125 protein-coding genes, 2 tRNA genes, 2 pseudogenes and 1 riboswitch (2 of these 130 running past the window's edge) are annotated in these 107588 nt (G+C 68.0%); of the genes and pseudogenes, 50 read left to right on the top strand and 79 right to left on the bottom strand.

Annotated elements, in window-relative coordinates; translation table 11 throughout:
• Nucleotides 1-614: pseudogene (locus tag AC1ECW_RS06195) on the top strand (LysR family transcriptional regulator); its annotated part reaches 214 nt to the left of the window's first position; the annotation flags it as partial.
• A gap of 56 nt (nt 615-670) precedes the next feature.
• Here the strand turns inward: AC1ECW_RS06195 and AC1ECW_RS06190 are convergent.
• From AC1ECW_RS06190 to uvrC, 4 genes are read right to left on the bottom strand one after another with little or no spacing between them, the layout of a single operon-like run.
• A complete protein-coding gene (locus AC1ECW_RS06190) occupies nt 671-1582 on the bottom strand; it encodes a DMT family transporter (RefSeq protein WP_481201449.1) in 912 nt (303 codons plus the stop codon).
• Entirely contained in the window at nt 1579-2148 is a 570-nt protein-coding gene (gene pgsA / locus AC1ECW_RS06185) for a CDP-diacylglycerol--glycerol-3-phosphate 3-phosphatidyltransferase (RefSeq protein WP_481201448.1), read from the bottom strand. Before pgsA ends, AC1ECW_RS06190 begins: the two co-directional genes overlap by 4 nt.
• 15 nt (nt 2149-2163) lie before the next feature.
• On the bottom strand, nt 2164-2658 hold the full coding sequence (locus AC1ECW_RS06180; RefSeq protein ID WP_481201447.1) for a hypothetical protein: 495 nt from the start codon (nt 2656-2658) through the stop codon (nt 2164-2166).
• Nucleotides 2659-2692: 34 nt separating this feature from the next.
• The gene (gene uvrC, locus AC1ECW_RS06175) at nt 2693-4636 is read right to left on the bottom strand and encodes an excinuclease ABC subunit UvrC (RefSeq protein WP_409705653.1); all 1944 of its coding nucleotides are present in this window, start codon (nt 4634-4636) and stop codon (nt 2693-2695) included.
• 34 nt (nt 4637-4670) lie between these two features.
• On the opposite strand from uvrC, the gene earP reads away from it, so the two are divergent.
• From earP to mnmC, 3 genes are all read left to right on the top strand, one after another.
• Nucleotides 4671-5774 (top strand): elongation factor P maturation arginine rhamnosyltransferase EarP, encoded by a 1104-nt coding sequence (gene earP / locus AC1ECW_RS06170; RefSeq protein ID WP_481201446.1) that lies wholly within the window; start codon nt 4671-4673, stop codon nt 5772-5774.
• Nucleotides 5775-5928: 154 nt separating this feature from the next.
• Nucleotides 5929-6483, top strand: a complete 555-nt coding sequence (gene efp, locus AC1ECW_RS06165; protein ID WP_409658912.1) for an elongation factor P — start codon at nt 5929-5931, stop codon at nt 6481-6483.
• Nucleotides 6484-6549: 66 nt separating this feature from the next.
• Nucleotides 6550-8484 carry a bifunctional tRNA (5-methylaminomethyl-2-thiouridine)(34)-methyltransferase MnmC2/FAD-dependent 5-carboxymethylaminomethyl-2-thiouridine(34) oxidoreductase MnmC1 gene (gene mnmC / locus AC1ECW_RS06160; protein ID WP_481201445.1) on the top strand — a complete coding sequence of 645 codons (1935 nt, stop codon included), beginning with the start codon at nt 6550-6552 and terminating at the stop codon, nt 8482-8484.
• Here mnmC and AC1ECW_RS06155 read toward each other — a convergent pair whose 3' ends face one another.
• The 6 genes from AC1ECW_RS06155 to AC1ECW_RS06130 are packed head-to-tail and all read right to left on the bottom strand — an operon-like array spanning nt 8485 to nt 13552.
• On the bottom strand, nt 8485-8859 hold the full coding sequence (locus AC1ECW_RS06155) for a hypothetical protein (protein WP_481201444.1): 375 nt from the start codon (nt 8857-8859) through the stop codon (nt 8485-8487).
• Between the two features lie 56 nt (nt 8860-8915).
• Complete coding sequence (locus AC1ECW_RS06150; protein ID WP_481201443.1) at nt 8916-10370, bottom strand: DNA recombination protein RmuC; 1455 nt, start codon at nt 10368-10370, stop codon at nt 8916-8918.
• 12 nt (nt 10371-10382) lie between these two features.
• Nucleotides 10383-11417 carry a 2-hydroxyacid dehydrogenase gene (locus AC1ECW_RS06145; RefSeq protein ID WP_409702627.1) on the bottom strand — a complete coding sequence of 345 codons (1035 nt, stop codon included), beginning with the start codon at nt 11415-11417 and terminating at the stop codon, nt 10383-10385.
• A 47-nt stretch (nt 11418-11464) separates the two neighbouring features.
• On the bottom strand, nt 11465-12166 hold the full coding sequence (locus AC1ECW_RS06140) for a nitroreductase (RefSeq protein WP_409702625.1): 702 nt from the start codon (nt 12164-12166) through the stop codon (nt 11465-11467).
• On the bottom strand, nt 12163-12594 hold the full coding sequence (locus AC1ECW_RS06135) for an acyl-CoA thioesterase (RefSeq protein ID WP_409702623.1): 432 nt from the start codon (nt 12592-12594) through the stop codon (nt 12163-12165). Before AC1ECW_RS06135 ends, AC1ECW_RS06140 begins: the two co-directional genes overlap by 4 nt.
• A complete protein-coding gene (locus AC1ECW_RS06130) occupies nt 12575-13552 on the bottom strand; it encodes a histone deacetylase family protein (RefSeq protein WP_481201442.1) in 978 nt (325 codons plus the stop codon). Before AC1ECW_RS06130 ends, AC1ECW_RS06135 begins: the two co-directional genes overlap by 20 nt.
• Nucleotides 13553-13789: 237 nt before the next feature.
• On the opposite strand from AC1ECW_RS06130, the gene phaP reads away from it, so the two are divergent.
• Nucleotides 13790-14341: a TIGR01841 family phasin gene (phaP, locus tag AC1ECW_RS06125; protein WP_409702631.1), complete on the top strand. Its 552-nt coding sequence runs from the start codon at nt 13790-13792 to the stop codon at nt 14339-14341.
• A gap of 161 nt (nt 14342-14502) precedes the next feature.
• Here the strand turns inward: phaP and AC1ECW_RS06120 are convergent, their stop codons facing one another.
• Complete coding sequence (locus AC1ECW_RS06120) at nt 14503-15450, bottom strand: patatin-like phospholipase family protein (RefSeq protein ID WP_481201441.1); 948 nt, start codon at nt 15448-15450, stop codon at nt 14503-14505.
• Between the two features lie 185 nt (nt 15451-15635).
• On the opposite strand from AC1ECW_RS06120, the gene AC1ECW_RS06115 reads away from it, so the two are divergent.
• The 11 genes from AC1ECW_RS06115 to AC1ECW_RS06065 all read left to right on the top strand — a co-directional run bounded on the left by AC1ECW_RS06115 (nt 15636) and on the right by AC1ECW_RS06065 (nt 26445).
• On the top strand, nt 15636-16403 hold the full coding sequence (locus AC1ECW_RS06115) for a sulfite exporter TauE/SafE family protein (RefSeq protein WP_481201440.1): 768 nt from the start codon (nt 15636-15638) through the stop codon (nt 16401-16403).
• Between the two features lie 20 nt (nt 16404-16423).
• On the top strand, nt 16424-18139 hold the full coding sequence (locus AC1ECW_RS06110; RefSeq protein ID WP_481201439.1) for a nitrite/sulfite reductase: 1716 nt from the start codon (nt 16424-16426) through the stop codon (nt 18137-18139).
• Nucleotides 18140-18153: 14 nt separating this feature from the next.
• Nucleotides 18154-18651, top strand: a complete 498-nt coding sequence (locus tag AC1ECW_RS06105; RefSeq protein WP_481201438.1) for a DUF934 domain-containing protein — start codon at nt 18154-18156, stop codon at nt 18649-18651.
• Nucleotides 18648-19400 carry a phosphoadenylyl-sulfate reductase gene (locus tag AC1ECW_RS06100; RefSeq protein ID WP_409702611.1) on the top strand — a complete coding sequence of 251 codons (753 nt, stop codon included), beginning with the start codon at nt 18648-18650 and terminating at the stop codon, nt 19398-19400. The genes AC1ECW_RS06105 and AC1ECW_RS06100 overlap by 4 nt, the downstream gene beginning before the upstream one ends.
• On the top strand, nt 19397-20356 hold the full coding sequence (cysD, locus tag AC1ECW_RS06095; protein ID WP_409702609.1) for a sulfate adenylyltransferase subunit CysD: 960 nt from the start codon (nt 19397-19399) through the stop codon (nt 20354-20356). The genes AC1ECW_RS06100 and cysD overlap by 4 nt, the downstream gene beginning before the upstream one ends.
• Nucleotides 20356-21648 carry a sulfate adenylyltransferase subunit 1 gene (locus AC1ECW_RS06090; RefSeq protein ID WP_409702607.1) on the top strand — a complete coding sequence of 431 codons (1293 nt, stop codon included), beginning with the start codon at nt 20356-20358 and terminating at the stop codon, nt 21646-21648. The genes cysD and AC1ECW_RS06090 overlap by 1 nt, the downstream gene beginning before the upstream one ends.
• Nucleotides 21649-21662: 14 nt before the next feature.
• Nucleotides 21663-22451, top strand: a complete 789-nt coding sequence (cobA, locus tag AC1ECW_RS06085) for a uroporphyrinogen-III C-methyltransferase (RefSeq protein WP_481201437.1) — start codon at nt 21663-21665, stop codon at nt 22449-22451.
• A gap of 87 nt (nt 22452-22538) precedes the next feature.
• Nucleotides 22539-22862 (top strand): ferredoxin FdxA, encoded by a 324-nt coding sequence (fdxA, locus tag AC1ECW_RS06080; protein WP_409702604.1) that lies wholly within the window; start codon nt 22539-22541, stop codon nt 22860-22862.
• Nucleotides 22863-22871: 9 nt separating this feature from the next.
• On the top strand, nt 22872-23945 hold the full coding sequence (locus AC1ECW_RS06075; protein ID WP_409702602.1) for an NAD(P)/FAD-dependent oxidoreductase: 1074 nt from the start codon (nt 22872-22874) through the stop codon (nt 23943-23945).
• Between the two features lie 53 nt (nt 23946-23998).
• Nucleotides 23999-24099: riboswitch (TPP riboswitch) on the top strand.
• 65 nt (nt 24100-24164) lie between these two features.
• A complete protein-coding gene (locus AC1ECW_RS06070; protein ID WP_481201436.1) occupies nt 24165-26333 on the top strand; it encodes a TonB-dependent siderophore receptor in 2169 nt (722 codons plus the stop codon).
• A gap of 36 nt (nt 26334-26369) precedes the next feature.
• A tRNA-Asn gene (locus AC1ECW_RS06065) sits at nt 26370-26445 on the top strand.
• Nucleotides 26446-26506: 61 nt separating this feature from the next.
• On the opposite strand, the gene AC1ECW_RS06060 is transcribed toward AC1ECW_RS06065, so the two are convergent.
• From AC1ECW_RS06060 to ppa, 4 genes are all read right to left on the bottom strand, one after another.
• Complete coding sequence (locus AC1ECW_RS06060) at nt 26507-26902, bottom strand: hypothetical protein (RefSeq protein ID WP_409702598.1); 396 nt, start codon at nt 26900-26902, stop codon at nt 26507-26509.
• A gap of 159 nt (nt 26903-27061) precedes the next feature.
• Nucleotides 27062-27970 carry a diguanylate cyclase gene (locus tag AC1ECW_RS06055; RefSeq protein WP_409702596.1) on the bottom strand — a complete coding sequence of 303 codons (909 nt, stop codon included), beginning with the start codon at nt 27968-27970 and terminating at the stop codon, nt 27062-27064.
• An 82-nt stretch (nt 27971-28052) separates the two neighbouring features.
• On the bottom strand, nt 28053-28844 hold the full coding sequence (locus AC1ECW_RS06050) for an alpha/beta fold hydrolase (RefSeq protein ID WP_409702594.1): 792 nt from the start codon (nt 28842-28844) through the stop codon (nt 28053-28055).
• A 199-nt stretch (nt 28845-29043) separates the two neighbouring features.
• Nucleotides 29044-29583 carry an inorganic diphosphatase gene (gene ppa, locus AC1ECW_RS06045; protein ID WP_409702593.1) on the bottom strand — a complete coding sequence of 180 codons (540 nt, stop codon included), beginning with the start codon at nt 29581-29583 and terminating at the stop codon, nt 29044-29046.
• Nucleotides 29584-29807: 224 nt separating this feature from the next.
• Here ppa and AC1ECW_RS06040 point away from each other — a divergent pair, with 224 nt between their 5' ends.
• On the top strand, nt 29808-31967 hold the full coding sequence (locus AC1ECW_RS06040) for a sodium-translocating pyrophosphatase (RefSeq protein WP_409702591.1): 2160 nt from the start codon (nt 29808-29810) through the stop codon (nt 31965-31967).
• Between the two features lie 402 nt (nt 31968-32369).
• Nucleotides 32370-32600: a hypothetical protein gene (locus tag AC1ECW_RS06035; RefSeq protein ID WP_409702589.1), complete on the top strand. Its 231-nt coding sequence runs from the start codon at nt 32370-32372 to the stop codon at nt 32598-32600.
• 13 nt (nt 32601-32613) lie between these two features.
• Here the strand turns inward: AC1ECW_RS06035 and lpdA are convergent, their stop codons facing one another.
• The 3 genes from lpdA to aceE are packed head-to-tail and all read right to left on the bottom strand — an operon-like array spanning nt 32614 to nt 38802.
• Nucleotides 32614-34398: a dihydrolipoyl dehydrogenase gene (gene lpdA / locus AC1ECW_RS06030; RefSeq protein ID WP_409702587.1), complete on the bottom strand. Its 1785-nt coding sequence runs from the start codon at nt 34396-34398 to the stop codon at nt 32614-32616.
• Between the two features lie 10 nt (nt 34399-34408).
• Nucleotides 34409-36061 carry a dihydrolipoyllysine-residue acetyltransferase gene (aceF, locus tag AC1ECW_RS06025; protein WP_409702585.1) on the bottom strand — a complete coding sequence of 551 codons (1653 nt, stop codon included), beginning with the start codon at nt 36059-36061 and terminating at the stop codon, nt 34409-34411.
• 23 nt (nt 36062-36084) lie between these two features.
• Nucleotides 36085-38802 carry a pyruvate dehydrogenase (acetyl-transferring), homodimeric type gene (gene aceE / locus AC1ECW_RS06020; RefSeq protein ID WP_409702583.1) on the bottom strand — a complete coding sequence of 906 codons (2718 nt, stop codon included), beginning with the start codon at nt 38800-38802 and terminating at the stop codon, nt 36085-36087.
• Nucleotides 38803-39209: 407 nt separating this feature from the next.
• Between aceE and AC1ECW_RS06015 the strand changes: the two genes are divergently transcribed.
• From AC1ECW_RS06015 to AC1ECW_RS05995, 5 genes are all read left to right on the top strand, one after another.
• Nucleotides 39210-41753, top strand: coding sequence for a PAS domain S-box protein (locus AC1ECW_RS06015; protein ID WP_409702581.1), 2544 nt, complete (start codon nt 39210-39212; stop codon nt 41751-41753).
• Between the two features lie 8 nt (nt 41754-41761).
• Nucleotides 41762-42385: a response regulator transcription factor gene (locus AC1ECW_RS06010; RefSeq protein WP_409702579.1), complete on the top strand. Its 624-nt coding sequence runs from the start codon at nt 41762-41764 to the stop codon at nt 42383-42385.
• 72 nt (nt 42386-42457) lie between these two features.
• Nucleotides 42458-43315, top strand: coding sequence for a bifunctional methylenetetrahydrofolate dehydrogenase/methenyltetrahydrofolate cyclohydrolase FolD (gene folD / locus AC1ECW_RS06005; RefSeq protein ID WP_481201435.1), 858 nt, complete (start codon nt 42458-42460; stop codon nt 43313-43315).
• Nucleotides 43312-45333, top strand: a complete 2022-nt coding sequence (locus tag AC1ECW_RS06000) for a M3 family metallopeptidase (protein ID WP_409702575.1) — start codon at nt 43312-43314, stop codon at nt 45331-45333. Before folD ends, AC1ECW_RS06000 begins: the two co-directional genes overlap by 4 nt.
• A 34-nt stretch (nt 45334-45367) precedes the next feature.
• Nucleotides 45368-46000, top strand: coding sequence for a glutaredoxin domain-containing protein (locus AC1ECW_RS05995; protein WP_481201434.1), 633 nt, complete (start codon nt 45368-45370; stop codon nt 45998-46000).
• 51 nt (nt 46001-46051) lie between these two features.
• Here the strand turns inward: AC1ECW_RS05995 and rpiA are convergent, their stop codons facing one another.
• Nucleotides 46052-46711 (bottom strand): ribose-5-phosphate isomerase RpiA, encoded by a 660-nt coding sequence (gene rpiA, locus AC1ECW_RS05990; RefSeq protein WP_409702571.1) that lies wholly within the window; start codon nt 46709-46711, stop codon nt 46052-46054.
• A 66-nt stretch (nt 46712-46777) separates the two neighbouring features.
• Here rpiA and AC1ECW_RS05985 point away from each other — a divergent pair, with 66 nt between their 5' ends.
• Complete coding sequence (locus AC1ECW_RS05985; protein WP_481201433.1) at nt 46778-47815, top strand: quinone-dependent dihydroorotate dehydrogenase; 1038 nt, start codon at nt 46778-46780, stop codon at nt 47813-47815.
• Here AC1ECW_RS05985 and AC1ECW_RS05980 read toward each other — a convergent pair.
• The 17 genes from AC1ECW_RS05980 to AC1ECW_RS05900 all read right to left on the bottom strand — a co-directional run bounded on the left by AC1ECW_RS05980 (nt 47802) and on the right by AC1ECW_RS05900 (nt 62692).
• Nucleotides 47802-48956, bottom strand: coding sequence for an NAD(P)/FAD-dependent oxidoreductase (locus AC1ECW_RS05980; protein ID WP_481201432.1), 1155 nt, complete (start codon nt 48954-48956; stop codon nt 47802-47804). The two genes, AC1ECW_RS05985 and AC1ECW_RS05980, sit on opposite strands and share 14 nt — an antisense overlap.
• Nucleotides 48953-49786 carry an N-formylglutamate amidohydrolase gene (locus AC1ECW_RS05975; protein ID WP_409705867.1) on the bottom strand — a complete coding sequence of 278 codons (834 nt, stop codon included), beginning with the start codon at nt 49784-49786 and terminating at the stop codon, nt 48953-48955. The genes AC1ECW_RS05980 and AC1ECW_RS05975 overlap by 4 nt, the downstream gene beginning before the upstream one ends.
• Nucleotides 49787-50057: 271 nt before the next feature.
• Nucleotides 50058-50573, bottom strand: a complete 516-nt coding sequence (locus AC1ECW_RS05970) for a hypothetical protein (RefSeq protein WP_481201431.1) — start codon at nt 50571-50573, stop codon at nt 50058-50060.
• Between the two features lies 1 nt (nt 50574).
• On the bottom strand, nt 50575-51114 hold the full coding sequence (locus tag AC1ECW_RS05965) for a glycoside hydrolase family 108 protein (protein WP_481201430.1): 540 nt from the start codon (nt 51112-51114) through the stop codon (nt 50575-50577).
• On the bottom strand, nt 51111-51320 hold the full coding sequence (locus AC1ECW_RS05960; protein WP_481201429.1) for a hypothetical protein: 210 nt from the start codon (nt 51318-51320) through the stop codon (nt 51111-51113). The genes AC1ECW_RS05965 and AC1ECW_RS05960 overlap by 4 nt, the downstream gene beginning before the upstream one ends.
• Entirely contained in the window at nt 51320-51877 is a 558-nt protein-coding gene (locus AC1ECW_RS05955) for a hypothetical protein (RefSeq protein ID WP_481201428.1), read from the bottom strand. Before AC1ECW_RS05955 ends, AC1ECW_RS05960 begins: the two co-directional genes overlap by 1 nt.
• A 5-nt stretch (nt 51878-51882) precedes the next feature.
• Nucleotides 51883-52209 (bottom strand): hypothetical protein, encoded by a 327-nt coding sequence (locus AC1ECW_RS05950; protein WP_481201427.1) that lies wholly within the window; start codon nt 52207-52209, stop codon nt 51883-51885.
• Nucleotides 52193-52612 carry a hypothetical protein gene (locus AC1ECW_RS05945; RefSeq protein ID WP_481201426.1) on the bottom strand — a complete coding sequence of 140 codons (420 nt, stop codon included), beginning with the start codon at nt 52610-52612 and terminating at the stop codon, nt 52193-52195. The genes AC1ECW_RS05950 and AC1ECW_RS05945 overlap by 17 nt, the downstream gene beginning before the upstream one ends.
• Before the next feature lie 8 nt (nt 52613-52620).
• Nucleotides 52621-52971 carry a DUF2793 domain-containing protein gene (locus AC1ECW_RS05940; RefSeq protein WP_481201425.1) on the bottom strand — a complete coding sequence of 117 codons (351 nt, stop codon included), beginning with the start codon at nt 52969-52971 and terminating at the stop codon, nt 52621-52623.
• Nucleotides 52958-53560 carry a hypothetical protein gene (locus tag AC1ECW_RS05935; protein WP_481201424.1) on the bottom strand — a complete coding sequence of 201 codons (603 nt, stop codon included), beginning with the start codon at nt 53558-53560 and terminating at the stop codon, nt 52958-52960. Before AC1ECW_RS05935 ends, AC1ECW_RS05940 begins: the two co-directional genes overlap by 14 nt.
• Complete coding sequence (locus AC1ECW_RS05930; RefSeq protein WP_481201423.1) at nt 53560-55836, bottom strand: phage tail protein; 2277 nt, start codon at nt 55834-55836, stop codon at nt 53560-53562. Before AC1ECW_RS05930 ends, AC1ECW_RS05935 begins: the two co-directional genes overlap by 1 nt.
• Nucleotides 55836-56045 (bottom strand): hypothetical protein, encoded by a 210-nt coding sequence (locus tag AC1ECW_RS05925; protein WP_481201422.1) that lies wholly within the window; start codon nt 56043-56045, stop codon nt 55836-55838. Before AC1ECW_RS05925 ends, AC1ECW_RS05930 begins: the two co-directional genes overlap by 1 nt.
• The gene (locus tag AC1ECW_RS05920) at nt 56042-56269 is read right to left on the bottom strand and encodes a hypothetical protein (protein ID WP_062196822.1); all 228 of its coding nucleotides are present in this window, start codon (nt 56267-56269) and stop codon (nt 56042-56044) included. The genes AC1ECW_RS05925 and AC1ECW_RS05920 overlap by 4 nt, the downstream gene beginning before the upstream one ends.
• Nucleotides 56270-56286: 17 nt before the next feature.
• On the bottom strand, nt 56287-57060 hold the full coding sequence (locus AC1ECW_RS05915) for a phage BR0599 family protein (RefSeq protein WP_481201421.1): 774 nt from the start codon (nt 57058-57060) through the stop codon (nt 56287-56289).
• Between the two features lie 13 nt (nt 57061-57073).
• Nucleotides 57074-58549: a hypothetical protein gene (locus AC1ECW_RS05910; RefSeq protein WP_481201420.1), complete on the bottom strand. Its 1476-nt coding sequence runs from the start codon at nt 58547-58549 to the stop codon at nt 57074-57076.
• Nucleotides 58550-58671: 122 nt separating this feature from the next.
• Entirely contained in the window at nt 58672-59733 is a 1062-nt protein-coding gene (locus AC1ECW_RS05905; protein WP_481201419.1) for a hypothetical protein, read from the bottom strand.
• A gap of 7 nt (nt 59734-59740) precedes the next feature.
• A complete protein-coding gene (locus tag AC1ECW_RS05900; RefSeq protein ID WP_481201418.1) occupies nt 59741-62692 on the bottom strand; it encodes a tape measure protein in 2952 nt (983 codons plus the stop codon).
• Here AC1ECW_RS05900 and AC1ECW_RS05895 point away from each other — a divergent pair.
• Nucleotides 62691-63011, top strand: a complete 321-nt coding sequence (locus tag AC1ECW_RS05895; RefSeq protein WP_481201417.1) for a hypothetical protein — start codon at nt 62691-62693, stop codon at nt 63009-63011. The two genes, AC1ECW_RS05900 and AC1ECW_RS05895, sit on opposite strands and share 2 nt — an antisense overlap.
• Here the strand turns inward: AC1ECW_RS05895 and AC1ECW_RS05890 are convergent.
• The 28 genes from AC1ECW_RS05890 to AC1ECW_RS05755 all read right to left on the bottom strand — a co-directional run bounded on the left by AC1ECW_RS05890 (nt 63001) and on the right by AC1ECW_RS05755 (nt 81394).
• A complete protein-coding gene (locus AC1ECW_RS05890) occupies nt 63001-63144 on the bottom strand; it encodes a hypothetical protein (RefSeq protein ID WP_481201416.1) in 144 nt (47 codons plus the stop codon). The two genes, AC1ECW_RS05895 and AC1ECW_RS05890, sit on opposite strands and share 11 nt — an antisense overlap.
• A 5-nt stretch (nt 63145-63149) precedes the next feature.
• Nucleotides 63150-63527 carry a hypothetical protein gene (locus AC1ECW_RS05885; protein ID WP_481201415.1) on the bottom strand — a complete coding sequence of 126 codons (378 nt, stop codon included), beginning with the start codon at nt 63525-63527 and terminating at the stop codon, nt 63150-63152.
• Between the two features lie 8 nt (nt 63528-63535).
• On the bottom strand, nt 63536-64288 hold the full coding sequence (locus AC1ECW_RS05880; RefSeq protein WP_481201414.1) for a phage tail tube protein: 753 nt from the start codon (nt 64286-64288) through the stop codon (nt 63536-63538).
• 3 nt (nt 64289-64291) lie between these two features.
• The gene (locus AC1ECW_RS05875) at nt 64292-64489 is read right to left on the bottom strand and encodes a DUF7210 family protein (protein WP_062196538.1); all 198 of its coding nucleotides are present in this window, start codon (nt 64487-64489) and stop codon (nt 64292-64294) included.
• Entirely contained in the window at nt 64486-64920 is a 435-nt protein-coding gene (locus AC1ECW_RS05870; protein WP_157451381.1) for a phage tail terminator protein, read from the bottom strand. The genes AC1ECW_RS05875 and AC1ECW_RS05870 overlap by 4 nt, the downstream gene beginning before the upstream one ends.
• Complete coding sequence (locus AC1ECW_RS05865) at nt 64920-65423, bottom strand: phage virion morphogenesis protein (RefSeq protein ID WP_062196532.1); 504 nt, start codon at nt 65421-65423, stop codon at nt 64920-64922. The genes AC1ECW_RS05870 and AC1ECW_RS05865 overlap by 1 nt, the downstream gene beginning before the upstream one ends.
• Nucleotides 65420-65854 (bottom strand): DUF1320 domain-containing protein, encoded by a 435-nt coding sequence (locus AC1ECW_RS05860; protein WP_062196530.1) that lies wholly within the window; start codon nt 65852-65854, stop codon nt 65420-65422. The genes AC1ECW_RS05865 and AC1ECW_RS05860 overlap by 4 nt, the downstream gene beginning before the upstream one ends.
• A gap of 6 nt (nt 65855-65860) precedes the next feature.
• Nucleotides 65861-66073: a hypothetical protein gene (locus AC1ECW_RS05855; protein WP_481201413.1), complete on the bottom strand. Its 213-nt coding sequence runs from the start codon at nt 66071-66073 to the stop codon at nt 65861-65863.
• On the bottom strand, nt 66073-67050 hold the full coding sequence (locus tag AC1ECW_RS05850; RefSeq protein ID WP_481201412.1) for a major capsid protein: 978 nt from the start codon (nt 67048-67050) through the stop codon (nt 66073-66075). Before AC1ECW_RS05850 ends, AC1ECW_RS05855 begins: the two co-directional genes overlap by 1 nt.
• A 12-nt stretch (nt 67051-67062) precedes the next feature.
• Nucleotides 67063-67434 carry a head decoration protein gene (locus AC1ECW_RS05845; RefSeq protein ID WP_481201411.1) on the bottom strand — a complete coding sequence of 124 codons (372 nt, stop codon included), beginning with the start codon at nt 67432-67434 and terminating at the stop codon, nt 67063-67065.
• A 12-nt stretch (nt 67435-67446) separates the two neighbouring features.
• The gene (locus AC1ECW_RS05840) at nt 67447-68331 is read right to left on the bottom strand and encodes a hypothetical protein (protein ID WP_481201410.1); all 885 of its coding nucleotides are present in this window, start codon (nt 68329-68331) and stop codon (nt 67447-67449) included.
• Nucleotides 68332-68521: 190 nt separating this feature from the next.
• Nucleotides 68522-69748 (bottom strand): phage minor head protein, encoded by a 1227-nt coding sequence (locus AC1ECW_RS05835; RefSeq protein WP_481201409.1) that lies wholly within the window; start codon nt 69746-69748, stop codon nt 68522-68524.
• Nucleotides 69739-69996, bottom strand: coding sequence for a hypothetical protein (locus tag AC1ECW_RS05830; RefSeq protein ID WP_481201408.1), 258 nt, complete (start codon nt 69994-69996; stop codon nt 69739-69741). Before AC1ECW_RS05830 ends, AC1ECW_RS05835 begins: the two co-directional genes overlap by 10 nt.
• Nucleotides 69993-71798 (bottom strand): hypothetical protein, encoded by a 1806-nt coding sequence (locus tag AC1ECW_RS05825; protein ID WP_481201407.1) that lies wholly within the window; start codon nt 71796-71798, stop codon nt 69993-69995. The genes AC1ECW_RS05830 and AC1ECW_RS05825 overlap by 4 nt, the downstream gene beginning before the upstream one ends.
• Before the next feature lie 3 nt (nt 71799-71801).
• Complete coding sequence (locus AC1ECW_RS05820) at nt 71802-72371, bottom strand: hypothetical protein (protein WP_481201406.1); 570 nt, start codon at nt 72369-72371, stop codon at nt 71802-71804.
• 243 nt (nt 72372-72614) lie between these two features.
• Nucleotides 72615-73022 carry a hypothetical protein gene (locus tag AC1ECW_RS05815; protein ID WP_481201405.1) on the bottom strand — a complete coding sequence of 136 codons (408 nt, stop codon included), beginning with the start codon at nt 73020-73022 and terminating at the stop codon, nt 72615-72617.
• 3 nt (nt 73023-73025) lie between these two features.
• Complete coding sequence (locus tag AC1ECW_RS05810; protein ID WP_481201404.1) at nt 73026-74804, bottom strand: phage portal protein family protein; 1779 nt, start codon at nt 74802-74804, stop codon at nt 73026-73028.
• 28 nt (nt 74805-74832) lie between these two features.
• Entirely contained in the window at nt 74833-75243 is a 411-nt protein-coding gene (locus tag AC1ECW_RS05805) for a hypothetical protein (protein ID WP_481201403.1), read from the bottom strand.
• 3 nt (nt 75244-75246) lie between these two features.
• Complete coding sequence (terL, locus tag AC1ECW_RS05800) at nt 75247-76461, bottom strand: phage terminase large subunit (protein ID WP_481201402.1); 1215 nt, start codon at nt 76459-76461, stop codon at nt 75247-75249.
• Nucleotides 76462-76468: 7 nt separating this feature from the next.
• Nucleotides 76469-77683, bottom strand: coding sequence for a site-specific DNA-methyltransferase (locus AC1ECW_RS05795; protein ID WP_481201401.1), 1215 nt, complete (start codon nt 77681-77683; stop codon nt 76469-76471).
• Nucleotides 77680-78228 (bottom strand): hypothetical protein, encoded by a 549-nt coding sequence (locus AC1ECW_RS05790; RefSeq protein ID WP_481201400.1) that lies wholly within the window; start codon nt 78226-78228, stop codon nt 77680-77682. The genes AC1ECW_RS05795 and AC1ECW_RS05790 overlap by 4 nt, the downstream gene beginning before the upstream one ends.
• The gene (locus tag AC1ECW_RS05785) at nt 78171-78356 is read right to left on the bottom strand and encodes a hypothetical protein (RefSeq protein ID WP_481201399.1); all 186 of its coding nucleotides are present in this window, start codon (nt 78354-78356) and stop codon (nt 78171-78173) included. Before AC1ECW_RS05785 ends, AC1ECW_RS05790 begins: the two co-directional genes overlap by 58 nt.
• Entirely contained in the window at nt 78353-78607 is a 255-nt protein-coding gene (locus AC1ECW_RS05780) for a DUF7696 family protein (RefSeq protein WP_481201398.1), read from the bottom strand. The genes AC1ECW_RS05785 and AC1ECW_RS05780 overlap by 4 nt, the downstream gene beginning before the upstream one ends.
• Nucleotides 78607-79116 carry a hypothetical protein gene (locus tag AC1ECW_RS05775; protein WP_481201397.1) on the bottom strand — a complete coding sequence of 170 codons (510 nt, stop codon included), beginning with the start codon at nt 79114-79116 and terminating at the stop codon, nt 78607-78609. Before AC1ECW_RS05775 ends, AC1ECW_RS05780 begins: the two co-directional genes overlap by 1 nt.
• A gap of 199 nt (nt 79117-79315) precedes the next feature.
• Nucleotides 79316-79822, bottom strand: coding sequence for a hypothetical protein (locus AC1ECW_RS05770; protein ID WP_481201396.1), 507 nt, complete (start codon nt 79820-79822; stop codon nt 79316-79318).
• Entirely contained in the window at nt 79794-80768 is a 975-nt protein-coding gene (locus AC1ECW_RS05765) for a YdaU family protein (RefSeq protein ID WP_481201395.1), read from the bottom strand. The genes AC1ECW_RS05770 and AC1ECW_RS05765 overlap by 29 nt, the downstream gene beginning before the upstream one ends.
• A 183-nt stretch (nt 80769-80951) precedes the next feature.
• Nucleotides 80952-81083 (bottom strand): hypothetical protein, encoded by a 132-nt coding sequence (locus AC1ECW_RS05760; RefSeq protein ID WP_481201394.1) that lies wholly within the window; start codon nt 81081-81083, stop codon nt 80952-80954.
• On the bottom strand, nt 81080-81394 hold the full coding sequence (locus AC1ECW_RS05755; RefSeq protein ID WP_481201393.1) for a hypothetical protein: 315 nt from the start codon (nt 81392-81394) through the stop codon (nt 81080-81082). Before AC1ECW_RS05755 ends, AC1ECW_RS05760 begins: the two co-directional genes overlap by 4 nt.
• 26 nt (nt 81395-81420) lie before the next feature.
• On the opposite strand from AC1ECW_RS05755, the gene AC1ECW_RS05750 reads away from it, so the two are divergent.
• Together AC1ECW_RS05750 and AC1ECW_RS05745 are read left to right on the top strand one after the other, a co-directional pair.
• Nucleotides 81421-81564: a hypothetical protein gene (locus tag AC1ECW_RS05750; protein WP_481201392.1), complete on the top strand. Its 144-nt coding sequence runs from the start codon at nt 81421-81423 to the stop codon at nt 81562-81564.
• A 51-nt stretch (nt 81565-81615) separates the two neighbouring features.
• Nucleotides 81616-81864: a hypothetical protein gene (locus tag AC1ECW_RS05745; protein WP_062196471.1), complete on the top strand. Its 249-nt coding sequence runs from the start codon at nt 81616-81618 to the stop codon at nt 81862-81864.
• A 173-nt stretch (nt 81865-82037) separates the two neighbouring features.
• On the opposite strand, the gene AC1ECW_RS05740 is transcribed toward AC1ECW_RS05745, so the two are convergent.
• On the bottom strand, nt 82038-82349 hold the full coding sequence (locus tag AC1ECW_RS05740; RefSeq protein WP_481201391.1) for a helix-turn-helix domain-containing protein: 312 nt from the start codon (nt 82347-82349) through the stop codon (nt 82038-82040).
• A gap of 269 nt (nt 82350-82618) precedes the next feature.
• On the opposite strand from AC1ECW_RS05740, the gene AC1ECW_RS05735 reads away from it, so the two are divergent.
• Nucleotides 82619-83158, top strand: coding sequence for a S24 family peptidase (locus AC1ECW_RS05735; protein ID WP_481201390.1), 540 nt, complete (start codon nt 82619-82621; stop codon nt 83156-83158).
• Between the two features lie 140 nt (nt 83159-83298).
• Here the strand turns inward: AC1ECW_RS05735 and AC1ECW_RS05730 are convergent, their stop codons facing one another.
• Nucleotides 83299-83583 (bottom strand): YdaS family helix-turn-helix protein, encoded by a 285-nt coding sequence (locus tag AC1ECW_RS05730; RefSeq protein ID WP_481201389.1) that lies wholly within the window; start codon nt 83581-83583, stop codon nt 83299-83301.
• Between the two features lie 15 nt (nt 83584-83598).
• Between AC1ECW_RS05730 and AC1ECW_RS05725 the strand changes: the two are divergent.
• The 6 genes and pseudogenes from AC1ECW_RS05725 to AC1ECW_RS05700 all read left to right on the top strand — a co-directional run.
• A pseudogene (locus AC1ECW_RS05725) lies at nt 83599-83820 on the top strand (helix-turn-helix domain-containing protein); the annotation flags it as partial.
• 144 nt (nt 83821-83964) lie between these two features.
• A complete protein-coding gene (locus tag AC1ECW_RS05720; RefSeq protein ID WP_481201491.1) occupies nt 83965-84201 on the top strand; it encodes a hypothetical protein in 237 nt (78 codons plus the stop codon).
• Nucleotides 84202-84339: 138 nt separating this feature from the next.
• A complete protein-coding gene (locus tag AC1ECW_RS05715; protein WP_481201388.1) occupies nt 84340-84546 on the top strand; it encodes a hypothetical protein in 207 nt (68 codons plus the stop codon).
• Nucleotides 84543-84953 (top strand): hypothetical protein, encoded by a 411-nt coding sequence (locus AC1ECW_RS05710; protein WP_481201387.1) that lies wholly within the window; start codon nt 84543-84545, stop codon nt 84951-84953. The genes AC1ECW_RS05715 and AC1ECW_RS05710 overlap by 4 nt, the downstream gene beginning before the upstream one ends.
• Nucleotides 84954-85155: 202 nt before the next feature.
• The gene (locus AC1ECW_RS05705) at nt 85156-85455 is read left to right on the top strand and encodes a BrnT family toxin (protein ID WP_481201386.1); all 300 of its coding nucleotides are present in this window, start codon (nt 85156-85158) and stop codon (nt 85453-85455) included.
• A complete protein-coding gene (locus tag AC1ECW_RS05700; protein WP_481201385.1) occupies nt 85452-85787 on the top strand; it encodes a CopG family antitoxin in 336 nt (111 codons plus the stop codon). Before AC1ECW_RS05705 ends, AC1ECW_RS05700 begins: the two co-directional genes overlap by 4 nt.
• A gap of 95 nt (nt 85788-85882) precedes the next feature.
• Here AC1ECW_RS05700 and AC1ECW_RS05695 read toward each other — a convergent pair whose 3' ends face one another.
• Nucleotides 85883-86767 (bottom strand): LAPAL motif-containing putative phage structural protein, encoded by an 885-nt coding sequence (locus AC1ECW_RS05695; protein WP_481201384.1) that lies wholly within the window; start codon nt 86765-86767, stop codon nt 85883-85885.
• Nucleotides 86768-86915: 148 nt separating this feature from the next.
• Between AC1ECW_RS05695 and AC1ECW_RS05690 the strand changes: the two genes are divergently transcribed.
• From AC1ECW_RS05690 to AC1ECW_RS05635, 12 genes are all read left to right on the top strand, one after another.
• The gene (locus AC1ECW_RS05690; RefSeq protein ID WP_481201383.1) at nt 86916-87284 is read left to right on the top strand and encodes a hypothetical protein; all 369 of its coding nucleotides are present in this window, start codon (nt 86916-86918) and stop codon (nt 87282-87284) included.
• A gap of 3 nt (nt 87285-87287) precedes the next feature.
• Nucleotides 87288-87563 (top strand): hypothetical protein, encoded by a 276-nt coding sequence (locus tag AC1ECW_RS05685; RefSeq protein ID WP_062196455.1) that lies wholly within the window; start codon nt 87288-87290, stop codon nt 87561-87563.
• The gene (locus AC1ECW_RS05680; protein WP_481201382.1) at nt 87547-88536 is read left to right on the top strand and encodes a YqaJ viral recombinase family nuclease; all 990 of its coding nucleotides are present in this window, start codon (nt 87547-87549) and stop codon (nt 88534-88536) included. The genes AC1ECW_RS05685 and AC1ECW_RS05680 overlap by 17 nt, the downstream gene beginning before the upstream one ends.
• A gap of 2 nt (nt 88537-88538) precedes the next feature.
• Nucleotides 88539-88889, top strand: coding sequence for a hypothetical protein (locus AC1ECW_RS05675; RefSeq protein WP_062196449.1), 351 nt, complete (start codon nt 88539-88541; stop codon nt 88887-88889).
• A 2-nt stretch (nt 88890-88891) separates the two neighbouring features.
• The gene (recT, locus tag AC1ECW_RS05670; protein WP_481201381.1) at nt 88892-89788 is read left to right on the top strand and encodes a recombination protein RecT; all 897 of its coding nucleotides are present in this window, start codon (nt 88892-88894) and stop codon (nt 89786-89788) included.
• A gap of 67 nt (nt 89789-89855) precedes the next feature.
• Complete coding sequence (locus AC1ECW_RS05665; RefSeq protein ID WP_481201380.1) at nt 89856-90425, top strand: hypothetical protein; 570 nt, start codon at nt 89856-89858, stop codon at nt 90423-90425.
• On the top strand, nt 90425-91006 hold the full coding sequence (locus tag AC1ECW_RS05660) for a hypothetical protein (RefSeq protein ID WP_481201379.1): 582 nt from the start codon (nt 90425-90427) through the stop codon (nt 91004-91006). Before AC1ECW_RS05665 ends, AC1ECW_RS05660 begins: the two co-directional genes overlap by 1 nt.
• A gap of 5 nt (nt 91007-91011) precedes the next feature.
• Nucleotides 91012-91536: a hypothetical protein gene (locus AC1ECW_RS05655; protein WP_481201378.1), complete on the top strand. Its 525-nt coding sequence runs from the start codon at nt 91012-91014 to the stop codon at nt 91534-91536.
• 132 nt (nt 91537-91668) lie between these two features.
• Nucleotides 91669-92301: a hypothetical protein gene (locus AC1ECW_RS05650; RefSeq protein ID WP_481201377.1), complete on the top strand. Its 633-nt coding sequence runs from the start codon at nt 91669-91671 to the stop codon at nt 92299-92301.
• Nucleotides 92298-92582, top strand: a complete 285-nt coding sequence (locus AC1ECW_RS05645; RefSeq protein ID WP_481201376.1) for a hypothetical protein — start codon at nt 92298-92300, stop codon at nt 92580-92582. The genes AC1ECW_RS05650 and AC1ECW_RS05645 overlap by 4 nt, the downstream gene beginning before the upstream one ends.
• 106 nt (nt 92583-92688) lie before the next feature.
• Nucleotides 92689-92865: a hypothetical protein gene (locus tag AC1ECW_RS05640; RefSeq protein WP_481201375.1), complete on the top strand. Its 177-nt coding sequence runs from the start codon at nt 92689-92691 to the stop codon at nt 92863-92865.
• Between the two features lie 352 nt (nt 92866-93217).
• Nucleotides 93218-94030, top strand: a complete 813-nt coding sequence (locus AC1ECW_RS05635) for a tyrosine-type recombinase/integrase (RefSeq protein ID WP_481201374.1) — start codon at nt 93218-93220, stop codon at nt 94028-94030.
• A gap of 6 nt (nt 94031-94036) precedes the next feature.
• On the opposite strand, the gene AC1ECW_RS05630 is transcribed toward AC1ECW_RS05635, so the two are convergent.
• The 11 genes from AC1ECW_RS05630 to uvrB form a co-directional block, all read right to left on the bottom strand.
• Nucleotides 94037-94111: transfer RNA gene (locus AC1ECW_RS05630), tRNA-Val, on the bottom strand.
• Between the two features lie 49 nt (nt 94112-94160).
• Nucleotides 94161-94868 carry a DNA polymerase III subunit epsilon gene (dnaQ, locus tag AC1ECW_RS05625; RefSeq protein ID WP_409705870.1) on the bottom strand — a complete coding sequence of 236 codons (708 nt, stop codon included), beginning with the start codon at nt 94866-94868 and terminating at the stop codon, nt 94161-94163.
• Nucleotides 94869-94899: 31 nt separating this feature from the next.
• The gene (gene fdx / locus AC1ECW_RS05620) at nt 94900-95238 is read right to left on the bottom strand and encodes an ISC system 2Fe-2S type ferredoxin (protein WP_409705873.1); all 339 of its coding nucleotides are present in this window, start codon (nt 95236-95238) and stop codon (nt 94900-94902) included.
• An 18-nt stretch (nt 95239-95256) separates the two neighbouring features.
• Complete coding sequence (hscA, locus tag AC1ECW_RS05615) at nt 95257-97113, bottom strand: Fe-S protein assembly chaperone HscA (protein WP_409705876.1); 1857 nt, start codon at nt 97111-97113, stop codon at nt 95257-95259.
• A 60-nt stretch (nt 97114-97173) separates the two neighbouring features.
• Nucleotides 97174-97692 (bottom strand): Fe-S protein assembly co-chaperone HscB, encoded by a 519-nt coding sequence (hscB, locus tag AC1ECW_RS05610; RefSeq protein WP_481201373.1) that lies wholly within the window; start codon nt 97690-97692, stop codon nt 97174-97176.
• Nucleotides 97693-97770: 78 nt separating this feature from the next.
• Nucleotides 97771-98094, bottom strand: coding sequence for an iron-sulfur cluster assembly protein IscA (gene iscA, locus AC1ECW_RS05605; protein ID WP_409658839.1), 324 nt, complete (start codon nt 98092-98094; stop codon nt 97771-97773).
• 4 nt (nt 98095-98098) lie between these two features.
• Complete coding sequence (gene iscU, locus AC1ECW_RS05600; RefSeq protein WP_481201372.1) at nt 98099-98503, bottom strand: Fe-S cluster assembly scaffold IscU; 405 nt, start codon at nt 98501-98503, stop codon at nt 98099-98101.
• Nucleotides 98504-98533: 30 nt separating this feature from the next.
• A complete protein-coding gene (locus tag AC1ECW_RS05595) occupies nt 98534-99754 on the bottom strand; it encodes an IscS subfamily cysteine desulfurase (protein ID WP_409705886.1) in 1221 nt (406 codons plus the stop codon).
• Between the two features lie 51 nt (nt 99755-99805).
• A complete protein-coding gene (gene iscR / locus AC1ECW_RS05590) occupies nt 99806-100339 on the bottom strand; it encodes a Fe-S cluster assembly transcriptional regulator IscR (RefSeq protein ID WP_019559624.1) in 534 nt (177 codons plus the stop codon).
• Between the two features lie 126 nt (nt 100340-100465).
• On the bottom strand, nt 100466-100975 hold the full coding sequence (locus AC1ECW_RS05585) for a low molecular weight protein-tyrosine-phosphatase (RefSeq protein WP_481201371.1): 510 nt from the start codon (nt 100973-100975) through the stop codon (nt 100466-100468).
• A gap of 13 nt (nt 100976-100988) precedes the next feature.
• Nucleotides 100989-103103: an excinuclease ABC subunit UvrB gene (uvrB, locus tag AC1ECW_RS05580; protein ID WP_481201370.1), complete on the bottom strand. Its 2115-nt coding sequence runs from the start codon at nt 103101-103103 to the stop codon at nt 100989-100991.
• 108 nt (nt 103104-103211) lie between these two features.
• Here uvrB and AC1ECW_RS05575 point away from each other — a divergent pair, with 108 nt between their 5' ends.
• The 4 genes from AC1ECW_RS05575 (at nt 103212) to nth (ending at nt 107271) form a co-directional block, all read left to right on the top strand.
• Nucleotides 103212-104411, top strand: coding sequence for an amino acid aminotransferase (locus tag AC1ECW_RS05575; protein WP_481201369.1), 1200 nt, complete (start codon nt 103212-103214; stop codon nt 104409-104411).
• Between the two features lie 227 nt (nt 104412-104638).
• Nucleotides 104639-105946, top strand: coding sequence for a polyhydroxyalkanoate depolymerase (locus AC1ECW_RS05570; protein ID WP_481201368.1), 1308 nt, complete (start codon nt 104639-104641; stop codon nt 105944-105946).
• Nucleotides 105943-106596, top strand: coding sequence for an electron transport complex subunit RsxB (gene rsxB, locus AC1ECW_RS05565; protein WP_481201367.1), 654 nt, complete (start codon nt 105943-105945; stop codon nt 106594-106596). The genes AC1ECW_RS05570 and rsxB overlap by 4 nt, the downstream gene beginning before the upstream one ends.
• Before the next feature lie 27 nt (nt 106597-106623).
• The gene (nth, locus tag AC1ECW_RS05560) at nt 106624-107271 is read left to right on the top strand and encodes an endonuclease III (protein WP_409705904.1); all 648 of its coding nucleotides are present in this window, start codon (nt 106624-106626) and stop codon (nt 107269-107271) included.
• Here the strand turns inward: nth and AC1ECW_RS05555 are convergent.
• On the bottom strand, nt 107226-107588 hold the 3' portion of the coding sequence (locus AC1ECW_RS05555) for a histidine phosphatase family protein (RefSeq protein ID WP_481201366.1). The gene runs 222 nt beyond the window's last position; the window shows 363 of its 585 coding nt (coding positions 223-585); the start codon falls outside the window, past its right edge — the gene reads right to left on this strand; its stop codon occupies nt 107226-107228. The two genes, nth and AC1ECW_RS05555, sit on opposite strands and share 46 nt — an antisense overlap.

Raw genomic sequence — 107588 nt, 5'->3', positions numbered from 1 at the left:
TGCAGGCCGGTCTGGCCGAGCTGGAATCGGAGCTGCAAGAGCGTGTGGGCGAACCGCGCGGACTCATCCGCCTGGTCAGCACCCTGGGCTTCGGACGGCGCTGGGTGGCCCCTGCGCTGGCCGATTTCCAGGCGCAGTATCCCGCGGTGGATGTCCAGCTTCATCTGATGGAGCAATGGCCGGACCTGGCCACCGGCAGCTTCGATGCGGCCGTGTGGCTGTGGCGTCCGCCCGAGGCCGGCGTGGTGCTGCGCCGGCTGGCCGGCAACCGGCGCATCGTCGTGGGCTCACCCGACTACCTGCGCCGGCACGGCACACCGCGGCAGCCGGCCGATCTGGCCCAGCACCATTGTCTCGTGGTGCGTGAGCACGACAGCCGCTATGCCACCTGGCGCCTGACGGCGCTGGACCGGCGCCGGCGCCCCATCGAGGTGGCCGTTCGCGTGAGCGGGCCGCTGTCGAGCAATTCAGGCGAGGTGGTGCGCGACTGGGCGCTGGCCGGCCGCGGCCTGATGCTGCGCTCGCTGTGGGACGTGCACGAGGCCCTGGCCGACGGCCGGCTCGTGCAGGTGCTGCCTGACTACGCCATGCTCGACGCCGACGTGCACTGGGTGGCCCGGCCGCGCTCGCCCGGCGCCCCGCTGCCCTGGCGGCTGCGCCTGCTGCAGGATCACCTGGCCCGCTGGCTCGCCGATCCGCCGTGGCTGCGCACGACCAGCCACACCCCCCAGGCCACGACGGCCATGCCGGCCAGCGCCAGCACGGTGAGCGTCTCGCCGAAGAGCCACCAGGCCATCAAGGCGGTGCACGGCGGCACGAGGTAGAGCAGGCTCGTGAAGGACGTGGCCGCACCGCGCTGGATCAGCAGGTACATCAGCGAGTTGCCGCCCAGGGTGAGCACCAGCACCGACCAGGCCATCGCGCCAATGAAGTGCGGATGCAGCACGATCGGCTCAGCTTCCAGCCAGGCCAAGGGCGCCGACACGGCCAGCGCAGCCATCAGTTGCACGGCATTGCCGGTGCGCGGGTCGCCGCCCAGCACGTGGCGCTTCTGGTAGAGCGTGCCCGCGGTGATGGCCAGCAGCGCCCCCAAGGCCAGCGCCAGGCTCACCGGGCCGACCTCGCCCTGGCCGAGCTTGTCCCACACTACCATCACGAGCCCCACAAACCCGAGGACCAGGCCGGCCCACTGACGCGGGCTCACACGGCCTTCGCCGAGCCGGTCGACCGCGCTCACCCACACGGCGGTGAGCACGGGCTGCAATCCCACGATCAGCGCCACCAGGCCCGCCCCCATGCCGGCCTTGACGGCCGCCCACACGCCACCAAGATAGCCGGCGTGCAGCAGCACGCCCACCACGGCCAGGTGGCCCCATTGCGCACGGGTGGAGGGCCAACGCGCGCCCGCCCAGCGGGCCCAGATCACCAGACCCAGCACCGAGAAGGCAAATCGCCAAGCCAGGAAACTCATCGGCGGCGCATGCGGCATACCAAAGCGCGCCACCACGAAGCCCGTGCTCCAGATGAGCACGAACATCCAGGGCATGGCCCGCAGCCACGCGCCCTCGCCGGGGCGGGTCATCGGGACTTCGCGCGGATTTCGGGCAGCGCCTTCTGCAGGTAGTAGACCATGGACCAGATGGTCAGGATCGCGGCCACGTAGATCAGGCCCGTGCCCCACAGCCGGGTGTCGATCACGCGCAGGATCACACCGTCATAGAGCAGGAAGGGGATGGCCACCATCTGGGTGCCTGTCTTGAGCTTGCCCAGCATGTGCACGGCCACGCTGCGCGAGGCCCCGATGCTGGCCATCCACTCGCGCAGCGCCGAGATGGCGATCTCGCGGCCAACGATGACCAGCGCGATCAGCGCCCCCACCCGGTCCAGTTCGACCAGCACCAGCAAGGAAGCGCACACCAGGAACTTGTCGGCCACCGGGTCGAGGAAGGCCCCGAAGGCCGAGGTCTGGTTGAGTCGGCGCGCCAGCCAGCCGTCGGCCCAGTCGGTGAACGCAAAGATGATGAACAGCACCGCGGCGGCCAGGTTGCGCGTGGCCACGTCCAGCGAGGGCAGGTAGAACACCCCCACGATGAGCGGAATGGCCACGATGCGGGCCCAGGTCAACAGGGTGGGGAGATTGAAGAACATGGGTGCGATTGTGGCTCAGTCCAGCGTGCGGGGTTTGAAGCGCCGATCGTCGCGGAACAGAAAGGTCTCGGTCAGCCGCCAGGGGCGTGGCAGATGCGCCACGCTGCCGAACGGCGCCGCACGGCGCACGGCATCGATGGCCATCTGGGTGGTGTCGCGCGCCTGCCCGGGATAGCGCAGCACCTCGATGCGTCGCACACTGCCGTCGGCGTGCAGGTCGATGGCCAGCACAGGGATGGCCAATAGCACATCGGGTGGCCGGTCGAGGTAGACGCCTTGTGCATTGGCCGACACGATGCGCCGCGCGGCACGCAGCCGGTATTCGTCCCAGTTGCGCGCGCGGGTCTCCACCGGCACCGGTGCGGCCGGGTCCACCGGACGAGCCTCGGGCACCGCCGGCGCCGCAGGGGGCGCCGGCACCCTCGGCGACGGGGAGCACCCCAGCAGCGCGGCACAGGCGGCCAGCGCTGCGGTCCACGGGTGCGGTCGGCGGTGTGGGCTAGGCCTCATGCAGTTTCTCCTGGCGACGGGTGTCACGGCGGCTTCAATGCAGCGCCTTGTAGATCTCTTCGGCCAGTTCGCGCGAGATGCCGTCCACCGTGGCCAGATCGTCCACACTGGCCTGGGCCACGCCGCGCAGGCCGCCGAAGCGTTGCAGCAGTCTAGCCCGCTTCTTGGGCCCCACGCCGGGGATGTCCTCGAGCTTGGATCCGCCCGTGCGCACCGAGGCACGCCGTGCGCGCATGCCGGTGATGGCGAAGCGGTGGGCCTCGTCCCGAATCTGAGCCACCAGCATCAGCGCCGCCGAATCCCGTCCCAGAGCGATCTTCTCGCGCCCATCGGCAAAGACGAGTTCCTCCAGGCCCACCTTGCGGCCCTCCCCTTTCTCGACCCCCACGATCAGCCCGAGGTCCAGGCCCAGTTCCTCGAAGACCTCGCGCGCCATCGCCACCTGGCCCCGCCCGCCGTCGACCAGCACGAGGTCGGGCAGCCGCGCCTCGCCCTTGCCCGCCGCTTCGGCCAGCTTGGCATAGCGGCGCGTGAGCACCTGGCGCATCGCGGCATAGTCGTCGCCGGGGGTGATGCCCTCGATGTTGTAGCGCCGGTACTGGGCGTTCTGCATCTTGTGGTTCTCGAACACCACGCAGGCCGCCTGGGTGGCCTCGCCGGCGGTGTGACTGATGTCGAAACATTCGATGCGGAAGCGGTCCAGATCCTCGGGGCTGAGGTCCAGTGCCTCCACCAGCGCCCGGGTGCGCGCCTGCTGCGAACCCTCCTCGGCCAGCAGCCGCGCCAGCGCCAGCTCGGCGCCCTTGACGGCCATCTCCAGCCACGCGCGGCGCTGCTCGCGCGGCTGGTGCACGGCGTTGATCCTCATGCCGGCCTGCACCGACAGCGCCTCCAGCAGCGCCTTGTCCACCGGGTGGCTTACCACGAGAAGGGGCGGTACGCCTCCGTCCAGGTAGTGCTGGGCGATGAAGGCCTCCAGCACCTGGGCCTCCACCGACGGGCGTTCGCCAACCTCCTGCACCTCGTCCTCGTCCACCGCCACGCCCGTCGCCTCGTCGACGTGGGTGGGGAAATAGGCCCGGTCGCCCAGATGGCGGCCGCCGCGCACCATCGCCAGGTTCACGCAGGCGCGCCCGCCCTGCACCTTCACGGCCAGGATGTCGGCATCGCGGTCGCTGCCGGTGTCCACGGCCTGCTGATGCAGCACGCGCGACAAGGCCCCGAGCTGGTTGCGGATCTCGGCCGCCTGCTCGAACTCCAGCTTCTGCGCATGCGCCATCATCTGGGCCTGCAAGGTGTCCATCACCTCCTGCTGCTCGCCCAGCAGGAAGCGCTCGGCATGGGCCACGTCGCGGGCGTAGTCCTGCGGGCTGATCAGGCCGACGCAGGGGCCCGAGCAGCGCTTGATCTGATAGAGCAGGCAGGGCCGGGTGCGGTGGTTGAATACCGTGTCCTCGCAGGTGCGCAGGCGGAAGACCTTCTGCAGCCACTGGATCGACTCCTTCACCGCCCAGGCGCTCGGATAGGGCCCGAAATAGCGGTGCTTCTTGTCCACCGCCCCGCGGTAGTACGCCAGGCGCGGAAAAGCGTGTGAGGCGATCTTCAGGTAGGGGTAGCTCTTGTCGTCGCGGAACAGGATGTTGAACCGCGGGTGCAGCGTCTTGATGAGGTTGTTCTCGAGCAGCAGGGCCTCGGCCTCGCTGCGCACCACGGTCGTCTCCAGGCGCGCGATGCGCGAGACCATGTGGCCGATGCGCGTGCCGCCATGGTTCTTCTGGAAGTAGCTGGACACCCGCTTCTTCAAGTTGCGCGCCTTGCCCACGTAGAGCACGGTGCCCTGGGCGTCGAAATAGCGGTAGACCCCGGGCAGCCCCGGCAGGGCGGCCACTTCAGCCAGCAGGCGCTGGCGCTGCGCATCCGACGGTTCGGGAGCAGGTGGCGTCTTCGGGCTCTGATCGGCGCTCACATCGGAACTCATGGCCGCGATTGTGCCGCCGGCCACAATGCGGGGTATGCGCTGGGATCTTTTTTGCCGGGTCATCGACAACTATGGCGACATCGGAGTGTGCTGGCGGCTGGCAGCCGACTTGGCCGGCCGCGGGCAGGTCGTGCGGTTGTGGGTCGACGACCCCACCGCCCTGGGCTGGATGGCCCCGCAGGGCTGTCAGGGCGTCGAGGTGCGCCCGTGGCGCGAGCACTGGGACCCGGTGGAGCCCGCCGAGGTGGTGGTCGAGGCCTTCGGATGCGATCCGCCCGACCCGTACATCGAGTGCATGGCCAAGCGCAGCCCCCCGCCGGTGTGGATCAACCTCGAGTACCTCAGCGCCGAGGACTATGTCGAGCGTTGTCATGGCCTGCCTTCGCCGCGCTGGCACTCGCCCGGCGTGGGGCTGGTCAAGCGGTTCTTCTACCCGGGATTCACCCCCCGCACCGGCGGCTTGCTGCGCGAGCCGGGATTGCTGGCGCGCCGGGCGGCCTTCGACGGCCTGGCCTGGCTGGCCCGGCAGGGGCTGACCCCGCGTGCGCACGAACGGGTGGTCTCGCTGTTCTGTTACGACAACCCTCGCCTGAGCGTCTGGCTCGAAGGCCTGGCCGAGCACCCGACGCTGCTGCTGGTCACGCCTGGACAGGCCGCCCGTCAAGTCGCCGCCCTGCTGGGACGCCGCCCGCGCGAGGGCGACACCGAGGGGGTGGGAGCGCTGCGTCTGCACTGGCTGCCCCCCTTGACCCAGACAGAGTTCGACCACCTGCTGTGGGCCTGCGACCTGAACGTCGTGCGCGGCGAGGATTCCTTCGTGCGGGCCCAGTGGGCGGCCAGGCCCTTCCTCTGGCACATCTACCCTCAGGGCGACGGGGCGCATGCCACCAAGCTAGAGGCCTTCCTCGACCGCTACCTGGAAGGTGTGGCGCCCGACACCGCCCAAGCCCTGAGGGCGTTGTGGCGAGCCTGGAATGGGCTGTCGGGCGACCTGCGCTCGCTGCGTCCGTCGGCCTGGCCCGAGCCAACCGCCTGGCGCGCCCATGCCGGGCGCTGGTGTGAGGCCCTGGCCGGGCAGGTGGACTTGTGCACCCAGTTGCTGGATCTGGCACAAACTCTGAGGGCGCGCTCAGGGTAGAATGGGGGGCTTTGCGGTATCCGGGTGCCACGCCTTGCGCGTGATCGATCGGCCAAGAACGAGGCAAGAGGCGCCAGCCCCTTCGAACCCGGCCGTGTTGGCACCCCGAAGATTCCCACCCGAGACCAGGACCGACCCCCAAGAGGGATTCACCATGAAGATTGCACAGGAAATCCGCGCCGGCAACGTGATCATGCAGGGCAAGGACCCGATGGTCGTGCTCAAGACCGAATACAGCCGCGGTGGCCGCAACGCCGCCACCGTGCGCATGAAGCTCAAGAACCTGCTGAACAACTCCGGCACCGAAGTCGTCTTCAAGGCCGACGACAAGATGGACCAGATCATCCTCGACAAGAAGGAGTGCACCTACTCCTACTTCGCGGACCCGATGTATGTGTTCATGGACACCGAGTACAACCAGTACGAGGTGGAGGCCGAGAACATGGGCGATGCCATCCATTACCTGGAAGACGGCATGGAGGTCGAGGTGGTGTTCTACGAAGGCAAGGCCATTTCGGTGGAACTGCCCACCACCGTGGTGCGCGAAGTCACCTGGACCGAGCCGGCCGTCAAGGGCGACACCTCCGGCAAGGTGCTCAAGCCGGCCAAGATCGCCACGGGTTTCGAGATCCAGGTGCCCATCTTCGTGAACCAGGGCGACAAGATCGAAATCGACACCCGCACGCACGAATACCGCAAGCGGGTCTGAGCATCGCGTGACCGCATGAAGAGCCGGCCCGGGGCCGGCTTTTTTCTTGATACACACTGCGTGCGCATGAACACCCAACCCATCCGGCCCGCCGTCGTCGAGCTCCGTGATGGGGTGCCGTTTGCGCCGGCGTTTGGCGACGTCTATCACGCACGCGCCGGCGCGCTGGCGCAGGCCGCCCACGTGTTCCTGAACGGCAACGGCCTGCCGCGGCGCTGGGCCGGGCGCACCGATTTCACCATCGTGGAGACGGGTTTCGGGCTGGGCAACAACTTCCTTGCCACCTGGGCGGCCTGGCGTGCCGACGCCCAGCGCTGCGAACGCCTGCACTTCATCTCGATCGAGAAACATCCCCTCACCCGCGACGACCTGGCGCGCGTGCTCGCCGGCCATCCGCTGGGCGACCTGGCAGCGCGACTGCTGGCGCAATGGCCGCCGCTCACACCGAACCTGCACCGTCTGGACTTCGAAGACGCTCGGGTGCGGCTCACGCTGGCCTTCGGGGAAGCGGCGGCTCTGCTGCCCGAATTGCGGCTGCGCGCCGATGCCTTCTATCTCGACGGCTTCGCTCCCGATCGCAACCCCGAGATGTGGAGCGAGCGGCTGATGGCCGGACTGGGACGCCTGGCCGCCAGTGGGGCCACCGCAGCCACCTGGAGCGCTGCGCGCGCCGTGCGCGATGGCCTGTCGCTGGCGGGCTTCGAGGTGGAACGTGTGCCAGGCTTCGGCGGCAAACGCGAGATGACGGTGGCGCGATTTGCCCCCCGGCACTCGGCGCCGCCGCCTGCGGCCGACATGCCGACTCCGGTTCGTGACCGTCATGCGGTGGTGCTGGGGGCGGGGCTGGCCGGCGCCAGCGTGGCCCACGCGCTGGCCACCCTGGGCTGGAGTTGCGAACTCATCGACCGCCACCCCCGACCGGCCGAGGGCGCCTCCGGCAATCCCGCAGGGCTCTTCCACGGCATCGTTCTGCCCGATGACGGAGCTCACGCGCGGCTGCACCGTGCCGCCGCGTTGTGCCTGCAGCAGGGGCTGCTGCGGCTGCGCGAGCGCCACCCCTTGGTCGGCGGCTTCGAGGGCCTGCTGCGCGCCGACGACGCACCGGCGGCCTCGATGCAGGCCCTGCTGGCCCGCCAGGGCCTGCCGCCCGACTATGTGCAGGTCCTGGACGCGGCCCAGGCCGAGGCCCGGAGCGGCCTGCCGCTGGGTCGGCCGGCCTGGTTCTTCCCGGGCGGAGGGTGGCTGCGGCCGGCCGACCTGGTGCAGGCCCTGTTGGCCGAGGCGGGTGAGGCCGTGCGCTGGCGCGGCATGCTGGAGATCCGCGCGCTGGAGCATCGGGCCGACGGCTGGACGCTGATCGATGCGGCCGGCCGCGTGGCGGCCCGCGCCGAGGTCGTCGTGCTGGCCAATGCCTTCGAGGCCGCCTCGCTGGTCCCCGGCTTTGCCTGGCCCCTGCAGCGGGTGCGCGGCCAGGTCACCCGACTGCCGGCCACCCTGCCCGGCCTGGTGCTGCCGCGTGTGCCCGTGGCCGCCGGCGGCTATCTGCTGCCCGCGCATGAGGGACTGTCGCTGTGCGGCGCCACCAGTCAGCCCGGCGACGACGACCCCACGGTGCGCGCCAGCGACCACCAGCACAACCTGGCCCGGCTGGCGCGGCTGGGCGTGGCGCCGCCGGCGGCCGATCCGGCCATGCTGGAAGGCCGGGTCGGCTGGCGCGCCGTGACACCCGACCGCCTGCCGCTGATCGGCCCCTTGCCGGACCTGGCCGCGCTGCCCGCCCTTGGCCACCGCGCCGGCCAGCCCCGCCACCTGCCGCGCCTGCCCGGGCTGTACGCCTGCACCGGGCTGGGGTCGCGGGGGATCACCTGGTCGCTGCTGGCCGGAGAAATCACGGCGGCCTGGATCACGGGTCAACCGTGCCCGGTCGAGGGCGGCCTGCGCGATGCGGTGGATGTGGGGCGCTTCCTCAGTCGCGCCGCGAGGCAGCGACGCCGCCCCTGATCACGCGCGGGAGGACGTGGCCGCATCCGGGTCCTGGCGCACGCCACGGGCGACCCAGGCACTGACGAAGCCGCCCACGGCCCAGGCCGTGCCACCGCTGGCCGTACCGCGGCCTTCGGCCGGCGGCACCCTGCGCGCCCACCACAGCGTGGCCAGCCGCAACACGGTCAGAAAGGCAAAGGCCGCGCGGAAGCCGGCCAGATCGATCAGCGCGCCCGACACGAACGGGCCGATGAAGTTGGACACCGCCGGCCCGATGGCCAACCAACTGAACACGCGCCGCAGCGCATCGCTGCCCTGCACCGAGCGGCCCGCCGTGCGCTGGATGGCCACCAGCGCAAAGCAGGTGCCCCCGCCGGTGAGCCAGGCCGCCACGCACAGCGAGAATCAGGGGCACCAGGAGATGGCGCGCAGGGCCCGGGCCCATGGAGCTATGCGCGATCCTCCGGGCTGTCATCGGGCAGCAGGCCGGCAACCTGGGCCTCGGGCAGCGCCTCCACGGTCTTGAGCGCCCGGCTCATCTGCCGCGTGCGGGTCTCGGCCTTGTCCAGGGTGTTGAGCACCGTCTGGGTCTGGTCCTTCACCCGGGCCAACACCTCCCCGAACTTGCCGAACTCGGTCTTGACGGCCCCCAGCACCTTCCAGACCTCGGACGAGCGCTTCTCCAGCGCCAGGGTGCGAAAGCCCATCTGCAGGCTGTTGAGCATGGCCAGCAGGGTGGTGGGCCCGGCCAGGATGACGCGGTGATCCCGCTGCAGCGCCTCGGTGAGGCCCGGGCGGCGCAGCAACTCGGCGTACAAGCCCTCGGTGGGCACGAACAGCACGCCGAAGTCGGTGGTGTGGGGGGGCGCCAGGTACTTGGCCGCGATGCTGCGCGCCTCGTCGCGGATGCGCTGCTCCAGGGCCTTGGCCGCGGCCTCGGCGGCCTCACGGTCGGCATCGTCCTGCGCGGCCAGCAATCGCTCGTAATCCTCCCGCGGGAACTTGGCATCCAGCGGCAGCCACACCGGCGCGCCGTCGTCGCCCTTGCCCGGCAGTCGGATCGCGAACTCCACCCGCTCGCGGCTGCCCGGCACCGTGGCCACGTTGGTCTCGTACTGCTCGGGGGTGAACACCTGCTCCAGCAAGGCGGCGAGCTGGGTCTCGCCGAACACGCCGCGAGTCTTCACATTGGTCAGCACCCGTTTGAGGTCACCCACCCCCTGGGCCAAAGACTGCATCTCGCCCAAGCCGCGGTGCACCTGCTCCAGGCGTTCGGCCACCTGCCTGAAGCTCTCGCCCAGACGCTGCTCCAGCGTGGCATGCAGCTTCTCGTCCACCGTCTGGCGCATCTGCTCGAGCTTTTTCTCGTTGTCGGCCGCCAGCGCCGCCAGACGGGTCTCCACCGTTTGGCGCACCTCGGCCAGGCGGCGCTCATTGGACTCGGACAGGGCGCGCAACTGCTCGTTCAAGCCCTCGGCAAAGCGCCGCAGGGCCAGGTCCTGCGCCTCGCGGGCCGACTGGGCCTGGGCCGTGAGTGCCGCCCCCGTCGAGCGCAGACTGTCGGCGACGAGCTGCTGCAACGTCGCCAGTTGCGTGCGGAAGCTGTCGATCTGCTCGTTCTGGGTGCGCGCCACGTCGCCCTGCTGGGTCAGCAAGGTCTGCTGGAACAGTGCCAGCGTGCCGCCGAGTTCCTGGCGTGTGCCCTGGGCGCTGCGGCTCAGTTCGTCACGCAGCTCCCGCTCCAGGCGCGACAGCGCCTCAGCCTGCAGCCGCGTGTGCGCCAGCAGGTCCTCCCGACTGGCTGCCGGCTCGCGCCCGCCACCGAACATCCGCCAGGCCAGAACGATCAGCACCACGAGATTGACCACGCCCAACGCGGCCAGCCACCACAGGTTCGATTCCATGCGCCGATTGTGTCAGTCCCGCATCACTCCGCGCTCGAGCACTTCCGGGTTCACCGGCGTGGGCGGGCGGCCCGCATCCGGCCCGCAGCCCAGCGCGGCGATCAGGTTGTCCACCGCCAGGCTCGCCATGGCCCGGCGCGTGGCCACCGAGGCGCTGGCGATGTGGGGCGTCAACACGACATTGGGCACCTGCAGCAGGTGCGGATGCACATGGGGCTCGCCCTCGAACACGTCCAGACCGGCCGCCGCGATCCGTCCGTCGCGCAGCGCCTGGGCGAGGGCCGCATCGTCCACCACACCGCCCCGGGCGATGTTGGTCAGCGTGGCCGTGCGCTTCATCTGCGCCAGCTCGGCCGCCCCGATCGCATGGTGGGAACTGGGGGAATACGGCACGACGATCACGAGATGGTCCGCCTCGCGCAGCAGCGTGGCCTTGTCGACATAGCGTGCACCGCATTGCGCCTCGGTCGCTTCGGGCAGGCGGGAGCGGTTGTGGTAAATCACCTTCATGCCGAAGCCGTGCGCGCCGCGCCGCGCGATGGCCTGGCCGATGCGCCCCATCCCCAGGATGCCCAGCGTGGCACCGTGCACATCGGGCCCGACGAACATGTCGTAGCGCCATTTCGTCCATCGGCCGGCGCGAAGGTAATGCTCCGACTCGGCGATGCGACGCGCGGCAGCCATCATCAGCGCAAAACCGAAGTCGGCCGTGGTCTCGGTCAGCACGTCCGGCGTGTTGGTGACGACGATGCCGCGCGCCGTGCAGGCCGCCACATCGATGTTGTTGTAGCCCACGGCCATGTTGCACACCGCCTTGAGCTGCGGGTGGGCCGCCAGCAAGGCTTCATCGATGCGCTCGCTGCCGGTGGCGATCAGTCCGGCCTTGCCTTGCAGGGCCCGGCTCAGGGACTCGGGGCTCCACAGCTCGTCTTCGGGATTGTCCTGGACCTCGAAGTACACCCTCAGGCGGTCGATGATGTCGGGAAAGGTGGCGCGCGCCACGAGCACCTTGTGCACGGCGGTCTCCTGGGTGATGGGAGCGGCCATTGTAGAAAGGCCCCCAACGACACCCGCTGAGCAGAAGCTGAATGCCGTCAACCGTGAAAGCGGGTGAATTCGTGCACCGGCGCGCGCTCGGTGACCAGCCGGTTCTCGACCGCCTGCGGATCGGCATACCCCAGCGACATGCCGCACACCAGCATCTCCTGCGGCGACGCGCCGAGATGATCCATCACGATGCGATGGAACGGGGTGAAGGCGGCCTGCGGACACGTGTCCAGCCCGCGGGCGCGCGCTGCGATCATCAGGTTCTGCAGGAACATGCCGTAGTCCAGCCAGCTGCCCTGCTGCATCACCCGGTCGATGGTGAACATCAGGCCCACCGGTGCGCCGAAGAACTCGTAGTTGCGCCCGTGCTGTTCGTGCATGCGCTGCTTGTCGCTCTTGGCGATGCCCAGCAGACCGTAGAGATCCCAGCCCACCTTGCGGCGCCGCTCGATGTAGGGCGACACCCACTGGCTCGGATAGTAGGCGTACTCCGGCTGATGCAGCTCGGCCTGCGCCGGGTCGTCGTGGGCCGCGCGCAGGCGCTCGACGAGTCGGCGCAACGATGCCCCGGTGAGCACATGCACCTTCCAAGGCTGGGTATTGGTGCCCGAGGGTGCACGCGCGGCCACGCGCAGGAGATCCTCGATCGTCTCCCGCGGCACCGGTGTGGGCAGGAAGGCCCGGATCGAGCGGCGCGAAGTGATGGCCTCGTCCACACAGGCCATGGCTTGTGGAGTGCCCAGGTTCATCGCAAGCCCTCCAGCGCGGCCCTCAGGCGTGCCGGCAGCGGTACGGACTTGCGCGTGGTGCGGTCCACGTAGACATGCACGAAATGCCCACGCGCCGCCGTGAGCGGCTCGCCCTGCGCAAACAGCCCTACCTCGTAGCGAACACTCGACGACCCCACATGCGCCACGCGCAACCCGGCGTCCACCCTCTGCGGAAACGCCAAAGGGGCAAAGTAGTTGCACTGGGTCTCGACCACCAGGCCGATCACCTCGCCCGCATGGATGTCCAGCGCCCCATTGGCGATGAGATATTCGTTGACCACCGTGTCGAAGTAGCTGTAGTAGACGACGTTGTTGACATGGCCATAGACATCGTTGTCCATCCAGCGCGTGGTGATGGTCAGAAAATGACGATAAGCCTCGCGGGGTTCAGCCTGGGGTCGGCTCATGTCGGGGGTCCTCCTCGGATGGGGCCTGGGCACGCGGCCAACGCCGCCAGTACTCGCAAGCCAATTGCAGGGTGCGCCATTGGATCGCCACGGTCTGCGCGATGTCGTGTCCGTAGCCGCCAGCCATGGTGACAACCACCGGGATGCCCCGCTCGGCGGCGGCCCCCAGCACCCGGGCATCGCGCTCGGCCAACGCCGGCGCCGACACCTTCAGCCGGCCCAGGCGGTCGCCTTCGTGCGGATCAGCACCGGCCAGATAAAAGATCAGGCCCGGGGGGGCGCCCTCATGGGCGGCCCACAAGGCCGCCAGGGCCTGGTCCAGCGCCTCCAGGTAGGGCCCGTCGGTGCAGCCGTCGGGCAGCTCCACGTCGAGGTCGCCGACCTCCTTGCGGAAGGGGAAGTTGCGCGCCCCGTGCAGCGACAAGGTGAAGACGGTCGGGTCGTCGCGGAAGATCGCTGCCGTGCCATTGCCCTGGTGCACGTCCAGGTCGATCACGGCCACGCGCAGCAGGCGTCGGGACTGGCGATGCCATTGCGCCTGCATCAGCCGGGCGGCCACCGCCACATCGTTGAAGACGCAGTAGCCGCTGCCCTTGTCGGCGTAGGCGTGGTGGGTGCCGCCGGCGAGGTTGGCCGCCACCCCCTCCCCCAGCGCCGCACGGGCCGCCGCCACCGTGGCGCCGACCGAGCGGCGGGCACGCTCGGCCATGGCCGGCGACCAGGGAAAGCCAATCTCGCGCTGCGCAGCCGCACTGAGTGTGCCCTGCAGCACGGCCTCGATGTAGGCCGGCGTATGGGCCAGGGCCAGCTCCCCTTCGCTGGCCGCAGGGGCCTCCACCAGCCGCACGGCCGGCAGTTCGGCGGCCACGCGGTCGCGCAGCATCCGGTACTTCGCCATCGGGAAGCGGTGCCCGGGCGGCAGCGGCAGCACATAGCGGTCGGAGTAATAGGCCAGCATGGCAGCGGTGAGTGCGATCGGCGCATTGTGGGACGCCCAGGCCCCGTGGGCTCGTCACGGCGGCGACATATCCCTGCCGGACACTCGGAGTCGCAAGCGGAGCGGGTTTTTCTAGAGCCACCCCCCTAATGTTTGCTGCACCGCAACAAAACTGCTTGTAATGCTCAACGGCTCCCCTATACTTCCGCTCATGTTGCACTGCAACATTCCTGTATCCACCCACCCGAGGAGCCCTCGATCATGATGACCGCCGAGCAACTGGTTGCCGCCCACAAAGCCAACGTCGAGACCCTTTTCGGGCTCACACAGAAAGCCTTCGAAGGCGTCGAAAAGCTCGTCGAGCTGAACCTGCAGGTCGCCAAGGCCTCGCTGGCCGAAGCCGCTGAGCACGCCCAGGCCACCCTGTCCGTCAAGGACGCCCAGGAACTTCTGGCCCTGCAGGCCTCGCTGCTGCAGCCCAGCGCCGAGAAGGCCGCCGCGTACAGCCGCCATGTCTATGACATCGCCTCGAGCACCAATGCCGAAGTGAGCAAGATCGCCGAAGCGCAGATCGCCGATGTCCAGAAGAAGTTCATGGCCGTGGTCGACAACGCTGTCAAGAACGCTCCGGCCGGCACCGAGAATGCCGTGGCCCTGGTAAAGTCGGCCGTGGCGGCCGCCAACAATGCCTTCGAGAGCGTTCACAAGGCCGCCAAGCAGGCGGCGGAAGTGGCCGAAGCCAACATCCAGGCCGTGACCAGCTCAGCCGTCAAGGCGGCCCAGGCCCCCCGCGCCAAGCGCAGCGCCTGACACCATCATTTGCAATCGGGGCTTGAACTTTTCCGGCTCGCCCCGATTCTTAAGAAGGCCGTGCAGCGTGGCTTCACGGTCTCCCTGAAAGGTTGTCTCCTCGGTACCTCCCAAGGTACCTTCAGCCCGGTGGTCCCCCACCGGGCTTTTTTTCTGCGTCCTCAGCCCGGGCGGGTCTTGGCGGCGATGCGCTCGCGGATCTGGGGCAGGGCCGCCAGGGCCGCGTCGCGTCCGGCATCCATCGCCAGCCGGCGGGAGCGGAAATCGGTGCCCGCCAGGCCGTTGAGCGCCGGACGGATCACGACATCGGCCTCGCGCAGCTCGAAGTGATTGATGCTGCGCCCCATGATGGCAAAGGTCTGCAGCAGCATGCGCATGGCATCGCCCACCGCGCCCCCCTGAGGCGGGGAGGAGATGTCCACGGCGATGACGAGGTCGGCCCCCATCTGCCGCGCAAAGCGCACCGGCACCGGCGAGACCAGCCCGCCGTCCACATACTCGCGCTCGCCGATGCGCACCGGCTGAAACACCGCCGGCACGGCACTCGAGGCCCGCACCGCCATGCCGGTATCTCCGCGCCGGAACAACACCGGCTCGCCGGTGGCCAGGTCGGTGGCCACGATGCCCAGCGGCAGTTTCATGCGCTCGATGGTCAGCCCCCCGGTCTGCTGGTTCACGTAGCGCGCCAGGGCCTCGCCCCGGATCACCCCGCGCAGCGGGAAGGACCAATCGGTGATGGCCGTCTCATCCATCGTCTCGGCCAGGGCGCGCAGCTCTGAACGCGATTTGCCCGACGCGTACAGCGCGGCCACCAGGCTGCCGGCCGACGTGCCCACGACCAGGTCGGGCTGAATGCCCTGCTCCTCCAGCACCTGGATCACCCCGATGTGGGCGAACCCCCGGGCCGCCCCACCGCCCAGCGCCAGGCCGATGCGGGGGGGTCGCAGCGGCGGTGGGGGGGCCGGAGCCGGCGCCGGCGGGGGCGCCACCGTCACGGGCGGGGTCGTCTGGCAGGCCGCAAGCGCCAGGGTGGACAGCAACAGGCTGCGCCGGCGCCAACGGTGCAGGCCCAGCCCGGCGGTGGTCAGGAGCGGATCGGTCGCAGACATGGGGCGTGATCTTAGCGGGCCAGCGCCAGACCCTCGCCCCGAAGCAGCCCCACAAATAACAACCGAATATAACTATCAAATGAATTTGTAGTTCTCATTTATATAAGACCTCCCTACAGTTCCTTCATCTGTGCGCGATGCGCGCGCTGCGCTGGCATTGCCACGCGGGTTCCACAGGGAGCGACATGGACTGGATTGCGGTGGTCAGTGGTTTCGGGGTCGGCGTCATCGTCGGCCTGACCGGCGTGGGCGGAGGCTCGCTCATGACCCCGCTGCTGCTGTCAGTTTTCAAGCTCAATCCGGCCGTGGCCATCGGCACCGACCTGTGGTTCGCCGGCCTCACCAAGGTGTCGGGTTCGGTGGCCCACCACCGCCAGGGCAACGTCGACTACCGCATCACCGGCCTGCTGCTGGCCGGCAGCGTGCCCGCCTCGGTCGTGATGATCGGACTGATGCATTACACCGGCGTCACCAAGGGCTGGGCCAGCGCCCTCACCTTCTCGCTGGGCATCGCCTTGCTGCTCACCGCCATCACGGTGGCCTATCGCCAGGCCTGGCACCGCGTGGCCCTGAAGCTGCAGCGCTGGCTGCCCGAGCGCCGCAAGCCGGCGCTCACAGTGGCCGCCGGAGCCGCCTTGGGCGTGCTGGTCTCGCTCAGTTCCATCGGGGCCGGAGCCATCGGCGCCACGCTCATTCTTTTCCTGTATCCGCATATCGAGGCGCGCCGCCTGGTGGGCACCGACATCGCCCATGCCGTGCCGCTCACGCTGGTGGCCGGCATCGGCCATGCCAGTCTGGGCCACGTTGACTGGGCGTTGCTGGGGGCGCTGCTGGTGGGCTCCATCCCAGGCATCTGGATCGGCGCGCGCCTGACCCGCAACCTGCCCGACCGCCTCGTGCGCGGCCTGCTGTGCGCCGCCCTGGTCACCGCCGGCCTCAAGGTCATCCACTGAGTCTTCCCACGAGCCCCGAGATGTATCAATACACCGAGTTCGACCGCCACTTCGTCCGCCAGCGTGCAGCCCAGTTCCGCGACCAGTTGCAGCGGCACCTGGCCGGCCAGCTCGGCGACGAGGAGTTCAAGGCCCTGCGCCTGCAAAACGGCTGGTATCTCCAGCGCCATGCGCCCATGCTGCGCATCGCCATTCCCTACGGCGAAGTCAGCAGCACCCAGTTGCGCACCCTGGCGCGCATCGCACGTGAGTACGACCGCGGCTACGGTCACTTCACCACGCGCCAGAACATCCAGTTCAACTGGATTCCGCTGGCGCGGGCCGCCGACGTGATGGACGAGCTGGCCGCCGTGGACATGCACGGCATCCAGACCTCGGGCAACTGCATCCGCAACATCACGAGCGACGCCTTCGCGGGCATCGCCCCGGACGAGATCGTGGATCCGCGCCCTTACTGCGAAGTGATGCGCCAGTGGTCGACCCTGCACCCTGAGTTCGCCTTCCTGCCGCGCAAGTTCAAGATCGCGGTGAGCGGCGCTGCCGAGGACCGCGCCGCCATCGGCTGGCACGACATCGGGCTGCAACTGTTGCGCGACGCAAACGGCGACGTGGGTTTCAAGGTGCTGGTGGGCGGCGGCATGGGCCGCACCCCCCTCATCGCCACGGTGGTGCGCGAGTTCCTGCCCTGGCAGCAGATCCTCGTCTACCTCGAGGCCATCGTGCGCGTCTACAACCGCTACGGCCGGCGCGACAACCTGTACAAGGCGCGCATCAAGATCCTCGTGAAGGCCGAAGGCCAGAAGTTCATCGATGCGGTCGAGCACGAGTTCCGCCAGATCCTCGAGCGCGACGTCGATGGCGCAGCCCACATCATCCCCCAGGAGGAGCTCGACCGCGTGGCCCAGCACTTCGATGCGCCCCCCGGCGTGCGCTACGACCCCCAGGCCGCCAACGATGCGCTGGCCGCAGCCCCCGCCGACGCCCCGCTGGCCTACCGCCGCTGGCTGGAGCGCAATGTGCATGCCCACCGCTTCCCCGGCTACCGTGCCGTCACGCTCTCGCTCAAGCGTGCCGGCCAGGCGCCTGGCGACGTGACGGACGAGCAGCTCGAACGCGCCGCGGACCTGGCCGAGCGCTACAGCGCCGGCGAGGCCCGCGTCACGCATGACCAGAACCTGGTGCTGCCCTGGGTGCACGAGTCCGAGCTCTATGCCCTGTGGCAGGAGGCCAAGGCCGCCAGCTTTGCCACGCCCAACATCGGCCTGCTCACCGACATGATCGCCTGCCCCGGCGGTGACTTCTGCAGCCTGGCCAACGCGCGCTCGATCCCGATCGCCGAGCAGGTGGCCCAGCGCTACCAGGACCTCGACGAGCTGTATGACATCGGCGACATCGACGTGCACATGAGCGGCTGCATGAACTCCTGCGGCCACCATCACACCGGCCACATCGGCATCCTCGGCGTCGACAAAGACGGCGCCGAGTGGTACCAGATCACCCTGGGGGGCTCGGACGGCTCCACGCACAGCGGACCGGCCATGCCCGGCAAGGTGATCGGCCCCTCGTTCGCCGCCGACGAGGTGGTGGATGTGATCGAGGCCGTGGTCGAGACCTATCGCGAGCAACGCGCGGCCAATGAGCGCTTCATCGACACCGTCAAGCGCGTGGGCCTGGAGCCCTTCAAGAACGCCGCCAATGCAGTGCGCCGCACCACCGGCAAGGCCCTGGCCGCCTGAGGAAGGACACAAAGATGAAGTTCATCCACCCCCACGATGATGCCTGGCAGCGCGCCCCCGAGGACGAGGCCGCGCCCCAGCCTGCCGCGCACCGCCTGCTGAGCTGGGCCCAATGGCAGGCCGTGCGCGCCACCTGGCCGGCCCACCTGCCTGCGGGCGTGCAGATCTCCAACGACACCGATGTCGAGGTGCTCGAAGCCGACCTGCCCCGCCTGGGGCTGGTGGTGCTGCATTTCCCGAAGTGGACTGACGGCCGTGCGTACAGCCAGGCCCGCCTGCTGCGCAGCCGCTATCGCTTTGCCGGCGAAGTGCGAGCCGTCGGCGAGGTGCTCGTCGACATGCTGCCGCTGCTCGACCGCAGCGGTGTCGATGCCGTGCAGTTGCGCGCCGACCAGGACGAGGCCGCCGCTCGCCGGGCGCTCGACTTCTTCAGCGGCTACTACCAGGGCGACGTGCACGACAACCGTCCCTTGTTTGCGCGCCGGGATGTTCGCAAGGAGACCGTGTCATGACGGCCATCGAACTCTACGCCCGCCCCTCGCCGGACTACGCGGCACGCCATGCGCATGCGCTGGCCGTGCTGCAGTCGGCCGCCGCCGAGTTCCGCGGCCGTATCGTGCAGGCCACGAGCCTGGGTGCCGAGGACATGGTGCTCACCGACATGATCGCGCGCCACACCTTCGGTATTGCGATCGGCACGCTGCAGACTGGCGCACTGCACGCCGAGACGCTGGCGCTCATCCCGCGCATCGAGGAGCGCTACGGAGTGCGCGTCGAGATCTATGAGCCCCACCACGACGCTGTGGTGCACTTTGTGCGCAACCATGGCGAGAAGGCCATGTATGAAAGCATCGAGTTGCGCAAGCGCTGCTGCGCCATCCGCAAGCTCGAGCCGCTGTCACGCATGTTGCGCGGCCGGCAGGCCTGGATCACCGGGCTGCGCCGCGAGCAATCGAGCCACCGCGCCGAGGTGCCTTTCCGCGACTTCGACGACCAGCGCCGCGTCAAGCTCAACCCGCTGGCCGACTGGACCTGGAACGACATTTGGCACTACATCGCGACAAACGACGTGCCCTACAACCCGCTGCATGACCGGTTCTACCCCAGCATCGGTTGCGCACCCTGCACACGCGCCATCGCGGTGGGCGAGGACTTCCGCGCCGGCCGCTGGTGGTGGGAGGACGAGAAGGCCAAGGAATGCGGCCTGCACGTCCCCCAGGACACCCCCCCTGCCGTTTCCCTGATCGGAGCCCGCCCGTGAACGCGCCCGCAAGCATCGACCAACTTCTGCCGGAACTCGACCACCGGCACCTCGATTGGCTCGAAGAAGAAGCCATTTTCATCCTGCGTGAGGCCGTGGCCGCCTTCGAACGGCCGGCCCTGCTGTTCTCGGGCGGCAAGGACTCCTGCGTGGTGCTGCGCCTGGCCGAGAAGGCCTTCAAGAACCACCTGGGCAACGGCGTCTTCAAGGGCCGCCTGCCCTTCCCTCTGGTGCATGTGGACACCGGCCACAACTTCCCCGAGGTGATCGAGTTCCGCGACCGCCGCGTGGCGGAAATGGGCGAGCGCCTCGTGGTGGGCCACCTGGAGGATTCGATCCGGCGCGGCACCGTGCGCCTGGCCCATCCGCTGGAGTCGCGCAACGGCCACCAGACCGTGACCCTGCTCGAGACCATCGAGGAGCACCGCTTCGACCTGATGATCGGTGGCGCCCGTCGCGACGAGGAGAAGGCCCGCGCCAAGGAACGCATCTTCAGTCACCGCGACAGCTTCGGCCAGTGGCAACCCAAGGAGCAGCGCCCCGAACTTTGGACGCTGTTCAACACGCGCATCCGTCCGGGCGAGCACATGCGTGCCTTCCCGATCAGCAACTGGACCGAACTCGACGTGTGGCTCTACATCGCCCGCGAGAACATTCCACTGCCCAGCCTGTACTACGCCCACGAGCGCCAGATCGTCCGTCGCAAAGGCCTGCTGGTGCCGGTGACCGAGGTCACCCCGCCCCAGCCCGGCGAGACGGTCGAGACCGTGCAGGTGCGCTTCCGCACCGTGGGGGACATGACCTGCACCTGCCCAGTCGAAAGTCCGGCGGCCAACGCCGTCGAGATCGTCGCCGAAACGCTGAAGGTCACCGTGAGTGAACGCGGCGCCACCCGCATGGACGATCGCACCTCCGAGGCCTCGATGGAACGTCGGAAAAAAGAGGGGTACTTCTGATGACCGCTGCCGTTCACTCTCCACAGATCACGGACCATCGCGCCTTGCGCTTTCTCACCGCCGGCAGCGTCGATGACGGCAAGAGCACGCTGATCGGCCGGCTACTTTACGACAGCCGCGCCATCCTGGCCGACCAGCTCGACACGCTGGAGAAGAAGGCCGCCGGCCAGCCGATCGACCTGTCGTTGCTCACCGACGGCCTGGAGGCCGAGCGCGAGCAGGGCATCACGATCGACGTGGCCTACCGCTACTTCGCCACCAAGCAGCGCAAGTTCATCATCGCCGATGCGCCCGGCCACGAGCAGTACACCCGCAACATGGTGACGGCCGCCGCCGGCAGCGATGCCGCCGTGGTGCTGGTGGACATCACCAAGCTCGACGTGACGGCCCAGCCGGTGGCCTTGCTGCCGCAGACGCGCCGCCACGCCCTGCTGGCCCACCTGCTGCGCGTGCCCAGCATCGTGTTCGCCGTGAACAAGCTCGACGCGGTGAGCGACCCGGCCCAGGCCTACACCGCCGTGCGCAACGCCCTGCTCGACTTCGCCGAGCAAGCCGGCATCCAGGTCGCCGGCATCGTGCCCGTCTCGGCCCTGCGCGGCGACAACGTCACCCAGCCGCTGGATGCCCCCTGGTACGACGGCCCCTCGCTGCTGCAACTGCTCGAAACCCTGCCCACGGTGCAAGAGCGCATCAGCGGCCATCTGCTCGTTCCCGTGCAGTACGTGGCTCGCGAAGGTGAAGGCACCGGCAACCAGCCGCGCACGCTGTGGGGCCGCATCGCCCACGGCCAGGTGAAGGCAGGCGACGCCGTGCAGATCCTTCCCAGCGGCGAGACCGCCGTGGTGGCGCAGGTGCGCCGTGCCGGCAGCGTGGTTGCCTCCTGCGTGGCCGGTGAATCGGCCGGCATCGTGCTCGACCGCCAGCTCGACGTCTCGCGCGGGGACTGGATCGCCACACCCGGCACAGCCCGCACCGCCCAGCGCTTTGCGGCCACGCTGGCCTGGCTCGACACCGAGCCGGCCGTCGTGGGACGCAAGTACTGGGTGCGCCACGGCAACCGCTGGGTACAGGCCCGCATCACGGCCATCGACAGCCGCCTGGACATCCACAGCCTGCAGCCCACCGAGGCGCACGAGCTGGCCGTCAACGAGATCGGCCACGTCACCGTCGAAACGCAGCAGCCCCTGCCGGTCGAACCCTATGCGGACAACCGTGTCGGCGGTGCGCTCATCGTCGTCGATCCGAGCAGCCACCGCACCAGCGGGGCCCTGCTCGTGAAGTCGGTCGGCTGAGGCGCTCACGGACCATGGGCAGGATCGCCTTCATCGGAGCCGGCCCCGGGGCGGCCGACCTGATCACTGTGCGCGGCGCCCGGCTGCTGGCTCAGGCCGACGTCGTGCTGCACGACGCCTTGACCGACCCCGCCCTGCGCGAGCTCGCCCCCCGGGCGCGCTGGATCCATGTGGGCAAGCGCGGCTTTTGCGATTCGACGGGCCAGGCTGCGATCAATGCGTTGCTGGTGCGTCATGCGCGCGAAGTGGATCTGGTGGTCCGGCTCAAGGGCGGCGATCCCAGCGTCTTCGGACGGCTGGAAGAGGAACTCGAAGCCGCCGCGGCCGCAGGCCTGGCCACCGAGGTGGTGCCCGGCGTCACGGCCGCGCTGGCCGCTGCCGCGGCCAGCCAGCGCCCGCTGACGCGCCGCGGCACCGGTCGCAGCGTGAGCCTGACCACGGCCATGACGCGCGCCGGCGATCTGCATGCCAGCCGCAGCGCCGACACCGAGGTCTTCTATATGGCCGGCCGCCAGCTCGGCGCCTTGTCCCGCCGCCTGCGGGAGGCCGGCTGGCCGGACGACACCCCGGCCAGCGTGGTCTCACGCGCCGGCTGGCCCGATGAACTGCACAGCGACCATACCGTGGCCAGCCTGGCCCAGGCCAGCGTACTGCACGCAGGACGCCCGGCCGTGGTCATCGTCGGCTGCGGCGCTCGGCCCGTGTCCGCCGTCCCACGCCGGTTTCACCGTGCTCACGGGGCCGACCCGGCTGACAAGGTGGTTGCCCCCGGTCAAGACATGGGCCCCGGCCCCCGGCCTTAGAATCCCTGCCAATGCCTCCGAGCGGTCGGCTCGCTGCGGTGCTCCGGCCCGGCTCCTGTTTCTTCTCCATTCCTCGAGACTCCCCCTATGACCCACGTCGTGACCGAAGCCTGCATCCGCTGCAAGTACACCGACTGCGTGGACGTGTGCCCGGTGGATTGCTTCCGCGAAGGCCCCAATTTCCTGGCCATCGACCCCGACGAGTGCATCGACTGCGCGGTGTGCATCCCCGAGTGCCCAGTCAATGCCATCTTGCCGGAGGAGGACGTGCCCGGCGACCAGCAGCATTTCATCGCGCTCAACGCCGAGCTGTCCAAGATCTGGCCGAGCATCACCAAGCGCAAGGCGCCCCTGCCCGATGCGGACGAGTGGAAAGACCGCACCGGCAAGCTGTCCGAGCTCAAGCGCTGAGGCCTTGCCATGGACACGCCTGAGAGCACGCCGCCCATCGAGACCGATGCCGTCATCGTCGGCGCCGGCCCGGTGGGCTTGTTCCAGGTGTTCGAACTGGGCCTGCTCGAGGTCAAGGCGCACATCATCGACTCGCTGCCCTATCCCGGCGGCCAGTGCATCGAGCTCTACCCCGACAAGCCCATCTACGACATCCCGGCCGTGCCGGTGTGCACCGGCAAGGAGCTCACCGACAACCTGCTCAAGCAGATCGAGCCCTTCGGTGCCACCTTCCACCTGGGGCAGGAGGTCACCGAGGTCCGGCGCCGCGAGGACGGCCGCTTCGACTTGGCCACCGCCAGGGGCACGCGCTTCATCACCCGGACCGTCTTCATTGCCGGTGGCGTCGGCGCCTTCCAGCCCCGGCTGCTGAAGGTCGACGGCATCGAGAAGCACCACGACCGCCAGGTCTTCTACCGCGTGAAGAACCCGGCCCAGTTCGCCGGCAAGAACCTCGTCATCGTGGGCGGGGGCGACTCCGCCTTGGACTGGACGCTCAACTTCGCCCAGGACGGCCCGAACCGGGCCGAAAGCGTCATCCTCATCCACCGCCGCGACGGCTTCCGCGCAGCGCCCGCGTCGGTCGCGCGCATGAAAGAGCTGTGCGATGCGATGGAAATGCAGTTCGTGATCGGCCAGATCACCGGCATCGAGGAGCAAGGCGAACGGCTCACCGGCGTGAAGGTCACCGGCAGTGACGGTGTGACGCGCGTCGTGCCGCTGGACATGCTGCTCGTCTTCTTCGGCCTGAGCCCCAAACTCGGCCCGATCGCCGAATGGGGCCTGGCGCTGGAGCGCAAGCAGGTCGTGGTCGACACCGAGAAGTTCGAAACCAGCATTCCCGGCATCTTTGCCGTGGGCGATATCAACACCTACCCGGGCAAAAAGAAGCTCATCCTCTCGGGCTTTCACGAGGCTGCACTGGCTGCCTTCGGCGCCGCGCCCTACATCTTCCCGGACAAGCGCATCCACCTGCAGTACACCACCACCAGCCCCAAGTTGCACAAGGTGCTGGGCGTCGAGACCCCGAACTTCGACGACTGACGCGGCCCGCGCGGCTGCGCGATAATCCGCATGGCTGCGCAGCCTGCTGCACAGCCTTCCGCTAGGGGTGTTGGGCCTGCCAGGGCCCGGCTGAGACAGTCCCTTTGAACCTGATTGAGGTAATCCTCGCGCAGGGAAGCGTCCGAATGGCTGGCCCGCCCGCTCCCACGGGCCCCCTCCTTCCGCCGCCGCCCTGCGTCTTGCCAGAAGAGTTCGCAGATGGCCGCCGCAGTACGTCGTTTCTCGCCCTTCATTGCCCCCGCCCTTCGCCCGGTGGCGCTGGCCTGCCTCGCGCTGATGGCGTGTGGAGCCCGGGCGCAGGCCGCCTCCGACGCCTTGCCCGCCATCACCGTCACCGGCCAGGCCCCCACCGCCCGCGCCGAGGTGGGCGGCTTCGGCGCGGTACCGCTGGCGCGCACCCCCCTGTCGGCCACGGTGATTCCCGAAGGCGAGCTTAAAGACCGCGGCGCCACCCGCATGGCCGACGCCGTGAGCCTGGATGCCGCCGTGAGCGACAGCTACAACTCCCAGGGCTACTGGGACTTCCTCTCGGTGCGCGGCTTCGTGCTCGACAACCGCTTCAACTACCGCCGCGATGGCCTGCCCATCAACGCCGAGACCTCCATCCCGTTGGACAACAAGGCCGCGCTCGAAGTGCTCAAGGGCACCAGCGGCATCCAGGCCGGCACCAGCGCACCGGGGGGTTTGGTCAACCTCGTCGTCAAACGCCCCGAAGGCCGCGTGCGCAGCGTGGAACTGGGCTGGCGCAGCCGCCACACCGTGGGCACGGCGGCCGACATCGGCGAGCGCTTCGGCATGGATGAGCGCTTCGGCCTGCGCGTGAATGCCGCCTACGAACACCTCGATTCGCCTCTGCGCAGCGACACCGGCCAGCGGCGCCTGCTGGCCGTGGCCGGCGACTGGCGCCTCACCCCGGCCACCACCATGGAAGCCGAAGTCGAGACCAGCCGCCGCAGCCAGCCCAGCCAGCCCGCCTTCAGCCTGTTGGGCGACACCCTGCCCGCGCCGACCGACCCACGCATCAACCTCAACAACCAGAGCTGGTCGCAACCTGTCGTGATGGACGCCCTCACCGCCTCGCTGCGCGTGCGCCACCGGCTCGATGCCGACTGGCGCCTCACCGCCCACCTGGGCACACAGCGGCTCGAGACGGACGACCGCCTGGCTTTCCCCTACGGTTGCGATGCGCAAGGCCGCTACGACCGCTACTGCAGCGACGGCAGCTTCGATCTCTACGAGTATGTCAGCGACAACGAGCGGCGCCGCACGCACGCGCTCAACCTGTCTGCCGATGGCCGCTTCAAGCTGGGCGGGATGCAACAGACCCTCACGGCTGGCGTGCTGTTCAGCCGCTACAAGGCACGCCTGGAAGATCAGATCTACCGCTGGGCCGGCACCGGCACGATCGACGGGCAGACCCAGGTGCCGCCGTCCGACCGACAGCCCGACCCCAACACGAACCGCACCGAGCGCTCCACCGAGTTCTATGTGCGCGACACGATCGAACTGGCCCCGCGCTGGACGGCCTGGGCAGGCCTTCGCCACACGCGATTGCACCGCAGCACTGAACGCACCAGCGGCGATCCGCAGGCCACCGACTACCGCCAATCCATCACCACGCCCTGGCTGGCTCTGAGCCATGAGTTCAGGCCGCGTCACATGGTCTACGCCAGTTGGGGCCGCGGGGCCGAATCCGAAGTGGTGCCCAACCGGGCCCGCTACACCAACGCCGGGCAGGCCTTGCCCAGTCTGAGGAGCCGGCAGGTGGAACTGGGCTTCAAAGGCCGGTCGGAGGGTCTGCAGTGGGGTGTGGCCTATTTCGACATCAAGCGTCCAGTGGCCTCCGACCTCGGGACCGACTGCTTCGACGACACGGTCGGGGACACCTGCACACGCCGGTTCGACGGCGATGCCCATCACCGTGGCTTGGAAGCCGCCGCTGCCTGGGACTTCGGCCCCTGGCGCCTGAGCGGCAGCGCGATGGGGCTGCACGCCCGCCGCACGGGGGCGGCCGACGCGAGCCTCAACGGCAAACGCCCTGTCAACGTGCCGGCCCACACCGTGAAAGCCGGCGTCGAATACCGCGTCACCGCCCTGCCCGGCCTGCGCCTGGCCGCTGCCATGGTGCACGAGGGCGACCGCATGGTGCTGGCCGACAACAGCGTGCACATCCCGTCCTGGACCCGCTTCGACATCGGCCTGGTGCACCAGCACCGCGTGGCCGGCACGGCCCTCACCTGGCGCGCCGGCATCGACAACCTCACCGACAAGCGCGCGTGGCGCGAATCGCCGCTCCAATACGGCCACGCCTTCCTCTACCCCCTGGCACCGCGCAGCTTCCGGCTGTCTTTGCAGGCGGACTTGTGAGCCCCGAAATTTTCTGGCTATAATTCAAGGCTCTGTTCCCCGATAGCTCAGTCGGTAGAGCGACGGACTGTTAATCCGCAGGTCCCTGGTTCGAGCCCAGGTCGGGGAGCCAAAAAACAGAAAAGCCCTGCACGTGCGTGCAGGGCTTTTGCTTTTGGCTTTGTTTTAGCGCCTCAGGTCGCGGTGCCGGAGGGGCTGCTGCGGCCCAGACGCCTCACCAGCCAGTGGGCTCCCACCGCGAGCGCCAGCAGCGTCAGCATGCCCAGCCCCCATCCGATCCACACGAGCGGGGCGAGCCAGCCGGCCACGGCCCCCACCGCCGGCATGATGGCCTGCCCCGCCTCGATCAGCCACTGGAGCTGTGAACGCAGGAGTTCCAGCCAGGCCGGATCGATCCAGACGCCCAGCCAGGGCGGCAGGGGAGCCTGCAAGACGGCCTGGGCCGCACGGCCGGCCTCGGCCGCGTTGATCGCTTGGACGGACCACTGGACAAGTTCCGCCAACACCCATGCTCCCAAGGTCCACAGTGCGGCAAGCACGGTCCAAGCCGCCCAGATCACGACACGCATCACACCCTCCGTCTCAACAGTCCCCCCTGCCGAAAGGGGACCGGGGACGGTGAGATCTGCTCGTACGCCCGAGGTTCCTGGACTGTTGCGCACCGACAAGCGCATGACGGCATCCGCGGCTCGTGGCCGTCCGCGCCCCTTCACTGGCCAGAGGAGGTTTCAGGCGCAGGCGACGGCATTGCGTCCAGCGGCCTTCGCGCGATAGAGCGCATCGTCTGCGCGCTTGAGGACCTCATACAAATCGTCATTGGGCCCCAGGGCAGCCGCCACGCCGACACTGACCGTCACCGGCAGTTGGCCGGGCTGCGTCCGAAAGACGTCTTCACGCAATCGTTCGGCCACGGCCTTCGCCTGGGCGAGGTCGGCATCGAGCAAAACCATCACGAACTCCTCCCCGCCGTAGCGGATGGCCGCATCGCTTTGGCGGGCATTGCGTTGGAGACAACGTGCGACATCCACCAACACCGCATCGCCTCGATCATGGCCGTGCCTGTCATTGACCGCCTTGAAGTGGTCGATGTCCAACATCAACACGGCAAACGGCCGGCGCGGCAGCGGGCGTGCCGCCACCGTGCGTGCCACACTTTGCAAGCTGCGCCGGTTGCCCAACCCGGTCAGTTCGTCATGGACAGCCAACACAGACAGCGCTTGGTTATCCGCCTGTGTCAAGTGGATTTGCTGTTGCAGCTGCTCATTGAGCAAGCGCAATCGCTCATGGGCATCTCGCAGTTGCTCGGCTTGTTCTTGCGCCCTGCGGCGAGCATCGATGAGGGCTTGCTCGAAATCTTGGCGCTCTTGGGCGCCGAACAGCAGCCAGACGTAATGACCCCACGGCGGCGAACCCAAAGCCTGAGCGCCGACGTAAGCCCCCAGCCGCCGCCCCTGGGGTTGCCAATGCGCGAACACCTCGGTCACGCCCCCGTCGCGCCGCAACGTCGGCCACACATGGGTTTCAAAGAATATCCGGCCGGCCGCCGTGAGCCACTGACTGAATTGAAGCTCTCCTGCGCCTTCGTCGCCTGGGGCCGCCAGCCCGGCCCATTCGGCCAAGCGCTGGTTGTAGCTCAACACCCGACCTTGGCCATCACTCACCCAGCAGGGAGCTGGAATTTCGTCCAGGCCCATCCCTGCTGGTGACGACAGGTTCGATTCAGGTCGACAACACGTCACGCATCGCCTCGATGACCAGATGAGGATGGCTCATGTGGGCGCAATGCCCGGCCACATCGAGCACCTGCAAGCGGCTTTGCGGCAGATGGGCATGCAGGTACTCCCCCACCGACACTGGAGCCAAGGCATCGCGGGCATGCTGCAAAATCAAGCAGGGCGTGGGCACCTTCGGCACATCAGCCCGGTTGTCGGAAAAGAACGTCGCTTCCGCAAAGGTCTTGGCCATCACCGGATCGGTCGAGCAAAAACTCTCGCGCAAGGTGCGGCGCACGGGCTCATGCCCTGCGGCCACCGCCGGCGCCAGCACATCGGCCCAGCCCATGTAGTTGTGCTCCATCAGTTCGAGCAGCTCGACCAAGTCCGACCGCTCGAACCCCCCACTGTAAGGCGGGTCGTTGACGAAACAAGGATTGGGCCCCACCAAGATCAAATGCCGGAACCACTGCGGCCGTTCGATGGCTGCCAGCATGGCGATCGAACAGCTCACCGAGTGGGCCACCACGACCACATCGCGGGTCAATCCGGTGGCTTCGCACACCTCCAGCAGGTCTTGTGCGTAGCCTTGGAGGTGGCGATATCGGTGCGCCGAGAACGCTGCCGGGTCTGAGCGCCCCGAACCGACGTAATCGAACAGCACCTGCCGGTGCTGCCCGCGCCAAGCGGGTGTGATGTCCGCCCACATGTCTTGATGGCAACCAAAACCGTGGGCGTATAGCAGGGCCGGGCCCGGGCCGGGCAGATCGGTGATGTGATTGCGTCGCCAAACATCCATGGTGCCGGCTCCTTCTTCTTGACTGCCGTGGCGATCGCGTCCACCGCCTGGGCTCGCCGTCGCTGCACAGAGCCAGGAACAGCCCGCCAATCTCCGGGATGCTCCTCGGTTATCGGCGGCAGCCGAGGACACTTTAGCGCCGCTTTGCCGTCACTGGAACGGCTGGGGCTGGACGGCCCAAGCCGCCGGCCCAGCGGGGTCACTGGTGTTGCGACTTGGCGTAGTTGGCGATGCCGCTGGCCACCTCGGCCTTGGCCGCCTCGGGCCCGTCCCAGCCCTGCACCTTGACCCACTTGCCCGCTTCGAGATCCTTGTAGTGCTCGAAGAAGTGCTGAATGGCCTTCAGGCGCATCGGGTTGATGTCCTCGGGCTTTTTCCAGTGGTCGTAAATGGGCAGGATCTTGGTGGTGGGCACGGCCAGCAGCTTGGCGTCGCCACCGGCTTCGTCTTCCATCTTCAGCACACCGATGGGGCGGCAGGTCACCACCACGCCGGGCGTGAGCGGAAAGGGCGTGATCACCAGCACGTCCACGGGGTCGCCGTCGTCCGACAGGGTCTGGGGCACGTAGCCGTAGTTGCACGGGTAGTGCATGGCCGTGGTCATGAACCGGTCGACAAAGATGGCGCCGGTTTCCTTGTCGACCTCGTACTTGATCGGGTCGGCGTTCATCGGGATCTCGATGATCACGTTGAACTCTTCAGGCGCCTTGGCGCCGGGGGTCACGTTGTGAAGGCTCATGGCGGGTCGGATGAATCGCGAGGGAAAACCCGGATTCTACCGAGGGCCCTTGCAGCGCCCTGACACCCGGCCACGGTGCGATTGGCGTGGTGTCCGCTGGTAAACACGGGGCGAGCCGTCATTGCGGCACCGCAGGGCTTTGCGTAGCATGGGCCGGCCAACGTGGCAAGCCAAGACCACGGGCCTTCGATCACCATCGGATCACCAGAGGAAGGAGCCCTTTCATGTCCACCGATTTGGCGCTGTATTTTGCGCTCGTGTGTGGCGTGGCCGCCGTCGTCTACGGTTTCGTGTCACGCACCTGGATCCTGAAGCAGGAAGCGGGCAACACCCGTATGCAGGAGATCGCCGCGGCGATCCAGACCGGCGCTGCGGCCTATCTGGCGCGGCAGTACAAGACGATCGCCATCGTCGGCGTCGTGCTGGCGGTGCTGATCGGCATCTTCATCGATGGCGCCACCGCCGTGGCCTTCGTCATCGGGGCCGTGCTCTCGGGCGCCTGCGGGTTCATTGGCATGAATGTGTCGGTGCGTGCCAATGTGCGCACCGCGCAGGCGGCCACCCGGGGCATCGACGCCGCCCTGGCGGTGGCCTTCCGCGGCGGTGCGATCACCGGATTGCTGGTGGTGGGCCTGGGCCTGCTGGGTGTGGGGGTGCTGTTCTGGTTCCTGATCATGAACGGACAGGTCACCCCGGTCACGCCACTGTCCACCGTGCTCAAGCCGCTGATCGGTCTGGCCTTCGGCTCTTCGCTCATTTCGATCTTCGCTCGCCTGGGCGGGGGCATCTTCACCAAGGGCGCCGACGTGGGGGCCGACCTGGTGGGCAAGGTGGAAGCCGGCATCCCCGAGGACGACCCTCGCAACCCGGCGGTGATCGCCGACAACGTGGGCGACAACGTGGGCGACTGCGCCGGCATGGCCGCCGACCTCTTCGAAACCTACGCCGTGACGCTGATCGCGACCATGGTGCTGGGCGCCCTGATGATCACGGCCTTCCCGATGCAGGCGGCCGTGCTGCCGCTGGCACTCGGCGGCTTTTCGATCGTCGCTTCCATCATCGGCTGTGGCGCGGTCAAGGCCTCGCCGGGCATGAAAAACGTGATGCCGGCCCTCTACAAGGGCCTGATCGTCTCGGGGGTGATCGCACTCGTCGGCTTTTTCTTCATCGTGAAGTGGGTGATGCCCGACGACGCGCTGTACGCCAGCGGCACCCAGCTTCGCCTGTTCGGCGCCGCCGCGGTGGGCCTGGTGCTCACGGCGCTGATGGTGTGGATTACCGAGTACTACACCGGCACCGACTACTCGCCCGTCAAGCATGTGGCCAAGGCCTCCACCACCGGGCACGGCACCAACATCATCGCCGGCCTGGGCGTGAGCATGAAGTCCACCGCCTGGCCGGTGATCTTCGTGTGCGCGGCGATCATCGTGAGCTACCTGCTCGCCGGCCTGTACGGCATCGCGATTGCCGCCACCTCCATGCTCAGCCTGGCCGGCATCATCGTGGCCCTCGATGCCTACGGCCCCATCACCGACAACGCCGGCGGCATCGCCGAGATGTCCGAGTTGCCCCAGTCGGTGCGTGACGTCACCGACCCGCTGGACGCCGTGGGCAACACCACCAAGGCCGTCACCAAAGGCTATGCCATCGGCTCGGCCGGCCTGGCCGCGCTGGTGCTGTTCGCCGACTACACCCATGGCCTGGAAGCCGCCGGCCACCATGTGAGCTTCGACCTGTCGAACCACATGGTGATCGTGGGCCTGTTCATCGGCGGCCTCATCCCCTATCTCTTCGGCGCGATGGCGATGGAAGCGGTGGGCCGGGCGGCGGGCAGCGTGGTCGAGGAAGTGCGCCGGCAGTTCAAGACCATCCCCGGCATCATGGAGGGCACGGGCCAGCCCGAGTACGGCACCGCCGTGGACATGCTCACCAGTGCGGCCATCAAGGAGATGATCCTCCCCTCGCTGCTGCCCGTGGTCGTGCCGATCCTGGTGGGCCTGCTGCTCGGCCCCGAGGCGCTGGGCGGCCTGCTGATGGGCACCATCGTGACCGGCCTGTTCGTGGCGATCTCGATGTGCACCGGCGGCGGCGCCTGGGACAACGCCAAGAAGTACATCGAGGAAGGCCATTACGGCGGCAAGGGCAGCGAAGCCCACAAGGCGGCCGTCACCGGCGACACCGTCGGCGACCCCTACAAGGACACCGCCGGCCCGGCCGTGAACCCCTTGATCAAGATCATCAATATCGTCGCGCTGCTGATCGTGCCGCTGCTGCCGGTGAGCACGGCCACGAAAGCCGAATCGGCGCCTGCGGCGCCGGCCGTCCAGGCCCAGGTCGCGGCCTCCATGGTCACGCCGGCTGCGACCCTGACCGCCGCCCGCTGAGCCGGCCCCCTCCTTTTGCAACGCCCGCCTCGCGCGGGCGTTGTGTCGTGGAAAGCCCCCCTCAAGTCGCCCCGGGTTTTCGGCATTGCTTCACGCCCATGACGGGGTTCGATCTGCCAAGGTTGGGCCCGCCATGCTTCAATGCCCGCCATGGGACATGCCGTGCGAACTCGAGGCTTGAGCGGACCTGCGATCCGGCCAGCGCTGGCATTGGCCTGTGCTTGTACGTCTGCATGGGCCCAGGCGCGCGACTCGACCATCGCGCTGGCCGCCCCGGCGTCCCCACAGACCGCGCTCATCACCACGGCAGCGGCAACGGGTCCGGCAATACCGCAGCCGGCCCGGAAGAAGGTGTCGACGACCAAGACGCCCCAGCAGCAACGTCTTGCCCGGCCAGCTCCCGTGAGCCCGCCGGCGCTCAATCTTCAGCTCGCCGATGCAGCGTCCACGCCCAAGCCGATGGGGGCGTCCCGCGCCGCGCCGCTGGCCTGGGCCAGTCCCGAGCGCCCAGCCAGCGGCCTGGATCTGCGGCCCCCGGTGTCGGACCGCTGGTGGATGAACGCCCGCCTGGTGGACAACGGCGACCGCCACCCCGAGCCGGGGCTGACGGTCGGCGTCAAGTTCAAGTTCTGACCGGCGCCCCGGGTCAGCGTCGCGCCGGCGGCACGTCGGTGCAGGTGCCGTGCGCCACCTCGGCGGCCATGCCAATGCTCTCGCCCAGCGTGGGGTGGGGGTGGATCGTCTTGCCGATGTCCACCTCGTCGGCGCCCATCTCGATGGCCAGCGCGATCTCGCCGATCATGTCGCCGGCGTGGGTGCCCACGATGCCGCCCCCCACGATGCGATGGGTCTCGGCGTCGAAGAGCAGCTTGGTGAAGCCCTCGTCACGGCCGTTGGCGATGGCCCGGCCCGAGGCCGTCCAAGGGAACAGACCCTTCTTCACCTGGCGGCCCTCGGCCTTGGCCAGGTCTTCGGTCAGGCCCACCCAGGCCACCTCGGGGTCGGTGTAGGCCACGCTGGGGATCACCCGGGCATCGAAGGCCGCTTTCTGGCCCGCGGCCACCTCGGCTGCCACATGGGCCTCATGCACCGCCTTGTGCGCGAGCATGGGCTGGCCGACGATGTCGCCAATCGCGAAGATGTGCGGCACGTTGGTGCGCATCTGGAGGTCCACCGGGATGAAGCCGCGGTCGCTCACCGCCACGCCGGCCTTCTCGGCGCCGATCTTCTTGCCGTTGGGGCTGCGGCCCACGGCCTGCAGCACCAAGTCATAAAGCTGCGGCTCCTTCGGCGCAGCCTCACCCTCGAAGCTCACGAGGATGCCGTCGGCCGTCGCCTGGGCGCCCACGGTCTTCGTCTTGAGCAGAATGTGGTCGAAGCGCGGGGCATTCATCTTCTGCCACACGCGCACCAGGTCGCGGTCGGCGCCTTGCATCAGGCCGTCGAGCATCTCCACCACGTCCAGGCGGGCGCCCAAGGTGGAGTACACCGTACCCATCTCCAGGCCGATGATGCCGCCGCCGATGATGAGCATGCGCTTCGGGGCATGCTGCAACTGCAGCGCGCCGGTCGAATCGACGATGCGGGGGTCGTCGGGCAGGAAGGGCAGGCGCACCGCCTGCGAACCGGCCGCGATGATGGCCTGCTTGAAGCGGATGGTCTGCGTCTTGCCGGTCTTGTCCTGGCCCTCGCCGGTGGTTTCCTCGACCTGCACGTGATGCGGGTCGACGAAGGTGCCGTAGCCACGCACGATGGTGACCTTGCGCATCTTGGCCATGGCGGCCAGGCCCCCGGTGAGCTTGCCCACCACCTTGTTCTTGTGGGCCAGCAGCTTGCTGCGGTCCACCGCAGGCTCGCCGAAGCTCACCCCCAGGTCGGCGAAGTGCTTCACCTCGTCCATCACCGCCGCCACATGCAGCAGCGCCTTGGACGGGATGCAGCCCACGTTCAGGCACACCCCCCCCAGCGTGGCATAGCGCTCCACCAGCACCACCTTCATGCCGAGGTCGGCTGCACGGAAGGCTGCCGAGTAGCCGCCGGGGCCCGCGCCCAGCACGAGCATGTCGCACTCGAGGTCGGCGCCGCCGGCATAGGTGGAGGCCACAGGGGCCACAGGGGCCACTGTGGCAACGGGCGCTGGCGCAGCAGCGGGAGCGGGTGCAGAAACAGGCGTCGGTGCCGCCGCACCGGCTTCCTGTGCTTCCAACAGCAGGATGACCGAGCCCTCGTTGACGGTGTCACCCACCTTCACCCGCAGCTCCTTCACCACGCCGGCCAGGGGAGAAGGGATCTCCATCGACGCCTTGTCCGACTCCACGGTGATGAGGCTCTGCTCGGCCTTCACCGTATCGCCGGGCTTCACCAGCACCTCGATGACGCCCACGTCCTTGAAGTCGCCGATGTCGGGAACTTTGATCTCGATGATGGACATGCCGCGCTCCTTACAGCATCACCCGGCGGAAGTCCGCCAGCACCGAAGCCAGATAGGCGTTGAAGCGGGCGGCAGCCGCGCCATCGATGACGCGGTGGTCCCAGCTCAACGACAGCGGCAGGATCAAGCGAGGCTGGAAGGCCTTGCCATCCCAGCGGGGCTCCATGGTCGAGCGGCATACACCCAGGATGGCCACCTCGGGCGCGTTGATGATGGGGGTGAAGTAACGCCCCCCGATGCCGCCCAGCGACGAGATCGAGAAGCAGCCACCACTCATCTCGGCCGGGCTGAGCTTGCCTTCGCGGGCCTTGGCGGCCAGCTCGCTCATTTCCTGGCTGATCTGCAGGATGCCCTTCTTGTCGGCATCCTTGATCACCGGCACCACCAGGCCGTTGGGCGTGTCGGCCGCAAAGCCGATGTGGTAGTACTGCTTGAGTACGAGCTGCTCGCCATCCAGGCTGGCGTTGAACTCGGGGAACTTCTTCAGGGCCGCGACCGAGGCCTTGATTAGGAAGGCCAGCATCGTCACCTTGATGCCGCTCTTCTCGTTTTCCTTGTTGAGCTGCACGCGGAAGGCTTCGAGCTCGGTGATGTCGGCATCGTCGTGGTTGGTGACGTGCGGGATCATCACCCAGTTGCGGTGCAGGTTGGCGCCGCTGATCTTCTTGATGCGCGAAAGGTCCTTGCGCTGCACCGGGCCGAACTTGCTGAAATCGACCTGCGGCCAGGGCAACAGGCCGGGGAAGCTCCCCGCTCCTGCCGCCGCGGCCGGCGCCTTGGCCTTCTGGGCCTGGGTGTGGACCTCGCCGGCCATGACCTGCTTGACGAAGCGGTGGACGTCGTCCTGGGTGATGCGTCCCTTCGGGCCGGTGCCGGGCACCTCGGCCAGCGGCACGCCCAGCTCCCGCGCCAGCCGGCGGATGCTGGGGGAGGCATGGGGCAGTGACCCGGGCGATGCGGGCGAAACGATGGCTGGCGTGGGCGTGGGTGCAGGCACGACGGATGCAGGCCCAGCGGCCGGGGCCGGTGCCGCAACCGGCGTGGCGGGCGCCGCAACGGGAACAGATGGCGCCGCAGCAGCCGTGCCGCCCGCCGTCTCGATCAGGGCGATCGGTGTGCCCTTGGACACCTTGTCACCCACCGCCACCTTCAGCGCCTTGAGCACACCGCCATGCGACGACGGGATCTCCATCGAGGCCTTGTCGGACTCCACCGTGATCAGGCTCTGCTCGGGCACGATGGTGTCGCCGGGCTGGACCAGCAGCTCGATCACCGCCACATCGCTGAAGTCCCCGATGTCGGGCACGACCACCTCGACCACACCGCCCGACGCGGCCGGCGACGGTGCCGGAGTCGGCGGGGGCGCGGCGGCTGCCACCGGCGCAGGCGCAGCCACCGGCTCAGGTGCAGGCGCGGCTGCAGCCCCCTCAGCGTCCACCACCAGCAACACGCTGCCTTCGCTGACCTTGTCGCCCAGCTTCACCTTGAGCTCGCGCACGACGCCGGCATGCGTGGAGGGGATCTCCATCGACGCCTTGTCGCTCTCCACTGTCACCAGACTCTGCTCCACCGAGATGGTGTCGCCGGGTTTGACCAGCAGCTCGATGATCTCGACGTCCTTGAAGTCCCCGATGTCGGGCACCTTCACTTCGATCAATGCCATGTTCTTGTCCCCGTTCTTGTTGTTCAGGCGTACAGCGGGTTGATCTTCTCGGTGTTGATGCCGTACTTGCGGATCGCCTCGGACACGCGCGACAGCGGCACGGTGCCCTCTTCGGCCAGCGCCTTGAGCGCGGCCACGACGATGTAGTGGCGGTTGACCTCGAAGTGCTCGCGCAGCTTGCTGCGGAAGTCGCTGCGGCCAAAGCCGTCGGTGCCCAGCACCTTGTAGATGCGTCCCTTGGGCAAGAAGGCACGGATCTGGTCGGCGTAGTTCTTCATGTAATCAGTGGAGGCGACCACCGGGCCGGCATAGGGTTCGAGCTGCTGGGCCACGAAAGGCACACGCGGGGTCTGCTCGGGGTGCAGCAGGTTCCAGCGCTCGCAATCTTGGCCCTCGCGCGCCAGTTCGTTGAAGCTCGGGCAGCTCCACACATTGGCCGACACGCCCCAGTCGCGTTCGAGCAGTTCTTTGGCGAAGATCGATTCGCGCAGGATGGAGCCGCTGCCCAGCAGGTTGACCTGCGGCGGCATCTTCGCCCCTTCTTGCAGCAGGTACATGCCCTTGATGATCTGTTCCTCGGTGCCGGGCTTGAGGCCGGGGTGGGCGTAGTTCTCGTTGAGCAGGGTGATGTAGTAGAAGACGTTCTCCTGCTTCTCGACCATGCGCTTGAGACCGTGCTGCATGATCACGGCCACTTCGTGGGCAAAGGTGGGGTCGTAGCTCACGCAGTTCGGGATCGTGCTGGCCAGGATGTGGCTGTGGCCGTCCTCGTGCTGCAGGCCCTCGCCATTGAGCGTGGTGCGCCCCGAGGTGCCGCCCAGCAGGAAGCCGCGCGCCTGCATGTCGCCGGCGGCCCAAGCCAGATCCCCGATGCGCTGGAAGCCGAACATCGAGTAATAGATGTAGAAGGGGATCATGATGCGGTTGTTCGTCGAATACGACGTGGCTGCAGCGATCCAGCTCGCCATACCGCCCGCCTCGTTGATGCCTTCCTGCAGGATCTGGCCGGCCTTGTCCTCCTTGTAGTACATGACCTGGTCCTTGTCGACCGGGGTGTATTTCTGGCCTTCGGGGTTGTAGATGCCGATCTGGCGGAACAGACCTTCCATGCCGAAGGTGCGCGCCTCGTCCACCAGGATGGGCACCACGCGCGGACCCAGGGCCTGGTCGCGCAGCAGTTGCGTGAGGAAGCGCACGTAAGCCTGGGTGGTGCTGATCTCGCGCCCCTCGGCCGTGGGCTCGAGGACAGCCTTGAAGGTCTCCAGCGAGGGCACGGTGAAGCTCTCGGTGCTGCGCGGCCGGCGCTTGGGCAGGTAGCCACCCAGGGCCTTGCGGCGCGCGTGCAGATACTTCATCTCCGGCGTGTCGTCGGCCGGCTTGTAGAAAGGAATCTTGGGCAGCTCGCTGTCAGGAATCGGGATGTTGAAGCGATCGCGGAAGTAACGGATGTCCTCGTCCGAGAGCTTCTTGGTCTGGTGGGCCGTGTTCTTGCCCTCTCCGGCCTTGCCCATGCCGTAGCCCTTGACCGTCTTGACCAGGATGACGGTGGGTTGGCCCTCGTGGTGATAGGCACGGTGGAAGGCGGCATAGACCTTCTGCGCGTCGTGCCCCCCGCGGCGCAGCGCCCAGATGTCCTCGTCGCTCATCTTGGCCACCAGCTCCAGCGTGCGCGGGTCACGGCCGAAGAAATGCTTGCGCACATAGGCCCCGTCGTTGGCCTTGAAGGCCTGGTAGTCGCCGTCGAGCGTGTCCATCATGATCTTGCGCAGGGCGCCATCCTTGTCGCGCGCCAGCAGGGCGTCCCATTCGCGCCCCCACAGCAGCTTGATCACGTTCCAGCCCGAGCCGCGGAACTCGCCTTCGAGCTCCTGGATGATCTTGCCATTGCCCCGCACCGGACCATCCAGGCGCTGCAGGTTGCAGTTGACGACGAAGATGAGGTTGTCGAGCTTTTCGCGCGCGGCCAGGCCGATGGCCCCCAGGCTCTCGGGCTCGTCCATCTCACCGTCGCCGCAGAACACCCACACCTTGCGCTTGGAGGTATCGGCAATGCCGCGCGCGTGCAAGTACTTCAGGAAGCGAGCCTGGTAGATGGCCATCAGCGGGCCCAGCCCCATCGACACCGTGGGGAACTGCCAGAACTCGGGCATCAGCTTGGGGTGCGGGTAGCTGGAGATGCCCTTGCCGTCGACCTCCTGGCGGAAGTGGAGCAGTTGCTCCTCGCTCAGGCGCCCTTCCATGAAGGCCCGCGCGTAGATGCCCGGCGCGCTGTGGCCCTGGATGTAGAGCAGATCCCCGCCATGGGTGCCTCCCTCATCGGTGTCGTCGGCGTGCCAGAAATGGTTGAAGCCCACGGCGAACATGTGGGCCAGCGATTGAAAGGAGCTGATGTGCCCCCCCAGATCCCCCCCGTCGGGCGGATTGAGCCGGTTGGCCTTGACCACCATGGCCATCGCGTTCCAGCGCATGTAGGCGCGCAGTCGGCCTTCCAGCTCCAGGTTGCCCGGGTTGTGCGCCTCTTCCGAGGGCTCGATGGTGTTCACATAGCCCGTCGTGGCCGAGAACGGCATGTCCACGCTGTGCTGGCGGGCCTCCTCGAGCAATTGCTCGAGCAGGTAGTGCGCGCGCTCGGGGCCTTCGCGCTCGATGACGGCCGTCAGCGCATCGAGCCATTCGCGGGTTTCCTGGGCGTCGGCATCGTTGGCCGCCGGGGCGGCGGGGGGTTGGGGCATCGCGGACATGCTTGTCTCCAGCTCATGGGTTGACTGCCTCCCGGTCGGCCGTGCGCATCACGCGGTGCGGGACGCGGTCACGCGCATGCGCGGCCGCGCCCACCGCCGGGTTCCAACGCGAGTGTGGCACAGATCGCTGTTTTTTCAAATAGTGCGAGCAGTTTTCACATAATAAAATCATGTCGAACGCCCGTTCTTTTCCCCTCTGATCCGGCGCCCGCGCCACGGTGACGGCCCACTGTGGCGCAGCCGCGCAGGCTCCACAAGGGGCCTGTCCCGCACCTGGGATCGGAGCAGCCCCGCAGCGGCTGCCTGCGGCGGTCGAGGCAACGCCGGGCCGCTCCCCGGTTTGCTTGCCCCCCACGGGGGGCGGGCCGGGTTCGGCCCGGCGCTGGGAGCACTCGATAATTCCGGATATGTCCGTGCCCCATTCCGAGTTCCGTTTGAGCACCCACGAGACGGGGTCACCCCCGTCCAAGCGGCGCCTGCTGCGCGCCTGGTGGCGCCGCCAATCGCCCGCCCGCCAGGACCGGTTCGCCACGCTTGGCCCGCTGGTGTCCGTGCTGCTGTTCCTGGCGGCCATCATCACGGCGTTCTGGTATTTGCGCATCGAGGAGATCGAACGCGAGCAGGAGTCGGTCAAACGCGACACCGAGGTGGCCCAGCACCAGATCCGCCTGCGCCTGATCGAGAACCAGGAGCAGCTCGTGCGGCTCGCACGCGAGGTCACCACCGGCGCGATCGATGCCGACGAGTTCATCGGCCAGGCGACGACCCTGGCGCGCGAGCGCCCCGAACTGGTCAGCCTGAGCTGGCTGCAGGCCGACCGCACCCGGCATGCCAGCCATGTCTCGCCCAGCCACAGCTTCATGGGCAGCCGCTATGCCGAAACGCCGGCCCCGGCCTCGTCTGCGGCCTCGGCCGACGGCCTGGTGCGTAACGAGCCCGAATGGGCCTTCGAAACCGCCCGCGAACTGCGGCTGCCCGTGTACTCCCGACCCTACGCCACCGAGGCCGGCTTGCACGTCGTGCAGGTCCAGGTACCGCTGGTGGACCGCGCCACCTTTGCCGGCACCGTGGTGGCCGAGTATTCGGTCGAGGCCCTGTTGCGCTACTTCGTGCCCACCGAGGTAGCCAACCGTCACGGCATGATGCTGCTCGACGCCAACGGCCGCGTGCTGGCCAGCACCGTCTCGCGCGACCCAGGGCGGGAAGCCCGCCGCGACGCCCTGCATCACGACATCCCGGTCGCGCCGGTGGGCAACGGGCTGATCCTGCGGGGCGTGGGCTACCGCACCTCGGTGGGACTGATCAGCAACACGCTGTTCTGGATGGTGACCGCGCTGAGCGTGCTCACCGTGTGGATGCTGTTGGGCACTTGGCGGCACATGCGCCGGCGCCTGCAGGTGCAGCAGGCGCTGGTGGCCGAGACCAACTTCCGCCGTGCGATGGAGAATTCCATGCTCACCGGCATGCGTGCCATGGACATGGAAGGCCGCATCACCTACGTGAACGCCGCGTACTGCTCGATGACGGGGTTCTCCGAGGCCGAGCTGGTGGGGCGCACGCCCCCCTTCCCTCACTGGCCGCCCGACCGCATGGAGGAAAGCCGCCGGTTGTTCGAGCAGGAGCTGCAAGGGCGCAGCCCGCCCGGAGGCATCGAAGTGCGCGTGATGCGCAAGGACGGCACCCAGTTCGATGCACGCATGTACGTCTCGCCGCTGATCGACGCCAAAGGCAACCAGACGGGCTGGATGACCTCGATGACCAACATCACCGAGGCCAAACGCATCCGCGACCAACTCTCCGCCTCGCACGAACGCTTCACCACGGTGCTGGAGGGGCTGGATGCCGCCGTCTCGGTGGTGTCGGTGCAGCAAGGCGAGCTGCTGTTCGCCAACCGCTCCTACCGCCTGTGGTTCGGCACCGACGGCAAGGGACATGCCCTGCTGGCTGGCGCCCGGGAGTCCGAGTCCGTGCCGGTGCTGCCCGACACCGATGACGAGTCCGTGGACCATTTCGGCGGCCTGCCCACGCAGGAGCTGACCGAAACCGGCTCGGACCCACGCGAGGTGTACGTCGAGTCGCTCGGACGCTGGTTCGACGTGCGATCGCGCTACCTGCAGTGGACCGACGGCCGGCTCGCCCAGATGCTGATCGCCACCGACGTGACGGCCCGGGTGCGCGCCGAGGAGCAGGCCGCCCGCCAGGCCGACCAGGCCCAGATCACCAGCCGCCTGGTCACGATGGGCGAGATGGCCTCGTCGGTCGCCCATGAGCTCAACCAGCCGCTAACAGCCATCTCGAACTACTGCAACGGGATCATCTCCCGGGTCAAGGCCGGCGGGATGAAGGACGCCGACCTGCTCGCCGCACTGGAGAAGACCGCCAGGCAGGCCCAACGCGCCGGGCAGATCATCCACCGCATCCGCGCCTTCGTGAAGAAGAGCGAGCCCCAGCGCCAGCCCTCGCAAGCCCGCGAGATCGTGGACGACGCCGTCGAACTGGCGATGATCGAGCTGCGGCGGCGCAACGTGAGCATCCACACCTATGTCGCCCAGCGCCTGCCGCCCTTGATGGTCGACCCCATCCTGATCGAGCAGGTGCTGCTCAACCTGCTGAAGAACGCGGCCGAGGCTATCGACAGCGCCAAGCTGCCGCCGTCGCGTCGCAACATCGAACTGCGGGTGGTGCCGCGCCATACCTCCGACGAGGGCGGCGTGATCGAGTTCAGCGTCACCGACTCAGGCCCCGGCCTGAAGGAGGAGGTGCTCGGCCGGATGTACGAGGCCTTCTTCTCGACCAAGTCCGACGGCCTGGGCATCGGCCTGTCGCTGTGCCGCTCGATCATCGAGTCGCACCATGGCCGGATACGGGCCGAGAACTTATACAATGGTCCGAGCGTCGTCGGCTGCCGGTTCAGCTTCACCTTGCCGGTAGAGATCTCCAACCCTAGCTGAATGCACCCATGAGCCTGATCCCCAAGAAAGGCACCGTCTATGTCGTCGATGACGACGAAGCCGTGCGCGACTCGCTGCAATGGTTGCTCGAGGGCAAGGACTACCGTGTCAAGTGCTTTGACTCCGCCGAATCCTTCCTCTCGCGCTTCGACCCGCGCGAGGTGGCCTGCCTGATCGCCGACATCCGCATGGACGGTATGAGCGGCCTGGAACTGCAAGACCGCCTGATCGAGCGACGCTCCCCCCTGCCCATCGTCTTCATCACCGGCCACGGCGACGTGCCCATGGCCGTGAACACGATGAAGAAGGGGGCGATGGACTTCATCGAGAAGCCCTTCAAGGAAGAGGAACTCGTCTCCCTGGTCGAGCGCATGCTCGAGCAGGCTCGTACGCTGTTCGCCCAGCAGCAGGAAGCCGCCAGCCGCGACGCCCTGCTCTCGCGCCTGACCACCCGCGAAGCCCAGGTGCTCGATCGCATCGTCGCTGGCCGGCTCAACAAGCAAATCGCCGACGACCTGGGCATCAGCATCAAGACGGTGGAGGCGCACCGCGCCAACATCATGGAAAAACTCAACGCCAACACCGTGGCCGACCTGCTCAAGATCGCCCTGGGCGCGCAGGCCAAGGTCTGACGCCTGCCCCCATCCCGAGGCCGCTGTGACAGCGGCCTTTTTCGTTTCCGGCATCGCACTCAAGGACTCCCCATGACCGCAAGACTCATCGACGGCAACGCCCTGTCCCGGCAGATCCGCGCCGACGTGGCCCGCCGGGCCGCCGCCCTGTCCGCCCAGGGCCATACCCCCGGGCTCGCGGTCATCCTGGTGGGCGACAACCCGGCCTCCCAGGTGTATGTGCGCAACAAGGTCAAAGCCTGCCAGGACAACGGCCTGCACTCGGTGCTCGAGCAGTACCCGGCCACGCTGTCCGAGGCCGACCTGCTGGCGCGTGTGGAGGCGCTCAACCAGGACCCCGCGATTCACGGCATCCTGGTGCAGCTCCCCCTGCCGGCCCACATCGACGCCCACAAGGTCATCGAGACCATCTCGCCGCTCAAGGACGTCGACGGCTTTCATATCGCCAGCGCCGGGGCGCTGATGGTCGGCCAAAGCGGCTTCAAGCCCTGCACACCCTACGGCTGCATGAAGATGCTCGAATCCATCGGCTGCGACCCTAAGGGCAAGCATGCGGTCGTGATCGGCCGCTCCAACATCGTCGGCAAACCCATGGCCCTGATGCTGCTGCAGGCCCATGCCACCGTCACCATCTGCCACAGTGCCACGCCGGACCTGGCGCACCACACCCGGCAGGCCGACATCGTCGTCGCGGCCGTGGGCCGACGCAACGTGCTCACCGCCGACATGGTCAAGCCCGGCGCGGTGGTCATCGACGTGGGCATGAACCGCAACGACGATGGCAAGCTCTGCGGTGACGTGGACTTCGACGGGGTGTCGAAGGTGGCCTCGGCCATCACCCCCGTGCCCGGTGGGGTTGGACCGATGACCATCACAATGTTGCTGGTCAACACCCTGGAGGCTGCGGAACGCGCGGCCCGGATGCGATGAATCCGAACCCTCTGCTCGACTTCACCGACCTGCCCCGTTTCGATGCGATCCGGCCCGAGCATGTCACGCCGGCCGTGAGCGAACTGCTCGCCGCCGCCAACGAGGCCCTGGAGCGTGCCGTCAGCGAAGCCGTGCCGGCCGACTATGAGGCCCTGTCGGCCGTGCTCGACGTGGCCACCGAACGCCTCGGGCGCGCCTGGGCAGCCGTGAGCCACCTCAACTCGGTCGCCGACAGCCCGGCGCTGCGTGCGGCCTACAACGAGAACCTGCCGCGCATCACCGAGTTCCACACCCGGCTGGGCGCCGATGAACGCCTGTACGCCAAGTACAAGGCCGTGGCCGCCAGCCCGGCTGCGCGTGAGCTGCGGCCGGCACGACGGCGTGCATTGTCCAACGCGATACGCGACTTCGTGCTCTCAGGTGCCGAGCTGCGCGGGCCGGCCAAGGTCCGCTTCGCGCAGATCCAGGAACGCCAGGCCGAGCTGTCGCAGAAGTTCTCCGAGCATGTGCTCGACGCCACCGACGCCTATGCCTATTACGCCGGCGAGGCCGAGATGGCCGGCGTGCCCGACGATGCGAGGGAGGCTGCGCGACAGGCGGCCCAAGCGGACGGGCGCGACGGCTACAAGCTCACGCTGCAGTTCCCGAGCTATTTCCCGGTGATGCAGTACGGGCAGGACCGCTCGCTGCGCGAGCGGCTCTACACCGCCTATGTCACCCGCGCCTCCGAGTTGGGTGAGCCCGAGCACGACAATTCCGCGCTGATGCGCGAACTGCTGGCCCTGCGCCAGGAGGAAGCCGAGCTGCTGGGCTATCGCAACTTCGCCGAAGTGTCCCTGGTGCCCAAGATGGCCGAGTCGCCGCAGCAGGTGCTCGACTTCCTGCGCGATCTCGCGCGCCGGGCACGGCCCCATGCCGAGCGCGATCTGGCCGAACTGCGCGAGTTCGCCCGCGCCGAGCTGGGCCTGCCCGAACTGGCCGCCTGGGACCTGGCCTATGCGTCCGAGAAGCTCAAGGAGAAGCGCTACGCCTTCAGCGACCAGGAGGTGAAACAGTACTTCACCGAGCCCAAGGTGCTCGAGGGCCTGTTCAAGATCGTCGAGACCTTGTTCGAGGTGGCCATCCGCCCCGATACCGCCCCGGTGTGGCACCCCAGCGTGCGCTTCTTCCGCATCGAGCGCGGCGGGCAGCTCGTGGGCCAGTTCTACCTCGACCCCTACGCCCGCCAGGGCAAGCGTTCGGGCGCCTGGATGGACGACGTGCGCGGCCGCTGGGCCCGACCCGATGGCCGCCTGCAGACCCCGGTGGCCCACCTGGTGTGCAACTTCGCCGAAGGTGTGGGCGGCAAGCCGGCCCTGCTCACGCACGACAGCGTGCTCACGCTCTTCCATGAGTTCGGCCACGGGCTGCACCACCTGCTCACCCAGGTCGACGACATCGGCGTGGCCGGCATCTCGGGCGTGGAATGGGACGCGGTGGAACTGCCCAGCCAGTTCATGGAGAACTTCTGCTGGGAATGGGAGGTGCTCAGACACATGACCGCCCATGTGGACACCGGCGAGCCGCTGCCGCGGGCCCTTTACGACAAGATGGTGGCCGCCAAAAACTTCCAGAGCGGCCTGCAGACGCTGCGCCAGATCGAGTTCGCGCTGTTCGACATGCGCCTGCATGCCGAGCCTGGCAGCCAGGAACGCATCCAGCAGGTGATCGACGAGGTGCGCGCCGAGGTGGCCGTCTTCCCGCCACCACCGTTCAACCGCATGCAGCACAGCTTCTCGCACATCTTCGCAGGCGGCTATGCGGCCGGCTACTACAGCTACAAGTGGGCCGAGGTGCTCAGCGCCGATGCCTACGGAGCCTTCGAGGAGGCCGGTGTGCTCGACGTGACCACCGGGCGGCGCTATCGCGAGCAGATCCTCGAGGTGGGCGGCAGCCGCCCGGCCGAGGAAAGCTTTCGCGCTTTTCGCGGCCGGGAGCCCCGCATCGACGCCTTGTTACGCCACCAGGGCATGGCCTGAGCTAGCATCCGCCTTGATTCGACGAGGAGGGCGCATGAAGCGAACGGTTCGACGCGAGGCCTTCGGCCTGCTGTTCGGCCTGCTGGCCAGCACGGCTGCACACGCCACGTACAAGGTCGTGGGCCCGGACGGCAAGATCACCTACACCGACCGGCCGCCTGCGCAGGCGGGCCAGGTGCGTGCCGTCGGCACGCCGGGCAGCGGCGGTGCGTCCGGCCCCGACGCGGCCCTGCCCTTCGAGCTGCGCCAAGTCGTGGCGCGTTACCCCGTCGTGCTCTACACCTCGGGGGATTGCCAACCCTGCGATGCCGGACGCAACCTGCTGCGCCAGCGCGGCATCCCGCACACCGAGTACAGCGTCACCACCGCCGCCGATGCCGAGGCCCTGAAGAAACTGGCCGGCAGCAACGAGGTGCCCCTGCTCACCATCGGCGCCCAGCGGATCAAGGGCTACTCGAGCAGCGACTGGAACGGCTACCTCGATGCGGCGGGCTATCCCAAGCAGTCGCGGCTGCCTTCCGGTTATCGTTTTGCCGAGGCCCTGCCCCTGGCGCCCCCGGCACCTGCCCCGGCCGCTCTCCCCGAGGCGCGCCCCGCCGATGGTCAGATCAGCCCGGCCGCACCGTTGCCGCCAGCTGGCAACGCGCCCCCCGGCTTCCGCTTCTGATTACCCTCCCGCAGCGCAGCCGGCGGGTGCGCCCGCCGGCGCCACGGCTTTTCAGAAGCTGAGCGCACGCACGCCTTCGGGCGTGCCCAGCAGACACAGATGGGCCCGGTGGCGGGCGAAGATTCCCACGGTGACCACCCCGGGCCACTGATTGATCTCGGTTTCCATCGCCAACGGATCGTCGATGCGCAGGCCGGCCACGTCGACGATCAGGTTGCCATTGTCGGTCACCACCCCCTCGCGCAGCTTCGGTTGCCCCCCCAGGGCGGCCAGGCGGCGCATCACCTGGGCCCGCGCCATCGGAATCACCTCCACCGGCAGTGGAAAGCGTCCCAGGGTGGGCACCAGCTTGGAGGCATCGGCAATGCAGACGAAACGCTGCGCCAGATCGGCCACGATCTTCTCGCGCGTGAGCGCGGCCCCACCGCCCTTGATCATGTGGCCTCGGTGGTCGATCTCGTCCGCCCCGTCGATGTAGACCGGCAGCGACGTGACCTCGTTGGCGTCGAAGACCGGGATGCCGTGTGCCACCAAGCGTTCAGTGCTGCGCACCGAGCTGGACACCGCTCCCTGGATGCGGTCCTTGATGCGGGCCAGCTCGTCGATAAAGCAGTTCACCGTCGAACCGGTACCCACGCCCACGATGCTGCCGGGCACCACATGCTCGATGGCCGCTCGCCCCACCAGGGCCTTGAGTTCGTCTTGCGTCATGGGATCGAAGGGCCGCAGTGCCCGCGCGTTTGAGACAATCCCGCGATTATCCCGGACCGACCGCCCATGTCCCTCTTGCCCTACGCCCTCGCCCGCCCTTTCCTCTTCGGCCTGGATCCCGAACACGCCCATGAGCTGACCCTGGCCGCGCTGGCACGCACGCAGCGCACACCGCTGGCCTGCGTCTATGGGCAATCGCGCGTGGACGATCCGGTCACCGTGGCGGGCCTGCGCTTTCCCAACCGGGTGGGGCTGGCGGCCGGACTGGACAAAAACGGCCGCTGCATCGACGGCCTGGCCGCCCTCGGCTTCGGCTTCATCGAGGTGGGCACCGTCACACCGCTGCCGCAGCCGGGCAACCCGAAGCCGCGCATGTTCCGCCTGCCGCAAGCCGATGCGCTGATCAACCGGCTGGGATTCAACAACGACGGGCTCGAGGCCTTCTTGGACAACGTGCGCCGCTCGCGCTTTCGCGACAGCGGCGGCATCCTGGGTCTGAACATCGGCAAGAACGCCAGCACGCCGATCGAGCGCGCCGTGGACGACTACCTCATCGGGCTCGAAGGCGTCTTCCCGCACGCTGACTATGTCACGGTGAACATCTCCTCGCCCAACACCCAGAACCTGCGTTCGCTGCAGTCGGACCAGGCCCTGGACGAGCTGCTGGGCGCGCTGCAGGCGCGCCGCCAGGCGCTGGTGCAGGCCCAGGGCCGCTCGGTGCCGATGTTCGTGAAGATCGCCCCCGATCTGGACGAGGCCCAGATCGGCGTGATCGCCGCCTCCTTGCGGCGCCATGGCATCGACGGCGTGATCGCCACCAACACCACCATCGAGCGCAAGGCGGTCGCCCATCTGCCCCACGGGCAGGAAGCCGGGGGGCTGAGCGGCCGCCCGGTGTTCGATGCCAGCAACCGCGTGATCGCCGCCCTGCGGGCCGCCTTGGGCCCGGACTATCCCATCATCGGCGTGGGCGGCGTGATGAGCGGGGAGGACGCCCGCGCGAAGATCGCTGCCGGGGCCGACCTGGTGCAGGTCTACACCGGACTGATCTACCGCGGCCCGGGCCTGGTGCGCGAGGCGGCGCTGGCGCTCAAAAGCCGCTGAGCCGCTGCGGCATCGGCTCGCCCAGCGCCAAGGCCGCGGCGGCCTCACCGAGCGCCAGCGAGGCCGTCAGCCCAGGCGACTCGATGCCGAAGAGATTGACCAGCCCCGGCAGGCCGTGCTCGCTGGGCCCGTGCAGACAGAAATCGCGGGCCGGCCCGCCCGGCGCCTGGATCTTCGGCCGGATGCCGCTGTAGGCCGGCTGCAGGCTGCCTGCGGGCAGGTCCGGCCAGTAGCGGCGGATCTCGGCCTCGAAGGCACCGGCACGGGCCGGATCGACGCGGTAGTCGAGACGGCCCTCGGGGTCGGGCTGCACCCATTCCACGTCCGGGCCGAAACGCGCCTGGCCGCCCAGATCCAGGGTCAAGTGCACGCCCAGGCCGGCCGCCTCGGGCACGGGGTAAATCAACCGCGAAAACGGGCAGCGTCCAGACAGCGCGTAGTAGCTGCCCTTCGCAAAATAGGCCTGGGGCACCTGGGCCGCCGGCAGGCCCTCAATGTCCACCGCCAGGGCCGGGGCCCACAGTCCGGCCGCATTGATCAGCACGCGGGTGCCCAGCCGACTCACCTCCTGAGCACCGGCGTCCAGTTCGAAGCCGTCGCCGACGCGGCGCACCCGCCGCACCGGGGACGCCAGTGCCACCAGCCCTCCCGCCGCCTCGAGATCCCCCTGCAGGGCCAGCATCAGGCCGTGGCTGTCGATGATGCCGGTCGAAGGTGAGAGCACCGCCGCAGTGCAGGCCAGCGCCGGCTCGAGGGCCCGGGCTTCGTCGGCGGTCAGCCAGCGCAGATCGTGCACGCCGTTGGCCGCCGCCTGGGCCATCAGCGCCCGCAGGGTCTCGTGTTGCTCGGCCGAGGTGGCCACCACCAGCTTGCCACAGCGCCGATGGATCACGCCCCGGCGGGTGCAGTAGTCGTACAGCCAGGCCTTGCCCGTCACGCACAGCCGCGCCTTCCACGAGCCTGCGGGGTAATAGAGCCCGGCATGGATGACCTCGCTGTTGCGCGAACTCGTGCCGGTGCCGATGGCCGTCTCGGCCTCCAGCACCAGGGTCTCCAGTCCGCGCAGGGCCAAAGCCCGGGCCGCGGCCAGACCAACCACGCCTGCGCCCACCACCACCGCATCGACACGATCCACGCTCATAGCCGCCTTGGGTCCAGCGCCAGCAGTTCGCGCACCAGGTCCAGCAGCAGGAGCTTGAGCGCTCCGAACCCTTCGTGCGGCTCGAGCGTGAGCTCGTCCATGTAGAGCTGGCGGTTCACCTCGAGCTGGAGGGAGTGGCGGTGCTGCGACGGCAGACCATGGCGACGCACGATCTCCACGCCCTTGTAGGGATGGTTGATGTTGACGCTGTGTCCCTGTGCCCGGAGATAGTCGGCCATCCAGCGCGTCAGCGCAGGGCTGGCCGTGGTGCCATCGCGGTCACCGATCACGAAGTCCGGGTGCTCCATCCCGGGGAAGTCGGTGGCGTGGGACGAGGCCACGGCTGGCATGGAGTGACAGTTGAGGTGGATGCAGTAGCCGTGGCGCAGCACTGCCGCCTGGACCTGCTGGGCCAGGGCCTCGTGATACGGATGCCAGCAGCGATCGATGCGACGGCGCACCTCCTCGACGCTGAGCTTGCGGTCGTACAGCGGCACGCCATCATCGGTGAGCCGCCACACCAGGCCCTTGCCCAGACGCACCTTCGGGCCGGCCTCCACCGGGCCGGGCCACGGGCCGTCCAGGAGGGTGTCATCCAGCTCGGTCAGGTTGCGGTTGACATCGAGGTAGCTGCGCGGGAAATGGGCCTCCACCCAGCCCACCCCCAGGCCGGGGGCGAAGTCATAGAGCTTGTCGACATGGGTGTCCTCGGCACGGCGCAGGACGGCCAGGTCGCAGGCATGGCCGAAGTCGTCCGGGTACCAGGTGCCGCTGTGCGGAGAATCGAGCACCACCGGGGTGGTGCCGGGTCGGCTGGTGACGTAACGCATGTCCCGATTGTGGCCCGGCCGCACCGCCGATGGGGCTGTGGCAACTACGCGGTCGCTCCGATCGAGGCCCCAAAAAGACCCAGGGCCCGGCACGTGGCCAGGCCCTGGAAGGTTTGGTGGGTGGTGCAGGGTTCGAACCTGCGACCCCTGCCGTGTGAAGGCAAGTCATGGCCGTTCAGCAAGCCGTTTTCCCTCTGTAAATCAACGGGTTGGCGGCCTGCGGCGGGCCGTTTCAGCCCAACTTTTTCACCATATTTACACCAGCGGCGGGTTACGGCCCGCACGTCAGGGCTTGGCGCTCGGCCCACAGCGCTCGGGCTTCGGCAGCGTGACGCTCAGCCGCTTCTGCGAGCGCTCCAGCCAGTCGCACACCATCGCCCAGTACGTCCCCGAGGGCACGGGCTCGATCCTCACCGCTGGGGGCGGCAGCTTCGGGGGTTCCACCACCACCGGCGGCGTAGGACTGGAGGGCGTCGCGCACGCCGTCAAGATCGCGGCGCAGGCGCTCAGCAGTGCGGCGCAGGGCCGCTTTCTCGTCTTCGTGGGCATGGCGTAGCTCCTGGGCTTTCTCGGCCTGGGACTGCTCCAGGCGGCGGTAGGCTTGGCTGGCGTCCAGCGCGGCGCGGGTGGCCGCAGCGTTGATGCGGTCGCGCTCGGCGCGGGTCTCGGCGTGCGCTCGGGCTTCGGAGGAAAGCCTCAGCGTTTGGATGCCCAGCAGCACCGCCAGCGCGGCGATGATGAAGGGGGCGGCCTTGGCCAGCATGTTCCAGGCAGGCTGTGGCACCATCTCAGGCCACCCGGTGCAGGAACCAGCCGTGCACGAAGGCCTCCTGGTTCGGCCTGCCTTCGGCGATTTCGATGTAGCGCGCGCCCTGCTGCGCGTTGAGCGCGCGCAGCAGCACCACGTGGCCGTCCTTGCCACGGTGCGCCAGGTACGCCTGAAGGGCCGCCAGCGTCATGCGCCCGATCGCGCCGTCCACCGCGATATCCGGGTAGATACGGCCCTCAAGGTTGAGCACGTTGAGCGCGCGCTGCAAGAAGCGCACGGCCACGCCGGTGCCCATGTTGACGCCGGTATCCAGCAGTTCCTCAGCAATCACGGCGCTGTGGTCGTTGACCAGATCGAAACGCGGCTGCGTCCAGTATCGTTCCAGGTAAATCTGCCGCGCCACGCTCTGCGGCATGTCCTGCATCCGGCCGCCGTAGCCGTAGGCCCGGGCGACCTGCTCGGTGATGCCCCAGTTCGTCGGGCCGCCACGGTCGGCCGGGTGATTGACGTAGCCGCCCTCGCGGCGGATCAGCTCATCGATGTACTGCTCGACTTTCATGGTCTCGCCGCCTTGTATGGTCTGAGCCGGAAAACCTCGTCGTGCAGGCGCACGGCCTCGTCGATCTCTACCCGGATGCGCCGGCGCATGGCCTCGACGATGTGGCGCGGCAGTCCCCGCTCGGGCTCGTCCTCGAGCATGCGCGAGCACACCGCGATGCGCAGGGCCACCGCGCGCGCCATGTCGATGTCAGGGTGGTACTTCATCATGGCTGGCGCGCGCAGACCGCTACCCGAGGCGTGGCGTCGAATGCGCAGTAAACCGAACGCCCCTCAACGAACGCCAGCCGGCGGCACGTGCAAGGCGCACCCACCGACGCCGTGCCATCCTGGCGAGTGGTGCGAGCACCGTCCGCCACGGCATAGGCCGGCCGGGTCATGCGGCCGGCATTGGCAGCCACCACGAAGCCCGGATCGGTCGGCTTGTGATGGGCATGGTCCCAGTAGGCCTCGACGCGGAATGCCGCCAAGGCGTCGCTCAGAGGGGCTGAGTGGGCCGCCAACATCTCACGGGCGAGCCCCAGCGGGTCCTGAGCGGCCGACAGCGAGGTCGCGGCCTGCGCCATCTGCGCCACCCCCATCGTGCCCACCACAGTCTGCGGCACCCAGTGAGTGACCTTGTCGCACCACCACACCAGCGCCGTCATGCCGTCGCGCTGCGAGACGTGCAGCGCCGTGCCACTTCCCACCGGGCGGGGCAGGCAGTCGATAGCCTGAGCCGACGCAGCAACCCAGGCGAACAGCACAGCGGGAATCATGCGCATGGCGATCACCTCTGTTGCGGGTGGGCTGGATGAGGCCTGGCCGTCAGGTCGGTGCTGCGGCGCCGCGGTGTCTTCGGTGATCGGGCCTGGCGCACAGCCGCGCTCACGATCCACACCGCCACGCCCGTCATGCTGGCCAGCAAGGCGGCCGAAGCGTCATCCGCTCCACTCCACACCAGGGAGATGGCGCGCGCTGCGGCAAACCCAAGCAGTGCGGCGACGACCGTGCGCACCGACACCTCGCCACGGGCTGCGCGCCCCAAGGTCCACAGCGATGCCAGCAGCACGATGGCGCCGCTGGCCAGCAGAATCACATCAAGCAGGACGGCCATCATCGCTTGCTCCTTTCGTGGCGGCGATGCGTCGCACGACGCCCCAGGCCAACGGGCCGGCCTTGTGGATGAGCGCGGCAATCGCAAAGGCCAGCACCCAGCGCTCGATGAGCGCCAGCGGGGCCGTCCATGCCCAGGCGGGGGCGAGCTGTAGCACCAGGGCGCTGCCCACGATGCCGCTGAGCACGCTCACCAGCACCAGCCCGGCCGTCGAGGCGGCCCATCGCATGGACAGGGTGTTGTCCCGGCTGCGGTCGAGGTAGACGGCCACCAGGCTGCCCAAGAAGGCCCACAGGATCACCTCCTCCGGGGGGCGGCCCGCAGCGGCTGCCACCGTGGGCACCGCGGCGGCGGTGCCGGTGGCCAAGGTGGACACCGCCGTCGTCGTAATGTCTGCGGCCATGGGCGACCTCACACCGTCACACCGGTGCTCCAGCCGGTGGGCTTGTACACGACGAGCCGGTCCTCGGCGGCGATGAAGCAGACCCAGCCGACCCTCGGGGCGTGGAACTCCCAGACGCCGTTGATGCGCACGGCAATCTGGCCGGTGCGGCCAGCCCAGTCGCCGGTGGCACCGCTGGGCACGATGTAGCGATCGCCCTCGGCAGGGCTGGCCGGTGGCGTGGTCAGGGTGCGGCTCGCGACCGACAGGCCCACGACGGCGCCCAAACGCTTGAGGTTGACGTCCATCTCGGTGTGCCAGCCGGATTCGCCCAGCGTCCAGCCGTAGGCCAGGCCCAGGTTCGGATCAAACTGCGGCATGGGGGATCTCCGATCTTTGGGGGGTATTTCTGACCCTGCGAAGGATCAGGTGGTGTTGGTCGGGATGCTGGCGCCAGTGGCGGCCGACGATGGGCAGATGCAGCACGCCGCCGGTGGCGGCCAGGGCCCGGGTGAGAGGCCACTCCGGGACGTCGTGGATGCGCTCGATCCGGCTCAGCAGCGGCTCGACGGCGCTTCGACGCATCACGATCAGGCCGTGGACGTGGCTGGCCGAGTGGGCGTGCTGCCAGCGGCTATAGGCCAGTCGCCGCACGCCGATGGGGCGGCCTTGCGCGTCCATCAGCGCCTCGTCGGTGTAGGCCAGCACCGCCGACGGACAGTCATCGAGCGCATCGGCCAGGCGTGCAAAGGCACCGGCCTCGTAGCGATCGTCCGGGTCGACGAAGGACACCAGCGGCAGGCTGCCGCGCGCGAAGCCCGCCGCGCGCGCCTGGCCCAGGCGACCCCGCAGGCCCGGCAGCACATGCAGGCGGATCGGCGCACCGGTGAGGCTCGCCAAGCATTCCTCGCGCCAGGACTCGGGCTCGTCGAGCGTGAGCAGGTGCACGTCGATGCGAGGCGCTGCCATCACACCTCTCCCCAGTGTTGCCCCCAGCGCAGGCCGTAGCCGGCACGGTCGACGCTGCGCGCCTGTGCCTGCCAGCTCTCCAGTCCATCGCGCACGGCGGTGATTTCGAGGGTCACGCGATCGCCCGCGGCACCGGCGTCCGCGGCGGCATCGGCCACCGTCCAGGTCCAGGTGTTGCTGGTGAGGCTGTTGGCCGTGCGCACCAGGGCGCCGTGGCGGTCGCGCACGCGCACGGTGTAGCTCGTGCCCGGCTCGGGGCCGATGTCGCCCTCGTCCTGGTGCACGAGGTAGGCGGTCTGTTGGGTGCGGTCGCGGTGGGCCCACGTGACGGTGAGGTCACCGGCCACCACGGCGGGCTCGGTCCGGCCATTGAGGCGGATGCGGCCCGGGGGATAGGGCCGCGCCTGGCGGCCGGCCAGCACCAGCGGCTGCCCGTTGGCGGCCAAGACGGCGGCGCCTTCGCCGCTGGCCGTGCGCGGAACGGCGGCCACATAGACCGATTCGCCCGGCGCGCGGTCGGTCTCCTCGGCCGCCAGCCACTCGCCCACGCCCACCAGCCGCGTGCCGGCCGCGTGCGCCTGCGGCGTGGTATCCAGCACCCCGCGCGCAAGATCGACCGTGCCCGCGCCGGCATCGAAGGCGAGGATGGCCACCGCTTCGCGGATCTGGCCGGCGGCATCGACCAGGTAGGCGTAGTCGCCCACCGCGAGGCGTTGCGCTTGGCTGCTCGACGAAAACGCCACGGCCAGCGCATCGGCCTCGCTGGCCGGCAACGGCGCGGACAGCGTGAGCAGCGGCGCGTAGTCCTCCTCGGCGGCATCGGCCAGCGCAGCGGCCGAGGCGCCGGTTTGCATCTGCCAGTTGAGCTGCCCCAGCCCGCCGGCCACGGCCAAGGCCCCGACGTAGGTGTCCGTGTCGGTGAGGTAGTCCAGATCGGCCCGGCCCAGGCGCCGCGCGAGTTCCCAGTACGGCACCTCGACGGCCAGCACCAGGGCCGGGGGCTGCGGCGTCACTGTCACGGGCGGCGGGGGCGGCGGCGCGGGCGTCAGCACCGTGTTGCCCATGGCGAACACGTCTTCCACCGCCTCGATGCGCCACTGGCCCGCGCCCAGCGCGCCGGTGTCGATGCCGGTGACGCGCACCACCATCCGCTCGATGCCCAGACGTGGCCAGTGCAGCAAGAACACGTCGCCCGGCAGGGGCGGCCGCTCGAAGGCGGCAGGGGCGACGGTCAGGCTCATGCGCGCCAGCGGCGAGCCCAGCGCCCGCAGGTCGCGCAAGGCCAAGCGCGCGGCCAGCGGCCCCCAGTTGACGCCGGGGTAGTCGCGCCGCTGGTTGATGACGCCACCTTGCAACTGGATCGCGGCGAGGTTTTGCACCGACACCGTGGCTTCCTTGCCCGTGGCCCAGTCGGTGTAGACCACGGTGATCTCGTTGGGGAGTTCCCCCCACTGCGCGCGCTCGAAGCGCTCGATGCGCACGATCTCGTCGGGGCCGATGCGCGGCAGACTGCCGGACGTGTAGTCGTCGCGCAGCAGCTTGAGTTCGAAGAGCCCCGTATAGGGATCGAGGTAGAGGATGCCACCGATGTGGTCGAGCACCTGGGCGATGAAGGATTCGATGGGCTGCTGGCGCGTCCAGACGAGGTTCAGGCCAAATTCTTCGCCATGGAGGACATAGGCCGCGTTGCCGAAGCTGCCGCCCAGGGTCGAGAGGGGATAGCCCATGCCCCAGTGCGGGTCGGTGAGGCACTGCACCAGGATGTGCGCCGGGTTCATTCCGACCAGGACCTCTACTGCGGCCTCATCATCCCAACCGCGTACCTGGGCGAGAGATGCCATCCACGGCGCATTGCCATGCCAGCCTTCCGTGAAGCGCCGCACCCGCACCGCCCAGGGCTTGAGGTAGGGATTGTTGGCGGCGAACAGGATCTTGCGCGCCACGATCGACAACACCCCGCGAAAGGCCGGGATGTTGGCCCCGAGCTGCCCCATCAGGTAGTCGTTGCGGGCCTGCGTGGCCGCGCCGGAAAGCACGTCGAGGTCGCCCACCACGCCGCCTTCGCGTTTGTCGCCGCCGAACAGCGTGGGCGCATCGAGGCGTACTCGCCCCAGGCCACCCACCGTGAGCACTGGCGCGCGGCTCGCATCGCCCCAGGCGGTGCGGTCACCGATCTGAATCTCCTGCACAGCATCGACCGGCCCCTGGCACAGCACCAGGTGCATCCCGGCGCGGTAGCGGTAGCCGACGGTCTGCTTCTTGCGGCGCCCGCCCATCAGCGCTGCTCCTCATGGCCTTGCCGGGCGACCTCGACCACGCGCCGAGCCATCGCATCCCCGGTGGCCAACAGGACGGACGCGGGCAGTCCCTGGGTGAGGAAGGCGCGGAAGTTCAGGCCTTGGCGCGCGAACCAGGTGCGCGTGCCGGGCACGCACAGACCCGCGGCGCGCACGTGGTCGATGGTGACGGTCACGTCCTCGTTCACTTCTTGCCGCCCTTCTTCTTGATCGGCTCGGCCTCCAGGTCGCCGTACCACACGACATTGGCCCCGCGCAGCAGCACCGCGCCGAAGACGACCGGGATCGGTCGGCCCTCCTCGGCCGTGGGTGCGTCGAGGTCGGAGAGTTCGGCGGGTTTGGGCGCGGGCGGTTTGGGCGCGAGCGCCGCCGACACCAGCGCCGCCACGACGATGACGACCAGGTACCACATGGGATGCTGCGCTCCTGTCAGAAGACACCCGTCGAGAACGGGTTCTTGATGGGGATGAAGGGGAAGCCGCCGTAGTTGTCGAGGTTGTTGAAGCGCGACTGGCAGGTTTGCATGCTATGGTCGCACCCGGCCACCAGAAGCACCGGATCGCCCGGCTGCAAGTCGGCGGGATAGAGCAGCTCGACTTGCGGCGCTGACACGCGCACGATCATGTGGCGTGCGCCGGAGGCGGTTTCAAGCCAGCCGCCGGCAAGCGCCCCGTCCACGGCTGGCGGCATGGTGTCCAGGTAGACAAGGCGGCCGCTGACGTCCTCCACGATGGCCGATGCCGACACCGGCGAGGCGCCGCAGGCCTGGGAGTACAGCACGTGCGAGCACGAGCGGCTGTACAGGCGCCGCAGGCCGATGCGCTTCAGGCTCACCTGGGCGGGCTCGCAGCGGATGCGAGCTGCGTCATCGGCCACCTCCACCCCGAGCACGCGGCCCATCCAGCGCACGCCGGTCAGCATCCAGCTTGTACTCGACGGCGACGATCGGCTCGCCGTGCGCAACACGACGCTGGTGATCTCCCCGCGCGTAGCCGCTTGCAGCAGATGGCGCACGAGCGCGTGATCGGGCGGCAGCTTCAGATCGAGCGCTGCCTTGGCGGCCTCCGCGCCCAGGGCCAGCGCGTTGCGCTCGATCTGGCAGGGCTCAAAGGTGCTTCCGCCCATCTCCACGGTGACTTCATGAGGCGTCAGGTGGAACGGCCCTGCGCCGCCGGAAAACTCGTACAGCTCGACTTCTTGCATCCGTGCATCCCCGTCAGTACTCGACGGGCGGGTCGCCCCCGCCGCCGCCGCCGTAATCGTCCTCATAGGTCATGCCGCGCTGCGGCGGCAAGACGCGCAGCGTCAAGGTGAGCTCGACGAGCGCCGGGGTGTGCCAGTTGAAGTCCACCGCGTCGTGGTCGAGCCGGCAGCGCACGAGCCGCACGATGCGGCTGCCTGCGGGCACCGGCTGGGCCAGCCCGCTGCGCAGCACGAGGACGCCGCCTTGGTCGTGGTGGTACGCCCCGCTCAGCACATGCTGACGGCTGCCGTCCGGGTGCAGGATCACGGCCCCGGCGGGCCGGTGCCAGTACGCTTGAGCACCGGTGCCGCTGACACGCAAAAAGCCATCGTCCACCCCGGCGGCCGAGGTGACGCGCAGCACCGGCGCCAGGCCATCGGGCGACCAGCACTCACCCACGCGGCCTTGCATCCGGTACAACCGGGCGCGCCAGTGCGTGATCTGCTCGCGGCCGCAGGCCAGGTAGCGGCGCTGCAATGTCGTCGTCGGCCATGGGTCGTCACGGCGGACCCAGGGATCGGCGGGCGTCTTGTCGATGAGCGTGAGCTCGCCACTGCCTGTGGCGCCAGGGTCGTCGCGCCAGTTCGCATCCGGCCACACAGGCAGCGCCTCCAGGATCGGATCGGCCGGCATGTCCTCCGGAAGCGGGGGCGCATCGAAGGCCACCCGGGCGGTCACCGTCCCGCCGGCCACCCCCGGCCGCCACAGCGCCATCTCGCCGCCCACGTCGGCCACTCCTTGCACCAGGGGCATGACGAGAGATCCGGGACGAAGCATCCGCGCCAGCGGCTCGGCCAGCCAAAACCGGCTGTCCTCCACATCGGCCAGTGCCAGCGCCTGCCAGTGCTCTCCATCGACGGCCAGGGCCCGGCGCTGTCCGTCCCCAGCGTCCCAGAACTGTCCGGAGCCATCGAGCCAGGGGTGGAACTGGGCCGGCACGAAACCGGCGTCTGCAATGCCGGCCGCGTCGATCGCCACAGCGCCGGCGGGCGCTGCAGCGTCGAGCGCGACGGCATACTGCGGCAGTGGCCACCACGTCACCGCGCCGAGATGATCGGCGATCCAGTCGGCCACCAGCGCATCATGGGCGCTGCCGTGCCCGACGTTGTAGCGCATGACGCGGCGCGGCGCGAACCGCCGCGCGCTGCGCAGCTCGCCGCCGCTGGCGGTGCGCACGACCGAGGAGCTCCACTCCAGCCGCTCCACCAGCGGGGAGGCCCAGTCGTGCCGGAAGGCGAAGACTGCGCGCTGCGCCTGCGGCCACGGCGCTTGCCCCAGCGCCTCGATGGCCGAGGTTCTGACGTCGGCGGCCGCCGTCTCGCGGCGCAGCACTTCCACCAGGAACGCGACCGCGCTGCGCACGGGCTGCGGCAGCGATGCGGCCTCGGCGTGCACAGCCACGGCATGGACCGGCGGCTGTCCCGGCGATGCGGCTGTCTCGGCGGTCACACCTGCGGCCTCAAGGCCGGCGGACGACGGCCGCGCCAGCGTCTCGGCGCCAACTTGGGCCGCGGCACGGCCTGGAGAGGGCCTGGAGGCGGCCTCCGTCAGCTCGTGCGAGACCTGCCGCGTCACGCCGCCTCCACGCCGAACTCGGCCGCGTTGAGCGTGCCCTCAGTCCACTGCACGTTGCCGTTCGGGTTGAGCTCGAACATGGCGGTGTGCCAGGCGAGTTGCTCTTCCAACACGATGTCGGCGCTGACGGCCGACTGCGCGCCGCTGATGACCAGACCGCGAGCGCGGCCGTTACCCGCATCCGTCTTGCGAGCAAGCATCGTCACCTGCGCCCCATGCACCGCTGGCGAAGCCATAACCGGCAACGCGGCCATATCAAAGCTGTGCCGCATGCCCACGGTGGCCGCCGTGATGGCGGTGGCGTCATCACCATCGCTGACGGCCTGCCACGCTGGTAGACCTGAGGGCGAGACCGACCACTGCGCCTGCGTGCCCTGGGCCTGGGCTTGCAACACGTCCACCCGCACGTCGCCCAGGAATGTGTTGTTGATCGTCCCAGTGGTGTCGGCGATGTAGAGATCGTCCACGTCGATTGTCACGGCGGTCTCTTGGCCGGGAGGAGGCCCAAGAAACACGGTGATCAGACCGTTGGCACCATTCAGGGTATCGAGCGCGTTTTGGGTGATGACGCTCACACCATTGAGGCGAACTTCAAACACGCCGGAGGAGTCGCTTTGCACCAGTCGCATCTCGATGTAGTGCCACCCACGCGCGGCAGCCGTGGCCACCGAGCGCGCCAGCGTCCAGAACCCATATCCACTGCTGGACTGCAAGGCCCTGAGCCGCCCGTCCGCATCGATGCCCACGGCATGGGTCATGTTCGCTGCGGTGTCGCGCACGCCCATCAGAACGGGTAGCTCGCCCGTGTTGCTGAACGGCGCTACGCGCACGGCCGCGCCGACGATCAACGCCGAGCGGACGGACGGCAGGTTCTTGACGTAGCCGCCACCGGGCCCTGCCGGCAGTCGCAAGGCGTAGGACGAGGGCCGCCGGCCGGGGATGCGCGTGGCCTGCGGCGAGAGATACGCCGCCTTGCCGCGGGCAAGCCACGGCTCGCCGAAGGAATCCAGCGCCTGCGGGTCGTAGTGGTCGAAGCCGTCGATGAAGAGCAAGGCCATAGTGTGGTCATCCTTGAAGCGCTGAGCGCACCGCGCGCGCATTGCGCCCGATGATGTTGAGGATCACCCGCTCGCCGGCGGGGGTTTGCAGGTGGTCGTGCGTGACGCCCGGGTCGATGGCGTTGACGATGCGCACGGCGTTGTTCACCTGCGGCGCGGCCGGTGCCACCTGCACGGCAGGCACCAGGCCGCCGGCGGCGAAGGCCAGGCGCTGCCCGTCCCAGGCCGGCGGCGTGCGCAGGCCATTGATCGCATCGAGGAAGGCCACGCCCACGCGCTGCACGGCCGCAGCCCGCACCACGTACTCGCCGGCGGACAGCCGCGCCGGGATGGAGTCGCTGGTCGAGGTCCCCGGCCCACTGACCAGGCCGCCTGCGGCAAACTTCTTGACCTTGCCCAGCAGCGCCATCACCGCGGCCACCATTGCGGCCATGGCCGCAATGGCCAGCCCCGGTCCCACGACCGGAATCGACGCCTGCGAGGCCGCCGCGCCCGATCCAGCCTGGGCCGCGTCCATCGACACCTTGGCGGTGGTCTCGGCCGACTTCATCGCCACCGACTGCGCCGTCGCGGCCTTCTCGACGACCTGTTCCTGCTGGATGAAGCCCAGCTTCACCGCGAACATCTTCGCCTGCATCGCCACCCACTGCTGGAAGGGCTGGATGACGATTTGCTGCAAGAAGGCATTGGCCACCTGCCTGAACAGCCCGGCCATTGCGGCGCGCCAGCTCTGCGCGCCGGTGACCATGGCCTGCAAGGCCGTGCCGAAGCTCTCGCCGATGCCGTTCCACAAGGGAGCCATCTGATCGGTGACCAGACGCGTGCGCTCCAGCTCGTTGTTGAAGGCTTGCACGCGCAGCACCGCCTCGGGCCCGATCGCCTGCGCGGCCTGCTGCATCGCGGGCAGCAGCCGCTGCAGCTCGGCCGCCGATTGCTGTTGCAAGACCACGATCCGCTGCCGAGCCTGGGCCTCGGTGAGCAGCCCCGCCTGCTGCTGGATGCCGATGGCCTCCTGCGCGTTGCGCAGCCGCTCGGTGACGAGCCGCCACTCCTGTTCCAGCCGGGCGAGGTTGGCCTGGGCGGCCTTCACGTCGATGAGCCGGTCGATCAGCGCCACGCCCGCGGCGTCGTTCTCGGCCGCCAGGCGTGCGCGAAGATCCCGGTAGCTGCGCTCGATCGCGGCGCGCCGGTCTTCCGCCGTGTCGGTGCCGGTGAGCTGGGCGAGTTCCTCGCGCGCCTGGGCCAAGGCCTCGGCCAGTTCCCGCTCGGCCCGGGCGGCGGCGCGGGCGTTGGCGACCTCGATGTCGGCGCGGCGGTCGTTGAGGACGATGAGGTCGGCCTCGAGCTTGGCCACCTCAGCCTTGGCGCGCAGCCGATCGGACTCGGTGGCGCGCGGATTGGCGACGAGGGCGCGTTGGGCGGCAATCTCCTGCTGGCGGCGGGCGATCTCCGCATCGATCTCCTGCTGCTCAATGGCGGTCTTGCGCGCGTAGTAATCGCGGATCGATACCAGGCGGTCCTCGAGCGCCGCGTCAAGCTGGCGCTTTTGCCGCTCAAGGCTGTCCTTGAGCAGCGCAAACTCGGCCTCGGCGTCGGATTTGAGTTGCGCCAGCATGGCCGTTGCGCCAGCCTTGCCCTTGCTCGACTTGTCGAGCTGCTCCTTGTACCAGCGCTCCAGTTTTGCGCGCGCCTTGTTGTACTCCTCGATGCTGAGTGCGCCGCTGGTCAGCGCCGCGTACAGGTTGGCCGCGTGCGTCTTGTATTCGGCAGCGAGCTTTTCTTCTTGCGACTTGATCGCATCGAGCGTCTTGCGCTGCTCGGCAGTAAGCGACGCTTCCAGATACTGCATCGTCTTTGATGCGGCCTGCGCTTGACCCTGGCGCAGCTTGTCGAAAAACTCGTCCACCCGCTCTGTGAGCAGCTTCGGGAACCAGCGCTGCGCCATGTCCTCGTTGTACGCCTGCACGAACGCATTGCGCTCGTCCAGCGCGCGCTTCATGGCCGCCAGGCCAGCGTCTCCAATCCCTTTCGTCACGACGGCCGCGGCAATGTCGAAGACGAACTTGATGTCGCGCGCCACGGCCGCAATGGCGCCGCCGATGGTGCGCAAGACGTTCGGCACGAACAGCACGAACTCGCGCACCACATCAACGAGCGCGGCAATGGCCTTGGCCGATTTGCGCGCAAACTCCACGATGCCGTCGCTTTGCGCCAACGCCTTGCTGGCGTCTTTCAGCCCCATCGCATTGTCAATGGCGTCTGCAAGCGCGCCGCCGATCAACTGCATGGCCTGCGTTGCCGCGTTTGTGACGCGATTGACGGCAGCGCCCATCGTGTCTGCGCTGGCGGGGATTTCCTTCGCAAGCCGCTCGGCAAACTTCGGCAGAAAGTCCTCGGCCAGCACTTGGCCGCGATCAAGCATCTCAGATAGCTCGGACGTGGTCACGCCCATCGCGCGCGCGGCAATCTGGAATGCGCCTGGGATACGCTCGCCAAGTTGTCCGCGCAGTTCTTCGGCCTGCACCGTGCCCTTGCTCATCATCTGCGAGATGGCAAGCAGCGCGCCGGAGGTTTCAGCGGACGACAGCCCGAGCGTGGAGGCGGCCCCGGCGACTGCCGAGAACACCTTGCGCGCCGCCTCCCCCTCGAGCGCCGTGCCGCGCGCGGCGGCGGCCAGCTTGAGGTAGGCTTCCTGTGCATCCGACAGCGAAATGCCGAGCCGCTGCGCCTCGTCGCGCACAAACTTCTGCTCCGCCGCCGCAGCAGACGCGGAGCCCGCGAGCACCTTGAATGCGTTGCCGAGTCTCTCCGCTTCCAGCGCGGCCTTGGGAAGCGAGACGAAGGCGGCTGTTACCGCAGCGCTGAGGGCTTGGAATGCCGCCTGACCAAGCGCGAACGCCTTGGCCATGTCGCCAATCTTGACCTTCGCCACTTCGACCTTCTGCGCGACCACCCCCATGGCGCGCGCCGACTCGCCCAAGGCGGCCACGGCCTGGCGGTTGTCGGCGACGATTTTGATCTCGATTTTGTTGTCGGCCATACTGGGTTACATGCAAGCGCTCGTTTCGATCATTGCCGTTTACGCACTGGTATGCGCGATCCTGCCCGCTCTTGTCGCCCTGCGCCGCAATCTGGGATGGCGCACTGCCGCGCTGGTGTGCGCGTTCGGCCTGCTCACCGGTTGGACGGGGTATGGCGCCTTTGTTGCATGGGGATATGCCATCTTGGAGACGCCGGACGACGGCGCGTCCGTGAACATCGAAATCCTTATTCGCTGACCTCCTTCACCCACCGCTCCCAGTCCTTTTTCTCGGCCTGCGCCGCGCGCGCGGCCACCGCCATGTCCAGCAGGCGCTGACGACGCATCGTCTGCGCCGCCTGCAAGAAGTCCCGCGCGTCGCTCCAGGCCATGTCCATTACGTCGCCGAATCCGAACCCGGCATCAACGAGGCTGGCGACCCACTCGTGCCACCAGAGGCGATGCGGCTGAGCCGCTCGGCGGCGGCCGTCACCTGCGGCAGCACGCGGCGGACGAAAAAATCGCCGTTGACCTCCAGCACGCGGGCGGCGAGATCGGCCAGCACGTCGGGCGTCTGCTCCTCCAACCAAGCGCGCTCCACGCTCGCGCCGATGGCCGTGGCCTCGATCAGCGCCTCGGCGTGGCGGATCAACGCGCCGGCGATGTCCCCGGCCGCCAGGTCCGCGGCAATGGGCTCCACCGCACGTAAAAAGCGCGGCAGGTCGCGCACCTTGATCGGCTCGACGCAGATGCCGCGTGGATCGAAGTCACTCATGCCCCACCTCAGACCGTGGCTTGGATCACCCGGCCGAACAAACCGAGCGGCCCCGTGTCGCTTTTGGTCACGTCGGCCAGCACACGGCCCGAGAGTTCGAACTTCTGCAGCTCGTCGCCGATGAGCGAGAAGTCCTTGCTCGGGTTGAGCGCCACGCGATACAGGTCCACGATCACGCGGCGGTTGCTGTCGGCGGTGTTCAGCCCGTCAAAGCGCAGCCACACCTCGGGCTGGCCCGACTTGAACATCGACAGACTGCGGGCCGCGCCGTGGGAATAGTCCACCCGGAAGGGCTGGGTGAACCCCGTCACGTTCAACAGCTCGATCGCGCCTTGCTCGGCGTGCACCCGGTAGTGGGTGCCCTCGGTGAGCGTGGCCGGCGTAGTGGCCGAATCGCGCACCGTCACCGAGGACACGAACTGGTGGGCCAGCAGGTAGATGCCGCCAGCCACCGCGCCGGAGGGCAGCGCCTCGCTGGTGGCGGTGCCGGAGCTCACCGCGCTGGTCTGCCCGTACAGCGTGAGCTCCAGGTTCTCGATGCTGAAGTCCTCCACCGCGCAGGAAAACTCCCCGTCCTTGCCCTTGATGAGTTGCAAGTCGGTCAGACGCTGGCCGGAGTAGCTCTCCTTGTGCTCGATCGTCTCGACGTTGAGCGAGACCTTGAGCTCGGGCACATTGCCCAGCCAGCGCATGGCCTGCGGGTTGCCATTGGCGTCACGCGCGCCCACATAGACGCGGCCTTGTCCAGAAAAGTACGGCATCGTTCACTCTCCTTTGCGGGTGGTGTTCTTGGGTTTGGCAGGCCGCTGTGGTGCATCGGCCCGGCCGTCTTGGGTTTGAAGCGCCTTGGCCGCGCCCAGGCCGATCAGCCACCGCGCCTGCTCATCCGGCAGATCGAGCACCTGGCCGCTCGGGTAGCGCCGCCCGGCGTGGGTGTGGTCGGCCAGCAGCTCGACTTTCATGCGTCGCCCCTTCGTTGCACGGCCATGGCCGCCTCGAAGGCCAGCGGGTACAGCAAGATGCCGTCTTGGTACACCGGCGCCGGCGGCGTCACCGGCTGCAAGGCTTGCACGCCCACCCGCGGCTGCCAGCCCATGAGCGCGCGCAGGCACTCCATCACCAAGGGCCCGGCGTCTGCACGGGAGCGCTCGCCGCTGGCGGCCTGCGCGAAGGCGCGCACGACCACGATGACCAGCCAGCGCGCGGCGATGCGGGCGGCCGCCCCGTGGGAGGTGACCTCCAGCACGCGGTAGCCGTCGTTGACCACGAAAGCCGCCGGCAGCTTCTTGCCGCCCACATCGTCGATGCCCAGCGCCGCCGCGCTGTGCACGCCCACCAGGTCGGGCACCGTGGCCACAAGCCGTTGCCGGATGAGCGCTTCGACCTCGAGCATCACAGCGCCTCCTGCAGGTGGCGCTGAGCGATGTCCATGATCGCCTGCGCCCATGAAGCGGGCAGGTCGGCGCGTCCATCGCGCACTGGGAAGAATGCGCGGGCGGGCACCCGTGAGCGGCCGCCGCCGAACTGATGGACGGCCGCATAGGCCATGCGCGAACCCACGGTCACCTGGTCGGGGCTCACGCTTTGCACCTCGATGCTCGAGCGCAGCGCACCGGTGTCTTGCAGCAAGCGCATCGCGCCGAACAGCGCACGCTGATAGCGCTTGGTGCCGGTTTTGCCCCCTGCCGCGCGGCGCGCGCGCGCTCGCCGGGTGGATTGCGCATGCGGCTGCCAGGGCTTGCCCCAGGGGTCGGCCTCGCGCTCGAAGGTGCCGACGATGCGCGTGACCAGCTCCTGCCCGATGTCGGACAAGACGGGCCGCAGATCGTCCACGCGCTCGCTCAGGCGCGACAGCGCTGCGCGGACCTGCTGGTCATCGATGGTCACATCGATCATGGCAGCATCCTTGCCAGCGCCGCATCGGTGAGCAGCCGCGGCGGCGCCCAGGCCGCGGCACCGCCAGGGACAGCAGCATCCACCGCGTCTTGGAACAAGGCGATGCGTCCTGCGGCGATGTCGCGCAGCTGCACCAGCGCATCCTTGTAGGCCACATAGACCATGCTGCTCTCGGTCACGCCGGGGCCGCGCCGCCACAAGTTGTAGTGCGCGACGATCGCCACCAGCCGCTTGAGCGTCTCGGGGGCGGGGTCGGGCAGCGGCGCGGTGGTGGCCGCGCGCACATAGCCCATCACTTCGGCCTCAGCGTCGGCCAGCGCGGCCTGCACCCGAGCGGCGTTGACTTCCCCGAGGTTTTCGAGGTCGGTGAGCTGCTCCACCGCCTCGGCGCCCAGGCGCGTCTCCAGCTCGGCGCGCGTGAGGATGGGCATGACGCATCACCCCTTCTTGCGGCTGGGCTTGGCCGGCGCGGCTTCGGGCTGGGCCTGGGCTTCATCGGCCGGCGCGGCTTCGGGCTGGGCCTGGGCGATGCCGTCGGCCACCCAGTCCTCGGCCAGCGCCTGCGGGAGCTCGCACTCGACCCCCGCATTGAGCGTCTGACTGCCCAGCTGCACGGTCTGGATGATGCGCACGCGCATGGCCGCCACCATCAGGTGTTGGTCAGACGCACCAGCACCGCGGGCTGGTGGCACAGCGGCAGGCTGTTGCACTGCGTGTGCAGCACGATGCCGCGCCCGCCTTCGCGCTCCCACTGCTTCACGTAGAAGGGCAGGCCCACGGTGTTGACCGTCTCGTTGAAGTCCGCCGGCGCGAAGTAGGTGCCGAAGGTGTCCATCGTGCCCACTGGGAAAGCATGCCCCTGATTGGCTGCGATCAGCCGGTTGCCCGAGACGCTGGCGCGGTACTCGACGAAGGTGATGCCGCCGAAGGGGAATCCGGCGCGCATGTCCTGGCCGAGCCGTGCGGCAGCCTCGCTGTGGAACTTGTAGGCGTCCTGCACCTTCGGATGCTCCACCAAGGCGCTGTAGAACTCGGGTGAGACCAGCGCGGTCACGCCCGTCATCGTGTCGCCCTTGAGGTTGTCCTCGATCTGGTTGATGACCTGCGCGCACTTGCTCAGCACGCTGGTGGACGCATTGCCCAGCTCGAAGTTCACCGAGACCTGGGTCACGCCGAATGCCTGGAACAGGTCGGCGATCACTGAGCCGTCACCGTTGGTCACCTGCCCCTTGAGCGCGCCCATGCGCTTCCACTCCAGCGTGATGTCGTGCTTGGCGCGCATGCGTTGCAGGCGGCGGGCCACTTCGGAAGCCACGGTATTCAGACCCTCGATGCCGAAGCCGCGCACGTCCTGAATGTCGCCCGGCAGGATCGTGTCCTCGTGCACCGTCTGCTTGATCGCAAAGGCCACCGTGCGGCGGTTGATCTTGCTGGCCGTGGTGCCCTCGCCGCCCCACTCGTGCGAGGGCAGCACCGCGAGCGTGCCGGAAGCCTCTTCGATGATCACCGAGCGCGAAGGCACGCCGCGCGTGGGAAAGAGGTTCATCTGGCCGATGCGCCCCCACTGCACGGGGAACGCATTGATGGCCGCCGTCAGCTCGGCATTGGTGAAGTCGTTGATCAGCATGGCGATGGCTCCTTACACCGTCTTGCGCGCCAGGATGCCCAGCGCCTTCAGTTGCGCGATGGCGGCGTCTTTCTGCGCGTTGGTGGGGCTGCCGCCCCACACGAGGTTGTCGCGCTCCACCACGATCGCGTGGCGGGCGACGATCACGCCCGGGCGCGCGGCAGCGGTCGCATCCACAGCGGCCAGCAGCACGCCCACGGCGTTTTGCGTGCCGTCAGAGGCCCCGGGCGTGAACGCGGCAATGTGGCCGCTGGCGATGATGCGCCCCACCACCTGACCGGCGGCGAGGTTCTGGCCGCTGGCCACGGTCACGTCCTCGCGGCTATAGCCCTGCGGCGCTTCGTACTTGAGGAACTGGCCCTCGGTGGCTTGCATGGTTGGCATGACGGCCTCTCCTTACGCGGTGATCTGCTTGACGGCGCTCATGAGCGCATCCAGCCGCGCGCGCGCGGCATCCTGCGGCGCCCCGCCCTGGCCGGCCTTGCTCAGGCTGTGCGCCGAGAACAGCGCCGCATCCCGCGCGGGCTTGGCCACCGCCTTGAGGTCGGCCGCGAAGGCGGCGAAGGCCGCATCGCTCATGTCCAGATAGGGCTGCACGTCCTGCGGCAGGTCACGGCCCACAGCCTCGAACACGGCGGCCAGGTCGGCGCGGCGCCGCTCGATGCGCGCGGCTTCGATCTGCGCTTCCAGCTCCGCAATGCGGGCCTGGAGCGCCTCCACGGTCGGCTTGTCATCACTCATGGGTGCGTTCTCCTTGCGGGTGGTGGGGACGGCGGCAGCGAAGGCGTGCGCCTCGGTGTTGGGGTCAGCGCCCACCGCCACGAAAGAAACCTCACGCACGACGGCGTTTTCGAAGAGGGCGGCCACCTTGAGCGAGCGGCCGTTGACGGTGACCGGCTCGGTCAGCTCGCGCACATTGGCGTGCATGCCCACCGACAGTTGCACCGGATGGCCTTCGGCGAACAGGGCCGCGACCTTGCGGCCTGCCTCGGTGGCCTGGGAAATCTCGCCCTCGACGGCCAGGAAGGGCAGCCCATCGGCATCGGTGGCCTTGAAGATGCGCCCGCGGCCTGCGATGGCGTCGATGCGCTGGTCGTGGTCGACCAGGATGGGCAGCGCCTCGCCTTGAGCGTTCTGCAGGCTGGCCAGATCGATGGCCACATCCCCCATCCAGCCATAGTGCGGGATCACCCCGCCGGAGTACGCCACGCCGGAGAACCGGCGCGGCGCATCGGGCTGGGCCCGGGCGGCAAAGGTGATCGAGAGGGCCTGAGGCTGCATGCGCGCATGGTGGCGATGCGCTCAGGCTGAGGCGGCGGGAACGGGTTCACGCCGGGCGATGGAGCGGCATGCGCAGCCAGTTGCGGCCAGTTGGCGACGTCGCCATAATGGGCGTGTAACTGCCGTGCTTTAAGTGGTCGATACACATTCGAGTGCGCGGCAGGGGCCGGGGGAACGACTCACAACCCGGTCACTCCAAATAAACCACGCCGGCTCGCTTGCCCATGAGCAGCCGGCGTTTTTCATTGATGTAGTCGGAAGCATTGGCGACGAACGCAGTTTTGGCTTCTGTCCAGTCGCCATTGCTTGCGCCTCGCTTGAATACCGCAATCGCCTCCAGCACTCTGCTTCCTCGAAGAAACCGCCCGAGCAAGTACAGCTCCTGACTGCCGCCGAGTTCCAGCCGCCAGACCTCCTGCGGTGCTTGGATGAGCGCGGCGATGTACCCCAGCCAACGGTCGCGCTCGCGCTTGCCGATCTTCCAGCGGCCATCGAGCGTGCGGAACAGCTCGTCGGAGACGACCACCACGTCCCCGCTGGGCAGCGTCACGCGCGCCGTGTCGCCGCCGCCGAAGGCCTGCATGAAGTCGTCGAAGGCCGCCGGCTCGCGGCCCGGCTGCACCACGGTCTCGGGCAGGTTCAGCGGCCGCGGCGCGGGCATCTGGCCCTCGCGGGCGATCCACGCCTGCTGCATCAAGGCGAAGTTGCGCACCGGGCCGTCCTGGCACCACAGCGGTGCCGTGATGCGGCCACGGGCGGCCATCGAGGCGTCGGCCACCTCGCACAGCGCCAGCTTTGACTTCAGGGCGCGCGCGTAGCCGCTCCACGGGTTCGTCGGCTTCGCCCCCCATCCCGCATCGGCGGCTCCTTCAGTTGGCGGATGTTGGGTGACACCCCCGCGCGCGCGGGCCTGCTCGGCGCTCAGGCTCACCAGCCGGCACCGGCAGCGATGCCCCAGGGGTGGCGAATGCGTGGCCCAGAACGCATCGTCCACCGGACGGATCACGCCATCGAGCGCCAGATGCGAGGGCCGCACGCGGCTGTCGTTGATGGCATCGAACATCAGGAACGGACGCGTGGCCTTCGTCTGCTCGATGTGCCGCCAGTGCCCGGCGTTGTAGGCCGTCTGCACGGCGTTGCGGTAGATCGTCTCCAGCCGGTGCCGGGGCAGGCCCCAGTCCTGCGTCTTGGCCCACTGCTGGAAGCTGGCCAGCGTGCCGCCCTCGGCGATGTGGCGCGCCAGCGCGTCGGCCGCGGCCTGTACCTGGTCAAGACGCGCCAGGCCGGAGACGGTGAAAGCCTGGGCGCGCTTTTCGGCGCTCAGGCGGTAGAACCCCTCGGGCAGCAGCACGCGCTGGCGTCTGGCCTCGGCGATCTGTACGGACGCCGGGGTGTCGAATGGGATGGTCACAGCCATAGCAGTTCCTCGTCGCGCTTGCGGCGCGTGCGGCGGCGGCGCGCGGTGTCGTAGCCAAAGCCGAAGGTGCCGCCTGGCCACGGGGCGGCGCGCTCGGCCAGCAGATGCTCGGCAGCGGAACCTGTCAGCAATCCTGAATAGTTGACCAGCGCTGCGCCCGTGGTGGCGCCTGCGCCGATCAAGCTCAGCAAGGAGGCGGCCGCACCGTCTTGACCGGCCAGCGCGCGCAGACGCTCACCCGTCGTCATGGCAGCGTCCTGGCCCAGATGGCGTGCACCGCGCGGGCGAGCTCCGCGGCCGACAGCGTCCTCGGCCCGGGCACGTAGGGCGGCGGGCTGGCCGGCAGCGGCAGCGGCTGCGCCCACACCGCGGCGGCCAAGGCCTCGATGGCCGCCAGCGACAGGCCCGGATCGCTCACCACACCCTCGGCCGAGCACAGCGCCTCACCCAGCACGCCATCGCCACCCTGGGCGCGGACGGCCAGCCGGGCACCAGCTGCGCAGGACGCGCCCGAAAGCTGCCCGGCGCTCATCTGCGCGGCCAGCCTCAAGGCAGCCTCGCCATCGGACACGGCGGGCGCCAGCGCCGCGCCGCCCTGGGCCCGCAGGCTCAGGCGGCCGAAGGCAGCCGCCAGCGCATCCTCCAAAGAGGCCACGCCCTGGCCCGTGACGCCCGCCGCGCCGGCGGCCGCGGCCTGCACGGGCTCGAGCGCCCCGGCCAGCGTGGCGGCCAGCTGCACGCGCCCAAGGGCAGCGAGCGCCGCGGCTCCAAGCGTGCCCGCCCCATCGCCGCCGATGGGCAGCGAACCCGAAGCGCCTGCCGAGGCCTCCTGCAGCACACCGGCGAGCTGCCCGCGCACAGCCAGCGTCCCCAACCCCGAGGCCGTGGCGGCCGACAGCGTGACGGACGCCTGCCCGCGCACAGCCAGGGCCGCAGTGCTGGACAGCGCGGCGGGATCGAGCACCGAAGCCCCCAGCGCGCCATGCAGATCTAGCGCTGCCGCGGCCGAGGTCCAGGCCTGCCCCAGCGTGGCCGACAACGAGCCGCTGAGGGCCGAGGCCTGCAGCTCGCCGGCGGCCGCCAGCGTGGCCTGGCCCAGCGCCGCAGCGCCCGTGGCCCGGAGGGACAAGCTCGCGCCGGCCGAGGCCGTGAGCATGGCCAGCTCCATGCCGCCCTGGGCCCGGATCGATAGCGCCGCGCTCGCCGAGGCTGACGCGCCCGTCAGCGTCGATGACAAGCCGCCCTGGATGGGGCCGCCGCCGGCAGCCGCCCCTTCGTACAGCACCCCGAACAGCGCCTTCGTCGCTGACGCCGAGAGAGTGAACGACAGCGAGGCATCGCCGGCGGCCGTGCTGTTGCGCCAGATGCCGAACTCATAGACCGGCGGCGTGTAGGGCTCGATGACACTGGCCCCGCCATCGGGCGTCACGGTGTAGCCACCGGCGGTGCGCACCGCGCCCAGCGACACGGACCGGGCTTGAGCGGCCGTCAGGCCGATGGTCCCGCCTGCACCGGCCACCAGGCTGGCGGAGAACGTATCGGCCGGCGGCGCGTCTGCCAGGCCGCTGACCTCGAAGGCGTAGATGTTGGCGGCATGCGAGGCCCCGCCGACAAAGCCGACCCCGACGGTCTGCACTGCGTTGGTGACGGCCTGAGCGCGATAGACATAGACCGTGTAGTCATCACCGTAGCCGTGCCGCTCGGGCCCGAGCGTCGCATCCAGCGTGTAGGCGTTGCCTTGGTCGTCCGAGCAGCCGGCCGGCGGCGCGTTGTAGCTGGTGGCGTTGTCGAACAGCACCACGATGCTGTTTCCCGGCGTCACCGGCGCCGGGAACGTCACGCTAATGGTGCTGCCGTAGACGGCCGCGCCGGCCGCCTGGACGATGGATGGGCCGCTGGGTGGGGGGGGAGGCTCGCCGAAGAACCAGCGCCCCCAGACGGCGGCCTCGGCAGCGTCGCGGTCGCCCCAGGCGATGCGGCTTCGCAGCAGCAGGCTGTCTTTGACCGGGCGCGCCGCCAGCCAGCCGCGCAGGATGCGGCCTGAGGTCATGGCTCAACCCTGTGCCAAGACGATATGGCCGACGACGGTGACCGCAGACGTAGCCGACGGGATGAACAGCAGGAAGGGCACGCTGTTGTCGTACAGGCGAGGCATGCCGGAGGTGATTGCATCGATGGCCGACGGGACGTGGGCCGCTGTCAGGTCCAGCCGCGCGATTTCGCGGTAGGCCACCAGCGAGGCCGCCCCCGAGGTCCACGAGGCCGACAGCCTGAAGCTCTCCACCGAGCGCACGCCGGTGTCTCCCGCGGCCAAGCCCATCGGGTAGAACGCGCCGATGGGCGACGAGGCCACACCGTTGAGCACACCCGTGGCGGTTCGCCCTGCCGCGCCCTGGCTGTTGGTGTAGCTCATCGTGAAAGTGGGCGTGCCCGAGCCCGTGGCGGTGGTCACCTCCAGGCCGATGAGCACCTGCTCGCCGTCGGTGGCGCCATTGGCATCCCGCGCGGGCCAGGCCAGGCTGTTGATGGTCTGCGCGGTGGTCGAGGTCAGCGACAGCCCCGAGTTGTGCCAGAGCCTGTCGCACAGCACCAGCGATCCGGCGATGGTGGCCTGCCCGGACATGCGTGCAAGATGGATGTTTTGCCCGCTTACCGGAGCAGGGACGGGGATTTGACCGCTGTAGCTGGTGAGCGCCGCGCCGGAGAGGCCCGGCGTCGGGGCGGCCGCCGCCCCTGGCGCGCCGGTCGAAAAGAACAGACTGTGCGGCCGCCCGCTCGCCGTCGAAATAGGGGCCTTGGCGATGGACACAGGCGGCCTCATGGCCGCCAGCAGTTGATCCAGCGTGGTGATGGCCATGGCGCAGACTCAGGCGTTGCCGTCGGTGAGCGTGAAGCTCGTGACGGTGAAGCTCTGGCCGACGGCGAAGTTGACGTTATCGACCTGCAGGTCGCCGCCGCCGCCCGTGGCCGTCACGGTGCCCTGCAGGTGGCAGGTGGTGCCAGTCGCGTCGTAGATGCGGAAGTGCCCGGCCGTGCCGGAGGCATCAGCAGACGTATCCTGCCAGGTGCCGGACATGCTCTTGCTGCCGGAGGCTGCAGCCGCCATCCAGTCGGCGGGCAGGTCGAGGGTTGCCAGCACCGTGCCCGAGTCGGCGGTGGCGCAAGACGCCGGCGCCGCGCCGGTGCGGATGCGCATGATGGGCGAGGCGCCGATGGCCGTCTCGATGGCATCGAGCCGGGCATTGCGAACGGCGACAGAGAACTGGATGGCCATGGGTTACTCCTTGGGGTCGGTCTCAAAGGTAGTGATGGTGCGGGTGACTTCGAGTGTCTCGGGGTCGCGCTCGACGGTCTGGACGGCTTTGGACGGATGCGCCACGACCACCTGCGCGGGCGGCACCTCGGCCTGCACGGTGACCTCGGGCGCGGCCACCTGCACGTGGACCACGGGCGGCTCGACGTGCACCGCAGGCGCCGGCGCCGATGCAGCCTGCACGTGCACGATGGGCGCGGGCGGCTCGGGCATCTGGATGGTGATCGGCGCGTTCAAGTGGACCGCCGGGGCAGCGGCGGCTTGCGTCTGGCTGGCGGGCTCGTGGCCGCCGGCCCTGCCACCGCCAGCGTGCGCGTAGCCCATGATCTCGGCGGCGAACAGCGCGCGCTCGAATGCGCGGCGGAAAGCCCGGTCGTCGGCGTCGGCCAGCGCCACGGCCAGGCGCTCGTGCAAATCCTCGACGCTTTGCGCCCCCAGGATGGCCGAGCGGATGGCGCTGGCCTCGATGGGGCTGGGGATGCCGGCCAGCGTCCTGTCGATCTCGTCCTCGATGGCCTGCTGGCCGGCGGTGAATCGTTTGCGGTCTGGCTTGTGCGGGGCGTCCGGGCTGGCAAAGGACGCGGCCAGGCGCGGCGATGCAGGCACGGGTGCGGGCGCGGCTGCGGCGTGGGCCTGTTGCGCCTGCGCCTCCTCGAAGTCGTCGGGCTCCAGGCCGTACTTCTCCTCCAGGTAGCGGCGCGTGAAGCGCAGCATCCCGGCGTCCACGAGCGTCTTGTCGCGCGTGGCGCGCTCCATCTGCAAGCCCGCGTCATCCTCCATCACGAAGCGCGGCGGTGAGAGCGAATTGAGGGCGGCCAACGTATCCAGCACCCGCTGGGCCGCGGCGGTGATGAGCCTGATGTCGGCGCGGCGCTTTTCCTGCCGCACCTCGTCGTGCACCTGCCCCAGCGCCCGGTTGCCGCTGCCGCCGTCGGTGCCACTGGTGAGCGTCTGCCCCAGGATCAGGCGCTGGATGCGCCGGGTGCAGGCGGTCTCGAACTCGGTGAACTTGTTCGGGCTGTTGCCCGGCGTGTCCACTGCGGCCAGCTCGTCCTCCCGGTCCACCACGGCCACCGGCCCGCCGGTGAGCGTGCGCAGCATCTCCAGCATCGCCTGGCGGTCGCTGATGGTCTTGCCGTACAGCAGCGGCACGGCCGCTTGCTCCAGGAACTTGGCCCAGAAGCGCCAGCCGTGCGTGCGGAAGAACCAGGGCCAGTACGCTTTGGCCAGCAAGGCCTCGCCCATGGGCTTGCGCAGCGAGCCGTCGCGCACCACGGCAAAGAACTTGCGCGGGTCGGCCGCCTCCTGCGTGTCGCGCCACACGAGCGTGCCGTCCGGTTTCACGGAAAACCACTCGAACGGGCAGTCGATGATGCGCTCGATGCCGATGCGCCCGCCTTCCAGGGGCCGGTAGACGACCTCGAACACGCTGTAGCCGTAGGGCGTGGCAGCCCACGCGGCGGCCAGCAGATCAGGCACGGCAGGCGCGGCCGCCTCCTCGAAGAAACGCCGCGCGCGCGCTTGCTCGTGCTCGATGCGCCATGGGGTGTTGAGCGCGGCATCTTTGCGGGTCTCCAGCGCCGCCGACACTTCGTCGTCGTCAGCGATGCGGCGCAGCCGCGTGCGCTCGATGCCCAGCTGCTGCAGCACATCGTCGGCATCGCCCAGCCACCCGAAGCGGGCCAGCGCCCGCTCGATGGAGACGGCCGAGCCCAGTGCAATCGCGCGTTGACGTTCAACCATGGCGCCGATGGTGGCGCTGCCGCTGACCTCAATCGGTCGGAACGGCTTCCTGCAATTCGGCGTCGTCGAACAGCGGCAGGCTGGCCATGGTTGGCGAGCTGCGCTTCTCCAGCAGCTTGCGCACGCCACGCTCAGTGTAGCCCTGAGGCCGGGTCAGGGCTTGAGCGATCTCGCGCAAGGACTTGCCCTGGGCGCGCATCTGCGCGGCCACACGCCGGTTGTACTCGGTGTGTGCGCGCGCGCTGGTGGCGATGTAGACCACCGCGCCGTGGAAATACTCGCACAGCGTGGCCGCGTCGCGCTCGCCCACGGCTGTCACCAGCGCATCCCAGGTGCGCCCGCTGTGGCGCATCGGCATGCGCACCTCGCGCCCGCCGAAAGCGGCAATGAGCCGCGCCGTGGCCGTCGGACCGATGAGCTGCGCAATTTCGGCGATCATGGCTCAGAACACCCTCGTCCCTGCCGCTGCGTAGCCGCCAACGGCCATGCCCAGCGCCGAGAACGCGTGCGCCGCGGCGTCCACCATGTCGTCGTTCTTCCCCTCCGGGAAGGCCAGCAGCTCGTCGCGAAACGCCGCAGGGCACCCGGACGGGTCGAGCCGCACCAAGCGCTGCTCGAAGCGCGTGAGCAAGGGGGCAAAGCGCGTGACCTTGTCGCGATCGGGCCGCAGCCCTCGCACCGGCAAGGTGGTGGTGCGCAGCAGCTCCTGCACCATGGCGGCCTGGTACTGGGTTTGCTCCACGGCGATCAGCTTGGGCCGGTGTCTGGCGGCGGCGGCCTTGATGCGGGCCTGCGCCTCGTGGAACTGCCAGCGGCCGCGCTCGACCTCCTTGACGTAGACGATGCCGGATTCCGTGTCGCGCGCGAGTGCCGCAATCGCCGTGAAGTCCGCGCCCTCCTTGCTGCTGATGGCCAGGTCCACGCCCAGCGCCACCGGCAGGTGCGGCGGGCATGGGGCGTCGATGAGCATCTCGGGCTTGATGAGGTTGCCGCCGAAGGTGACGAATTGGGCCAATACCTCCTGAGCAAACACGAGCTGCGGCATTTTCTCCCGCTGCTCATCCATCCATCCTTCTGGCAGGTGCGGGTTTTCCATGCTGGGTGCTGTGTGGCTGATCCAGTTCTGGTCACCAGATTGACCGCGCATGTAGAGCTCGTGGAAGTAGTTAAGGCCGTTTGGCGTGCTGATGAACCAGGCGTCACCATCGAGGTCGGCCAGCGTCCAGACGATGGTCTTTTCCCAGGCGTCCTTGAGATGCCGCGCGTGAGCGGCCTCGTCGATGACGATGCGCGCGTAGTGGTTGCCGCGCCCGCACTTCATGGGGTTTTCCAACGTCCAGAAATCGATACGCCCGCCGTTGGCGAATTCGATTACTGGGCGCGGCTGCGTGGTGGCCTTGCGGATCACGGGCGCGTACTGCTCGGCGATATCAAAGAAGACGCGAGTGAAGTAGCTGTCGTTCGGCGCATACCATGCGCACGGCAGGCCGCGCCTGCCAATGCCATCCAAGCCGCCAAGCGCCCCGCCTGGCATGTTGACCATCACCTCGGTGAGCAGGAATGTCTTTCCCCAGCGCCTGCCCATGCAGCAGACATTGCGCTTTCTTCGCGCTGCAAGGATGCGGCGCTGACCAGGATGCGGGTTGAATGCTGGCAATATCAGTTTAGCCACAAGCGCGCACAGCCTTCATGCCTGTGAACTCTTCCCACCGCCGCACGATTACATCCACATACTTCGGGTCGAGCTCGATCAGCCGCGCCACGCGCCCGGACTTCTCGGCGGCGATCAACGTCGCTCCCGAACCCCCGAATGGGTCCAGAACCACATCGCCAGGGCGGCTGGAATTGCGGATCGCCCGCTCAACCAGCTCCACCGGCTTCATCGTCGGGTGCAGGTCGTTCTTCTTCGGCTTCTTCACCTGCCAGACATCGCCCTGGTCGCGGTCCCCGCACCAGTGGCGGCTTGCGCCCTTGGGCCAGCCGTAGAGGATCGGCTCATACTGGCGCTGGTAGTCCGATCTCCCGAGCGTGAAGACGTCCTTGGCCCAGATGATGAAGGTCGACCAGTGCCCGCCCAGTTCCTCAAAGACCTTGCGCAGGGTGTGCAATTCGCTTGATCTCATCGCGATGTAGCACGCCCCATCGGTATGCGCCAGCGCCAGAGACAGCGCATCGCGCAGGAAGGGCTCAAAGGACTCGCCCAGCGCGTCGTTGGCGATGGGCCGCCTGGCGATGGTGGGCTGGTGATCGTCGGCGGCGTAGGCCACGTTGTAGGGCGGATCGGTCCACAGCAGCCTGGCCTTCTCGCCCTCGCCCAAGAGCGAGGCGTAAGCCTCGGCGGTGGTGGAGTCGGCGCAGACCAGGCGGTGATTCCCCATGATCCAGACATCGCCAGGCCGGGTGATGGCCTCATCTGGCGCATCGGGGACGGCATCCTCGTCGGTCTGGCCATCATGCAGCGGTTCATCCTCGCCCAGCACATCGGCGAAGAAGGTCTCGTCAAAGCCGAAGCGCTCGAGGTCGAAGTCGGCCGCCTCCAGCTCGTCGAGCTCGATCTTCAAAATCTCGGCATCCCAGCCGGCCTGCTCGGCGATGCGGTTGTCGGCCAGCACCAACGCGCGGCGCTGGGTGGGTGTCAAGTGATCGAGCACCACCACCGGCACCCGCTCAAGGCCCAGCTTCCTCGCCGCCGCCAGCCGCCCGTGGCCAGCGACGATGACGCCATCTTCCCCCACCAGGATCGGGTTGGTGAACCCGAACTCGGCAATGGAGGCGGCAATCTGCGCGATCTGCGCATCCGAGTGCGTGCGGGCGTTTCTCGCGTAAGGGATGAGCGAGTCCACCGAGCGCAGCTCTATCTTGTTTGCTAGCCATTTCATTCAAAACTCCTTGGATTCTTGATCACAATTTCTCCAGCCGCGTGCGTCTCAAGCCCCCACGCCTGCCGTTCGGCGCGGTGGATGTTGATGATGGTCTCGCTGGCGATCTTGGCGGCCTTCAAGTCCTCGAACGCCAGCACCTTGTCCTCTTTCTTCAAGGCCGCCTTGTGCGCCTTGAGCCCGGCATAGAGCCGCTCGCGCACGGCGTTGGTCTCCTCCTGGTGGCGGCGGATGACCTCTGCTCCCCGGTCGGCGGCGGCGGAGATCGCCTCGGCCTTCTTTTTCGGGTCGGCCACCGGTGATATTCCGGTGACTTTCTCGGTGACTTTGCGCCGGATGACATCGGCCACGTCGGTGCCGTCGCTCCAGCCCTCGGCCTTGGCGCGGCGCACGATGGCGGCCTTGTCGACGCCGTACTTTTGCGCCAGATCGCCAAAGCTCGCCCCTGCCTCGCGCTCGGCGCGGATGGACTCCCACTGATCGCGGCTCAGTCGCGGCATGGCTGTTTGGCGTCGCGGTGGATGCGGCGGCAGGGCTGCATCCACGATGGCAGCGGCTCCAACTCCAGATCGCCCGCGTGCGTGTCGGCCCACACACGCAGCCGCTCGTCGGGGTCGGTGATCTCGCGGGCCTGCGGCTGCGGCAGGCGCTCATGGCAGGTCTGTTCGGTCATGCTTTGGCTTCCTGTGTCTTTGATGCCGATGCGCGGGACTTTTCCCACTGCGCGAGGAACTTCACCTTGAGTCGCCGCGCGGCCTCCTCGCCCTCTGCCTGGCGCACGGCCTCCAGGTACTGGGCGCGCTCTTGGCGCGAGTGCAGGCGCAAGAGCGTGTCCACATGGCGGTGGCGCTGCAGGCACTCCTCGCGCCACTCTGGCGATGCGCTGTCCACCTCGCGGCCGTCGATGAGCGTGACGTTGGGCATCACGACAACTCCATCTGCCCCCACAGGGCGATCAACAGGCACTCGGCCCGGTTGTGGTCCTTCTGACGCGCCAGCAGCGCCTGGGCGGCCGGGAACAGGCGGCGGGCCACCTCCAGCGACTCGCGCTTGTCCTTGCCCAGCAGCCCGAAGCGGCGCTTCCAGGTCTGCGGCTGCACCACCATCAGCGGCAGGCGCAGCACGTCGGCCGTGCCCTCCACGATGCCGCGGCTGCGCATGAGCGAGCCCTGCGTCTGGATCGCGTTGCCGTGGCGGCCGCCGTTGCCCATCGGGCGGGCCTGCACGTCCTCGATGACCAGCGTGGCCGCCTCTCCCGGCGGCACGATCTGGCGGATCTGCTGCGCCAGCGAGCGGCCGCACAGGCGACGACGAGGCTTCGTGCTGGCCTCCTCGGCGGCCACCGTCACCAGGTCGTGCACCACGCACGTGTGGCGGTGATCCACCGCGGCCAGAGCCCCGGACAGTCCGATATCGACGGCCAAGACGATCACTGTGCCTCCTTGCCCGATCCGACAGCCACTGGGCTTGAGCGCTGGAACAGCGGGCACTGGCCGTCTTTTCGGACGATGGTTGCGTCGATGACGATCAAGCTCGGTCGGCACTCCGCCAGATGAGGCAGGTGCGGGGCGAACCGCTTGCAGATCGAGCACGCGTCGAGCTGGTACCGCGGATTGCAAGGCGCAAGGTCCATCACGACACACCTCCAGCGGCATCGTCCACGTGTCGCAGGGCGTTGCGCCATGCAGCTTTCTGCGCGGCGGTCAACCGCTCGCCCTGGCGCTCGCGCTCCTGCAGCCGGTAGGCCCAGGCCCGGTGGTCTCGACTGCGGCCGGACAAGGCCGCTTGCATGCGCTTGAGCAACGCCGCTGCACACGCCGGGTCGGCCGGCTTCATGGGCAGCGTCTCCTGCGGCGGGAGCCGCCTGGCCGCGCCGGCGAGGCACAGGGCTTTGAACTCCCCGAGGTTGGGCACCCGCTCGGGCAGGTGGTCCAGGGCATAGCGCAGCGCCATCGGGTTTTGCTGCAAGTGGCGAAGCTCGCGCCCCCACACGGCCTTGAGCTGGGCCACGTGGTCCTGCGGATCGACCCCGGCCGGGCAGGCCCACATGCGGTCGAAAGCCGCGCCGTAGTAGGCGCGCATCGTCGACCAGATGCGCTCGATCCAAGGCTCAGGAAGGGATGACTCGTGATGCGACATCGATCGTCTCCTGGGTGATGGGTGCGCTGTGCTTCGCGCGCCCGGTCATGAGTGCGGCGGTCTCGAGCTGTCGGGCTCGTGGGTCGTCGCTGGCGGGTAGTGGGCCGTGGTGCACCGAGTGCTTGACCGCAGCGGCATCCTGCCGCTGGCGCTTGACCATGCCCAGCGCGTAGGCGAAGCCCTTGTGGCGCCTTGCGGCCTCCTTGGCTGCGCCGACGAACTCGGCTTGCGTCGCGCCCGCCTCGAGGAGCACGAGCAGCTCCGGGTGGCCGGGGTTCACGTCGGCGATGCCCACGGCCCTCATGGCCCTGCACACGAGGCCTGCGAGGCCTGCGAGGCCTGCCTGGGTTGCGTTGGGTGGTCCTCCCCCCCCACCACACAACCCAACTTCGGTGGAGTCAGCAGTGTGTGTGTTTATCTCTTCTGGAGTCTGGTGTCTGGTGTCTGGTGTCTGGGTAGCCGTGTCGTCACGCGTGACAGGTTGCGTGACGGGCTGTGACATTGCGCCACCTGTCACGCGTGACAGCATCGCCTCAAGCTCGGCTGTTGTGGTAGTCCAGGCAGGCACGATGTTGTGACTGCGAAGCAAGTCGAATAGCTGCGCTCGACGTTCCCGGGCGCGCCGCTGACGCTCCTTGGCGTTCTCGCGCTTGCCCTCCTTGCCCAGCTGTTTTTCGTGGAAAGCGGCGATCTCCGCATCGCATCGAGACTGGTGCCAGCCATCGTCCTGGAGCTCGAAGAACTCTTGAAGGACCGTCTCCACCGCCCGGCGCTCCTCCTTGGACGACGCGCGCACCAGACGACAGGCCTGGGCGATGTCGGCCGGGATCGGCGCTTCCTTACGGTAGTACAGGCGCAGCAGCCGCGTGTAGGCCATGTCCTCCAGCCACGACAGGTGCGCCGTGTCGGCGTCGTAGTCGCCGATGTGGTGCTCGTAGTAGTTCACCGGGGCCCTCCTGAGCGGTCGAGACCGAGAAGAAGTGGATGAGTGCACACGACGCCTGCGCCATGCGCTCCAGATACCGCACCAGCTCGCGCGTCTGATCCGCGTTCAGCGTCATCGATTGGCCCGGCGTCTCCAGCGCGAAGCGGCGGAGTGCTGCCCGGCAGCGGTTCGTATCCAAACACGTCACCACCCCGCAAACGCAACGAAGAGCGCAACGCCGGCCAACAGCAGCGGCACGATGATGGCCGCCAACGTCATGCCCAGCACGATGCGCACCAGGCGCTTCCAATAGTCCACGGGCGCTCGAGGCTTCATGCCCCCTCCTCCCAGATCAAGCGGCGCGCCGTGTCTTCATCGGCCATGGCCGCTCGCGCAATCGTCACCATGGCCTCGTACTTGCTGCGATCCACGCACACGCGCGAGGCCTCGACCACCTTGAAGCCAAGGTGGTAGATCAGCGCCAGCGCGTCCTCGAGCTTCTCGTTCTTGATGCGACTCACCGTGGACTCGCTCACTCCCAGCACGTGCGCCAAGTTGCGCTGCGTGCCAGGGTCTTGCATGGCCTGCAAGACCGCGGAATAGGCCTTGCGTGACCTTTCGATGGGGGTGGCCGACAGTTCACCCATGACCGCCCCCCGCCACATCACGAGCGATGCACCACCACGACGACATCCACGCCTGGGCGCGGCGCAAGCTGGCCCAGGTGGTGCGCCAGTGCACCCTGCGCGCGGCCGAGCAGTTCGACGCCTGGGCCCGGCGGCTGCGCGCCCGCGCCGAGCAGGTCGGGCGCTCCTGACCCTTGCACAATGGGTGTTCCACCAACCACCTGCTCAGGAAAGGAGCGCCCATGAACGAGTTCGGCGAAGTCATCGTCGCGTGCGAAATCATCACGACCTCCGACGGCCGCCATCAGGGCGTTTTGGCGATCTATCGCAAGATTGCGCCGGCGGACCACCCTTGCCCGTATGGGGCGATCGTGTACTACGAGACGCTGGCAATCCGGGACACGCGGGACTACCCAGACCTCGAAACACTGCGATACGGGCCGCATTCGCTGATGCTTGCCGAGTTAGTCCAAAGGTGGCATCGAGCGTAGCCAGCGCCAGCGGGAAGTCCGCGTTGTGCAACGCCTCCGGGTTGTTGCGCAGCAGGTACTCCAGGGCGAAGTGCGCCGCGCGCGCCGTCTCCACAGGAACCGGGCGGCATTGGCCCGCCGGGCACACATCAAGCGCATCCACGGTGGCGCACTCCTGCGGCGGCGGCCTCATCTCAGGCCTCCTGGTGCGCGGGGGTGGCCTGGGCCATGTCCACAGGACCGGCCACGTCGATGCACGGCCGGCCATGCGGGTGCGGCCAGGCGGGGTCAGGCACCCGGTGCCAGCGGATGTCTGGGCGCAGGTCCTCGCAGGTGACCAGCGCTTGCACTGCACGCTCGATGCTCGGGCACCGGTGCTCGGGGATCTGGCGGCCGTTGAGCCAGTTCCAGACTTCCTGCTGCCGCGCGCCGATGCGGCGAGCGAGTTGACTCTGCCCGCCGGCCGCCGCGATGGCGCGCTGGAGGTTTAGTCTGATGGTGTTCATGGCCTGGCATTACACCATTTGGTGTCAAAACAGTCAACACCGGACGGTTAACACCTTGTGGTGTAGTTGAAGCTATGAGCAATGCCGCGACTCGCCGTCGAAACCTGCGGTCCCTCAGGCTCGACCCGAAGACTCTTCAGCAGCGAGCCGGACGGACGTATTCGTACTGGCGCGACTTACTGGGAAACGAGAAGAAATCTTTTGGGGAAAAGGCCGCTCGCTCCATAGAAGAAGATCTTGGCTTGCCGCGGGGGTGGTTAGATCGGGAAGTGCCACCCGACCCGGAGAGTGCCTTCGCCATTGGCCGCGGCCCAGTCCGGCTGTCAGAGCCGCCGTCCACCCGACCGTCGCGCTCACGCGAAATCGAGCTCGACGGCAACCCGGACTACCCTGCTGTGCGGCGCGCCACCATCAAGGCCGGCGCCGGGATCACGGGCTTTGCCATCGACTATGAACACAGCGGCGCCGGCGACGGCGCGCCTATCGTCTTTCGGCGCGACTGGTACGAGCGGCACGGCTACCGGCCCGATCGCATGATCGCCATGCGGGTGCACGGCGCCAGCATGGAGCCGACGCTGTTCGACGGCGACCTCATCGTCGTCAACATGGACAGCACCACGCCGAAAGACGGCGTGGCCTTCCTCGTGCTCTACGAGGGCGAGCCGGTGGTCAAACGCCTGATGCGCGATGCGGGCGCGTGGTGGCTGGCCAGCGACAACCCGGATCAGCGCCGCTACCCGCGCAAGCTCTGCGACGACGCCACGCGCATCGTCGGCGAGGTCGTGTACCGGCAGAGCGAGCGGGTGTGAGCTTTAAAGAGGATCTGACCAAGTATGGCGTTACCGTGGATGTCGTCGATGACAACGACCCCGAGTTGCCGCGCAGCAGGCACAGCGCCAGCGCCGCCTCCTCTGGCGTCAGCGGCCGGACAGCGTGCGGCGGCTTCATCTCAGGCCTCCTGGTGGGTGGCGGTGGATTCGCGCAGCACGGGGGCGTCGGGATCCTTCAGCGCCTCAGGCCAGATGAGGTGCCAGTCGTGCGGGCGAAGGTCCCAGCACCGCACCTTCATCGCCGTCGTCCGCTCGATGGCTGGGACGTGCTGCGGCGGTATCGGGCGGCGCTTCTTAGGGTCCTCGCTCACCATCTGACTGATGAACGATGGAGGGACCGATAGAGCAGCAGCGAGGAGCGTCGCACGCCCCCGCTTCTCATCGCACCAGTCTTTGAGCTTCATGCTGTTAGTTTAGCAATGCAAAACGCTAGCAGCAAGCATTACTGTCGGCCCGAGAGTCAGAATTCAGCAATGCATATTGGCCACAAGCTCAAGCTACTCATGCGCGCGCGCGGCATCTCTCCTGCCGAGATGGCGAAGCATTGCGAGGTGTCGCGAGGAGCTGTATCCAACTGGTTCAGCTCGGGCCGCATCAGTAAGGACAATCTCGCGAGGGCGGCTGCACGGCTTGGCGTGACCGGTGATGAGATCGTCACGGGGTCGCTATTCGAGAGTCCTGGCGGCGATGAGGTAGAGCTCGAACTGCTAGATGGATCTCGCCTGATCATCACTCGCAAGGGCGTTGTGAGACCAAGAAGTCCACTGCCCGCTGCCAGTGGGCCCGTGGAGGTGGAAGACGCCGTGCAGGCCGTGGCCGAAGTGCTGATGCGCCTGGGCGATGCGCAGCGCATGTCCGCGGGGGCCGCACTGCAAGTCCTGGCGAGCACGCCCGACCAGTGGCGCACCGTGGCGGCGCTGCTGCGCAGCCTGGCGCAGCCACAGGCGCCTGCCGCCCGGGCATCGGGGGAATCATCCGCCTACCCAGGCCCCGCTCAAGCCGCCAGCGGCGGCAAGCGTTGAGCGGCCCGGCCCGAATTTACAGCTTTCCGAGCGATTTGTAACAGCCCTCCCCCATTGGGGGGCATCGAGGCGCGTTGTGCGCGCAGCGGTAGGTTAGCGCGCTGCTGCGCCAATGCGCCATGTAGTACGATGCCAAACATGAAGAAGATCAGCCACACGATCGAGCTCATGCCAGTGCGGCGCGAAGTTCTGTCGCCGGCTGACTTTGCTCGCCTTGCCGCAGAGCGTCCGCATGCGATCGCGCGTTCGCGCTTTATCGCCCCCAGGCCCGGCGACAAGGACTTCGGCCGGTTTGAGGTCGTCTACGACGTGCCGCAGCTGCGGCCCGCTGCCAATCCGGCATGAACGAAAGGCGCAACCACTCCGAGAGCGGAAAATCGGCGTTGCCGCTTTCGGAATCCACACTACAGCGTCTACTGTCGGTGCAGGAGCAGCGCATCGCGCTCGAACTGAAACAGACCGACATCGCACTGCGAGAACTCGATCACAACCAGAAGATCGCTGACAAGTCGATCGAGGCCCAGGCGGAAGACCGTAAGGACGAACGCCGCATGCGCGGCCGGATGCACACCCAGACACTGATGTTCGCCGGCGTCGTCACCGCGCTGGCGCTTGCCTTCGTGCTTGCTGCGCTGTGGATGGGCAAAGAGGCGATCGTGCTGGACGTTCTGAAGGTCGTCATGGGCTTCGTTGGAGGCTGGGGCGCATCCAACATCTGGCGACGCGGCAGGGGCAAGGCCGACGACGAATAGCAACACAGCGCACCATAGCGCTTCTCGCCCAATAGTGGGCTGTTGCGAGTGCCTCGGCATGACGCTCCAGGCCCTGGGCGTGCCGATGGGGGCGCTGGTGGTGTGAGGCCTTGGCGCGCCTCACTTCTGCTGCGCCTCGACAACAACCCCACACCTTCGCTGCGTATATACATATCTGCACGAAAGCGCCGATAATCCGGGGATGAAGAACCTGGTCATCTCACCGAAGGTGCTGGAAAAACTGCGTGACAAACACCATGTCGATCCCAAGGAAGTCGCGCAATGCTTCGAGAACAAGGACGGCCCCTTGCTGTTGGACGACCGGGAGGATCACAAGTCCAACCCGCCGACCCTATGGTTCCTGAGCGTCACCAACAAAGGCCGGCTGCTCAAGGTGGTGTATATACAGCGCGGCACCACCATACACCTGCGCACCTGCTACGCCCCCAACGAGCGGGAACTCGAAATTTATCAACGCGCCCGACAAAGGACTTCGTCATGAACAAGATTGCCAGCACCGATGCGGCGTGGGACGACCGCCAGCTTGGTGCCGACCCCGAGCATGCCCAAATCGCCAGCCGTGAGCACGAGCAAGCACTCGATGCAGCCCTGGGCATGCAAACGATCTCGATCCGCCTTCCCAAGCAAATGATCGAGGCTTACAAACTGATCGCCGCCCACCATGGCGTGGGTTATCAGCCGCTGATGCGCGACATCTTGCAACGGTTCATCCCCGAGGGCCTCAAGGAAGTGCTGGAGCACCATCAGGCCAAGGCCACGCAGGCGCAGCACCGCATCGAAGAACTGCGCGATCACCCCAAGAAGGCCGCCTGAGCGGCGCCCATTGCCCACCCGCGGCGCCTGGCTCACCCCGCCCGCCGCAGCGGGTTTTTGTTGCCCGAGCGCGAACCAGCGCACAGCCTGCGCCGTCAGTGCATCGGCAGCTCCAGCTGCGGCGTGCCCGCGCGGTGCTCCTGCACGCGCAGCAGCGTGTAGTCGGTGCGCAGGTTGCCATCGGGCATCAGCCGCTGGCTGATGCGCGTTTGGCCGATGAGGATGTCACCCTTGGCAAAGCGCACCAAGTTGCGGTCCACGCGCGAGAGGAAGTCCTGATCGGCCACATCGACGAAGGCGGTGACGTTGCCGTCCGACAGCCGCCACTTGTTGCCCTCTTTGAATGACAGGCTCACGATGGAAAACGCCATCGTGCGCTCATCCTCGTGCACCACGGTCTCGCCCGCGGGCGGCGGCACGAACCATGCCGCCTGCTCGCGGTAGATCACCATGCCGAGCCGCTCATCGGTGCCCAGCGCCACGGTGTCCACCCCCTCACCCTTGATGGGAGCCACCACCTGCCACAGGTGCTCGCGCACGCGCAGACTGCGCAGCAGCGCGATGGTGTGTTCCTCTACCTCCAGCGCGTCGCCGCCGTCGCACACCAGACGGCGCCTGCCTTCGGCGGCGGCCTCGACGCTGCGCGGCTGACGCCCGCGCAGCCACTGCAGCGCGCCGATGAGGCCGCCGATGGCCCCCAGCAGCGATTTGGTGTTGGCCACGGCGGTGGCACCTTCGCCGCTGAGCAGGCCGATGAGCTGCTGCATCAACTGCTGCGACACCGACAGATCGACGCCGAAGCTGCCGGTCTTGAAGCTGGCTTTGACTTGCACCTTCACCGAGACCTGCTCGCCCCACAGCGTGCGCGCGGCCTCCTCGGCCAAGTCGCCGAAGGCCAGCAGCGCCGGGGCCAGCAGCCGCACATCCATCGTGTGCGCTTGCAAGGCGGGGCCGTCATAAGTCAGGCGGGCAGCGGTCATGGCGCCATTGTAGGCGGCCCCAGCACGTGGACGCCGCCCGGCGAACCGTATCCCCCTGAAGGGGGTGCCAAAAAAAATAAAACCGTTTGGTGTTGACTGCTCAAACACCATTTGGTGTAATACCTCCATCACCTACCAGGAGACGGAGATGCCAGTCCTGAGATTCCCTGCGCTCGACGCTCACGAGCGCCGCATCGAGGCCGAGACCGCCGCCGTGCGGCGCTGGGCCCAGGAGCTCGAAATCGCCATGCTGGCCGGCATGACCGGCGGGGCGGGCGCAGTGCGGCTTCCCTATGTGCTGCGCGGCCTCACGCGGGGCCGCGATGTGATCGTCACGCAAAGCCTGGCCGAGGCCGTGCACGAGACGCTGGAGTACGACGACGTGCTCGGCCAGTTGCTGCACCTGCTGCAGCACAGCCCCTGCCCCGAGGTGGCCGCACTGCGCCGCGCGATTGCGGCGCGCTACGCCCGCACCTGGGCCGAAGAGCTGGCCGACCTCGACCTGCGGGAGGCCTGAGCGATGAAAGCACCCCGCACCGAACGGCATGCCGCCATCGAGGGCCTGCACACCTCTGAGGGCTTCGCGCGCATCGGCGCAGGCCGGCCGCTGCACGGCGACGGCTGGCCCACCGTGAAGCGCTACCCGCGCAGCCTGGACGAGATCGAGCCCGCGCGCCGCGCCACCTCGCGGCCCGTGTATGTCAGCCGGGCGCGGCGCTTCTTTGCGGCGCTGGCGGCCTTCCTGCTGGCGCCATCGCCTTTTGTCAAGGAGAACAGCCATGAACGCCGCCGCTGATCGCGCCGAGTGGCTCGCCGAGCGCCGATCTGGCATCGGCGGCAGCGACATCGCCGCCATCCTGGGCCTGTCGCCCTGGAAAACCGCCGTGGATGTGTGGCTGGAAAAGACCGGCCGGTCCACCGACGACACCATCGGCGATGCCGAGGCCGTGCGCTGGGGCGCACTGCTGGAGGATGTCGTCGCCAGGGAATACGCCGAGCGAACCGAGCACAACATCCAGCGCGTCAACCGCATCTTGCGCCACCCGGCGCACGAGTGGGCCATCGGCAACGTTGACCGCGCCGTCGTGATCGACGGCAGCCGCGTGCGCGTGGCCGACGACGGCGGCACGCTGCTGGGTGCGCAAGGGCTGCTGGAGGTCAAGACCGCTAGCGCCTACAAGGCCGGCGAGTGGGGCCGCGACGGTGATGAGGACGCGGTGCCGGTGCACTACCAGGCGCAGGTCATGTGGTACCTGGCCATCACCGGCCAGCGCTGGGCGGACGTGGCCGCCCTCATCGGTGGACAGCGCCTCGTCATCCGTCGCATCGAGCGCGACGACGAGACCGTCGCCGGGATGCTGGAGCGCGCCTACGACTTCTGGCACCACCACGTGATCAAGGGGCAGCCGCCGCAGCCCGCCAGTGCCCAAGACGTCGAGCGGCTGTTCCCGGCTGACAACGGCGAGGCGGTCGAGGCCGACGACGAGCTGCTCGCCGCCTACAGCGCGGCGCGTGCGGCCAAGAACGACATGGCCTACGCCGAAGCTCGCTACGAGGAGGCCGTCGAACGCATCAAGCTGGCCCTGGGCGAGCGATCCGCGCTCACGTTCAACGGCCAGCCGCTGGCGACCTGGAAGGCCACGAAGCCAGCGCGCCGCACCGACTGGAAAGCGCTGGTGCACCACCACTGGCCGGTGCCGCCAGCTGAGTTGGTGGAGCAATTCACCACCGAAACCCCCGGCAGCCGCCGGTTCCTTCTCAAGGAGTAGACATGGAAATCAAAGTTGACCAGGCGGTCGTGCAAGCCGCGATGCAGGAAGTTGCCACCAAGGCGATCGAGAAAGCCATCGGTGGCTACGAGATGCAGAGCGCGATCGCGCAGACGATCGCTGGCGCCGTCACCATCGAATCGATCGGCGCGGCGGTACGAGAGGGTCTGAGCAAGGTTGACACAGAGGCCCTGACGCAAGCCATCGCCAAGGAAATGCAACGGGCGGTAGTCAGAGGCGTCTCTGCCGTCGTCGAGCATGCTGTCGTCGATATCGTGGCCCGTATGCGCGGGCTTTACAGCGATTCCGACAAGGACCGGATCAGGCACGAAATCTTTCGGAAGGGAATTTGACCATGACCACCGCACTGAAGGCCGCCGTGACCGGCCAAACGCCAGCCGCCCGCAAGCCCGCAGGCGGCGACATTGCCGCACTGCTGACCGACCCAAAGATCAAGCAGCAGATGCAGCTTGCGCTGCCCCGGCATGTGACCGCAGAGCGCCTGGCGCGCGTGGCGCTGACCGAAGTGCGCAAAAACCCGGCGCTGGCGCGCTGCGACCAGACGAGCTTCCTTGGCGCGCTGATGACCTGCGCTCAGCTTGGTCTCGAGCCGGGCGGCCCGCTCGGGCACGCCTACCTGATCCCTTTCGAGAACCGCAAGGCGGGCCGCACCGAGGTGCAGTTCATCGTCGGCTACCGGGGCATGATCGACCTGGCGCGCCGCTCCGGCCAGATCGTCAGCATCGAGGCGCGCGCCGTGTACGAGGGCGACACCTTCGAGGTGACCCTGGGACTGGACAGCAACCTGCGCCACGTCCCCGACTTCGACAACCCGGCGCGTACCCAGCCTGAAAAGCTGCGGTTCGTCTACTCCGTCGCCAAGCTCAAGGACGGCGGCGTGCAATTCGAGGTGATGAGCCGCCGCGAGGTCGAGGCCGTGCGCGCGCAGTCCCGCGCGGGCAGCAGCGGCCCGTGGGTCACGCACTTCGAGCAGATGGCGCTCAAGACCGTGGTGCGGCGGCTGTTCAAGTGGCTGCCCATCAGCGTGGAGCTGGCCGCTGCCATCGAAGCCGACGAGCGCGCGGAGATGGGCCTGCCGCAAGCCAACGCCCTGGCGCCGATGACCGTGGACGCGGAGACGGGCGAAATCGTGCCCGAGCCGCAGCCGGTGAGGCAGGAGGAGGCCGGCGCACCAGACGACTGGTTCGCCGAATCCATGGCCGTGGCCGAGCGCAGCGGTGATGCGTCTTAATCCCCTCGCAATCGGGGTTGGTCTCGAAACACATGCGCCGCCCTGCGCGAACGGTTGAGGGTTGATCGTGGATGACATCGACTTTTTCACCCCCGGCGCACGTCTGGCGTTGGAGCTCGAATGTTTGTTACTGGACACGCGCGACGCCGCCGTGCAGTCGCGCTGGTGGGCCTCGGCCCACGAGGCGCTCGAGCAGTGGCGTCAGGCGATCCGGGCCATGGAAGCGGCCATCGATGTGGCGCAGCCGCAGGCCTCGACCACGCTTGAGGAGGCCGCCTCACACGCTCGGGTGTGCTCGGGGCTGGCCGAGCAGCACAAAGACGACGCTGTGCTCTACGCAGCGCTCACCGACGCAGCAGCCATCATCCGGGACTTGATGCGCTCCCGTCTTCAGGAATCGCGGATCGCCGATCCTGTTCACAGCGATCGCGCCCTGCGCCTGACCGACGACGCGGCCGAGTCGGTCATCTGCACCGAGGGCCACTCGCCAGGGCCCAAGCGCTGGACGATCACCCGCGAGCAGATCAAGGCCGACCCCTACCTGGATGACGCCCTCGCGCACCTGGAGTGGCGCGGGCTGGCCGAGGTGCACCGCGCTGAGGATGGCGTGACGGTGGTATTCAAGGAGGGCAGATGATGTGCGAAGAAGTGATCTTTCGCGGCTCGCGGATCGACACCATCGGCGCGCTACGCGAAGCGCTCGGCAGCGAAGGGACGATCGTCGCGGATTCATCCTGCGGCTACACCGACGCCGACATGCTGCCGCACGAATGCTTGTGCCCCGTGGATCTGAGGCGAACGGCGGAGAAAAACGGGCTTCGCCTGTGGCCTTCCTGTGAAGGCGATGGCATCTGGATCATGTCGGACGACGACAGCCACCCTGATCAGGGCCGATACGCCAGGCTGGAGATGGGCGGCCGGCCGATTGGCAAGTGCGTTCTTGACTTACCGCGCGCCAGCATTGAATGCCAGTGCATTGATGGTGTCTGGTACTGGGGGGCGTCTTTCATGACCACGCACGGCGGGGAAGGGTTTGCCGCGCTTCCGAATTGGCAGCACCAAGCTGGCACAAAAGAGGAAGCCATCCTAGCCGCAGCCACATACATGCGGAGCCGCATCGAGCGTTCGGCCTTGTGGGAGGAGCATGGCGAGAAAGTGCTTCGGTGGCTGGATGAGATCGAACAGACGCGGCAAGGGGAACTGTTCTCGGAGGAGTGAGAAAGATGAGCGGCAAATCAGAGATGACCAACGCGGAGCGTATCCGTGCCTTTGGAAAAGCAGGCTGCCCGCTTGCGCGTGAACTGGTTGTGATGCGCGGGTTCTGCGCCAACCGAGGCGACGACGATCGTGTCGATGCGGCATGGGAGAAGTATCTGGGGCTCATCGACAGCATGAACGCCGCACGAATTGAAGCAACAGGGGCGCTATCACTGCTGGCCCGCATCCGCGAAGCGGTCGGAGACGACGGCAAGCGGATGCAAGACGAACTGATCGAGTACCTGCGCCAGATGCGGGCGGATGCGGAGCGGTATCGGTGGCTGCGGGACGTGACTTGCGGTTTGCCTGATGACATGCCCGTCGTGGCCGCTCGCACGCCTGATGATGTCGTGTGCCTCGTTGGTCAAGAACTCGACGACGCCATCGACCGCGCGCGAGACGAAAAGACCTGCGAAGCCGCTGGCTGCCTTTCGTGCCCCGACTGCGATCCGGAATCGTTTGGTGCCGCAAGCGGCACAAAGGGAGCGTGAAATGAGAAAGCTGCTTGGGTAGGCGTGCTGGCACGTAGTCATGAATTGGTGGCCGTTGCTGCCAAAGGGCCGCATGTGGCATTGGGCCTTGGGGTGGGCTTGGTGGTACGCCCAAGGCGACAAGGAGGAGACATGACCGAGCGCCCCATCATCTTCAGCGGCGAGGAGGTTCGCGCGATCCTCGCGGATCGAAAGACGCAAGATCGGCGGCTCGTGAAGCCTCACCACATGGCAACTGTGGACGCAGATCGGTTTCCGGTTCTTGCCTTGTGCCCCTACGGGTCCCCAGGGGATCGGCTGTGGGTGAGGGAGACTTGCCGCGCCGAAGCCATCGGCGATGAAGGACTGTGTGGCGTGCGCTACGTGGCGGATGGGCAGTTCATGCCCATCGCAAACACGCGGGAAGCATCGGATCGATGGGTGCAGATCTACTCGTATCGCGGCATGGAAGGCGCGACGGTCCCGCCGATCCACATGCCCCGCTGGGCCAGCCGAATCACGCTGGAAATCACTGGCGTGCGCGTCGAGCGGTTGCAGGAGATCAGCGAGGCCGATGCGATCGCGGAGGGAATTGATGGTGCTTTCGTGGAGGGCGACCGCTACTGGCGCAATTACTCGCTGAGCGACGCCGAAGCCAAGTGCGCGCCGATGCTCAACTTCCCCACCGAATCCTACCGCACGTTGTGGGAATCCATCAATGGCCCCGGCTCGTGGGACGCCAATCCGTGGGTGTGGGTGATCGAGTTTGAGAGGGTGAAGGCATGACTCGCCGCGTCAGTATCAGCAAGTCCATCACGCAAGGGGAGAGCCTGCCGCAGTTCTTCCAGCGCGTTCGCAATGGCGGCGCACGCAAGCCGCTGCGCAGCCTGCGTGAACTCGCTGAAGAATTTGGTGTGGAGCATCGGACATTGCAAGCGAAGCTGAGCCGCTGCAAAGGCGCACCGCGTCCGATTTACAGAACCGGCGACCACAAGACCGCAAGCCAGCGCAACACGTGGTACGACCCTGACGAAGTGCGGGCGTGGTGGGCGAGCTTGGAAGGGTGACGCATATGGCCGACATCAACGCAGACTTGGCGGCGCTCGACCATGCGCTGAAAGACGTTGCGAGCGTGGCCGCGCACAAGCTGCGCAGACTGAAGGAGCGGCAGCGATGAAATCCGCGATCCGCAAGCAGATGAAGGAAGCCCGCGAGCGAGATTACATCGCCTGGGCGGAGATGGACGAAGAGCCCTGGCCCATGCCGAAGCGGCAGGAATACGAGCCCTGGGGTTCTGTAGACGATCGGGACTCGGCCGAGGGCTCAGCCAAGGAGGACGAATCACCGTGAGCGCCTCACTTCTCACCGCCGCACAGGTTGCGGCGCGGCTCGGAATCAGCGAGCGCCAAGTGTACCGGCTTTCGACCGAAGGCATGCCTTCCGTGCCCATCGGGGCCAGGGGGCGGCGCTACGATCTGGAGGAATGCCGAACCTGGTTGCGGGAGACCTATCCATGCCTGTCAAGAGAACGCCGTCCGGCGGTTGGGAGATCAGTGTCTGCGTCAACTATCAACGAGTTCACAGACGCTTGCCGCCGGGTACACCTGCGAGTGAGGCCAAGCGAATCGAGGCCGAGCTGCGAAGCGCCATCGGCCGAGGCCGCGCGCCGGTTGTCCCTGGCGATCCAGGACTGACCGAAGTCATGGCGCTGTACCTACAGCACCTCAAGACCCTTCGCAGCCCTGAGACCGCGCGCTATCACGCGCTGCGCATCGGGCAGTGGATCGAGCGCTACCGTGCCTCAGAGGCCCGCCAGGCCGCAGCCCACATCGTGCGCGACATGACCGGCTCATACGCGCCGGCGACCATCAATCGAAGCCTTGGCACGCTGAAGAAGGCGCTGAAACTCGCATGGGAAAGCGGCCGCACCCCAGTGGACTACAGCGCCCACGTCAAGCGCCTGCCCGAGAACAACGAGCGCACGGTGTACCTGAGCATGGAGGAGGTCAAGAAAATCGCCGACCATGCCAGCGAGAACGTGCGCACGGCCATCTGGGTGGCACTGCTGACCGGGTGCCGGCGAGGCGAGGTGTGCAAGATCAAGGCCGAGGACATCGGCGAGGACGTGATCCGCATCCAGGCGGGCAACACCAAGACGCTGCGCTACCGGGAAGTCCCCATCGTGCCGGCGCTGCGGCCGTGGCTGGCCGGCTTGCCGCTGCCGATCAACTTCGAGGGGGTCAAGACGGGATTCCGGCGCGCCAGGGAAGCGGCAGGGATGCCACATGTGCACTTCCACGACCTGCGCCACTCGTGCGCAACGATCATGCTGGACTTGGGCGTGCCGCTGGACGTGGTGCGCGACATCCTGGGGCACACCTCGGTGAAAACGACCGAGCGCTACGCGCACAGGCTGGTGGACCACAAGCGGGAGGCGATGCAGCGGCTGGGAGTTTTTCACCAGCAGTTACACCAGCCCAAGAAAAAAGCCCCGAAGGGCTCGCTAAGTGCTTGATTTACTTGGTGGGTGGTGCAGGGTTCGAACCTGCGACCCCTGCCGTGTGAAGGCAGTGCTCTACCGCTGAGCTAACCACCCGGTGATCCGGTATGGGAGGCTGCAGTGCAGTTCTCCCGAAAGACCGAGATTATGCCATAAGTTTTCGCCAGAGTGTCTTGCCTTTGGAAGATTTGTCGAGTTCTTCCAGCACTTGCTCGTGCGCCGCCGCTTCGGCCTCAGTGGCGGCCAGCACCGGCAGCGTGAACTGGCGCAGGTCGATGCGAGCGACCTCCACGTGCGCCGTCCCGCCTTCGTCGGCGTCGATGACCAAGGACTCCTGGCCGCGTGTCATCTGGATATAGACCTCGGCCAGCAGGCCCGCGTCCAGCAGCGCCCCGTGCAGGCTGCGGTTGGAGTTGTCCACCTCCAGCCTGCGGCACAGCGCGTCCAGCGAATTGGACTTGCCCGGATACATCTCGCGCGCCATCAGCAGCGTGTCGGTCACCGTCAGGCGGTGCTCGATGAAGCGCGGCCGGCCCAGGCGCCGCAGCTCGGCATCCATGAAGCCGAGGTCGAAGCTGGCGTTGTGGATCAGCACCTCGGCGCCCTCGAGGTAGGCCATCAGCTCGTCCACGATGGCGGCGAAGACCGGCTTGTCGGCCAGGAATTCGTCGGTCAGGCCGTGGATCTTGACCGCATCCTCGTGATTGGCCCGCTCGGGGTTGATGTAGAAGTGCTTGTTGTTCCCGGTGGGGCGCCGGTTCACGAACTCCACACAGCCGATCTCGATGATGCGGTCGCCCGCCTCGGGGTTCAGGCCGGTGGTCTCGGTGTCGAAGAAGATCTGGCGGGTCATGCCGCGATTATCCCGGTTCGACCCGGCCGGTTCAGTGCTTTTCCTTGGCGTGGTTGATCGAGTACTTCGGGATCTCGATGGTCACGTCCTTCTGTGCCAGGATGGCCTGGCACGACAGACGCGACTGCGGCTCCAGTCCCCAGGCGCGGTCGAGCATGTCCTCCTCGTTCTCGTCGGGCTCGTTGAGCGACTCGTAGCCCTCGCGCACGATCACGTGGCAGGTCGTGCAGGCGCAACTCATCTCGCAGGCGTGTTCGATCTCGATGTCGTGGTCGAGCAATGCCTCGCAGATCGAGGTGCCGGCAGGCGCCTCGATCTCGGCACCTTCGGGGCAGTACTCGCTGTGCGGCAGGATCTTGATGACGGGCATGGGGTTCTCGCGGGGACTTCAGATCTCGTCGAGCCGGCGGCCCGACAGCGCATCGCGGATGCTGCGGTTCATGCGCTCGGCGGCGAAGGCCTCGGTGCCTTCGGCCAGCGCCTGGGCGGCCGCCTCGATCGCATGGTGATCGTCGCCGGCGGCCACGTCGCGCAGACGCTGCATCAGGGCGTCGATGGCCTGCCGCTCGGCCTGCGACAGCAAGTCGCCGTCCTTGTTCAGCGCCGACTGCGTGGCCAGCAGCAGGCGTTCGGCTTCGACGCGGGCTTCGCGCAGCGCCCGGTCCTTCATGTCGGCCTCGGCCGTGGCAAAGCCTTCCTGGAGCATGCGGGCGATCTGCTCGTCGCTCAGCCCATAGCTGGGCTTGACGCTGACGGTCGCCTCCACGCCCGAGGTTTCCTCGCGGGCCGACACCTGCAGCAACCCGTCGGCATCCACCGCAAAGCTCACGCGGATGCGCGCCGCGCCGGCGGCCATCGGCGGGATGCCGCGCAGCTCGAAGCGCGCCAGCGAGCGACAGTGCTCGACCTGCTCGCGCTCGCCCTGCACCACGTGGATGGCCATGGCGGTCTGGCCGTCCTTGAAGGTGGTGAAGTCCTGGGCCCGCGCGGTGGGGATGGTGCTGTTGCGCGGGATGATGCGCTCCACCAGCCCGCCCATGGTCTCCAGCCCGAGCGACAGCGGGATCACGTCGAGCAGCAACAGCTCCTGCGCACCCGCGTTGCCGGCCAGCGCATGCGCCTGGATGGCCGCCCCCAGCGCCACCACCTCGTCGGGATTGAGATTGACGAGCGGGTCGCGGCCGAAGCAGGCCCCCACGGCCTGACGCACCAGGGGCATGCGGGTGGAGCCTCCCACCATCACCACGCCGTGCACGTCCTCGACCCGGGCCTTGGCATCACGCAGCACCTTGCGCACCGTGGCGAGCGTGCGCTCCACCAGCGGGCGGGCCAGCGCCTCGAGCTGCTCGCGCGTGACGGCCAGCTCCAGGTCGCGCTCTCCCACCGGGCATTGCATCACCGTGCGTTCCACCGAGGACAGGGCTTCCTTGGCCCGGCGCGCAGCCACCAGCACCGCGCGCTTGTCCTGCGCCGATCGCGCCAGCAGCCCCGCCTGGGCCAGTGCCCAGTCGGCCAAGGCGTGGTCGATGTCGTCCCCGCCCAGCGCGGTATCGCCGGCGGTGGCCACGACCTCGAACACCCCCTTGGACAGGCGCAGCAGCGAGATGTCGAAGGTGCCGCCGCCCAGGTCGTAGACGGCATACAGTCCCTCGGAGCCATGCTCCAGCCCGTAGGCAATGGCCGCCGCCGTCGGCTCGTTGATCAGGCGCAGCACGTTCAGGCCGGCCAGCCGGGCCGCGTCCTTCGTGGCCTGGCGCTGGGCATCATCGAAATAGGCCGGCACGGTGATGACCGCACCGAAGACCTCGTCGTCGAAGCTGTCCTCGGCGCGCTGGCGCAGCGTGGCCAGGATCTCGGCAGACACCTCCACCGGCGACTTTTCGCCCTCGCGGGTGGCGATCGCCACCATGCCCGGCCGGTCGATGAGGTGGTAGGGCAGCTTCTCGCGGCCCTCGATATCGGCCAGGCGCCGGCCCATGAAGCGCTTGACCGAGACGATGGTGTTCTCGGGGTCCTGGCCCTGCGCCGCCAGCGCCTCGTGGCCGATCGCGCGCCGCCCCTGCCCCAGATAGCGCACGGCCGAGGGCAGGATCACACGGCCCTGGGCATCGGGCAGGCACTCGGGCACGCCATGGCGCACCGCGGCCACGAGCGAATGGGTGGTGCCCAGGTCGATGCCCACCGCCAGACGCCGCTGGTGCGGGTCGGGCGACAGGCCGGGTTCGGAGATCTGCAGGAGTGCCATGAAAAAGCGTGGTGTCGGAATAGGGCCCCGGGGCGAGGCTGCGCCAGGAGTCGGCAGCGCCTATTGTCCCAGGCCGTCGAGGCGGCGCTCGACCTCCTCGGCAAAGCGCTCGATGAACATGAGGGCTCTGACCTGGTCTGCCGCCGCCTGGGCGTCGCCCTGCTCGTCCAGCAGGGCCTGCAGTGCAGCAAGCCGGTGGGCACGCTCGGCCTGCACCTCGTCGGCCAGGGCCTGCAGCGCGGCCTCGTCGGCGGCCTCGTCCAGCGTCTCACGCCAGGCCATCTGCTGCATCAGGAAGTCGTGCGGCATGGCCGTGTTGCTGTGCGCCCCGATCGAGGCGCCGCGCAGTTCGCACAGGTAGGCCGCGCGGCGCAGCGGGTCCTTCAGGCGGTGGTAGGCCTCGTTGACCCGCACGGCCCATTGCATCGCCGCGCGCTGAGCGGCAGCCCCCTCGGCGGCGAAACGGTCGGGATGCACACGGGCCTGGAGGGACTTCCAGCGCGCCTCCAGTTCTGCCCGGTCCAGCGCCTGGCGCGCAGGCAGCCCGAAGAGCTCGAAGTCGTTGGCCTGGAGATTCATGGTCGAAGGGCCGCAGGACACGCTGCATCCCGGGCGGGCCGCGGCCCGCCCGGCAAGCGCGATGGAATCAGGCGCCGCTCAGATGCGGAAGGACTCTCCGCAGCCGCAGCGGTCCTTCTCGTTGGGATTGTTGAATTTGAAGCCCTCGTTCAGCCCCTCGCGCACGAAATCGAGCTGGGTGCCTTCCAGGTAGGGCAGGCTCTTGGGATCCACCAGGATCTTGACGCCGTGGCCCTCGAAGACGTGGTCCTCGGGGGCCACCTCGTCGGCGTACTCGAGCTTGTAGGCCAGCCCCGAGCAGCCGGTGGTCTTCACGCCCAGGCGCACGCCCACCCCCTTGCCGCGACGGCTCAGGTAACGGGCCACGTGGCGGGCAGCCGCCTCGGTCAGGGTCACGGCCATGGTGTCAATGGGTCTGCGCCGCGGCCGCCCCGGCCTTGGCCTTGTAGTCGTTCACCGCCGCCTTGATGGCATCTTCGGCCAGGATCGAGCAATGGATCTTCACCGGGGGCAGCGCGAGTTCCTCGGCGATCTGGGTGTTCTTGAGGCTCATGGCTTCGTCCAGGGTCTTGCCCTTGACCCATTCGGTAACCAGCGAGCTCGAGGCGATCGCCGAGCCGCAGCCATAGGTCTTGAAGCGGGCATCCTCGATCACGCCGGTGGCCGGATTGACCTTGATCTGCAGCTTCATCACGTCACCGCAGGCCGGGGCGCCCACCATGCCGGTGCCCACGTTGGAATCACCCTTGTCGAAGGAACCGACATTGCGCGGGTTCTCGTAATGGTCGATGACTTTGTCGCTGTATGCCATGGTCGCTCTCCAACTACTGCTCTGACTGTGTCAATGGGCGGTCCACTGGATCGTGCTGAGATCCACGCCGTCCTGGTACATCTCCCACAGCGGGGACAATTCTCGCAGCTTGGCCACACGGTCTTTGAGCGTGGCCACCGCGTAGTCGATCTCTTCCTCGGTGGTGAAACGGCCGATGGTGATGCGCAGGCTCGAATGCGCCAGTTCGTCGCTGCGGCCCAGCGCACGCAGCACATAGCTGGGCTCCAGGCTGGCCGAGGTGCAGGCCGAACCCGAGGACACCGCGATGCCCTTGATCCCCATGATCAACGATTCGCCCTCGACGAAGTTGAACGAGGCGTTCACGTTGTGCGGGACGCGCTTTTCGAGATGGCCGTTGATGAAGACCTGCTCGATGTCCTGAAGGCCCTTGAGCAGGCGCTGCTGCAGCATGCGGATGCGCTCGATCTCGGTGCCCATCTCTGCCTTGGCGATGCGATAGGCCTCGCCCATGCCGACGATCTGGTGCGTGGGCAAGGTGCCCGAACGCATGCCGCGCTCGTGGCCGCCACCGTGCATCTGGGCCTCCAGGCGCACCCGCGGCTTGCGTCGCACGTAGAGCGCACCGATGCCCTTGGGGCCGTAGGTCTTGTGCGAAGCCAGGCTCATCAAGTCCACCGGCAACGTGGACAGATCGATCTCGACCTTGCCGGTGGCCTGGGCCGCATCGACGTGGAAGACGATGCCACGTTCGCGGCACATCGCGCCAATGGTCGGAATGTCCTGGATCACGCCGATCTCGTTGTTCACGAACATCACCGAGACCAAGATGGTGTCGGGGCGCAGCGCGTCCTTGAAGCGGTCCAGGTCGAGCAGGCCGTCTTCCTGCACGTCGAGGTAGGTCACCTCGAAGCCCTGGCGTTCGAGTTCGCGCATGGTGTCGAGCACGGCCTTGTGTTCGGTCTTGACCGTCACCAGGTGCTTGCCCTTGCCCTTGTAGAAGTGGGCCGCGCCTTTGAGCGCGAGGTTGTTCGACTCGGTGGCCCCGGAGGTCCAGACGATCTCGCGCGGATCAGCGCCGATCAGCTCGGCCACCTGGGCGCGGGCCTTCTCGACGGCTTCTTCTGCCTCCCAGCCCCAGGCATGGCTGCGCGAGGCCGGGTTGCCGAAATGCTCACGCAGCCAGGGGATCATCGCGTCCACCACGCGCGGGTCCACCGGCGTCGTGGCGCCGTAGTCCATGTAGATCGGGAAATGCGGGGTCATGTCCATGTCGGCTTGCAAGGCGGGGCCGCAAAGCCCCTGCTGGCGTGGGTGCGGGGCTTACTTCGAAAAGGCGTTGCCCAGGGCAAACACCGAATTGGGGGCGTTGACCTTGATCGGCTTGACGACCGGCTGGCTGGAGATGGCCCGCTTGACCGGCTGCTCCTCGATCGACACGCCGCGGGCGAGCTGATCCTCGACCAGTTTGCGCAGGGTGATGGAGTCGAGGTATTCGATCATCTTCGCATTCAGGCTGGCCCACAGGTCGTGGGTCATGCAGCGGCCCTGGTCCTCGCCCATGCAGTTTTCCTTGCCACCGCAACCGGTGGCGTCGATCGGCTCGTCCACCGCGACGATGATGTCGGCAACGGTGATGTCCTCGGCCTTGCGACCCAGCGAGTAGCCGCCGCCCGGGCCTCGGGTGCTCTCGACCAATTCGTGGCGGCGCAGCTTGCCAAACAGTTGCTCCAAATACGACAAGGAGATTTGCTGGCGCTGGCTGATGGCGGCCAGGGCCACCGGGCCCTGATGCTCTCGCAGCGCGAGATCGATCATGGCGGTGACGGCAAAGCGGCCTTTGGTGGTAAGACGCATGTCGAACTCCTTGTGCTTTCACCCAGGGGCGAAACGGTTGAACCCAAACAAGGCTTTTCGGTCCGGGTTAACCCTCGGTTGAATCCGAGTGATTTACTCGATTATGCCTGAAGCCTAGTTTTTTGGTCAAGTTTGGGTCCGGAAGTTCCCCAGGTTCGATGTCAGCCGCGCGTGCAGATGCGCCACCAACCCTTGAGCCGCGGCCTCCAGGCAATCGAGCACCAGCTCGAAGCCGGCCGGCCCGCCGTAATAGGGGTCAGGCACCTCCTCGCGCCGCGGCGCAGGGGCAAATTCCATCATCAGCCGCAGCCGGTGGCGTTCGGATGGCGGACACGCCTCGTGCAGCCAGCGCAAATGGCCTCGGTCCATGGCCAAAATCAGATCGAAACGCTGGAAGTCCGCCGCATCCACCTGGCGCGCCCGCAGGCGACTGAGATCGTAGCCTCGGCGCGCCGCATGGGCCTGTGATCGTTGGTCGGGCGGGCTGCCGACATGGTAGCCATGGGTGCCCGCCGAGTCGAGATGCACCTGATCGGCCAGCCCGGCGCTTTCGAGTCGATGGCGCACCACCGCCTCGGCAGTGGGGGAGCGACAGATGTTGCCGGTGCACACGAAGAGCACGCTCACGCTGGGCATGGGCGTCCTCCGTTCACGACCGCAGCGGCACGATGGGATCGCCCACGGCGGCGCCGAAGGCCTGCTCCTTGAGCACGGCGAGCTGGTCGCGCACGCGGGCGGCTTTCTCGAATTCGAGGTTGCGAGCATGTTCGAGCATCTGCCGTTCCAGTTGCTTGATGCGCTTGCCCAGATCTTTCTCGGACAGGGTCTCGACTTCGGCAACGGCCTGGGCGGCCTTGAGGTCGTCCTTGCCGGACTTGTCGGAGTAGACGCCGTCGATCAACTCCTTGACCTGTTTGACCACGCTGCGCGGCGTGATGCCCTGGGCCTGGTTGTGAGCGAGCTGCTTGGCGCGGCGTCGCTCGGTCTCGTCGATGGCCCGCCTCATCGAGTCGGTGATCTGGTCGGCATAGAGGATGGCCTTGCCATTGAGGTTGCGCGCGGCCCGGCCGATGGTCTGGATCAGCGAGCGCTCCGAGCGCAGGAAGCCCTCCTTGTCGGCGTCGAGGATGGCCACCAGCGACACCTCGGGAATGTCCAGGCCCTCGCGCAGCAGGTTGATGCCCACCAGCACGTCGAAGCTGCCCAGACGCAGGTCGCGGATGATCTCCACGCGCTCGACGGTGTCGACGTCGGAGTGCAGGTAGCGCACCTTGACGCCGTTGTCGGCCAGGTAGTCGGTGAGCTGCTCGGCCATGCGCTTGGTGAGGGTGGTGATGAGCACGCGCTCGCCGGATTGCACCCGCAGGCGGATCTCGCTCAGCACGTCGTCCACCTGGTGGGTGGCCGGGCGCACCTCGACCACCGGGTCGATGAGGCCGGTGGGACGCACGACCTGCTCGACCACCTGGCCCGAGGTGCGCTGCTCGTAGTCGGCCGGGGTAGCTGACACGAAGATGACCTGGCGCATCTTGGTCTCGAATTCCTCGAACTTCAGCGGCCGGTTGTCCAGCGCCGAGGGCAGGCGAAAGCCATATTCGACCAGCGTGGTCTTGCGCGAGCGGTCGCCGTTGTACATGCCACCGAGCTGGCCGATGAGGACGTGGCTCTCGTCGAGGAACATCAGCGCATCGGGCGGCAGGTAGTCCACCAGCGTGGGCGGGGGCTCGCCCGGCCGCGCCCCCGAGAGATGGCGGGTGTAGTTCTCGATGCCCTTGCAGTGGCCCACCTCCTGGAGCATCTCCAGGTCAAAGCGGGTGCGCTGCTCCAGGCGCTGAGCCTCGACCAGCTTGCCGGCCTTCACCAGTTCGTCCAGGCGCTGGCGCAGCTCCTCCTTGATGGTCTCGATGGCTGCGAGCACACGCTCGCGCGGCGTGACGTAATGGCTGCTCGGGTAGACCGTGAAGCGCGGGATCTTCTGGCGGATGCGGCCGGTCAGCGGGTCGAAGAGCTGCAGCGACTCGACCTCGTCGTCAAAGAGCTCGATGCGCAGGGCCAGCTCGGAGTGTTCGGCCGGAAAGACGTCGATGGTGTCGCCGCGCACGCGGAAGGTGCCGCGCGAGAACTCGGTCTCGTTGCGCTGGTACTGCATGCGCACGAGCTGAGCGATCACATCGCGCTGGCCCATCTTGTCGCGCACGCGCAGCGTCATCACCATCTGGTGGTAGTCGCTGGGATTGCCGATGCCGTAGATGGCCGAGACGGTGGCCACGATCACCACGTCGCGGCGCTCCAGCAGGCTCTTGGTGGCCGACAGGCGCATCTGCTCGATGTGCTCGTTGATCGAGCTGTCCTTCTCGATGAAGAGGTCGCGCTGCGGGACATAGGCCTCGGGCTGGTAGTAGTCGTAGTAGCTGACGAAGTACTCCACCGCATTGCGTGGGAAGAACTCGCGGAACTCGCTGTACAGCTGCGCTGCCAGCGTCTTGTTGGGCGCGAACACGATGGCCGGGCGGCCCAGGCGGGCGATCACGTTGGCCATGGTGTAGGTCTTGCCCGAGCCGGTCACGCCCAGCAGGGTCTGGAAGCTCAGACCGTCGCGCACCCCCTCGACCAGGGCCTCGATGGCCGCAGGCTGGTCGCCCGCCGGCGGGTAGGGCTGGTAGAGCTGGAAGGGGGAGTCCGGGAAGCGGACGAAGCGGGACTCGTCGGGGCTGTCCACGGCCGCGACGGCCGGGGCGTTGTGGGCAAGGCTCACGTCGTTCATGGGGGCTTGGCGACCTTAAAATACGGGTTTTCCCGTCTGCTGGGCGTCAGGGCCCAATCGCAAAGCGTAGCCCAGATCCGCATTTCACTCCACTGACAAGGACAGCCCATGTCTTCCCTTTTTGCCACCGTCGAGATGGCGCCCCGCGACCCCATCCTGGGGCTGAACGAGCAATTCAACGCCGATCCGAACCCCGCCAAGGTGAACCTGGGCGTGGGCGTCTACTACGACGACAACGGCAAGCTGCCGCTGCTGCAGTGTGTGGCCGCCGCGGAAAAGCAGATGCTGGAAGCCCCCAAGGCCCGCGGCTACCTGCCTATCGACGGCATTGCCGCCTATGACAAGGCCGTGCAGGACCTGGTCTTCGGCGCCGACAGTGCCGCCGTGAAGGCCGCTCGCATCGCCACCGTGCAAGGCCTGGGCGGCACAGGCGGGCTGAAGATCGGGGCGGACTTCCTGAAGAAGCTCAACCCGAAGGCCCGGGTGCTGATCAGCGACCCGAGCTGGGAGAACCACCGCGCGCTCTTCGAGAGCGCCGGCTTCGAGGTGGGCACCTACCCCTATTACGATGCGGCACGCCGCGGCGTGAACTTCGACGGCATGCTCGCCGCGCTGGAAGGGGCCCCGGCGGGCACCATCGTCGTGCTGCATGCCTGCTGCCACAACCCCACCGGCTACGACCTCACGCCGGCCCAATGGACCGAGGTGATCGCTGCCGTGAAAGCGGCCGGCCTGGTGCCCTTCCTGGACATGGCCTACCAGGGCTTCGGCGACGGCATCGCCGAGGACGGCGCGGTGATCGGCCAGTTCATGGCGGCCGGGCTCGACTTCTTCGTCTCCACCTCGTTCTCCAAGAGCTTCTCGCTGTATGGCGAGCGGGTGGGCGCCTTGAGCGTGGTGTGCGAAAGCAAGGAAGAAGCCGACCGGGTGCTCAGCCAGCTCAAGCGCGTGATCCGAACCAACTATTCCAACCCGCCCACCCATGGCGCCCAGGTGGTGACCACGGTGCTGACCACCCCGGCCATGCGCCAGCTCTGGGAAGAGGAGCTGGCCGGCATGCGCCAGCGCATCCAGGCCATGCGCACCGCCCTGGTCGAACGCCTGAAGGCGGCCGGCGTCACACAAGACATGAGCTTCATCACCCAGCAGCGCGGCATGTTCAGTTACTCGGGCCTGAGCCAGGCCCAGATGCAGCGCCTGCGCAGCGAGTTCGGCGTCTACGGCGTCGACTCGGGCCGCATCTGCGTGGCCGCGCTCAACAGCAAGAACATCGACCACGTGGCGGGCGCCATCGCGAAGGTGCTCTGAGCGAGCCCCCCCGGGGGCACCGGCGCGGAGTCGGTGCCCATCATGTCGCCCAGGCGACATCTCGGTGCGATATGCGCCGAAATGGCGCATTTTCACCGTCTTTCTGCGCGTTTGCCCCAGGCCCGACTTCACACAGGATCGTCCTGTCGCGCCTAGAATGATGCAGTGCAGCAACCCACACTGCACGATCCAGGCCACCCGCCAACATCCTGACCGAAGAGGGCCGCATGCTGTACCAGATCTACGAGACCCAACGGGCTCTGCTCAGTCCCTTTTCCGAGTTCGCCAGCGCCGCTGCCAAGCTCTACAGCCATCCGCTGTCACCCTTTGCCCATGTGCCCCTGTCCGACCGTGTCGCCGCCGGTCTGGACCTGATGCACCGGCTGTCCAAGGAATACGAGAAACCCGAGTTCGGGATCCACACCGTCCAGGTCGACGGGGTGGACGTGGCGGTGCAGGAACAGGTGCCGCTGGCCAAGCCTTTTTGCCGGCTGATCCGCTTCAAGCGCTTCACCGACGAAGGCGCGCTGCTGGAGAAGATGAAGAAGCAGCCGGTGGTGCTGGTGGTGGCGCCGCTGTCAGGCCACCACGCCACACTGCTGCGCGACACGGTGCGCACGCTGCTGCAGGACCACAAGGTCTACATCACCGACTGGATCGATGCGCGCATGGTGCCGGTGGAGGCCGGCCCCTTTCACCTCGATGACTACGTCGAATACATCGAGGAGTTCATCCGCTTCATCGGGCCGGACGTGCACGTGATCTCGGTGTGCCAGCCCACGGTGCCGGTGTTCGCGGCGATCTCGCTGATGGCCAGCCGCGGCGAGCGCACGCCGCGCTCGATGACGATGATGGGCGGGCCCATCGACGCGCGGCGCTCGCCCACCGCAGTGAACAACCTGGCGATGAACAAGAGCTACGAGTGGTTCGAGCACAACGTGATCTACCGCGTGCCGCCGAACTACCCCGGTGCCGGCCGCCGTGTCTACCCCGGCTTCCTGCAGCACACCGGCTTCGTCGCGATGAACCCCGACCGCCACCTGCGCTCGCACTACGACTACTTCATGGACCTGATCCGCGGCGACGATGAAAGCGCCGAGGCGCACCGGGCCTTCTATGACGAATACAACGCCGTGCTGGACATGCCGGCCGAGTACTACCTCGACACGATCAAGACGGTGTTCCAGGACTTCGCGCTGGTCAACGGCACCTGGCGTGTGCGCGGCGAACTGGTGCGCCCGCAGGACATCCGCACCACGGCACTGCTGACCATCGAGGGCGAACTGGACGACATTTCCGGCGCCGGCCAAACCCAAGCTGCGCACGAGCTGTGCACTGGCATTCCGAAGGACGAGCAGCCGCACTTCACGGTGCCCGGCGCTGGTCATTACGGCATCTTCTCGGGCAAGCGCTGGCGCCAGCTCGTCTATCCGGTGGTGCGCGATTTCATCGCCAAACACGAGCACAACCCCCTGGAGGCCCCGCCGGCTGCAACGCGCACCAGCGCACGCCGCAAGACCACCGCTGCCACGTGAACACGGTCCACGCCGACGACATCGATGCCCTGCTGCCGCAGACGCAATGCACGCGCTGCGGCTACCCGGACTGCGCCGGCTATGCACGTGCGATCGCGGCCGGCGAGGCCGACATCAACCAGTGTCCGCCCGGCGGGGCCGAGGGCATCGTGCGCCTGGCCGCCCTGACCGGCCGGCCGGTGCAACCGCTGTCAGCGGCCCACGGCCGCGAAGGTCCGCGCATGCTGGCCGTCATCGATGAGGACTGGTGCATCGGCTGCACGCTGTGCATCAAGGCCTGCCCGGTGGACTGCATCGTCGGCACGAACAAGCAGATGCACACGGTGATCGACGAGCTGTGCACGGGCTGCGAGCTGTGCGTGCCGGTCTGTCCGGTCGATTGCATCTCGCTCACCCCGGTGACGACCGCCACCGGCTGGGCGGCCTGGAGCGAGGCCCAGGCCCGGGAAGCCCGCCACCGCTACGCCTGGCACCAGGAACGGCGGGCCCGGGAGGCTCGCGAGCACCAGGACCGGCTGGAGGCCAAGGCCCGGCACAAGCTCGAGCATCTGGAGACCCAGACCCGGCTCACCGACCCGGCGCAGATCGAACGCAAGCGTGCGGTGATCGAAGCCGCCCTGGCCAAGGCCCGGCAGCGGCGCAGCGGCTGAACGGCCGCGCAGGCACAATCGCGGCCCATGACGCCGCAAGACATCGACGCCTTCTTCGCCACCCTTCAGGCCGCCAACCCGCAGCCCAACACCGAGCTGGAATACACCAGTGTGTTCGAGCTGCTGGTGGCCGTGCTGCTGTCGGCCCAGGCCACCGACGTGGGCGTGAACAAGGCCACGCGCAAGCTCTTTGCCGTGGCCCACACGCCCCAGCAGATCCTGGCCCTGGGCTATGACGGCCTGTGCGGCTACATCAAGACCATCGGGCTGTACCGCAACAAGGCCAAGCACCTGCTGGAGACCTGCCGACTCCTCGTCGAGCGCCACGGGGGCGAAGTGCCGCGCACGCGCGAGGCGCTCGAGGCCCTGCCCGGCGTGGGCCGCAAGACCGCCAACGTGGTGCTCAACGTCGCCTTCGGTGAGCCGACGATGGCGGTGGACACGCACATCTTCCGCGTGAGCAACCGCACCGGTCTGGCGCCGGGCAAGACGCCGCTGGCGGTGGAGAAAAAGCTGCTGGAACGCGTGCCGCCACGCTACCTCGTGGATGCCCACCACTGGCTGATCCTGCACGGGCGCTATGTGTGCCTGGCGCGCCGGCCGCGCTGCTGGCAGTGCCAGGTGGCGCGCTACTGCGAGTTCTCACCCAAGACGCCGGCACCCGCGGCACGCTGAACGAGCTCCAGCGCCTGGCCATGCGCCGGTGCGGCCGGCCACAGCGCCGCCGTGGCCGGCAGCGGCCGGCCCTGGGCCAGATGCCAGGCCGTGGTCATCCACCCGCCGTGCGTGACGACGTAGCGCCGCTGCGCGCCGCACTCGGCGAGAAAATCGGCGCAGCGCCGCGCGAGATCGTCCAGGCTCTCGCCGCCGCCCGGTCGAAAAAAGCGCAGGTCCGCGCACCACGCATCGATGGCCTCGACGGGGATGTGTGCCCACGCCCGCCCGTCCCAGTCGCCGAAATCCAGTTCGCGCAGGCGTTCGTCGAGGTGGTG

This window comes from Caldimonas hydrothermalis (assembly GCF_056746695.1).
Note: the sequence above shows the minus strand (reverse complement) of the source record. Positions and strands in the feature narration are given on the sequence as shown.

Bases quoted from the DNA above. Each gene is read 5' to 3' on its own strand.
- hscA (WP_409705876.1), bottom strand. From the start codon at position 97,113: ATGGCACTCCTGCAGATCTCCGAACCCGGCCTGTCGCCCGACCCGCAC.
- pgsA (WP_481201448.1), bottom strand. From the start codon at position 2,148: ATGTTCTTCAATCTCCCCACCCTGTTGACCTGGGCCCGCATCGTGGCC.
- AC1ECW_RS06070 (WP_481201436.1), top strand. From the start codon at position 24,165: ATGGCCGCCGCAGTACGTCGTTTCTCGCCCTTCATTGCCCCCGCCCTT.
- AC1ECW_RS05695 (WP_481201384.1), bottom strand. From the start codon at position 86,767: ATGACCGCTGCCCGCCTGACTTATGACGGCCCCGCCTTGCAAGCGCAC.
- AC1ECW_RS05905 (WP_481201419.1), bottom strand. From the start codon at position 59,733: ATGGCCTTGCTCTTCATCGACGGCTTCGACCACTACGACCCGCAGGCG.
- AC1ECW_RS05655 (WP_481201378.1), top strand. From the start codon at position 91,012: ATGAGCGGCAAATCAGAGATGACCAACGCGGAGCGTATCCGTGCCTTT.
- AC1ECW_RS05690 (WP_481201383.1), top strand. From the start codon at position 86,916: ATGCCAGTCCTGAGATTCCCTGCGCTCGACGCTCACGAGCGCCGCATC.
- AC1ECW_RS06040 (WP_409702591.1), top strand. From the start codon at position 29,808: ATGTCCACCGATTTGGCGCTGTATTTTGCGCTCGTGTGTGGCGTGGCC.
- ppa (WP_409702593.1), bottom strand. From the start codon at position 29,583: ATGAGCCTTCACAACGTGACCCCCGGCGCCAAGGCGCCTGAAGAGTTC.
- AC1ECW_RS06060 (WP_409702598.1), bottom strand. From the start codon at position 26,902: ATGCGTGTCGTGATCTGGGCGGCTTGGACCGTGCTTGCCGCACTGTGG.
- AC1ECW_RS05640 (WP_481201375.1), top strand. From the start codon at position 92,689: ATGAAATCCGCGATCCGCAAGCAGATGAAGGAAGCCCGCGAGCGAGAT.
- AC1ECW_RS05830 (WP_481201408.1), bottom strand. From the start codon at position 69,996: ATGACGACGGGTGAGCGTCTGCGCGCGCTGGCCGGTCAAGACGGTGCG.
- efp (WP_409658912.1), top strand. From the start codon at position 5,929: ATGAAGATTGCACAGGAAATCCGCGCCGGCAACGTGATCATGCAGGGC.
- AC1ECW_RS06135 (WP_409702623.1), bottom strand. From the start codon at position 12,594: ATGAGCCGACCCCAGGCTGAACCCCGCGAGGCTTATCGTCATTTTCTG.
- AC1ECW_RS05975 (WP_409705867.1), bottom strand. From the start codon at position 49,786: ATGCGTTACGTCACCAGCCGACCCGGCACCACCCCGGTGGTGCTCGAT.
- AC1ECW_RS06000 (WP_409702575.1), top strand. From the start codon at position 43,312: ATGAATCCGAACCCTCTGCTCGACTTCACCGACCTGCCCCGTTTCGAT.
- AC1ECW_RS05835 (WP_481201409.1), bottom strand. From the start codon at position 69,748: ATGGCTGTGACCATCCCATTCGACACCCCGGCGTCCGTACAGATCGCC.
- AC1ECW_RS05660 (WP_481201379.1), top strand. From the start codon at position 90,425: ATGTGCGAAGAAGTGATCTTTCGCGGCTCGCGGATCGACACCATCGGC.
- recT (WP_481201381.1), top strand. From the start codon at position 88,892: ATGACCACCGCACTGAAGGCCGCCGTGACCGGCCAAACGCCAGCCGCC.
- AC1ECW_RS06130 (WP_481201442.1), bottom strand. From the start codon at position 13,552: ATGCTGGCCTATTACTCCGACCGCTATGTGCTGCCGCTGCCGCCCGGG.
- AC1ECW_RS05840 (WP_481201410.1), bottom strand. From the start codon at position 68,331: ATGCAGCCTCAGGCCCTCTCGATCACCTTTGCCGCCCGGGCCCAGCCC.
- AC1ECW_RS06100 (WP_409702611.1), top strand. From the start codon at position 18,648: ATGACGGCCATCGAACTCTACGCCCGCCCCTCGCCGGACTACGCGGCA.
- iscR (WP_019559624.1), bottom strand. From the start codon at position 100,339: ATGCGTCTTACCACCAAAGGCCGCTTTGCCGTCACCGCCATGATCGAT.
- AC1ECW_RS05960 (WP_481201429.1), bottom strand. From the start codon at position 51,320: ATGAAGTACCACCCTGACATCGACATGGCGCGCGCGGTGGCCCTGCGC.
- AC1ECW_RS05810 (WP_481201404.1), bottom strand. From the start codon at position 74,804: ATGGTTGAACGTCAACGCGCGATTGCACTGGGCTCGGCCGTCTCCATC.
- AC1ECW_RS05785 (WP_481201399.1), bottom strand. From the start codon at position 78,356: ATGACCGAACAGACCTGCCATGAGCGCCTGCCGCAGCCGCAGGCCCGC.
- rpiA (WP_409702571.1), bottom strand. From the start codon at position 46,711: ATGACGCAAGACGAACTCAAGGCCCTGGTGGGGCGAGCGGCCATCGAG.
- AC1ECW_RS05915 (WP_481201421.1), bottom strand. From the start codon at position 57,060: ATGCAAGAAGTCGAGCTGTACGAGTTTTCCGGCGGCGCAGGGCCGTTC.
- AC1ECW_RS05950 (WP_481201427.1), bottom strand. From the start codon at position 52,209: ATGGCCGTCCTGCTTGATGTGATTCTGCTGGCCAGCGGCGCCATCGTG.
- iscU (WP_481201372.1), bottom strand. From the start codon at position 98,503: ATGGCATACAGCGACAAAGTCATCGACCATTACGAGAACCCGCGCAAT.
- AC1ECW_RS06145 (WP_409702627.1), bottom strand. From the start codon at position 11,417: ATGGCCGCTCCCATCACCCAGGAGACCGCCGTGCACAAGGTGCTCGTG.
- AC1ECW_RS05970 (WP_481201431.1), bottom strand. From the start codon at position 50,573: ATGGTGCCACAGCCTGCCTGGAACATGCTGGCCAAGGCCGCCCCCTTC.
- AC1ECW_RS05745 (WP_062196471.1), top strand. From the start codon at position 81,616: ATGAACGAGTTCGGCGAAGTCATCGTCGCGTGCGAAATCATCACGACC.
- AC1ECW_RS06115 (WP_481201440.1), top strand. From the start codon at position 15,636: ATGGACTGGATTGCGGTGGTCAGTGGTTTCGGGGTCGGCGTCATCGTC.
- AC1ECW_RS05920 (WP_062196822.1), bottom strand. From the start codon at position 56,269: ATGTGGTACCTGGTCGTCATCGTCGTGGCGGCGCTGGTGTCGGCGGCG.
- AC1ECW_RS06010 (WP_409702579.1), top strand. From the start codon at position 41,762: ATGAGCCTGATCCCCAAGAAAGGCACCGTCTATGTCGTCGATGACGAC.
- nth (WP_409705904.1), top strand. From the start codon at position 106,624: ATGACGCCGCAAGACATCGACGCCTTCTTCGCCACCCTTCAGGCCGCC.
- AC1ECW_RS06015 (WP_409702581.1), top strand. From the start codon at position 39,210: ATGTCCGTGCCCCATTCCGAGTTCCGTTTGAGCACCCACGAGACGGGG.
- AC1ECW_RS06120 (WP_481201441.1), bottom strand. From the start codon at position 15,450: ATGTCTGCGACCGATCCGCTCCTGACCACCGCCGGGCTGGGCCTGCAC.
- lpdA (WP_409702587.1), bottom strand. From the start codon at position 34,398: ATGTCCATCATCGAGATCAAAGTTCCCGACATCGGCGACTTCAAGGAC.
- iscA (WP_409658839.1), bottom strand. From the start codon at position 98,094: ATGGCCGTGACCCTGACCGAGGCGGCTGCCCGCCACGTGGCCCGTTAC.
- dnaQ (WP_409705870.1), bottom strand. From the start codon at position 94,868: ATGACCCGCCAGATCTTCTTCGACACCGAGACCACCGGCCTGAACCCC.
- AC1ECW_RS05825 (WP_481201407.1), bottom strand. From the start codon at position 71,798: ATGACCTCAGGCCGCATCCTGCGCGGCTGGCTGGCGGCGCGCCCGGTC.
- AC1ECW_RS05675 (WP_062196449.1), top strand. From the start codon at position 88,539: ATGGAAATCAAAGTTGACCAGGCGGTCGTGCAAGCCGCGATGCAGGAA.
- aceE (WP_409702583.1), bottom strand. From the start codon at position 38,802: ATGTCCGCGATGCCCCAACCCCCCGCCGCCCCGGCGGCCAACGATGCC.
- AC1ECW_RS06050 (WP_409702594.1), bottom strand. From the start codon at position 28,844: ATGGATGTTTGGCGACGCAATCACATCACCGATCTGCCCGGCCCGGGC.
- AC1ECW_RS05575 (WP_481201369.1), top strand. From the start codon at position 103,212: ATGTCTTCCCTTTTTGCCACCGTCGAGATGGCGCCCCGCGACCCCATC.
- AC1ECW_RS05780 (WP_481201398.1), bottom strand. From the start codon at position 78,607: ATGCCCAACGTCACGCTCATCGACGGCCGCGAGGTGGACAGCGCATCG.
- AC1ECW_RS05965 (WP_481201430.1), bottom strand. From the start codon at position 51,114: ATGAAAGTCGAGCAGTACATCGATGAGCTGATCCGCCGCGAGGGCGGC.
- AC1ECW_RS05940 (WP_481201425.1), bottom strand. From the start codon at position 52,971: ATGCCGCAGTTTGATCCGAACCTGGGCCTGGCCTACGGCTGGACGCTG.
- fdx (WP_409705873.1), bottom strand. From the start codon at position 95,238: ATGCCCGTCATCAAGATCCTGCCGCACAGCGAGTACTGCCCCGAAGGT.
- folD (WP_481201435.1), top strand. From the start codon at position 42,458: ATGACCGCAAGACTCATCGACGGCAACGCCCTGTCCCGGCAGATCCGC.
- AC1ECW_RS05805 (WP_481201403.1), bottom strand. From the start codon at position 75,243: ATGATCGCCGAAATTGCGCAGCTCATCGGTCCGACGGCCACGGCGCGG.
- AC1ECW_RS05795 (WP_481201401.1), bottom strand. From the start codon at position 77,683: ATGAAATGGCTAGCAAACAAGATAGAGCTGCGCTCGGTGGACTCGCTC.
- AC1ECW_RS05710 (WP_481201387.1), top strand. From the start codon at position 84,543: ATGAACGAAAGGCGCAACCACTCCGAGAGCGGAAAATCGGCGTTGCCG.
- AC1ECW_RS06105 (WP_481201438.1), top strand. From the start codon at position 18,154: ATGAAGTTCATCCACCCCCACGATGATGCCTGGCAGCGCGCCCCCGAG.
- AC1ECW_RS05815 (WP_481201405.1), bottom strand. From the start codon at position 73,022: ATGGCCATCCAGTTCTCTGTCGCCGTTCGCAATGCCCGGCTCGATGCC.
- AC1ECW_RS05900 (WP_481201418.1), bottom strand. From the start codon at position 62,692: ATGGGGGTGGTCGCGCAGAAGGTCGAAGTGGCGAAGGTCAAGATTGGC.
- AC1ECW_RS05895 (WP_481201417.1), top strand. From the start codon at position 62,691: ATGGCGCGCGCCGACTCGCCCAAGGCGGCCACGGCCTGGCGGTTGTCG.
- AC1ECW_RS05585 (WP_481201371.1), bottom strand. From the start codon at position 100,975: ATGCCCAGCGTGAGCGTGCTCTTCGTGTGCACCGGCAACATCTGTCGC.
- AC1ECW_RS05740 (WP_481201391.1), bottom strand. From the start codon at position 82,349: ATGAACACCATCAGACTAAACCTCCAGCGCGCCATCGCGGCGGCCGGC.
- cobA (WP_481201437.1), top strand. From the start codon at position 21,663: ATGGGCAGGATCGCCTTCATCGGAGCCGGCCCCGGGGCGGCCGACCTG.
- uvrC (WP_409705653.1), bottom strand. From the start codon at position 4,636: ATGAGTTCCGATGTGAGCGCCGATCAGAGCCCGAAGACGCCACCTGCT.
- AC1ECW_RS05875 (WP_062196538.1), bottom strand. From the start codon at position 64,489: ATGAAAGTCGAGCTGCTGGCCGACCACACCCACGCCGGGCGGCGCTAC.
- AC1ECW_RS06180 (WP_481201447.1), bottom strand. From the start codon at position 2,658: ATGAGGCCTAGCCCACACCGCCGACCGCACCCGTGGACCGCAGCGCTG.
- AC1ECW_RS06190 (WP_481201449.1), bottom strand. From the start codon at position 1,582: ATGACCCGCCCCGGCGAGGGCGCGTGGCTGCGGGCCATGCCCTGGATG.
- AC1ECW_RS05890 (WP_481201416.1), bottom strand. From the start codon at position 63,144: ATGGCCTGGAGCGACGCGCGGGACTTCTTGCAGGCGGCGCAGACGATG.
- AC1ECW_RS05645 (WP_481201376.1), top strand. From the start codon at position 92,298: ATGACTCGCCGCGTCAGTATCAGCAAGTCCATCACGCAAGGGGAGAGC.
- AC1ECW_RS05715 (WP_481201388.1), top strand. From the start codon at position 84,340: ATGAAGAAGATCAGCCACACGATCGAGCTCATGCCAGTGCGGCGCGAA.
- AC1ECW_RS05855 (WP_481201413.1), bottom strand. From the start codon at position 66,073: ATGGTGGCGGCCATGCGCGTGCGCATCATCCAGACCGTGCAGCTGGGC.
- aceF (WP_409702585.1), bottom strand. From the start codon at position 36,061: ATGGCATTGATCGAAGTGAAGGTGCCCGACATCGGGGACTTCAAGGAC.
- AC1ECW_RS05870 (WP_157451381.1), bottom strand. From the start codon at position 64,920: ATGCTCGAGGTCGAAGCGCTCATCCGGCAACGGCTTGTGGCCACGGTG.
- AC1ECW_RS05980 (WP_481201432.1), bottom strand. From the start codon at position 48,956: ATGAGCGTGGATCGTGTCGATGCGGTGGTGGTGGGCGCAGGCGTGGTT.
- AC1ECW_RS05730 (WP_481201389.1), bottom strand. From the start codon at position 83,583: ATGAAGCTCAAAGACTGGTGCGATGAGAAGCGGGGGCGTGCGACGCTC.
- AC1ECW_RS06150 (WP_481201443.1), bottom strand. From the start codon at position 10,370: ATGGAATCGAACCTGTGGTGGCTGGCCGCGTTGGGCGTGGTCAATCTC.
- AC1ECW_RS05985 (WP_481201433.1), top strand. From the start codon at position 46,778: ATGTCCCTCTTGCCCTACGCCCTCGCCCGCCCTTTCCTCTTCGGCCTG.
- AC1ECW_RS05935 (WP_481201424.1), bottom strand. From the start codon at position 53,560: ATGGCAGCGCCTCGCATCGACGTGCACCTGCTCACGCTCGACGAGCCC.
- AC1ECW_RS05685 (WP_062196455.1), top strand. From the start codon at position 87,288: ATGAAAGCACCCCGCACCGAACGGCATGCCGCCATCGAGGGCCTGCAC.
- AC1ECW_RS05570 (WP_481201368.1), top strand. From the start codon at position 104,639: ATGCTGTACCAGATCTACGAGACCCAACGGGCTCTGCTCAGTCCCTTT.
- AC1ECW_RS05850 (WP_481201412.1), bottom strand. From the start codon at position 67,050: ATGCTGATCAACGACTTCACCAATGCCGAGCTGACGGCGGCCATCAAT.
- AC1ECW_RS05595 (WP_409705886.1), bottom strand. From the start codon at position 99,754: ATGGACATGACCCCGCATTTCCCGATCTACATGGACTACGGCGCCACG.
- uvrB (WP_481201370.1), bottom strand. From the start codon at position 103,103: ATGAACGACGTGAGCCTTGCCCACAACGCCCCGGCCGTCGCGGCCGTG.
- AC1ECW_RS05700 (WP_481201385.1), top strand. From the start codon at position 85,452: ATGAACAAGATTGCCAGCACCGATGCGGCGTGGGACGACCGCCAGCTT.
- AC1ECW_RS05930 (WP_481201423.1), bottom strand. From the start codon at position 55,836: ATGGGCGGGCGCCGCAAGAAGCAGACCGTCGGCTACCGCTACCGCGCC.
- earP (WP_481201446.1), top strand. From the start codon at position 4,671: ATGCGCTGGGATCTTTTTTGCCGGGTCATCGACAACTATGGCGACATC.
- AC1ECW_RS05705 (WP_481201386.1), top strand. From the start codon at position 85,156: ATGAAGAACCTGGTCATCTCACCGAAGGTGCTGGAAAAACTGCGTGAC.
- AC1ECW_RS05865 (WP_062196532.1), bottom strand. From the start codon at position 65,423: ATGATCGATGTGACCATCGATGACCAGCAGGTCCGCGCAGCGCTGTCG.
- AC1ECW_RS05750 (WP_481201392.1), top strand. From the start codon at position 81,421: ATGCACCACCACGACGACATCCACGCCTGGGCGCGGCGCAAGCTGGCC.
- mnmC (WP_481201445.1), top strand. From the start codon at position 6,550: ATGAACACCCAACCCATCCGGCCCGCCGTCGTCGAGCTCCGTGATGGG.
- AC1ECW_RS06075 (WP_409702602.1), top strand. From the start codon at position 22,872: ATGGACACGCCTGAGAGCACGCCGCCCATCGAGACCGATGCCGTCATC.
- hscB (WP_481201373.1), bottom strand. From the start codon at position 97,692: ATGAATCTCCAGGCCAACGACTTCGAGCTCTTCGGGCTGCCTGCGCGC.
- AC1ECW_RS05760 (WP_481201394.1), bottom strand. From the start codon at position 81,083: ATGAAGCCTCGAGCGCCCGTGGACTATTGGAAGCGCCTGGTGCGCATC.
- AC1ECW_RS05820 (WP_481201406.1), bottom strand. From the start codon at position 72,371: ATGTCCGGGCAGGCCACCATCGCCGGATCGCTGGTGCTGTGCGACAGG.
- AC1ECW_RS06110 (WP_481201439.1), top strand. From the start codon at position 16,424: ATGTATCAATACACCGAGTTCGACCGCCACTTCGTCCGCCAGCGTGCA.
- AC1ECW_RS05635 (WP_481201374.1), top strand. From the start codon at position 93,218: ATGGCGCTGTACCTACAGCACCTCAAGACCCTTCGCAGCCCTGAGACC.
- AC1ECW_RS05945 (WP_481201426.1), bottom strand. From the start codon at position 52,612: ATGGCCGCAGACATTACGACGACGGCGGTGTCCACCTTGGCCACCGGC.
- AC1ECW_RS05845 (WP_481201411.1), bottom strand. From the start codon at position 67,434: ATGCCAACCATGCAAGCCACCGAGGGCCAGTTCCTCAAGTACGAAGCG.
- AC1ECW_RS05880 (WP_481201414.1), bottom strand. From the start codon at position 64,288: ATGCCGTACTTTTCTGGACAAGGCCGCGTCTATGTGGGCGCGCGTGAC.
- AC1ECW_RS05860 (WP_062196530.1), bottom strand. From the start codon at position 65,854: ATGCCCATCCTCACGCGCGCCGAGCTGGAGACGCGCCTGGGCGCCGAG.
- AC1ECW_RS05955 (WP_481201428.1), bottom strand. From the start codon at position 51,877: ATGCGCATGATTCCCGCTGTGCTGTTCGCCTGGGTTGCTGCGTCGGCT.
- AC1ECW_RS05995 (WP_481201434.1), top strand. From the start codon at position 45,368: ATGAAGCGAACGGTTCGACGCGAGGCCTTCGGCCTGCTGTTCGGCCTG.
- AC1ECW_RS05770 (WP_481201396.1), bottom strand. From the start codon at position 79,822: ATGTCGCATCACGAGTCATCCCTTCCTGAGCCTTGGATCGAGCGCATC.
- AC1ECW_RS05680 (WP_481201382.1), top strand. From the start codon at position 87,547: ATGAACGCCGCCGCTGATCGCGCCGAGTGGCTCGCCGAGCGCCGATCT.
- AC1ECW_RS05885 (WP_481201415.1), bottom strand. From the start codon at position 63,527: ATGAGTGACTTCGATCCACGCGGCATCTGCGTCGAGCCGATCAAGGTG.
- AC1ECW_RS06140 (WP_409702625.1), bottom strand. From the start codon at position 12,166: ATGAACCTGGGCACTCCACAAGCCATGGCCTGTGTGGACGAGGCCATC.
- fdxA (WP_409702604.1), top strand. From the start codon at position 22,539: ATGACCCACGTCGTGACCGAAGCCTGCATCCGCTGCAAGTACACCGAC.
- AC1ECW_RS05755 (WP_481201393.1), bottom strand. From the start codon at position 81,394: ATGGGTGAACTGTCGGCCACCCCCATCGAAAGGTCACGCAAGGCCTAT.
- AC1ECW_RS05650 (WP_481201377.1), top strand. From the start codon at position 91,669: ATGACCGAGCGCCCCATCATCTTCAGCGGCGAGGAGGTTCGCGCGATC.
- AC1ECW_RS06090 (WP_409702607.1), top strand. From the start codon at position 20,356: ATGACCGCTGCCGTTCACTCTCCACAGATCACGGACCATCGCGCCTTG.